This window comes from Geothrix mesophila (assembly GCF_022808835.1).
GTDB classification, from domain to species: Bacteria; Acidobacteriota; Holophagae; order Holophagales; family Holophagaceae; genus Geothrix; species Geothrix paludis.
The window spans coordinates 584,202-696,415 of the sequence record NZ_JAKZLD010000001.1 but is presented as its reverse complement, the minus strand read 5'-3'; the positions used below and the strand labels follow the sequence as shown (position 1 = coordinate 696,415).

The following is a 112,214-nucleotide window of genomic DNA, read 5'->3' as shown; positions in this document are numbered from 1 at the left end:
CCTGGCGAACCTCTACCGGGCCCTGCGCGCCGCGGCCCTGCTGGTGGCGCCGGTCATGCCCGACATGGCCCAGAGCCTCTGGGAATCCCTGGGCCACGCGGACCAGGTGGGCCAGCGCACCTTCCACGGCTTCGCGCTGGACGGGCCGGCCATCGGCCCCATCGGCGAGCCCAAGCCCCTGTTCCAGCGCATCGACAAGGAGAAAGAAATGAGTGACCTCGAGGCCTCCGCGGCCCCCGCCGGAACCAAGCCCACCCTGGACGTGCCTGAGATCCGCGAGACGGTGGACGCCGACACCTTCTTCAAGGTGGACCTCCGCGTGGGGAAGATCCTCGAGGCCGAGCGCGTGCCGAAGAGCGACAAGCTCATCAAGATGAAGGTCGACATCGGCCTGGAGCAGCGCACCATCGTGGGCGGCATCGGCAAGGCCTACGAGCCCGCGGACCTGCTCAACCGGCTGGTGGTGGTGGTGGCGAATCTGGCCCCCCGCAAGCTCATGGGCATCGAGAGCCACGGGATGCTGCTGGCCGCCAGCGACAGCGCCAGCAAGCCCTACCTGGTGGCGCCGCCCGCGGATGCTCTGCCCGGGTTCCTGGTGAAGTGAAGCATCCCGTCTTCAGCTTCGAGGCGGAGCTCCTCACGGACGCCCCCTTCGACCTGGTGGCCGGGAGGCTCCGGGATCCGGGGCCCGCGGCCTTCCGGAGCCTCCAGTCTCTGCGCCATTGGCAGGCTCCTTCGGTCGAGGCGGACCGATTGGTGCTGCGATGGTCCAGGGGCCTGGCGGGCAGCGAGGAATCCGGCTCGCTGATCGTCTCCCCGGACCCCAAGGGTGCTCACCTCCGCCTGGAGGGCCGCCTGAAGGGCTGGTCCGGCTTCGTGCTGCTGGGCTGGCTGCGCTGGCGGACGGACCGGCTGCTGGACCGCTTCGTGGGGGAACTGTGAAGACTGGAATATCCGTGAAGCCGGTCCTCTGGATGAAGTCGAGCTGCACCACCTGCCGGAACGCCAAGGCGAAGCTGGCGGAGCTGGGCATCGAGGTGGAGATCCGCGACTATTTCAAGAAACCCCTGGAGGCCGCGGAACTGGAAGGCATGCTTCCGGCGGACCCCGCGCCCATGCTGGGCACGAAGAGCCCGAAGTACAAGGAGCTGGAGCTGAAGGACCGGAAGCTCTCCAAGGCCGAGGCCATCGCCCTCATGGTCCAGGACAACAACCTGCTCAAGCGGCCCATCCTGGTGCATCCCAAGGCCACGGTCATTGGTTTCGATCCAGAAGCTTATGCCAGACTGGTCCCCTGAGGGAGGACCCATGCGCTTCTACAGCTGGAATGTGAACGGCTTCCGGTCGGTCCTGAAGAAGGGCTTCATGGACTGGCTAGAGGAGACGGAACCGGACGTCCTCTCCCTCCAGGAGATCCGCTGCGAGTGGGAGGAGGCGGACCTGGGCGTACGGCGGCAGATCGAGAGCGCCTACGACGTCTGCTGGTTCCCCGCCACGAGCAAGAAGGGCTATGCCGGCTCGGCGACTTTTTCGAAGAAGGACCTGGGATTCACCCACGCCAAGGGGTTGGGCATCGACGGGTACGATGCGGAAGGACGCATGATCGTCTCCCGGAAGGACAAGCTCGTCTTCATCGGTGGCTACTTCCCCAACGCCTCCCAGGGCCTGGTGCGCCTCCCCTTCAAGCGCCAGTTCGCCCGGGACCTCGCCGCCATCGTGGCAAAGCACCACCAGGCCGGGGACCAGATCATCCTCACCGGCGACATGAACGTGGCGCCCGAGGAGATCGACCTCGCCCGGCCCAAAGACAACGTCAAGAATCCCGGGTTCACACCCGAGGAGCGGGAGGACTTCAAGCTCTACCTGGGCGCAGGGCTGGCGGACGTCCTCCGCGAACGGAATCCGGTCACGCCGGGACTCTACACATGGTGGACAGCCCGCGGTGGGGCGCGAGAGCGGAACGTGGGCTGGAGGATCGACCTCTTTCTCGCGAGCCGCACCCTGCTGGACCGCGTGAAGGACGCCCGCATCCACGCCGACGTGATGGGTTCGGACCACTGCCCCATCAGCCTGGAATTGCTCTGATTCCTTCCTTGTTTCAAAAAGCGGGGGCCCCGGTCGGGGCCCCCGCTTTTTGGAACACGATGACTACTTGATCTTCTTCAGCGAGGGATCCTTCAGCATCTCCCGGGCCGTGGCGGCGTTCTTGCCGGCGGGCGCGAGCTCGATGTACTTCTCCAGGTGCTGCTTGGTGCCGCGCAGGTTGTTCTCGCCGAATTCGACCATGGCCAGCAGGTAGTGGGCTTCGGCGTACTTGGGGTCCACTTCCAGGGCCTTCAGCAGGTGTGCTTTCGCCTCCTTGGTCTTGCCGGCGTTGAAGGCTTCGACCCCCTTGTTGTAGATCACGTCCGGATTGGGCCCCTGGATGGCTTCCAGCATGGCCGTGTACTTCTGCTCGGCAGCCTTGTCGGACTTGGCCTTGCTGGTCTCGATGAGGCCGGCGATCACACGCTCGTCCTTCGGGTTCCGCTCCAGGGCCTTCAGGAGGTAAGGTTCGGCCGCCTCCTTCTTCTCGCCCGCCTGGGCCATGCAGATGCCCAGCACACGCTCGATCTTCAGGATCTCGGGCGCCAGTTCGGTCTTGGCCGTCTCGTCCTTCAGCTTGCCCATGGCCTCGGTCAGGGTCTTGTAGGCCTTGTCCACATGGGGCAGAGCTTCGGCGTAGTTGCCTTCGTTGTAGAGGGGGATGGCGGCGTTGAACGCGTCCCGGCCTTCAGCGTCCAGGGCGGCTCCAGGATCCTCGGGAACGGCCTGGGTACCGCCTGCGGCGGGGGCCATCGTGCGGGATTCGGTCGGCGTGTACAGCGTGATGTCCTTGATCAGCACATCGGCCAGGGGAATCCGGATCATTTCCTTGTGCTCGACATAACCCTCAGCCTTGACGGTGAGCTCGAACTCCTTCGGGTCCAGGCCCACCTGGAGGAAGCTGCCCTTCTTGTCGGAGGTCAGTTCCTTGGTCCAGGCGCGGTCGAGGCGCTTCAGGATGATCTTGGCTCCGGCGATGGGCTTGCCGTCTTTGGCCACCACCTTGCCGCTGATGCGACCGGTGGTCTCCGCGTACAGGGACAGACAGGCGGCCGGAATGAGGAGCGCTGAGATGAGGCGTCGCATGGGGTTTCCTCCAAACCCATCCATCGTTCCACAGGGCTGCTCCGGCGCCGAGTGCTTTTCGTCAAAAAAGCGCTTCCCCGGTCTCCCCTGCCGCCCATCCCGGGGCATTTCGCGTCAGGTGCGGGAAAAGCAGGGCTGTGGTAGGCTTCCCGGCAGACAAGTCCTGAGAGTGTTTGAGGTAGCCCATGAATCCTGCGGTGCCGGAAGCGTCCTTGACCGCCCTGATGCATCTCCTGGCGGAGCAGGCACTTCTGGCCCTCGGCGTGCCCCATCCGATGATGAAGGACGTGCCTCCCGCGAACCCGGCGGTGGCCCGCTTCTACGTGGACCTGCTCGGCGTGCTCAAGGACAAGACCGAAGCCTCCCGCGACGATGCTGAAACGCGCCAGCTCGAGGACCTCCTCTACGGGCTGCGCATGCGCCTGATGGACCTCAAGCCCGCAACAGGCGTCCCCGGGGATCCCAAGCCATGAACCTCGAAAGGAAGGCCATGGGACTCGCCCGAATCTTCCGCGCGGTGGTTCTCGCAGCTTGCGCGGGGGTTGGCATCCTGCCGGCCGCGCCCACGCCCGCGCTCGGGCCCGCGCCTACCGGCTCGACCGCGGCACCGGCAGCGGCCACCGAATCGGCCATCGCCCTCAGCCATCGCGCGAACCACTTGTTCGAGGCCCTGTCGAAGGGGGACCCGGAAGCGGTGAGGACCGCCCAGCTCGAAGTCGAGATGCTCCGCCGCACCTATTCCACGATGGATGTCACGCCGCTGGTGGAGGCCGCGGCCTTCTGGGCCCGCCAGAAAGGCCTGGCCGGTCGGCCGGAGCTCGGGCTGGAGGCGCTCCAGGCTGTGGAGCGGTGGGCGCCCGACCATCCCACGCTGCTCGGGACCAGGATCGCGCTGATGCGCCAGCAGGGCCCGCGGGGGTGGCTCTGGAGCTTCCCGGATCTCCTCCGCCTCACCCGCCAGCGCCTTGAGCAGCCTGCCCACCGCTGGCTCTGGCTGCTGCAGCACCTGGGGATCCTGCGGCTGAGCGCCACGCTGCTGCTCTGGGGCTGGGCCCTCACCATGGGATTGCGCTATCGCCACGTGCTGCGGCACATCTGGGAGGAGCCGCTCCAGCACAAGGGGATCAGCCCGGCCCTGGCCGCCCTGATCGGAGCCATCATCCTCGCAGGGCCGGTGCTCCTGGGTCTGGATCCCCTGGTGGCCGCCCTGGTCTGGCTCTTCCTGCTGGCTCCTTTCCTGCTGCCCATCGAGGTGAAGGTCACCGTCTTCATCATGCTGTTCCAGCTGGTCCATCCCGTGCTGGCTGTCATGGAGCCTCTCGCGGCCCGCGACCCGGCGCCCAGCATCGAGACCCTCCAGCTTCAGCCTCATGTCCAGCCCATCCCGGCGGAGGCCCTGAAGCTGCTGCCCCCCACCGATCAGGCATTCCTCGCTGGGTGGGAACAGCTCCAGAACCAGCAATGGAAGGAAGCCGAAGGAACCTTCCAGGGCCTGGTGGGCCGCCATCCGGACCAGGCGGAGGTGCTGAACAATCTCGGCGTCGCCCTGTACCAGCTGGGGGATACGGCGGGCGCCGAGAAGACCTTCCAGGAGGCGCAGCGCGCCGGAACCCGGATGGAGATCCTCCTCAACCAGAGCGTCCTCGCCTTCAATCGGCTCGATACCGCGCTGGGAGCCTCCAAGCAGGAGGATGCCAAGGCGGCGGATCCTGAGGCCTATGCGAGTCTCATCGCCCTGAATGACGCCCGGAAGGATGTGCGCGCCTACCCCATCCCCATGCCCGATACGACCGCCCGTTCCGAGGCGCTCGCGGAAGCCGCCGGAACCCACAGCCAGGCGGGCCGGTTGCCCCTCTCCGAGCCGGCCTTCCTGGCGGCGTTCCTGCTGCCCCTCCTCGGCATCTCCGCCTTCCTCATGCGGGTCCGGAGGAGCCTCCGCCTGGCCCATCCGGGGCAGTGCATCCGTTGCGGGGAGCCCTACCACACCACGGACAGCCCCGATCCCGACGTCTGCTCGAAGTGCCATCATCTCTTCGTCCTGCGGGACGGTCTCCATACGGAAAGCCGGCGGAAGAAGCTCGACGAGGTGGCGGAACATCAGCGGAACACGCGGTGGATCCACAAGACCCTGATCGTCCTGCTTCCCGGCTGCGATCTGGCCTTCCTGGGAGAGACCCGGGAGGCCCTGATGGAGTTCATCCCTCTGTGTCTCGCCGCGGGGATGGTCCTCGCCACCGGGCGTTCGGTGCGGTACCCGGGAGAGGCCATCCCCGATCCCACCTCCACATGGATGGCCATCGGAACGGTCCTCGTCGCCGTGTTCTACCTCCGCTCCTGGCTGAAACTGTTCCTGAGGAGGGCCTGAGATGGCGCTGGAAGGATCCCTCCGGGACTTCGACCTCTTCTCCCTGTTCAACATGATCAAGATCCAGGGGAAGAACGGCACCCTGGTGCTGTCCCAGGGGCAGGAGTTCGTCAAAGTCTTCTTCGAGAACGGCGAGATCGTCGGCTGCGACTCGAACCAGGTCCGCATGGAGGACCGCCTGGGCACCATGCTCGTGCGCCTGGGCCGGCTCACCGGCGAGGAACTCCTGGGCATGGTCCAGGTCCAGCGGCAGACCCTCAAGCGCATGGGCACCCTGCTGCTGGAGAGCGGCAAGGTCACCCCCACGGACCTGCAGGACGCGCTCTTCAACCAGGCCACCGCCATCCTCCACCGCACCTTCCGCTGGGTGGAGGGCGACTACCGCTTCGATTCCTTCCTGCCGACGGACCTGGATCGGGAGCACTTCGTGCCGATCCCCGTGGACACCGTCCTGATGGAGGCCGCGCGCATCCAGGATGAGTGGCCCGAGGTGGAGCGCCGACTGCCGGGGCTCGACACGCCTCTCGGGAAATCCCCCAGGGCCCAGGCGCTCCATCTCGACATCGACCGCGAAGTCTCGTCGGTGCTGGATGGGAAGGGGCAGGTGCACGGATCCTCGGGGCTCACCCATGAGCAGGAGATGGTCCTCTCCTATTTCGACCATCCCCAGAGCGCCCGGGAGATCACCCAGATCAGCCGCTACGAGGAACTGGATACCTGCAAGGCCATCGCGGACCTCCTGGAGGCGGGCCTGCTGGAGACCAAGTCGGGAGACACCGCGGTCAAGGTGATCCGACCCTGGGTGGAAGGCCACCCTGACCTGGCGCCCGAGGCCTGGGAGCCCAGCCCGCTCTTGTGGCCCCTGGTCGTGCTGGGATTCGCCGTTCCCCTGGCGATGTACGTGCCCAACCAGCGCGGCTCCGTCAACCTGGGGCTGGCCAGCCTCCAGCCGGTGGATGTCCGGGTCGTGCCGGGAGGGCCCACGCGCCTCCGGCATGAATGGGCGCTCCGCATGGCCGCTCCGAAGGACGGCGGCTCGGCGCTGGCGAAGCTGCTGGGGAGCTCCGTGGACGGGAAGAACACCGTTCCCGACCTGACCAGCCTCCCCGACCCCATGTCCCCGGCCAAGGATCCCGAACCCGCCCCGCGGCCCAAGCGATAAGGATTTCCGATGTTCGTGCACCAGCGCCAGGGTTGCCTGGAGGTGATCTGCGGCCCCATGTTCTCGGGCAAGTCCGAGGAATTGATCCGGCGCATCAAGCGGGCCATCATCGCCCGGCAGAAGGTCCAGGTCTTCAAGCCCGCCCTAGACGACCGCTACGACGTCTCCGCCATCGCCAGCCACAGCCAGCGCAAACACGACGCCATCCCGGTGAAGGACAGCGTGGAGCTGGCGCGCCACCTGGATCCGGAAGCCGAGGTCGTGGCCCTGGACGAGGTGCAGTTCATGGACGAGGGTCTCATCCCCATCATCGAGGATCTGGCCGACCGGGGGGTGCGCGTCATCGCCGGCGGCCTCGACCAGGACTCCAACGGCGAGCCCTTCGGCATCATGCCCATCCTGCTGGCCAAGGCCGAATACGTCACCAAGCTCCAGGCCATCTGCATGGTGTGCGGCGCGCTGGCTGGCCGCACCCAGCGCATGGTGCAGACCGGCGGGCAGGTGCTGGTGGGCGCCGCCGAAGCCTACGAGGCTCGCTGCCGCCACTGCCACGAGACCCCGCATGCCACCGGTCCGCGGATGCTCGAAGGGGAGTGACTGTCCCGGGAGTATTGACAATCCGTCAAAGCGATTCCTGCCGCGACAGGAAGCTGGGGTGTGGGGGCCTGTGCTCTGCTGCCTGGGTTTCAGGGGAGCGCTAGACTGGCCCCGGCGCGCTGCTGCAGCGTCGTTTTCCCACTCCCCGCCCGAGGCTTCAGGGCAATCCAGGAGGTTTCCATGGCCGGCGCCTACGCCACGTTCACCCACATCACCGATTACATGGGCTTCGAGGGCCTGCTCACCGAGGAAGAACGGATGATCCGCGAGACCGCGCGGAAGTTCGTCAACGCCGAGGTGCTGCCCATCATCGAAAAGCACGCCCAGGAACAGACCTTCCCCAAGCACCTCATCCCCAAGATGGGCGAGCTGGGCTTCTTCGGCCCGGCGCTGCCCGAGGAATACGGCTGCATGGGCGTGTCCAACGTGGCCTACGGCATCCTCATGTACGAGCTGGAGCGGGGCGATTCCGGCCTGCGCTCCTTTGCCTCCGTGCAGGGCAGCCTCGTCATGTGGCCCATCTACGCCTATGGCAGCGAGGAGCAGAAGCGGTACTGGCTGCCCAAGCTGGCCACGGGCGAGAAGATCGGCTGCTTCGGCCTCACGGAGCCGGACTTCGGCTCCAACCCCGGCGGCATGCTCACCAAGGCCGTGCGCGAACCCGGCGGCAAGTGGCGCATCAACGGCACCAAGATGTGGATCACCAACGGCACCGTGGCTGACGTGGCCGTGGTGTGGGCTCAGACCGAGGATGGCATCCGCGGCTTCCTCGTGGAGAAGGGCACCCCCGGCTTCAGCGCCCCCGAGATGAAGGGCAAGTGGAGCCTGCGCGCCTCCACCACCTCCGAGCTGGTCCTGGAGGACGTCATCGTGGACGAGGCCAAGTCGTTGCTCCCCAACGTGAAGGGCCTCAAGGGGCCCCTGGGCTGCCTGACCCAGGCCCGCTATGGCATCGCCTGGGGCGCGCTCGGCGCCGCGGATGCCTGCTACCAGTGCGCACTGGACTATGCGAAGACCCGCATCCAGTTCGACAAGCCCATCGCCAGCTTCCAGCTCCAGCAGGAGAAGCTGGCCTGGATGGTCACCGAGCTCACCAAGGGCCAGCTGCTCGTCCACCAGCTCGGTCGCCTGAAGGACGCCAAGACCTTCACGCCCGCCCAGGTCTCCATGGCCAAGATGAACAACGTGAACATCGCCCTCGAAGTCTGCCGCAAGGCTCGCACCATTCTCGGCGCCAACGGCATCCTCGACGAGTACCCCGTCATGCGCCACATGGCGAACCTCGAGAGCGTCTACACCTACGAGGGCACGCACGATATGCACACCCTCGTCATCGGCCAGGAAGTGACTGGGATTCCCGCCTACCGTTAATAGGTCGTTCTCTTTTGCGAAAAACGGGCCGCACGGCCCGTTTTTCTGCGCATAAAATGCCGGATGCCCAAACCTTTCCGCGTCCTCTCGATCGATGGCGGCGGCATCCGCGGCCTCATCCCCGCCCTGGTGCTGGCGGAGCTGGAGCGACGGACCGGTCGGGCGGTGGCCGACTGCTTCGACCTCATCGCCGGCACCAGCACAGGCGGCATCCTGGCCCTGGGGTTCGCGGCGCCTGGGCAGGACGGGCGTCCCCGATACTCGGCCCAGGATTTGGCCGGCCTCTACCTGAAGGAGGGGGCCCGGATCTTCGACGAGAGCCTATGGCGGCGCCTCACGAATCCCATGGGCCTGCGGGCGGCCAAGTACCCGTCGGACGGCCTGGAGAGTGTGCTGGTGCAGTACTTCGGGGAGACCCGCCTCAAGGACGCCCTGGTGGAGGTCCTGGTGACGGCCTACGACCTCGAGAAGCGGGATGCCTTCTTCTATCGCCGCCGACGGGCCCGCGCGGACGCCCGCTACGACGTGCCCATGCGCGTGGCGGCCCGCGGCACCAGCGCCGCGCCCACCTACTTCGAGCCGCTGCTGGTGTCCTGGCCGGGGGACCGGGACGTGCTGGTGGACGGCGGCGTCTTCGCCAACAACCCGGCCATGTGCGCCTACGCGGAGGCCCGGCAGGGGCAGGGCGGGAGCGCCGAGGACATCCTGCTGGTGTCCCTGGGCACGGGCATCCACACCACGCCCTACCGCTACGAGGAGGCGAAGGGGTGGGGTGTCGCGGGCTGGGCCCGGCCCATCCTGGACGTCATCTTCGATGGCGTGGCGGACACCGTGGACTACCAGCTGCGCCAACTCCTGCCTGCCGGTGAGGACGGCAGGTCGCGCTACCTCCGCTTCCAGACAGACCTCGACGCGGGTCTGAGCGAGATGGATGACGCCAGCCCCGGGCATCTCGAAGGCCTGCAACGCGCGGCGGACGCCATTCTCCGCCGCCAGGCCCCGGCCTTCGAGGCGCTGGTGGCGTCGCTCTGAGCTACCGCGCCTTCTCGGTGCGCACCACCAGCACGTCGCAGGGCGCCAGCCTCACCACCCGGGCCGCGGTGCTGCCGAACAGCAGCCGCTCCAGGGTGGAGTGGCCCACCTGGGCTACCACCAGCAGGGTCGTCGGGTCTGCCGCGGACACCAGTTCCTCCGCGGGTCCGCCCCACTTCACGATGACCTCGGTGCCGCCAAAGGGCTTGACCCAGGCTTCAAGCTGCTCCCGGGCATGGTCTTCCATGCTCTTCAGCCAGGCGGGGTCGGGAAGGGCGATCTGGGCTTCGGGCAGCATGGGGGCGGGAGGCTGGAGCACGTGCATGGCCACCAGCGGCACGCCGCAACGGGATGCCCAGTTCCCGGCACGCTCCAGCGCCTGCTTCGAGGCTTCGGAGAAATCCACACCCACCAGCACCCGCGTGATCACGGCGGCCTCCGTCGGATGCCCCAAAGATACGTCCAGGTCATCCATCGGTGCCGTTTTTTTTCAGGAGGGGATTGAAATACGAGTTTAAACACGTAAAATGGATCCAGGAGGCGCCATGATCACGCTGCGACCTGCTGGAGCCAGGGGCCACTTCGATTTCGGATGGCTCGACACCCGCCACACCTTCTCTTTCGGGGAATACTTCGATCCCGAGCACACCCAGTTCCACGCCCTGCGCGTGCTGAACGAGGACCGCGTCCAACCCGGCAAAGGGTTCGGCACCCATGGCCACCGGGACATGGAGATCCTCACCTGGGTGCTCTCCGGGGCCCTGGAGCATCGCGACAGCCTGGGGACGCATGGCGTCATCCGGCCGGGCGAGGCCCAGGTCATGAGCGCCGGCACCGGCATCCGCCACAGCGAGTTCAACGCTTCGGCCACGGAGGCGGTGCACTTCCTCCAGATCTGGATCGTGCCCGAGCGCCAGGGCCTTGCCCCCCGCTACGACCAGGTGGCGTTCCCCGGCCCGGAGTTGGAAAACCGCCTTCGCCTCATCGCCAGCCCGGACGGGGCGGAGGGGTCCGTGAAGCTCTTCCAGGACGTGAAGGTCTTCGCGGCGCGTCTCGATCCCGGCCGCGAGGTCCAGGCCACGGTGCCAGCCGGGCGCGCCGGCTTCCTCCATGTGGCCAAGGGGACCGTGACGCTCAACGGCGCGGCCATGAACGCCGGAGACGCGGCCCGCATCGAAGGGGAACCGTCCCTCACCGTGGCGGCCGGATCGTCCGCCGAAGTCCTGCTCTTCGATCTCGCCTGAGGTATCGCCATGACCATCAAATCTGTCGCCACGCTCGTGCCCGGTCTTCCCACGGAGGACGGCAACCGTGTTCCCTTGACCCGTCTGGTGCCCGGTCAGGGACACCGGGGGGCCGATGCCTTCCGCGCCATGGATCCCTTCCTGCTCATGGACCACTTCGGTCCCATGGTGCTGCCTCCGGGCACGGATGCGGGCTTCCCGCCCCATCCCCACAAGGGCTTCCAGACCCTCACCTACCTCATCCAAGGCGCCTTCCGGCACCGTGACAGCACGGGTGGATCCGGTCTGCTGCGGCCCGGCGGCGCCCAGCTCATGAATGCGGGCTCGGGCATCGTCCACGAGGAGATGCCAGTGCCGGAGCACCTCGAGACCGGCGGCCCCATCGAAGGCGTGCAGCTCTGGATCAACCTGCCCAAGGCGGCCAAGGGATCCGCGCCCGGCTACACGGACCTCCAGCCGGAGGCCATGCCCTGGCAGGCCCTGCCCGGCGGCCGCATCCGCGTGCTGGCGGGCACCTGGGCCGGCGTGACGGGCCCCGCGCAGACTCCGGCGCGGATCGCCTACGCCCACCTTGAGCTGGAGGTCGGAGCCCGCTTCCAGCAGGCAATTCCTGAAGGGTGGATCGCCGCCGTGGTGCCTCTGAGCGGAACGGTCCATGTGGAAGGCACGGACGTGCCGGCCGACGCGGTGGCGCTGCTGGGTGAGGGCGACACCCTGGCCCTGGAGGCCACGTCGCCTGCCAGCCTCATGCTGCTGGCGGGGGAGCCCCTCCGGGAACCCATCGCCCACTACGGTCCCTTCGTGATGAACACCCGCGACGAGATCGACCAGGCCATCCGGGACTACCAGGAGGGGCGCCTGGGGCACCTCGACTGATCAGACCGGCTTCGCTTCCAGCTTCCGGCCCAGGGTGAACTTCCCCTGGGCCAGTTTGTGGATGGCCCGGGCCAAGCCTTCGCGGCTACAGGCCAGCTCGGCGCTCCAGATGTCCAGGGGCAGCTCGCCGCCTTCGGGGTGGGCCTCCACCCAGGCTTCCCAGAGGGCCGAGAGGGCTGCTGCATCAGGCTCCTGGCGGTCGCGCCAGCTGCGTTCCTGGGGGCGCTTCGGTTCGTAAAACGAATGGCCGCGAATTTTGTCGGGCAGGAAGGTCTGTTCCCGGTCGTAGTCGTCGTGGGAGTAGTGGTAGCCTGCGCCGCGGCCGGCCTTCCGGGCCGTGGCCGTGTGGGCGTCGCGGATGGCCTCGGGGATGGGCGCGTCATCGGCGGCCAGGGCCGCGTCCACGGCCAGCACGGTGGCATTGCTCTTGGCGGCGTTGGCCACGTAGATCACGGCCTGGGCCAGGGGGATGCGGGCCTCGGGCCAGCCGATCTGCTCCACGGCGCGGCTGGCGGCCTCACAGAGGATGAAGGCCTGGGGATCAGCGTTGCCCACGTCCTCCGCGGCGCAGACCATGAGGCGCCGGGCGATGAAGCGGGGATCCTCGCCGCCGCGGATCATGCGGCTCAGGTAGTAGAGGGCGGCGTCGGCATCGGAACCCCGCAGGCTCTTCTGGAAGGCGCTGGCCAGGTCATAGTGGCCGTCGGCGCGGTCGAACATCATGCGGCCGCCCAGGGCGCCCTGGAGGGACTCCAGGTCGGGATCCGGCATCTCCATCCATGTTTCCAGGCCCGAGAGCGCCGAGCGCAGGTCCCCGCCGGCCCAGTGGGAGAGCCACTCGAAGACCTCCGCAGGCTCCGGCTGTCCGGGCCGCTCCTTGGCCCAGGCCCGCTTCAGCACTTGCTGAATGTGGACGGGCTCCAGGGCCTTGAGGGCGATGAGCTGACAGCGGCTGCGGAGCGCCGGGTTCAGGTAGAAGGCCGGATTTTCCGTGGTGGCGCCGATGAGGATGGCCTCGCCGCGCTCCAGGAAGGGCAAGAGGATGTCCTGCTGGGCCCGGTTGAAGCGGTGGATCTCGTCCAGGAACACCACCGGCGGCACCGTGCGGAAGAGGGGCATCTCCCGGCTCTCCTGGAGGAACTTCTTCAGTTCCGCGGCGCTGCCGCTCACGCCCGAGAACTCCATGAATCCGTGGCCCGTGGCCTCCGCCAGGATGCGGGCCAGGGTGGTCTTGCCCGTGCCCGGCGGTCCCCACATCACCATGGAGGGCAGCCGGCCCCCGGCCGTGAGCCGCCGCAGCGCGCCCTTGGGACCCAGCAGGTGCGCCTGGCCCACCACCTCGTCCAGCGTCGAAGGTCGCATGCGTTCGGGGAGCGGGGTGGCGTGGTTCACAGTCCTTCCAGCCTAGCGCGTCCTGCCTGCGCGTAGGATAGGGGCGGCCCGGCCCGAGTCACTCCGGGGTAGGCTGGTCCCATGGACACGATTCCCGCCTACGAACGCGATCCCTACGCCACCACCCTGGAGACCCGTGTGCTCCGTACGGGAGAGGAGCAGAGCCGTCCCTTCGCGATCCTGGAGGACACGATCCTGTATCCGGAGGGGGGCGGTCAGCCCGCGGACCGGGGAATGCTGGGCGGCGTGGCGGTCCTGGACGTTCAGAAGCGGGAGGGCGAGATCCGCCACTACCTGGCTTCGCCTCTGGCGGAAGGCCCGGCCGCGCTGGAACTGGACTGGGCCCGCCGCTTCGACCACATGCAGCAGCACACGGGCCAGCACCTGCTCACGGCGGTGGCCCAGGACCGCTTCCAGTGGGCCACCACGGCCTTCCACCTGGGGGCAACGGTTTGCGACATCGAGGTGACTGCGGCCGCCGCGTCGCTGAGCGACATGGCGCGGTTGGAAGAGGCCGTGGCGTCCGAGATCCGGGCGCACCGTGAGATTTCGGCCCGGCGGGTGAGTCCGGAGGCCTACAAACTGGAAGCCGTGCGGTCCCGGGGCCTGCCGGAGGGCCACACAGGTGACATTCGTCTGGTGCAGATCGCGGGCGTGGACCTGAACACTTGTGGGGGTACGCACTTGCGCCACACGGGCGAGATCGAGGCCCTCAAGCTGCTGGGTACCGAGTCGATCCGCGGAGGTATGCGCCTCTTCTATGTGGCAGGAAGGCGCGCCAGATTGCGCCTGGATGCGCATGAAAAGCGCAACGCGGCCCTGCGGGCCCTGCTGGGCGCGCCGGACGAGGACCTGGTGCCCGCCCTGCAGACCAAGCTGGATCAGCTCCAGGTCGCCGAGCGCCGCGTGCGCAAGCTCGAGGATGAGCTGGCCGAGGTTCAGGCGGCGGCTCTGGCCGCGCGACCGGAGGGCCTGGTGGAGGCCCACGCCGAAGGTCGCGACATGGCCTTCCTCCAGAAGCTGGCGCGCCAGGTGCTCGTGGCGGATCCCGCCAAGGCCGTGTTCCTCACGGCCGAGTCGGGTGGGCAGGGGCTCTTCCTGCTGAGCGCGGGGGAGGCCTCCGCGCTGGACGTGCCCACCCTCGGCAAGACTGTGGCGGCGGTCCTCGGCGCCAAGGGCGGCGGCTCGGGGAAGACCTTCCAAGGCAAGGCGCCGGATCTGGCGGCACGGGCCGAGGCCCTGGCCCGCCTCCGGGCGAGCGAGGGTTGAGCCTTGGTCAGATCCTGGCCCCTCTGGATCGTCAGCTTCCTCAGGCTGGTGGGTTGGGGGATCGGGCTCTATGCGGTCCTCTGCCTCCTGGCCTTCCTGACCCAGCGGCGGATGATGTACTTCCCCGATCGCGAGCCCGAGCTGGAGGCCATCCAGCGGGCCGTCGGCGCGCGCCTGGTGCCCTGGCGGGACACGAAGGGCGGCGTGCTCGGCTGGCGGCGGGCCGCGAGGTCCGGTGGACCCCGGATCCTCGTCCTGCACGGGAACGCGGGGGATGCCCTGGGCCGCCTGGACTACCTTCCGGTGTTCGAGGCCGCGGGCTTCGAGGGCGTGCTGCTGGAATACCCGGGCTACGGTCCCCGGGAGGGCGAGCGGTCGGAGACCTCGCTGGTGGCCGATGCCCGGGTGGCGCTGCACCAGCTGAAGGCGGAGTCCAGCGCGCCGGTGATCCTGCTGGGGGAGAGTCTCGGGTCCGGCGTGGCGGCGCAGGTGGCTGCTGCCGAGCCCAAGCTGGTGGCGGGACTCCTCCTGGCCACCCCCTTCGCCCGGATGACCGAGGTGGCCGCCCACCACTATCCGTACCTGCCCATGAAGCTGATCATGCGGGATCGCTGGGACAGCCTGGGGGCCATCCGTGGCTACCGCGGACCCGTGGCCATGGTGATCGCCGGGCAGGACGAGGTGGTGGGTGCGGAACAGGGGCGGCGCCTGGCCGAGGGGTGCCCGGGGCCCGTCCGGATCTGGGAGGTCCCCCGGGCCACCCACAACGATCTGCCCCTGGCCCCCGGCCGTCCGCCCTGGTCCGAGGCTCTGGCCTTTCTCCAGGCGCGCGCCGAGATGAAACAATAGGGCCCATGGACCTGATCTACCTCGACCACAACGCCACCACCGCCCTCGACCCCGAGGCCTTCGAGGCCATGCGGCCCTGGTTCACGGAGCGCTTCGGGAACGCCAGCGCGGCCTATGCCCTCGGGCACCTTTCGGATGGCGCCGTGGTGGCCGCCCGGGAGCAGGCGGCGGCCCTGGTGGGCTGCACCCCCGCCGAGATCGTCTTCACCAGCGGCGGCACGGAGAGCCTGAACCACGCCTTCCGCGGTGTGTGGGAGGCCTTCCCGACGAAGCGGCACCTGGTCACGACGGAGGTGGAGCACCCCGCCGTGCGGGCCCTGGTGGCCTGGTGGAAGGCCCAGGGCGGCGAAGCCACGGACGTGGGCGTGGACGGGGAGGGCCGGCTCGACCTGGCGGCCCTGGAAGCCGCCGTGCGCCCGGACACGGCCCTGGTGGCCGTCATGGCCGCCAACAACGAATCCGGCGTGCTGTTCCCCGTGGCCGAAGCGGGCCAAGTCGCGAAGGCGAAGGGTGCTCTCTTCCTGGTGGACGCCACCCAGGCCATGGGCAAGGTCCCCGTGGACGCCGCGGCCTGGGGCGCGGATCTCCTGAGCCTCAGCGGCCACAAGTTCCACGGGCCCAAGGGCACGGGCCTGCTCATGATCCGCCGGGGCGTGCGGCTGAAGCCGCTCATGCTGGGCGGCTCCCAGGAGCGGGGCCGCCGCGGGGGCACGGAGAACGTCCCCGGCATCGTGGGCCTGGGCAAGGCCGCGGAACGGGCCCTGGCGCGGCTGCCGGAGATGGACCGGGTGCGGGGGCTCCGCGACGCCCTGGAGGCCCGCATCCTCGCGGAGATCCCGGAGGTCCGCATCCACGGCGCGGGCACGGATCGCCTGCCCAACACGAGCCTGGTGGGCTTCGCGGGTCTTGAGGGCGAAGCGCTGCAGTTGAAGCTGGCGGAGCATGGCATCTGCGTGTCCACCGGCAGCGCCTGCAGCACGGGCATGCGGGAGCCCAGCCATGTGCTGCGCGCCATGCGTGTGCCCGACGCCCATGCGCGAGGCACCATCCGCTTCAGCCTGGGGCTGGGCACCACCGGCCCGCAGATCCAGGCGGTGGCTGACCTGCTTCCAGGTCTCGTGGGGGCCTTGCGGCAGGGGGGGCATGGGATTGGTCTGTAGCGATAAATACCAAGCGACACCATTGTGACATGGGCCTCTGTTGACATGATCGTCGGTGCGTGGTGAGGTTGGCTGAACCCATCAGCCCCTTTCCGACCTGCACGGAAGCGCACCATGTCCCTGGACCTCCTCAAGCGCCTGACTCGGGGATTCCGTTCCGCCCCGGAAGCGTCGCACGCCGGGACGTGGTCGATGCCAGCACCCCTTGACCGTGGAGATCTGGGCGACGCCCGATTGGCCGTGGATCGCCGGGCTCAGGGGATCGCCCTCTGGGAGAATCACGGGACCTTGTGGACCCTGCCCGTGGGGGCTGTCTCAGCGCCGGCGCTCAGGCGTGCTCCCTTTGGCGCGGGAACCACGCCCCGCCTTGCGATCAACCCTGAGGGCCGGGGGCTGGCCGTCTGGCTGACCGACCTCGGGGGGGAACGGCGGATCCTCGGGAAGACCCTCGGAACCTGTGGGAGCCCGGAGCATGTGGTGTTCCGGACGACTGGCCGGGTCCGCAAGCTCCAGATCGCGGTGGATCGCAGGGGCAACGCGCTGGTGGTCTGGCTTCACGAGAAGGTGGGAAGGATCGAAGTGATGGCCCAGTCCTTCGACACGCGGGGGGAAGCCTGGGAGGAAGGGCCCACAATCCTCGGGCTGGCCTCGGACCCCGCGGCTTCGCCGCAGCTCGCGGTCAACCACAGCGAGCATGCCATGGTGCTCTGGGAGGCTCGGGACAGCCTCTTCGAGGGACTGCTGGCCAGCCATCACTGGCCCGCGGATCGGATCTGGTCCGATCGCCCGGTGCCGGTGGTGGCGCACGCCGCCCGCCACCACCAGGTGGCCATGGACGATCATGGAAATGCCGTGGCGCTCTGGGTTCATGCGCCCTATGGCCAGCGGAGCATCCTGGAAGCCTGTTTCTTCGATGTCGTGGCGGGAGCGTGGCGGGAGCCCACCACGTTGGCGAGGGCCCAGGAGATATCCCTGCCTCGCCTGGTCATGAACGGGTCCGGAGAGGCCCTGGCCGCCTGGTGTCAGCGCGAGAGCGGGGAAGGCTCGCACCTGCTGGCCAGAGCCTTCCAGGATGGAGGTTGGGAGCCGGGCGCGGTATGCCTCGACCGCAGCCGAGCCCGGAGCCATGACTATGCCATCGGCCTGGGCGGCGATGGGCTGGCAGGGGCCTTGGTGGTGCAGCATGGGAAGGATGGGGACCAGGTCGTGCTCCGCACCCGCCTGGGAGCCTGGTCCAAGCCGAAGGTGATGGCTGAGTGCCGGGAAGGCGCGTGCACGTCACCCAGGATCGCAGTCTCCCCCCAGGGGATGTCTCTTCTCTGGATGCAGGGTACGGGATCCGAGAAGGCGCTGATGGCGGTGGGCTCCCACTGGTCCGGAGGGAGCCTTCAGGCCTGGAGCAATGCCTTGGCGTAGTGCTCCACGGCGTAGGGCAGCCAGCGGTGGCCAGGAAGGTCCCGGCTGAGGTAGCCCATGTGGCCGCCATGCGCCTCCAGGTGGAGATGGACGGAAGGCGAGGGGCTGGCTTCGGCCGCGTGTTCCCAGGGGATGAAGGGATCGTCCTTGGCCAGAAGGACCACCGTCGGCACGGTGATCTTGGACAGGTGGTGCCGAGCGGAGCACCGGGCGTAGTAGTCGTCGGCGTCCTTGAAGCCCGCGGCCTTCGTGGTGTAGGCATCGTCGAACTCGCGCAGGCTCATGAAGGGACCCGTCCGGTAGATGTCCGGGATGAGTCCGTCCTCCACCCGCTGGCGGATGGCGTTGCGGCATCGCTTGATGAAACGCAGCTCGTAGAGGCGGCTGAGCCCCGTGTGGATGGCCTGGGAGCAGGCGCCCAGATCGACCGGTGGGTTCACGGCGATCGCGCAATCGGGTCGGGCCGCTGGCCTCGGCAGGCCGTCGCCCAGGTTCAGCAGGAGGGCGTTCGCGGAGAGGGAGTAGCCGATGGCCAGCTGGCGGAGGCCCGGATGCCGTTCCCGCGCGGCAGTGAAGGCTGCGCCCAGGTCGTCGCCGGAACCGCTGTGGTACGGATGTTTCGCCAGGCCCCGGCCCTCGCCGCAACCCCTGTGGTTCACGGTCCAGACATGGTGACCCAGCTTGCGCGCGAGGGCGACCGTGCGGCGCATGTAGTGGGCCTGGTCGTCGCCGCCCAGGCCATGGAAGACCAGCACCAGCGCGTCCGTCTCGCCGGGGTAGTGGCGGCCGGTGAGCTGGTCGCCATCGGGCAGCAGGATGCGGAAGGGCTCGGAGGGATGGCGTGAGGGCTCTCCGGGCAGGTAGTTGCCGAGAATGGTCTGCAGGTGGCCAGATGGAGCCCACCAGGGGGGCCGGCAGGGCAGGGGCGGCGGGGCGAGCTTGCGCATCCGCCTAGTGTGCCCGAGCGGGCTCAGTCGTTCCGCTTGAAGACCAGCTTGTAGCTGAAGGGATTGTCCAGCTTGGGGTGGGTGTAGGTCACCTGGAGGGCCAGCGAGTTGCCGTCCTTCCGCATGGAGTAGACGTACTTCAGCGTGTAGCCGTCGCCGGCGATGGTCTGGACCATGGTGGGGCCGTCCTTGGTGAGGGTGGCCTTGAACACCTTGTCGTCGCTGCGCTTCCAGTCGCTCTCGGTGCCGTCGGCCGGGGTATCGATGGGGCGCTCCCTCCCCATGGTTACCGAGAAGGTCTCGCCGGCCAGGATGTCGAGCTTGTTGAACTCCCGGCAAGCGCCCTGCAGCTTCTTCTTCCAGAGGAGCTTCATGGCGAAGTTCAGGTCCTTGACGTGCTCGTCGATGCGCTCTTCGACCTTGTCACTTTGTGAAGCGGAGAGGGTCCACTCCCCGTCCCAGTCCACCTTGTCTTCCTTGGCGGGCAAGGCTGTTTTGGCCGGAACCTTGGCCTTCTGGGCGGCCATGGGAAGAACCAGCAGGCAGGGCAGGATGAAGGGCAGCACGCGCATGGGGGCTCCGGGTGGGGATCGTCGGATCGTACTCCGGCGCGGCGCGTCGCGAAAGCATCTCTTGTGATCCGTGCAACAAAGGCGTGGATTGATGACCTTGCAGGCAGGATCGCGCAACACGAGGTGTAAGCTTGGTGGCATTCAGCCCAACATGAGGGCACTCAATTCAAGGAGTGTGGCCATGAAACGCAAGCAGGAAGCCCTCGATTACCATTCGCAGGGACGGAAGGGCAAGATCGAGGTCATCGCCACGAAACCCTGCTCCACCGCGCGGGATCTGGCCAATGCCTACTCCCCTGGCGTGGCGGAGCCCTGCCTGGAAATCGAGAAGAATCCCGAGGACGCCTACAAGTACACCGCCAAGGGGAACCTGGTGGCCGTGATCTCCAACGGCACCGCCGTGCTGGGTCTGGGCAACATCGGCGCCCTGGCCGGCAAGCCCGTGATGGAAGGCAAGGGCGTGCTGTTCAAGCGGTTCGCGGACATCGACGTGTTCGACATCGAAGTGAATGAGCTGGACATCGATCGCTTCTGCCAGGTGGTGAGGGCCCTGGAGCCCACCTTCGGCGGCGTGAACCTCGAGGATATCAAGGCCCCCGAGTGCTTCGAGATCGAGACCCGCCTGAAAAAGGAGATGAACATCCCCGTCTTCCACGACGATCAGCACGGCACGGCCATCATCAGCACCGCGGCGCTGATGAACGCCTCTGAGATCGTGAAGAAGAAGCTCGGGGACATGAAGGTGGTGTTCAGCGGCGCCGGCGCCTCCGCCATCGCCTGCGCGAACATGATGATCCGTGCCGGCGTCAAGCTCGAGAACCTGTGGCTCTGCGACACCAAGGGACTGGTCTACACCGGACGCAAGGACGGCATGAACCAGTACAAGGACAAGTTCGCCAAGCCCAGCGACTGGCGCACCCTGGCGGACACCATCAAGGATGCCGATGTGTTCGTGGGCTGCTCCAGCAAGGGCGCCCTGACGCCTGAGATGCTCCTGAGCATGGCCAAGAACCCCATCGTCTTCGCCCTGGCCAACCCCGACCCCGAGATCGACTACCCCACCGCCAAGGCCACCCGCGATGACATCATCCTGGCCACGGGCCGCAGCGACTACCCGAACCAGGTGAATAACGTCCTGGGCTTCCCCTTCATCTTCCGCGGCGCCCTGGACGTGCGCGCCTCGGAGATCAACGAGGAGATGAAGCTGGCTGCCGCCAAGGCCCTGGCCGCGCTGGCCAAGGAGGAGGTGCCTGATTCCGTGGTGAAGGCTTACTCCGGCCAGAAGTTCACCTTCGGTCCCGAGTACATCATCCCCAAGCCCTTCGATCCCCGCGTGCTGCTGTGGGTGGCCCCGGCCGTCGCCAAGGCCGCCATGGAGACCGGCGTGGCCAAGCAGCCCATCGCGGACATGCAGGCCTACAAGGAGCGCCTCGAGGGCCTCCAGGGCCGCAGCAAGGACGTGATCCGCAGCGTCATCCACCGCGCCAAGGCCAATCCCAAGCGCGTGGTCTTCCCTGAAGGCACGCATCCACTGATCCTCCAGGCCGTCTCCCAGATGGTGGACGAGGGCATCTGCGTGCCGATCCTGGTGGGCGATCCCGCCAAGGTGAAGGCCGTGGCCGCCGATCACGGCATTTCGCTGGACGGCATCGAGATCCAGGATCCGGGCACCGTGGCCTGGCGCAAAGAAGCCGAGGACGCCTACCTGGAGCTGCGGAAGCGGCGCGGCGTCACCCGCGACGAGGCGAGCCGCAAGGTGATGGAGCCGATCTACTTCGGCGCCCTGATGTGCCGCCTGGGCAAGGCGGACGGCCTCATCGCGGGCCTGACGATGTACTACCCCGACACCATCCGGCCCTGCCTGGAGGTGATCGGCACCCGCAAGGGCGTCAAGCGCGTGTGCGGCGTCTACACCATGGTGCTCAAGAACCGCGTGCTGTTCTTCTCCGACACCACCATGAACATCGAGCCCAGCAGCGAGGAACTGGCCGAGATCGCCCTGCTCACCGCCGATCTGGCCAAGGACCGGTTCAACATGGAGCCCAAGGTGGCCATGCTGTCCTTCTCCGACTTCGGCAGCGTGGACCACCCCCTGGTCCGCAAGGTCCAGAAGGCGGTGGAGATCGTGAAGTTCCAGCGCCCCGACCTCAAGTGCGACGGAGAGATGCAGGCGGACACGGCCCTCGGCGAGGGCATCCTGGCCGAGAGCTACCCCTGGGTGGACCTGCCGGGCGGCCCGAACGTGCTGATCTTCCCCGACCTCACCAGCGGCAACATCGGCTACAAGCTGGTGCAGCGGCTGGCGGGTGCCGAGGTCATCGGCCCCATCACCTGCGGCATGGCCGCCCCGGTCCACGTGCTCCAGCGGCACAGCGACATGAACGACATCATCCACCTCACGGCGCTTACCGTCGTGGAAGCACAGCAGAAGTAGCCGTCAGCTGTCAGCTTTCAGTTTTAAATGCGGGGGCCGGTCGGCCCCCGCATTCTGTATGATGGCGTGCACGCGATCGACAGGAGGCGGAGATGTACTACATCGTCGAATCCGATAAACCCTTCGAGCAGGCTTCGGCCGACCTGGAGGCTGCGGTGCAGGCGGGAGGCTTCGGCGTGCTCCACGTCCATGACCTCGGGAACACCCTGCGCAGCAAGGGATTCCCGTTTTCCGAGGCTTGCCGGGTCTTCGAGGTGTGCAACCCGGGCCAGGCGTCCAAGGTCCTTGGCCTCGACCTGCGCTTGAACATGGCGCTGCCCTGCCGCATCTCCGTCTACACGGATCAGGGACGCACTCGGATCGGTCTCATTCCGCCCTCGGATCTGCTCGAGGGCCTGTCGAAGGAGCCGGCCCTGCTTCCCATCGCCCGTGAAGTGGAGACGGCCTTGATCCAGATGGTGGATAAGGCCCGGTGACCCGTGTCATCGGTCGCGGGTAGCGAGAGGCGCGGCGCGGGCCGGCCTGCGATCCGCCCTGATCCACATTCCATGAGCCGGGGTTGCGATGGGTGATGTGCTGTGCGCGTGGTGCGGAGCCGTGATCGGTCGGAGCGGGGTGGACCATTCCCATGGCATCTGCCGGTCCTGCTACCGGGAGCTGCTTCGCATTCCGGATCTGTCCGAGGAGGCGTTGGACGGCCTGCCGTTCGGCGTGATCATCCTGGCCAGGGACGGGACCGTCCTCGCCTACAATCCGGCGGAAGGCGCGCTCGCGGGCCGTGAGCCCAGCGCCGTGATCGGTCGCCATTTCTTCACCGAGATCGCCCCCTGCACCTCGGTCCAGGAGTTCCAGGGTGTCTTCCGCGAGTTTTGCGAGCGGGACGAGGCTTCCAGGACGTTCCAGTTCACCTTCCATTTTCCGAGTGGCCCCGTCCGAGTGCAGATCGTCTTCCTTCACCGAGGCGCGGACGTGGCCGTCGCCGTCCGGAAACGGGCCGATCCGGTCGCCTGAGGGCGATCTAGCTGGAGGACTCCAGCTGCTGGAGCCAGGCCTGGATCTCGGGATCGGGGTCGGGGCTGAGGCGCAGGGCCTCGCGGAGGTCGGCAAGGGCGGGGGCGGGCTCGTCCCGTTGGAGGTGCACGAAGGCGCGCTCCTTGTGAGACCGGGCATCGCCGGGATCCAGCAGGATCAGGTGGGTGGCCGTCCACAGGGCCTCTTCCCAGTCCTCGACGTGCATGAACCGCAGGTGCAGGTTGCGCACGAGGCGGACGAGGATCTGGCGGTCCGTGGCGGGCTTCAGCATGTCGCGGTGGAAGGTGATTCGTCCGGCGCTGGCGGCCTTCACCAGGGCGGCGCCTCCCTCTTCGCCCACGGCGCGTCCACGGTTGAAGGGATCGAAGCACAGCAGGCCGGACGGCAAGCGCAGGGCGGCGATGAAGTGGCCGGGCAGGCCCACGCCCACGGCATCGAAGCCCATGCGCCGGGCCAGGTCGATCCACAGGATGGAGAGAGAGATGGGCAGGCCCTTGCGGCGGGCCACCACGGCGGGCAGCAGGGCGTTCAGGGGATCATCGTAGGTCTCGCGATCCCCATCGAAGCCGAGCTCCTCGAAGAGCAGGTGGTTGAGCGCCTCCAGGGCCCGGTCGGTGTCCCAGGGCAGGGGCATGCGCCCCGCGAGGGTGAAGGCCCATTCGTTGAGCTGCATCACCACCGAGGCGGGATCGGGATCTTCCAGGGCCGGCGCCACGGCGTGGACAGCCCCTTCGGCCAGGTTCCGGCATTCCGGATCCAGGCGGAGGTATTCGAGCAGGGACATCAGCCCCTCCGGCGGATCACCGCGCGGCCCACGAGAGCCGCCGCGACCAGGCCCATGGCGCCCCAGGCCCAGTTCATCCAGGAGCTGGTGGCGGCCTGGACCTTCTTGGCCTCCTCGGCCTTCCTGGCGTTCTCTTCGATGGAGATCTTGGACTGCGCCTCGCGGGCGTCCTTCACGGCTTTCTGGCCGGATTCACGGGAGGCCTGGAGTTCCTTGGCCGCGGCTTCCTGTTCCTCCTGGATGCCCAGCACCGCAACATGCCTCTGGGGCTGGACCTTGGGTCCGGTGCTGGCGGGCACCACATCGGCTTCGTCGCTGTCGGAAACGGGGCCCTGGCTGGAATCCAGGGATTCGGTGAGGGCCTGGATGTCCTCCCGCAGGCCCTGGAGCACCTGGTTCTGGCGGTGGAGCTGGGCGCCCTGCAGCCAGAGCATGAGCAGCTGGAGCACCAGGAGGGTGGGGATGGTCCATTGGAGTGGGCGGCGGGTCATGAATGCTCCCTTCCCAGGATAAACAGAGTCCGGTCATCCCGGTTCTGAGTATCGAATGACGCTACATCCCGGAAGATCGCCTCGCAGGCCGCCCGGGGGCTGCCCGTGCCCCAGAGGCGGCGGAGCTGGCCGCAGAGGCGGGCCACGCCGTAGAGCTCGCCCTCGCGGTTCATCGCCTCGGACAGGCCGTCGCTGTACAGCACCACCCAGCCCTTGGGGGGAAGGACGCCTTCGACCACCTCCCAGTTCCCCGGCGCCGCGGGGCGGAGGCCGAGGCCACGGCCCTGGGGCGTCATTTCGGTCGAACAGTCCTCCACGACCCCCTGGAGCAGGAGGGCGCCCGGGTGGCCGGCACGGGCCAGCCGGTAGTTCCCGTGCTGGTCCCACTCCAGCAGCACGAGGGTGAGGAAACCCCTCTGGCCCAGCAGCTGGCGGAGGGTGTGATCCATGGACTGGAGCATCTCCTCCAGCCCCTGGTCCTCGCGCTGGGCCGCCTGCTCGAGCAGGGCGGTCGCCTGGGCCATGTAGAGGGCCGCCGCGAGGCCCTTGCCGCAGACATCGCCCACCGCCGCCAGCCACTTCCCGCTGGGCCTCCGCTTCACGAAGAGCAGGTCTCCACCGGTCTCCAGCGCGGGTTCCAGGCGCAGGGCCACCTGGAACCCGGGGATGGGCGGCAGGTGGGAGGTGATGAGGCCCTCCTGGATGCGCCTGGCGGTCTCCAGCTCCTGGCTCAGGCGTTCCTGGGCCAGCAGGCGCTGGTGCATCACCGCCGTCTCCAGCACCTGGCCAGCCGCCAGGGCCACCTCGCGCAGAAGCTCGCGGTCCTCGCGGCCGTAGTTCAGCTCCGCGTACTTGCCCCCCAGGAGCACGGCGCTGTGCGGGTGGTCTCCGGCCAGGATCAGCAGCAGAAGCTGGGCTTCCAGGGCGTCCACATGGGCCCGGAGGCCCTCGCCCTGCTCGCGGATCCAGTCGGCCTCCTCGCTGCCCAGTCCCAGCACCAGCTCGCGGTTCTCCCGGGCCAGCCGGAGGAGCCCGGGCGGGATCCGGAGGGGTTGAGGCGGGAAGTGCCTGCGCCGATCCTCCCGATCCATGGACTCGGCTGCGGGCAGGAGGATCTGCCGCGACTCGATGGGCAGCACCTCGAGGAACTGTGGCCGGAAGGCCTCGTCGAGGGCCTTCCGCAGGGACTTCAGCAGGGCCTCCTCGCTGAAGCGTTTCCGGGGCTCGCGCACGGCACTGAGGGCGATCTCGCGGGTGCTGGCGAAGTCCCGCCGGAAGCGGCGGCGGATGCCCTTCAGCAGGCGGCGCAGGGCCCAGCCCAGGGGCAGGGCCAGCAGGCCGATGAGGGCGCCGGCCCAGCCCGGCGGGATGGAGGAGAGGTGGGAGAAGGCCCAGGCGAGCCCGCCCAGGTAGCCCGCCACCGTGAGCGCCAGGATGGCCATGTAGCTCACCCACCGCAGCAGCACCTTCCGCACTTCGAAGAGGCCGTGCCGGAAGATGGCGAAGGCGAAGCTCAGCGGCAGCAGGGGCACCGGCAGCATGAAGATGAAGACCTGGCGGCGGAAGAGGAGGCTGTTGCCGTACCGCGCCCGGAGCACGGTCCAGGCCAGGAGATCCAGGCAGAGCACCGCGGCCACGATGAGGGAAGGCAGCAGGGCCCGGCGCAGTCGCTCGTGGGTCCGGAACGTACCCACCAGGAAGAACCCCAGACCGGCCAGCGCCGCGCCGGCGTAGAGCGGGATGGGGTAGCCGGCCAGGAGGGTCTTGAGGGAGCCTTCCAGGGGAGCGCCGGCGGGGGTGCGGAGCGTGCCGTCGCTGAGGATGGCCCAGAGGAACACCAGGAACTGCACCAGGGCCATGAGGGCGTAGGTGCCGTAGATGGCCTGGAGGAATCGGCGGTTCTTCCTCAGGTGGAAAGGGTGGGGGAACCGCAGGAAGAAGTGGATCCACAAGGGAGGAAGCAGGGCCGCCGTGACGGAGGCCATGAGACCCACGGCGATCCGCAGCGGTGCCGGGGCGTTGAGCCCCACCGTGGCGCCCGACATCAGCAGGGCCGTGGCCGCCAGGTAGAAGAAGTGCCGCGCCGTCTTGCGTTCGGGCGCGGACAGGACCACCAGGAGGGAGATGGCCCAGGCGAGGATGCCGTTCAGGAGCAGGGCCACCTGCTCCAGATCCAGCGGCTTCACCAGCCGGATGGGGAGCAGGATCGCCCGCCCCTGGCGCTTCACGGTGTAGATCAGAATGGTGCCCTGGGATTTGGCGTTGATGAACCGCTGGGCCTTGAGGGTTCCCTCGACCGTGGGCTCGAAGGCGCGCCCCTGGATCTTCAGGAGTTCATCGCCCTCCAGCAGGCCGGCCTCCTCCGCCACCCCGTCCGGGAGGATCTCGCGGATGACGATCTTGCCGTTCTCCACCACCCAGGAACACTGGTCGTCCGAGGGGGCGTACACCCACTGGTTCAGGCCGAACGACCCCAGGGCCAGCACGAGGCAGGCGAAGCTGATCCACAGCAGGCGCCAACGGATGCGTTTGAGGTAGGGGTTCATGGGACCTTTGTGGAAGAATGCCCCGATGGAGCGGATCTCGCGGAACGGCAGGCCCTGCTGGGTGCTGGTGGGAGGACGGCGGCGCCTGGGGCGGGCCCTGGCTGAGAATCTGGCCGGGGACCATGATCTGGTGCTGACCAGCTCGGAACCCTGGGATGGTGAAACGTGGGTAGAGGACCTTTCGAAGCGGGCGGGGATCCGGACGTTTGTATGGAATGCCGAGAACCCGGATGTGAGCTCCAGAATGATGGCAGATCTCCAGTCTCTGAAGGTGGCTGGTGGACTGATTTCGGGCGCCGTGCTGCTGGCCGGGACCTTCCCTGAGCAGCCGCTCGGAACCTGGACACCCGAGCGGCTCGACGCCACCTGGCGCATGAACCTCAGCTTTCCCTTCCTCTGCGCCCAGGCCCTGGCGCCGCACCTGTGCGAGGGCGCCTGCCTCCAGATCCTCCTGGACACCTCCATCCACCATCCCTGGCTGAAGCGCCTGCCCTACAGCGCCGCCAAGGCCGGGCTCGCGGCCCTGGTGCCCGGGCTCGCGCAGCTCCTGGGGCCCAGGGTGCGCGTGGTGGGCCACGCCCTGGGCGCGATCCTGCCCGCTGAAGGCAGCGATGAGACGTTCCTGGCCGACCGCACCTTGCTGAAGCGCCTGGGCGACCCTGCGGACCTCGCCCGCGCGGTGCGCTACGCCGCCGACAGCCCCTTCCTCACGGGGGACGTCCTCACCCTGGACGGGGGGCGGCGCTGGGTGGATCGATGAAATTCAAGGTCAACGAGGTGTTCCACAGCATCCAGGGGGAAGGCGCCCGCATCGGACGCCCCTGCGTGTTCATCCGCCTGACGGGCTGCCCCCTGCGCTGCTCGTACTGCGATACGGAGTACGCCTTCTACGACGGCACCATGCGAAGTCTGGAAGAGCTCCTCGCCGAGACCCGGCAGCGCCTCGGCCCCCCGCGGAAGGGCCCCAGCGCCCCGTTCGTGGAGCTCACGGGGGGAGAACCCCTGGCCCATCCCCACGCCCCCGACCTGCTGCGGGCCCTGCTGGGCCTGGGCTACGAGGTGGCCCTGGAGACCGCTGGAAGTCACGATCTGGCGCCGGTGCCCCGGGAGGTCATCAAGATTGTGGATCGCAAGACCCCCGGCAGCGGGGAAGTCCACCGCTGGCTGGAAACGAACCTCGACCACATGGTGGCCGGGCAGGACGAGCTGAAGTTCGTGCTCTGCGACCAGGCGGACTACGAATGGGCCCGGGCCTGGTGCGCCGAGCGCAAGGTCTGGGACCGCCTGGAAGTGCTCTTCAGCCCCGTCTGGGGCAGCCTCGACCCCGCCTGGCTCGCCGAGCAGGTCATCGCCGACGGCCTGCCCGTGCGGGTCCAGATGCAGCTGCACAAGGTCATCTGGGGGGCGGAGAAGAAAGGGGTCTGAGCCCTACTTCCCGGCTTTCCAGTCCGCCATTTCCTTCTCCAGGTTCTCGGTGTATTCCTTCGGGGCCTTGCCCTTCGAGAGGTCGATGGCCTTCTGGAGCTGGGCGAGGGCGTCGGGCATGCGCTTGGCGTCCTTGTAGATCCGGGCGGCCGTCTCGTGGTTCCAGAAACTGTCGCCGGACTTGAGGCTCTTCTCGATCCAGGCCTGGGCCTTCTGGGGCTCGATGCCCTGGGCCTGGCAGTAGGCGGCGGCCTGGTACCAGGGCACCCAGTCCGTGTCCGGCGCCTTCTTCAGTGTGTCCTCCAGGTGGGCCCAGTAGATGGCCTTGGTGTCGAACACCACGGGGAAGCTCACGCGGAGGTTCTCCCAGCCCAGTTCCACCGTGGCGCTGCCGGTGCCCGTGGGGACCACCCGGTAGTCCAGGTACTCGAGGAAGGGGCCCGCCTGGGGAACGGCCTCCCAGCGCAGCAGGTCTTCCGCCTGTTTGTACTCGTAGGCGCCCCACTGCTTGGCCTTCTTGTTGAGGATGAGCGTCCAGGCCTTCTCCCCGGGGATGGCGAAGAACCCGTAGGTGCCCGCGGGCACGGCCTTCCCGGCCACCTGCGCCGCGTGGCTGAAGGTGATCGTGGTGGCGCTGTTGGCGCCGGCCCGCCACACCTGGCCGTAGGGCACCAGGCCGCCCCAGATCTGCCGGCCCTTCACCGCAGGTCGCGCGAAGGCGAGCTCGATCCGGCTGATGCCGATGTCCTGGGACACGGTGCAGGCGGGACTTACGCGCAAGGGCGTCAGGCGCACGGGGGCGGGCTTGTCCTGGGCGGCGGACGGGAGGGCGGTGGAAGCGAGCAGCAGGACGGGGAGGAGGACGCTACGCATGGGAATCTCCGGGGAGGCGGCTGTCGAGGGTAGCATCCCGGCGCGGCGGGAGGAGGAATCGTCCCGGATTCCGGTTGAAGGCCCTGAGGATGTCCCACCAGAGGCGACGGCTCGCCCGGCCGCTGAGATCGCGGGCGCGCAAGGCCGTCCACAGCGCGAGGGCGAAGGACACGGCGAAGTTCATGACCCCGATGAGACCGATGCCCAGCAGGCTCCAGAGGACATCCGTCCAGACCAGGGATCCCTGGAACCACAGCATGGCGGAACCCAGGGCCAGCGAGGCCGCCTGGAGGGTGACGTGACGGACCTCGACATGGATTCCGGCGAAGGCGAAGGCCATGGGCACGAAGACCAGCAGGGCGCCCAGCGCCGTGTAGCCCGCGAAACCCGCCAGGTGCTTCTGGATGAAACGGCCAAGGGCGTCGGCCTTCTCGGCCCCCAGCCAGGAGCGGATGCGGTGGTTCTGGGCCAGGGCCTCGGGAAGACAGCGATAGGCGCTCCAGTTGGCGGTCCACCCGGCGGCGAGGCTGGAGAGCCAGAGCAGCACGCCCGTGAGGGCCGCGAAGACCAGGGTCCAGCCGTGGAAGGGGTGGGTGCCCCGCAGGCTGTGGAGGGCTGATTCCTGGTCCAGGGGCGGGTGGCCCGTCAACCAGACCCACGCCGCCACGAGCCCCACGGCCACAGGCATGGTGGTCAGCACGTTGCCCAGGGTGGCGATGGCCTGGGTGCGGGTGATGGACGCCACCAGCTCGATCTCCCGTGTCTGGCCATCGTCGATCTCCAGGGCCCGGGCCAGGGCCGAGGCGGTCATGGCCGGCTGCTTCGAGGCTAGGCTGAAGCCCAGGAGCTGCATGGCGCAGAAGCTCACCGCGTAGTTGGCCGTCAAGGTGAGACCGGAGAGCAAGGGGGCCATGGCCAGGGCGGAAAGGCCGATCTTGAACAGGGCCGTTCCCGCGGTGAGAAGGCCGCCGCCCGCCGCTGATCGCCCCATGGCCCACCACTCGGACCGGTCTCGGGCGATGTAGTGTTCACCTGTCTCGCCCGTGTGCTCCACGACCTTGCGGGCCAGGCGCTTGACGGTGGTGCGCAGGAGGGACAGCAGCCCATGCTGCGCGGCGCTGCCCCGCACCAGCTCGGCGGCGAAAGCCGCGCCATTCCCTCGACCCGCCGCGAAATCGAGGATCTGGCCGATCCGTGTCAGCTGGGCCTCCAGCAGCTCCAGCCGGAACACCAGGTCCGTGGAGACGCCACGCTCATCGAGCCGGGCATGGGCCTCGGCCAGGGTGGCGCCGCAGGCCGTCCAGCAGGCCTCCCAGGCGGCCCGGGCAGCGGGGTCGCGGGGCTGCTCCCCGGCGTCATGGACCACCCGCGTGAGGCGGAAGAAGGGGGAATCGGCGTCGCTGCCCTCCGGGTCCAGGGCCAGCAGATCTCGGGAGAGGCCCACAGCCGCTGCCCGGTGGGCCAGCAGGCGGGCTGCATGGGCCCAGATGTCCGGCGGAGGCGTCAGCAGGGGGGCCCACAGGATTTTGAGATCCGTCGGCAGGCCTTCCACCCAGGCGGCATCCTCTTCATCCAGGTCCAGGCGGTCGAGGAGCGCGTAGAGGTCGCCCTCGGGATCGAGACGGGGGATGATCCGGTCCACGATCCGCAGGAAGCCCTCGCCCATCAGGGTGGTGCGGTCCGGCAGGCCCGTCTCGGCGAGGAGACGGATGGCCGATGCGTGATTCCAGGCGTCGGAAAGCGGGCCCGTGAGCCCTCGGAAGACCAAGCCTCCGTGGAGCCGCCGCAACCGCGTCGTGCGCCGGGGCTCCCCGTCCACCGAGCTCACCGGCGAAGCTTCCAACAGCCACCGCAGCAGCTGCTCCAGGTTCGGTGGGCCGCCGGTCAGGAGTTGGTCCAGCCTGGGGTCAGACAGGGGCATCGGGACTCCGGAGGAGCCCACAGGGTGGCACAACCCTAGAATCCGGGCTTCGTCCGATCGGATGGGGTACGACTAGTCTGGTTCAGGAACTGTTGCACTGCTTGGGGATCCACCGTCGCGGGGGTGCCGGACCAGGGTTGGGACGGGCGCAGCATGAGCAGCATGTCCTCAGGACAGCCGACCTGTTCGTAGATGCGTTCCACCTTGGCCGCCAGCTGCGCGGTGGTGCATTCTCCCGCCAGGGCCTCGCGCAGGAGCGCCTCCCGCCAGCGGTCCTGCGCGCGGGACCAGCCCGTGCTCCCGGGCCGGGGCGTCCTGCCCACGGCCTCGGCACAGGCCGCCCAGAGGTGGGCCTCGAACGTCCGCAGGGCTTCCCCGCCAAGCAGACGCAGGCGGCTGGCCGCCGGGCCTTCGTCCGCCACCCAGGCCTGGATCTCCGCGGCTTCGAGGAGTCCGAAGTCGTGGCCGCTGACGATGTCATCCCAGCCAGGTTCGCCGTGGCAGGCGCGGAAGGCGTCGAAGGCGCTCATGGGAGTCTCACGCGAGGAGGTGAAGGGCGAGGTGGGCGGCGACCCGGGCGCTGGCCTCGGCGCCGTCCAGCATGGGGGCCAGTTCCATGAGGTCCGCGCCCACCCACGGCTCGCTCCACAGGCGGCTGGCCTGGATGAGACGCACGGTCTCCTCGAAGCTGAGCCCGCCGGGGACCGGCTCCGCCACCGCGGGCACGAGCACGGGATCAAGGGCGTCCAGGTCCAGGCTCAGGTAGGCGGGGCCCCGGCCCACGGCAGCGATATCGGCGGCCAGACGCGCGACCAGGCGCGGGTCCCGCAGGTCCGCGGGCGTCCACATCCGTACCCCGGCAGCCTGGAGATAGGCCAGCTCGCCGTCGTCGAACCGGGGCGCGCGCAGGCCTGCCTGCACCACCCGCCCTGGATCGAGCAGGCCTTCCTCGAGGGCCTGCCGGACCCAGGTGCCGTGATGGAGGTCCGTGCCCCAGGCGGCGCCATCCGCAGCGTCCGGGTGGGCGTCCAGGTGCAGGAGGCCCAGGGGACCGTGCTGGAGCGCCAGGGCCCGCAGGGCGCCGAGCGTGAGGCTGTGGTCGCCGCCCAACATCAACGTGCGGCAGCCGGTCATGGCCCAGGCGCCCACGGTGGCCTGGACGGTCCGGATGGCCTCGGCCAGGGAGAAGGGCAGGGTGGGAATGTTGCCGCCATCCAGCCACCCGTGGGCGGCGCCGGAGCCCAGAAGGGGCCGCCCCTCGCGGAGATGGTCGGGCATGGGGTGGGTCCCGAGGCCCATGGAGGCTGCCCGCAGGGCCCAGGGGCCCAGGCGGGCGCCCGGGCGGTTGATCACGCCGGCGTCGCAGGGAACCCCCAGCACTACGCCTGTGGCTGGCCGCGGGTCGAGGACGAGGGGCAGGCCCAGGAAGGGCGTGAGCCCCGTGCGGAGGCCCTGCATGAGGACGTCAGTGGACATGGCGGCTCCGAGGTTCGAGGGCCGTGCGGAAGGCGTCGATCCACTGGTCCGGATCCTTGAAACCGGCCGGATGCAGGGGCGGCTCTGCCACCACGGTGAGGGACGTGCGCGTGGTGAAGAGGGTGCGGAGGTGCGGCAGGAGGGTCTCGTCGCCGGTCCATGGGTAATGGGGGGCCGGGCTGCTGAGGCGGAAGGGCTGGGCGGGCAGGCCCAGTTCAAAAACCGCCCGCAGGCCACCCTCGTAGAACGGCGCCAGACGCTCGCCCCGGGTGGTGGTGCCCTCCGGGAAGAGCAGCATGTCCCGGCCTTCCCTCAGCGAGGCGGCGAAGCGGGCCAGGGCCGCCGCCCGGCTGGTGGCGTCGTCGCGATCCACGAAGTGGATGCCGGATTGCCGCGCCCACCGGCCGATGACGGGATAGCCGGTGACCTCGCCCTTGGCGATGGTGCCCATGGGACGGAGGCTCATGAGGGCCACGGGGTCCACCCAGCTGAGGTGGTTGGCCACCCAGAGGGGGATGTCTTTCCGGGGATATCCCGCCACCTCGAGGTCCACACCGAGGGCCGGGAGGAGCCGGCGCGCCCAGCGATGCATGCCGGGCTGCGGCTCCGCCCCGGCCGCCAGCCGGGGCAGCAGGGCGAAAGTCGGCCAGAGGACGCCGGCCCAGCTCACTAGCTCACCAGCTTCAGGCGGGTGTAGCGGGCCCGCACGCGCTCCAGGTCGTCCCGGGTGATGGCGGACCAGAGCCGGGTGTCGCCGGGGCCGTAGTAATCGTGGACCTCCGACACCACGCGGGCGCCCAGGGCATGGTGCACGCTGCGGGCGTCATCGTTGCCGGGCTCCACCAGGAACCGGCATTCCTCCACGTTCTCCTGGAGCAGCTTGGCCACCATGGCGCGGATGAGCAGGTAGTTCACCCGGCCCTTCTGGAAGTCGGGATGCACGGCCAGCGTGGCGCAGTAGACCGTGGTCCCCTTCACGAAGTTGAGGACGTAGCCCACGGGCCGGCCGCCGTCCATGGCCAGGAAGCACCAGTCGCCGTAGAGCTCGGTGCAGAGGCGCAGGTAGTGGGGGCACAGTTGGCCGGCCCCGTCCCCGGACCAGATCTCGGACTCGAGGCGCTGGAGGTGGGCGAAGTCGGCGCTGCCGAGCGGCCGGACGGCGTAGCGGGCGCCTTCGGGATGAGGGCTGAGGGTCGCGATGGTCATGGCGGGCCTCCCTGGTGTTTGCACCAGGATCGGAGGCAGTCATGACGGGCCTGCGAAGGCGCGGCGATTTTGCCGCGACATTCCTGCGGATCAGAAGAACGGCGCCAGCAGCTTGAGGAAGCCCGCGGCGAGCAGGGCGCTGATGGGGATGGTGAGCACCCAGGCCACGACGATGTTCCCGGCCACGCCCCAGCGCACGGCGGAGACGTTCATGCTGGCGCCCACGCCCATGATGGCGCCGCTGATCACGTGGGTGGTGCTGACCGGAATGCCCATGTGGGCCGTGGCGAAGAGGACGATGGCCGAGGCCGTCTCCGCGGCGAACCCATGGATGGGCCTCAGCTTGACGATCTTGGCGCCCATGGTGCGGATGATCTTCCAGCCGCCGGACATGGTGCCGAGGCCCATGGCCGTGGCGCAGGCCAGCTTGACCCAGATGGGGACGTCGACCTTCACGCCATGGGTGTGGAGCTTTCCGTAGGTGATGAGGGCCAGGGCGATGATGCCCATGGCCTTCTGCGCATCGTTGGTGCCGTGGGTGAAGGCCATGGCACCGGCAGAGACCAGCTGGAGCTTCCGGAACGCCAGGTTGACGCGGTGCCCGGCCGTATGACGCACGATCCACAGGATGACGATAATGAGGAGCATGGCGATGAAGAAGCCGACCACGGGGCTCACGATGAGGAAGGTCCCGACTTCTTCGAGCTTGGCGGTGTGGAGGGCGCCGCGTCCCGCTTGGGCGACCACGGCGCCGGCGAGACCGCCGACGAGCGCATGGCTGGAACTGGAAGGGATGCCGAAATACCAGGTGATGAGGTTCCAGACGATGGCGGACAGCAGGGCCGCCACGATGACGGCGGGTACCACGAACTGGCTGTCCGCGATGCCCTTGGCGATGGTGGTGGCCACCTGGGTGCCCAGGAGGGCGCCGCCGAAGTTCAGGATGCCCGCCATGAGGATGGCGTTCCGGGCGCTGAGCACGCCGGTGGAAACGACCGTCGCGATGGCGTTCGCGGTGTCGTGGAAGCCGTTGATGTAATCAAATACGAGCGCGAGGCCGACGATCAGCACCAGGGCCGGGATGATGCCTTCGAGCATGAGTGGCTCCGGCCTACGCGTTCTTCATGACGGTGGAGCCGATGACCTTGGCCACCAGCTCGATCTTGTCGGTGGCGTCCTCGATCTTTTCGAGCATCTCCTTCCACTTCACGAGCTCGATGGGATCCTTGGGATCCTGGAAGATCTGGGCCAGGCCCGCGTGGTAGATGGAGTCGGCCTTGTTCTCCAGGGCGTGGACCCGGCGGATGCGATCCCCGATCTCCTTCTGGTTGGACATGTTGCGCAGGGACCGGGTGAGGTGGAGGATCTCGCCGGCACCTTCCACGATGATGGAGCTGATCTCCGTGACGGCGGGCATCACGTGGCTGATGCGGTAGAGGATCAGGCGCTCGCACACCGAATGGATGCGGTCGATCACGTCGTCGATGGAATGCGCCAGAGCCAGGATGTCCTCCCGGTCGATGGGCGTGACGAAGGTGTGGTTCAGGCGGTCGATGATCTCGTGGGTGATGTCGTCGCCGGCGTGCTCCAGGTCCTTCATCTGCCGGCGCAGCTCTGCGAACCGGTCCGGATCGCCGCTGCGGATCTCACGATCGAATAGCTGCGCTGCTTGGTAGACGTTGCCCGAAGCGGATTCCAGGAGATCGAAGAAAACCATCTCCCGAGGCTTGAGCCAGCGCATCACGGCATTCAAGGACATGACCACTCCCACAGATCCGTCCTCCACTGTACCGGTTCCGGGAGTGCAAACGGAGCGTAAATTGGCCGCCGGCCGGTGGGTTGTGACCCCGTAGACGGTGTATGGTCAGAAGGCATGGCGGAACACAGCTCACATCGCGAGGCGGGGCCCGGCGTGAGGGCCTTCCTGGAGCGCGCCCTCGTTTGCCTGGGGGCCGTGCTGTTCCTGGGCCTGGGACTGGGCATGACGGTCCAGAAAGGGGTGTCCGCGCCCTGGATCCTGGGACTTGTGGCCACGGTGGTGATGGTGGTCATCCTCATGGCCCGCTGGCAGGTGCGCCTGGTGGCGGAACCCCTGGGGCGCCTCCTGGGCGGGTCGCGGCCCAGTGCCATCGCGGATCTCCCCCAGGCCTGGTCGGCACTGGAACAGGAGAACCTGGATCTCCGGGAGCGTGCGGCCCGCGAAGATCGCCTGCTCCCCGGCATCATGGCCCGGCTCGAGGAGGGCGTGCTGCTCTTCGGACCCACGGGCGGCCTGGAGCAGTTCAATCCGGCAGCCCAGCGGCACCTGGGATTGGGCGCGCCCCTGGACAAGGGGATGGCCGTGGCCGAGGTGTTCCGGGATGCCGACAGCCCACCGGCGGTGCAGCGGGCCTACCAGGGCGTTCCTTCCGAGTGGCGGCTGGCGCGGGCGGGCCGCACGCTCCGGGTGCGGGCCATCCCCTTCGCGCCGGTGGGCAGCATCTCCGGCGTGCTGCTGACCGTCGACGATGTGACGAGTCAGGAGGCTCTGGAAACCACCCGGCAGAAGTTCATCTCCAACGTCAGCCACGAGCTGAAGACGCCGGTGACGGCCATCCGGATCGCGGCGGAAAACCTGCAGGAGGAGGACCTGCCGGAGGCGGCCCTGGGCGGGACGCGCTCCATCCTTCGTTCCGTGGACCGGCTGGCCATGCTGCTGGGAGATCTGTCGGAACTGAGCCGCATCGAAAGTGGGGCCATGCATCTGGAGCCGGTCCGGCTCGACCTTGCCGCCTTCATCGCCACGGTGGTGAAGGATCAGCAGGCCCGGCTGGCGGAAGCCTCCGTCCAGTTGGACGTCGACGTCGAAGCCCCGGACGGGGCCACCCTTCTGGCGGACCCCCTCCGTCTGAGTCAGGTGCTGGAGAACCTTCTTTCGAACGCCATCAAGTTCAGTCCGCCCGGAGGCCGTGTGCGGCTCGGCGTCCGCCTCTCAGCCCAGGGGCAGGTCTGGGAGGTGAGCGATGAGGGACCAGGCGTCCCGGAGGCGGAGCAGGGGCGCATCTTCGAACGGTTCTACCGGGCCCAGGCCGCGAAGGCCAAGCCCGGCACGGGCCTGGGACTGGCCATCGTGAAGCACCTCTGCCGCCTGATGGGCGGCGAGGTCGCCCTCGAGAGCCGGCCGGGGGAAGGGGCCACCTTCCGGGTGATCCTGCCGCCCCAGCCCGGGGAGCGCGACCAGGTCTAGGGGACCGGGCTGAATCCCAGCGGGAGTCTTCAAGCCTCGCTGGGCCCGCCCAGGCGGTAGCCGACTCCCACCACCGTTTCGATCTGCTCCGCGGCCACGGGGCCGATCTTGGCCCGGACGCGGCGGACGTGGGCGTCGATGGTGCGGCTCTCGCCGAGGTATTCCAGTCCCCAGACCTGCTGCAGGATCTTCTCGCGGGTGAGGACCCGGCGGGGGTTGGCGAGGAAGTACACCAGAAGCTCGAACTCACGGCGCGTGAGGTCCACGAGCTGGCCGTCCACCCGGGCCGTGTGCATGTCCAGATCCACCGTGATCGGGCCGAAGGTGAGCTGGCGGGGGCGTTCGGACGGCTCCGCCGGCGTGGACCGGCGGAGGATGGCCCGCAGCCTGGCCGCCAGTTCCCGGGTGGAGAATGGCTTGGAGATGTAGTCATCCGCGCCCAGTTCCAGGCCGAGGACCCGGTCGATCTCCTCGCTCCGCGCCGTCACGAGGAGGACGGGAAGGCTCCGGTGCGCGCTGTGGCCACGAATGGCCCGGAGCACATCGAGTCCGTCCATGTCTGGCAGGCTCAGGTCGAGGAGGGCCGCGTCCAGACGGGATCCGGAGGCGCCGAGCGCCTGGAGGGCCTCGCGGCCGGTGCCCACGCTGGTCAGGCTGAAGCCCTCGCGGCGCAGATGCTGTTCCAGGCCGAGACGGATCTCGGTGTCGTCTTCCAGGAGGAGGATGTGGGGCATGGGATCCTTCCCCCCTATTCTACGGAATCGCCGCGGAGATAGGTGTGCTTGGCGCTGCGGCCCTCGAGGATGAAGAGCACTTCCTCCGCGATGTTGGTGGCCTGGTCCGCGATGCGCTCCCAGTTCTTGATGACGAGGATGAGGTGGCTGGCCCGTTCGATGCAGAGGGGATCCGCCAGCATGCTGCGCAGCAAGTCGCGATAGAGCTTCCCGTAGAGGGCGTCCACGCTGTCGTCGCTCAGGATGACGGCATGGGCCAGAGCGGCGTCGTTGCTCACGAAGGCGTCCACGGCCCGGCGGACCATGCTCCGGGTCTCCGTGCCCAGGCGCTCCAGATCATTCCCGGCCAGGATGGGCGGATGGACCATGCCCACGCGGCGGGCAATGTTGCAGCAGTGGTCGCCGATGCGCTCCAACTCGGGGATGATCTTCAGGCTCGAGGCGATGCGACGCAGGTCCGAGGCCGCGGGGTTCCGGAGGGCCAGGAGGTCGATGCACTGCTGATCGAGCTTCAGCTCCCACTCGTCCATGCGGCGGTCCAGGTGGTTCACCTGGTCGGCCTTGGCCTGGGATGGCTCCGCCAGGGCCTGGATGGTGAGCTCGAGCATCTCCTCCGCCACCCCGGCCATGGCCATGATGCCTTCCCGGAGTTCCTTCAGTTCCGTGTCAAACTGCCGCATCAGCCGAACCTCCCCGTGATGTAGTCTTCCGTCATTTGCACCTTCGGCGTGGTGAAGATCCGCTCCGTCAGGTCCATCTCCACCAGCCTGCCCAGCCAGAAGAAGGCCGTGTAGTCGCTGACCCGGGCCGCCTGCTGCATGTTGTGGGTGACGATGACGATGGTGAGGCTCTCCTTCAGCTCGGTGATGAGGTCCTCGATCTTGGCGGTGGCAATGGGATCCAACGCCGAGCATGGCTCATCCATCAGGAGCACTTCAGGATTCACCGCCAGGGCCCGGGCGATGCAGAGTCGCTGCTGCTGGCCGCCGCTCATGCCGCTGGCGCTTTCCTTGAGCCGGTCCTTCACCTCATCCCAGAGGGCGGCCTTGCGCAGCGCGTCCTCCACGATGCCGTCCAGGGTCGCGCGGTCCTTGACTCCGAAGAGGCGAGGCCCGAAGGCGACGTTCTCGTAGATGGACTTGGGGAAGGGGTTCGGCTTCTGGAAGACCATGCCTACGCGGCGCCGGAGGTCCACTACGTCGATGCCGCCGCGGTAGATGTCCACGCCGTCGATCTGGATGTCGCCGCTGACGTCGACGTCCGCAGCGACCTCGTGGATGCGGTTGAAGCACTTGAGGAAGGTGCTCTTGCCGCATCCGCTGGGGCCGATGATGGCCGTCACGCGCTCGGCGTGGATGTCCATGGACAGGCCGTCCAGGATCTTCTTCGGGCCGTAGCTGAAGTCCATGTCGCGGACGGACAGCTTGATGGGCTTGGTTTCGGGGGTGGTCGGGATGAGCATCAGCGCGTCCGCCGTCGGATGGCGCGGTCCACCAGGCGGACCAGCAGGTTCAGGGTGAGGAGGACCAGGATCATCACGGCCGCGGTGCCCGCCGCGATTTCCCGGGCGTCGGGCAGGGTGCCGTCCGAGGTGACGTACCAGAGGTGCACGGAGAGGGTCTCACCGGGCACCGTGAGGCGGAAGTCCGGGAACTGCGCGCTGGCGTTGGTGCCCGCGGTGAAGACCAGGATGGCGCTCTCGCCGAAGGCCCGGCCCGCCGTGAGCACCAGGCCCGTGAGGATGCCCGTGGCGGCGTAGGGCAGGGCCACCTTGAGGATGGTCTGCAGCTTGGTGGCGCCCAGGCCGTAGCTGGCTTCCTTCAGCTCCCGGGGGACGGCCAGCAGGCTCACCTCGGTGACGCGGGTGATCACGGGGATGTTCAGCAGGGCCAGGGTGAGGGCGCCGGAGCGGATGGAGAAGCTCCAGCCCATGGCCTGCACGAAGACGATCATGCCGAAGAGGGCCAGCACGATGGAGGGCGTGGCGGCGAGAGTCTCGATGCAGAGTCGGAGGAAGCGCAGGGCCCGGCCCTGGCCCGCATAAGCCGCCATGTAGATGCCGGCGCCCAGGCCCACGGGCAGGGAAATGCCCAGGGAGAGCACCACCAGGTAGATCGAGTTGAAGATCTGCGGCTTGATGCCGCCGCCGGCGTCGAGGGTCTCGGGCATCTTCGTGAGGAAGCCCAGGTTCAGGACCGGCCAGCCCTGCTTGAGGATGGCCCCCACGAAGAGGATCAGCACGGCCACGAACGTCAGCGCGATGGCCCAGAGGACACCGCGCATGAGGCGGTCCACGACCTTGGAGGTCCGGGAGCGGCGGAAGACGGGGACGGCGACGTTCATCAGGCCTCCTTCCCGCGGCCCAGGCGACGAGTGGCCAGGATCAGGACCATGGTCAGGAGGTAGAGCAGCAGACCCATGGCGAAGAGGACGTTGTTCCAGGTGGAGCCGGCCGCCGTGTTGGGGAGCTCCTGCACCAGCTCGGTGGTGAGGGTCGCCGCCGGCGTGAAGAGGGCGCGGAGGAACGGGGCCCGGTCCGTGGATTCCCGCATGAGGGCCACCCACTGGGGGTTGTTGCCGATGACCATCTGCACGGCCATGGCCTCGCCGATGGCCCGGCCCAGGCCCAGCACCATGGCGGTGAGCAGGCGGGGGCGGGCCGCGGGAATGAGGACGCGCCAGATGGACTGCCAGCGGCTGGAGCCCAAGGCCTGGGCGCCTTCGTCCAGGGCGGCGGGCAGGGACTCGAAGGCGTCCGTGGACAGGCTGACGATGGTGGGCACGATCATGACCGCCAGGATCAGGGCGGACACGGCGAAGCCGGAAGCCGGGGCGTCCGCCAACCAGGTCCGGCTCACCAGGGGCAGCACCACGGTGAGCCCGAAGATGCCGTAGACCACCGACGGGATGCCCACGAGCAGATCCATGACCTGGCGCATGAGGTTGCGCATCCAGGCCGGGGCCATCTTGGCGATGAACACGCCCGTGAGGACGCCGGCCGGGGCGGCGATGAGAAGGGCCAGCCCGGTGACGCCCAGGGAGCCCGCGATGAAGGGCAGGATGCCGAAGCGATCCGAGGAGGGGGCCCAGTCCGCGGACAGGAAGACCTCGGAGAAGCTCAGGGTCCTCCCGGTGTTGCCGGCCATGGGCAGAAAGGCGGCCAGCCCGCGGGTGGCCAGGAAGTAGAGGATGCCTCCGATGAGGCCCACCACCAGGAGGCTGCAGACCAGGAAGCCGAGGTGGGCCCAGCGGTCCGCCAGCCGCTGGAGCCGGCTGTGCTTGAAGGCGGGTGCGCCGGCACCGGCCGGGCTGAGCCCATCCTCAAGCACGGGATAGCCGCCTTCGGAGGCGGCCGCGATGGAGACTTCAGGTGCCTGGGGCATGGGCTCGCCTTTCCGCAAACCACCCGGCGGCAGGGCCGCCGGGTGGGCAAGGGTGGTCCCGATGGAGCTCAAAGCTTGGTCTTGAGGGACTTCACGTAATCCACCGGCAGGTAGCCGGCCTTGATCACGTTCTGCTGGAACGACGGGCTCAGGATGTAGGCCAGGAAGTCCTCCACGGCCTGCTTCACCTTGGGGTCGCCCAGCTTGGCGGGGTTGGTGTAGGCGTGGCCGAAGGAGAAGACCGGGTACTTGCCGGACTTCACGGTCTCGTTGGAGCAGGCCACGCCGTTGTAGGCGATGCCGGCGATCCGGTTCTTGTTCTTCTCGAGGTGCTCCAGCTCCACGAAGGAGACGGCCCCGGGCGTGGTGGCCACGGCGGTGACGACGGCGCCGGTGGAATCCTGGATCAGCACGTCCTTGGCGAACTCCTGGTCGTGCAGGATGGTCTTCTTCTGGACCGCGCGGGTACCGGAGGATTCGGGGCGGATCACACGGACGATCTTCCGGTTCTGCCCGCCGACCTCCTGCCAGTTGCCGATCCTGCCGGTGAAGATCTGCTCGGCCTGCTGGGCGGAAAGGCTCTTCACGCCCACGCCCGGATGCGCGACCAGGGTGAAGGGCTGGACCACGATGTTGTGGTTCTTGATGCCCGCCTTCTCCTGGTCGGGGGTGGCGAACACATCGGAGATGCCGATATGGCAGCCGCCGCTGGTTACCTGGTTCAGGCCGGTCATGGAGCCGCCGCCGCTCACGGCGATCTGGACACCGGGATGGGACTTCATGTAATCCTCGGCCGCCTTCTTGACGATCGGGCCCAGGGCGGTGGAGCCCATGACGGTCACGGTCTGGGCCTGGGCGGTCCCGGCCACGAGCAGACCAGCCAGGACGGCCTGGGCCATGAATCGGATCTTCATCGTTGCCTCCTTCAATGACCTCGACTCTGAGGGCCCTGGGTGAAGGCCTGTGACCATGGGTGTGACATCCCTGTAACTTCCGCCGGGCCGCTCGGGGCCCCCTAGGGGGTTCTAGGCTTGCCCCCCAGGGAATAAGTGGATTTAATGGTTGAAGATCCAGCGGGCAGATCGAGGCCACGCCCTTTGCCCCCGGGGATCGCGACCATCCCTTTTTTCCATTCCGGGTGGCCGAAGCCAGGGCAGGGCCCCCTTCGGTTTCCCGACCTCCCATCCCGATATCCAGCCCCAAGGAAGGCCGCCGCGCTTGCCATGCGCCAGCCGTAGCCTGGGAACCCACAGGAGAATCCTTGAATCCCAAGAAAACCATGATGATCAACGCCACCGATCCAGAAGAGATCCGGGTGGCCAGCCTGATCGACGGCGTGCTGTTCGACTACGACGTTGAGTTCCTCCACAACGAGAAGATCAAGGGCAACCTCTACAAGGCCAAGGTGGTCCGGGTGGACACCAGCCTCCAGGCCGCGTTCGTGCACTTCGGCGGCCAGAAGAACGGCTTCCTGCCCCTCGGGGAGCTGCCCCGCGACATGAGCGAAGGCCGCCGGGGGCGGATCCAGGAGATCCTCCAGCGGGACCAGGAGATCCTCGTCCAGGCCGTCCGCGAGGAACTGGGCACCAAGGGCGCCATGATGACCGGCCAGATCAGCCTCGCGGGCCGGTACCTGGTGATCACGCCCGGGAACCCCGTCAATGGCATCAGCCGCAAGATCGAGGGCACCGAGGAACGCCGCCACTTCAAGCAGCTGGTCGACACCCTGGAGATCCCCGAGGACATCGGCGTGATCGTCCGCACCGCCAGCCTGGGCGTCACGAAGGAGGACTTCCAGCGCGATCTGGAGTACCTGCTGGACACCTACAAGGAAGTCCTGAACCGCTACAAGCACCGCCACGGCCCCGGCTTGGTCTGGCAGGAGGATGACGTCGTCACCCGCACCCTGCGCGACACCTTCAGCGCCGACGTGGAGGAAGTCCAGATCGACGATCTGGACACGTTCCATGCGGCCCAGTCCTTCTTCAAGCGCACCATGCCGCAGCACCTGGACGTGCTGAAGCACTACACGGGCAAGAAGCCCCTCTTCTCCCGCTTCCAGCTGGAGGAGCAGATCGACCGCATCTACGGCCGGAAGGTGCCCCTGCCCAGCGGTGGTGCCCTGGCCCTGGATCAGACCGAAGCCATGGTGGCCATCGACGTGAACAGCGGCAAGACCTCCGGTGACGGTGTGGAGGACATGGCGTTCAAGACGAACATGGAGGCCGCCGAGGAGGTGGCCCGGCAGCTGCGCCTGCGCGACTTGGCGGGCCTGGTCGCCATCGATTTCATCGACATGAAACGCGACTCCCACATCCGCGCCGTGCAGGACCGCCTGGTGGAGTGCCTCAAGGCTGACAAGGCCCGCATGGAGGTGGGAAAGATCAACCGCTTCGGCGTGCTCGTCATGACCCGTCAGCGCATCCGGCCCAGCCTCCAGCACGTGAACCACGAAGCCTGCCCCACCTGCGCCGGCACCGGCAAGGTGAAGACCCTGGAAGCCCTGGTGCTGTCCGTGGTGCGTCGCCTGCAGGGTATCCTGGCCAAGGGTGGCATCGGCGAGATCCGCGTGAAGCTCGCCCCGGCCATCGCCGCGGCGGTCCAGAACCAGAAGCGCCGAGACCTGGCACAGCTGGAGGAGCAGAGCGACGCCAGGATCCTCATCCAGGCGGATTGGTCCATGTCCTACGGCGAGATGGCCGCCGAGATTGAGCGGGCGGAGGAAGCCCCGGTCGAGAAGGCCGCACCCAAGCCGCACCGTGAAAAGGGCGCTCCGGAGGACGAGACCGTGGTCCTGGGCGGCGACAGCCCGATTTCCTTCGAGAAGGCCCTGGGCACTCCGGGTGAGCCCGCCAAGGAGCCCAAGAAGGAAGCCTTCAAGTACGACCGGCGCGACCTCCAGCGGGCCGCCCTGGATGAGCGGGAGCGGCTGCGCGCCCTCTTCGAGAGCGCCAAGCCCGAGGACGAGGAAGAAGAGGAAGGGACCGACGCCGAAGGCGGGGAATCCAAGGGCGAAGGCGCCAAGCGCAAGCGCCGCCGCCGTCGCCGGAAGGGTGGCGCCGAGCGGAATGGCGAGGGGGCGGTGATGCCCGCCGCCGATTCCACCGAGCCGGCTTCCCGCCCTGAGCCTTCGTATGAGGCCCAGCCCGAGCCGCCGAAAGCCACAGCGGACCTCGTGGCCAGCCTCCTGACTCCCAGCCCGCGGCCGAAGATTGGCGGCGCCACGCCCGCCGCCCACGAGCCCGAGGCGGCCCCGGCCAAGCCCAAGCGCACGCCCCGAGCCAAGGTGGCTGCGTTGCCGGAACCCGCGGCGGCGGTGCCGCCCGCGCCCGAGCCGGTCCAGGCCGCTGAACCTGCGGCGGAAGCTCCCGCCAAGAAGAAGGCCACACCGAAGCCCAAGGCGGCGGCCAAGACAGCTGCCAAGACCGCCCCCAAAGCCGCGGCCAAGGCCGAGGAGGCCTCCGCCAAGACTGAGGAAGCCCCCGCCAAGGCCAAGGTCACGCGCGCCAAGAAACCCAAGGCCGAGTAGCCGTCCATGTCGATCTACTGGCTGGCCCCTCTCGCGTCCCTGGCCACCCTTCTGGGCGGCTGGGGCGTGGTGCGGTTCCTCCAGGGACGGGCGCAGTTCATGCGCCTGCTCTCCGGGGTGGCGGCGGGTTACCTGCTGTCCGTCACCGTGGTCCGCATCATTCCGGAATGCATGGAGGCCAAGGGCGGCGAGGGCAATGCCTTCTGGGTCCTGGCCGGCTACCTGCTGGTCCACATCATGGAGCACGGCATCACGCTCCACTTCCACTACGGCGAGGAGACCCACAAGGATGGGACGCCCCTGAGCGGCGTCCTCGCCCTGGTGGGGCTCTCCCTGCACAGCCTCATGGACGGCGTGGCCATCGCCGCCGCGCTGGCCACCCACAGCAACCTCGGTCCCCTGGTGGTGCTGGGCATCCTCTTCCACCGCATTCCCGAGGGCGGCACCATCGCGTCGATCTTCCTGGTGCGGGGCTTCGGCAACCGGGGCGCCATCCTGGCCGCGGCGACCCTGGCCCTGGCCGCCCTGGTGGGAGCGGCGGGGCAGTCCATGCTGGGCCTCCCCACGGGTCCGGTGCTGGGACTCACGGCTGGATTGGCGCTCTACGTGTCCAGCTCCGACCTTCTGCCGGAAGTGCAGAAGGTCTCCGGCTTCCGCAGCACGGTAGCGCTCCTGGCCGGGGTGGGCATCTTCCTCGTCAGCTCGCGGCTGCTGCCGCACCATCACTGACCGCCCATGGCCATCCCCGGGAGGACCCGAGGCCTGCTGCTGGGTGCCGTGCCGGCCCTGCTGGCGGCCCAGGGCCTGCCCGACCTTCCGCAGCCCCTTCCGCTGGATGCGCCCACGCCCGCGGAGCTGCTGCCCCTCCGCCCCTTCCGCGTGGACCGGGGGCCGGGTCTGGCCAGGGTGCCCTTTGATTACCGAGGGGAAGGGGTCTTCGAGGAGGCCGATGTCTGGACGCTGGAGCAGGGCGCCATCCAGTCCGAGGGATTGCTGCTGCTGGCGGACCGCATCCGGTACCACATCCCGGACGGCCGCCTGGTGGCGGAAGGGCACATCCGCCTGGAGGGCCCGGGCCTGCGGCTCCGGGGCGAGCGCCTGGAGATGGACTGGGAGCGGCGATCGGGCCAGGCCTGGGCGCTGCAGATGGACCTGCCTCCAAGCTGGACCCTGCGCTCCAGCCACGTGGCCTTCACCACGCTGCGCACCTGGGCCTTCGATGCCGTGGAACTGAGCCCTTGCCCGGAGGAGAAGCCCGGCTGGAAGGCCCGTCTCTCCTCCCTGAAGATCGACCTGGATGGCTTCGCCAGCATGTGGAACGCCCGGGTGCTCCTGGGGGCCGTCCCGATCTACTACGTCCCCTACGCCCTGTATCCGGCGCAGGCGGAGCGGACCTCGGGCCTGCTCCCCCCGAAAATCGGGATGTCCAGCGCCTTCGGCACCACCCTGGGGCTTTCCTACTACCAGGTCATGGGGGATTCGGTGGACGCCACCCTGTCGCCGGAGTACTTCACGAAGGAGGGCGTCCTCTGGGGCGGAGAAGCGCGCTGGCGGCCCGACCTGACCCACCAGGGCAGCTTCTCCGGCCAGACCATCCACCAGAAGAGCCTCGACGAGCGCCGCTACCGTTACTCGCTGAAGGAGGTGTGGCAGCGTGAGGATGGCTGGCAGCTCACGGCGGACGTGAACCAGGCTTCGGACAACCTCGTCGATGCGGATTTCGGGAAGGGCCTCGGCTACCTGGGCGCCACCAGCTTTGACTCGGCGATCTACCTCGGGCGCACCTACACCTTCGGAAACCTCAACCTCTCGGCCGCCGAGCAGCGCAGCTTCTTCTACACCAAGGACCAGGGGGATCCCTTCTACAGCCCGGATTTCCCGGCCTCCCTCCGGCGGCAGACGCTGCCCCAGGCGGAATTCCGCTTCTTCCCTGTCTCCCTGGTCGGTCCCCTGTACCTCGATGGCGGCGTGCGGGTGGGCCGCTTCGCCTACCGCATCGAAGGCAGCGCCACGGCCCCCGCGGATACCTACGCCTGGGACCGCCAGGATGCGAACGCCCGCATCCACGGCCGCCTGGGGCAGTGGGGACCCTTCCGCGCGGACTTCGAGGCCATGGGGCGCGCGACCCACTACAGCGCCAGCCTGGGCTCTTCCGTCTTCGATCCGGAGGGCGGGGCCACCGACACCGTGGTGAATCCCGCCACCAGCCCCTTCCAGGTGGACGGGGCGGCGGCGACGCGGTTCCTGGGCTCGGGGCATCTGCGGCTGTCGGGACCGCAGGTGGGGCGGACCTTCAAGGATGTCTCGATCCTCGGCTACAAGGGCGAACTCAAGCATGTCGCCGAGCCCTACTTCGGCTGGACGCAGACGAGCCTGTACGGCGAGGCGGGCAGGCTGCCCCGGTTCGATTCGGTGGATGCCTTCCCGGGCGTGAACGAAAGCGCCTCGGGCGAGCGGAGCTTCGAAGTGGGCCTCAAGCAGCACATCTTCGGCCGGTCGGGGCCTGGCACCGGGTTCGCGGATCTGGCGCGCCTCCGCATCGCCACCCGCTACCATGCGTCGCCCATCATCCTCAGCGATGGCCGCTACAAGAAGGGCTGGTCCAGCGTGGACACGGACCTGGACGTGGAACCCGACGAGCGCTTGCGGATCAGCCTCCGCCGTTCCTCCGACCTGGGCGCCGGCGGCTCGGACAATGCCCTGAGCATGGACTTCAAGGTCAAGGACGGCAGCCGGTTCAACCTGGCCTACTTCTCCACGGGCATCAACCGGTTCCTGGTGCGCCAGAAGGGTCTGCAGGCAGGCGGCGTCCAGCGTTTCTGGGACGACCGGCTCCGCCTGGAATTCAGCGCCAACTACGACTTCCACATGAGCGCCTTCGCCTCCAGCCAGGTGGCCCTGGCCTACGTGGAGCCCTGCGTGGCCTACGTGCTGAAGTACACCCACGTGGCCCTGAACACCAACCTCGTGTCCGGCGGGCGGGAGGATCGCATCGACCTGACCCTCACCCTCCGGGGGCTGGGAGACCTCTTCAGCTTCCGGCGTTGAGGGCCGTTCCTACGGCAGGAAGCGGCGGGTGATCCTGCGGTGGAGCGCGCAGCTCAGTTCGTAGGGGATGGTGCCGAGGAGCTGGGCCAGGCGTTCGAGGCTGTGCGCCGCCGCGGGGTCTCCGCTGTACAGGGTCATGGGCTCCCCCGGCGCCACGGGCACGTCCAGGGGCAGGGCCACCGTGAGGTAGTCCATGGAGATGCGGCCCACCACGGGGAAGGTCCGGCCGCGGAAGCCCACGACGGCCCGGTTCCCCAGGTCGCGGCGGTAGCCGTCCGCATAGCCGCAGGCCAGGGTGGCAATCTGGAGGGGATGCGGGGCCACGAAGGTCCGACCATAGCCCACCGTCGTGCCCGCGGGCATGGCCTTCACCCGGGCCACTTCGGCCACCAGCTCCAGGGCCGGCTCCAGGCCGAGCGCGCGGCCTTCGGCCACCATGGCCAGGCCGTACAAGGCCAGGCCGGGGCGCACGTGGGTGTCCTGGTCCAGCAGGCCCCGGAGGCAGGCGTCGCTGTTTCCGTGATGGCGCTGGGCCGGATGGACGCCTCCGTCCGCCAGCTGCGACAGGCAGGCGTCGAAGACCCGCCGTTGACGGTGGGCGAAACCAGGATCCGGATCGTCCGCCGTGGCGAAATGGCCCATGGCGCCTTCGATCCATGGGGAGAGGCGGCGCAGGGCCGGAAGGCAGTCCCCCAGCTCCGAGGGCAGGAGGCCGAAGCGTCCCATGCCCGTGTCCAGCTTCAGGTGGAGCCGCACGGGGTGCTGGGGCAGGAGGCGGGCATAGTCCTCCAGATGCTCCGGCCCCACCACCGCGATGGTGAGGTTCTCCGCGCTGGCCGCCGGCAGGGCCTCGGGGCGCAGGCCCCCCAGGACGAGGATCGGACACCGGATGCTTCCCCGGCGCAGCTCGAGACCTTCCTCGAGGCTGGAGACGGCGAGCCCGTAGGCCCCGGCGGACTCCAGGGCCCGGCCCACGGGCACGGCCCCATGCCCGTAGGCGTTGGCTTTCACCACGCCCCAGATCTGCCGCCCGCCCACAAGGGTGCGGATGCGGTCGAGGTTGCGCGCGATGCGGCCCAGGTCCACTTCCGCCCGGAGGGCCCGGCCCTCCGGATGCGGCTTCAGGGGTTCGAGGTGCTGTTCATTCACGCCCGGCGACCTTCATTCCGCCAGGCCCTGGTCCACCAGCCAGCGCTCGGCGTCGATGGCGGCCATGCAGCCGCTGCCCGCGGCGGTGATGGCCTGCCGGTACACATGGTCCTGCACATCGCCGCAGGCGAAGACGCCGGGAATGGCGGTGCGGCTGGAGCCCTTCTCCACCTGGAGGTAGCCGGTCTCGTCCATGGGCAGCTGGCCCTTGAACAGGCCCGTGTTGGGCTGGTGGCCGATGGCTACGAAGAGCCCCTCGACAGGCAGCTCGGACTCGGAGCCGTCCACGGTGTCCTTGAGCTTGAGGGCGCGGATCTTCTCCACCTTCTCGCCCATGGGCGTCTCGTGGGTGGCGGTCAGCACGTCGAGCACGACCTTGTTCCACACGGGCTGGATCTTCTCGTTCTTGAGGGCCCGATCCTGCATGGCCTTGGAGGCGCGGAGCTTGTCCCGGCGGTGGATGAGGTGGACCTTGGTGGCGAACTTCGTAAGGAAGGTGGCCTCCTCGATGGCCGTGTCGCCCCCGCCCACCACGGCGATCTCCTTGCCGCGGAAGAAGAAGCCGTCGCAGGTGGCGCAGGCGCTCACGCCGCCGCCCGTGCGGGAGAGCTGCTCATCCTTGCTGATGCCCAGCCACTTGGCCGAGGCGCCCGTGGCGATGATCACGGCGTCCGCGGTGTACTCGCCCTTGTCGGTGGAGAGTTTGAAGGGACGGGCCTGGAGGTCGGCCTTGAGGACGGTCTCGGACTTGATGGTGGTGCCGAAGCGGAGCACCTGCTCCCGCATCTCATCCATGAGGGCCGGGCCCGCGACGCCCTGGCGGAAGCCAGGGAAGTTCTCCACTTCCGTGGTGATGGTGAGCTGGCCGCCGGGCTGGGCCCCTTCGAACACCAGGGGCGCCAGGTTGGCCCGGGAGGCGTACAGGGCCGCGGTGTAGCCCGCGGGGCCGGTGCCAATGACGACGACTTTGTGGTGGCTCACAAGATTCTCCTGGCAAGGAACAGGCTTCGGCCGTCCTTCGAGTCTAGCGCGCCTGGATCGGCTGGCGCCTAGAGCGCCTGGACCGGCTGGCGCCTAGAGCGCCTGGACCGGCGGCGCCTAGTGGGCCAGCCCCCGCTCCCGCAGCAGGGCTTCCGCCGCGGCCACGTCCGCGGGGACGTCCACGCCCAGGCTCAGGAAGGGCGTGTCCGCCACGCCGATGGGGATGCCCGCCGCCAGGGCGCGGAGCTGTTCCAGCATCTCCAGCTGCTCCAGGGGGTGGGGCGCCAGCCGGGTGAAGGCTTTGAGGGCATCCGGCCGGTAGGCGTAGAGTCCCAGGTGGCGCTTGAAGTGGGCCAGCTGCTCCGGCTTCATCCAGGGCCGGAAGTCCGGCTCGAAGACCGAGGAATTGCGCAGGTAGGGAATGGGGCTGCGGCTGAAGTAGAGCGCCCGTCGGTGATCGTCGACCACCACCTTCACGGCGTTGGGGTTGAACAGCTCGTCGGCATGGGCGAACGGGCAGGCGGCCGTGCCCATGGGCAGGTCCGGCTGATCGCGCATGAGGGCCACCACGGCAGCCACGGTGTCGGGGTGCATGGCGGGCTCATCCCCCTGGATGTTGAGCACGCAGTCGAAGGATTCGCCCAGTGCTTCCAGAGCGGCCGCCGTGCGGTCCGTGCCGGAGGGCAGGGCGGGGTCCGTCATCACGGCTTCGCCGCCGAAGCCCTTCACGGTGTCGGCGATGCGGCCATCATCCGTGGCCACCACCACCCGGTCCACGCCCTGGGCCCGCTTGGCCGCCTCGAAGACCCACTGGATCATGGGTTTCCCGGCGATGAGGGCCAGGGGCTTGCCCGGGAAACGGGAGGCCTGGAAGCGGGAGGGGAGGACGGCGAGGGTGCGCATGGGAGCAGTTTAGACGGGATGAGGCCTGAGGACCGAGGCCTGAGGACCGGGGCCTGGGGACTGAACCCTCCGGACTCCAGTCTCTGGACGCTCCTGCCGATGCCACCTCATCGGGAGTTCCATGGATCCCTCCTTTGACGATGTCTGGGCTGAATGCGAGGACCTGTTCGTGCAGGCCCGGCAGAGGCTGGCGACGCTGAAATCGCCCCAGCCGCCGCACGTGGTGCAAGCCTCCGTGAACGCCCTGTTCCGCACGACCCATACGCTGAAGGGCATGGCGGGGATGCTCGGCTTCCCCCGGTTCAGCCAGGCCGCCCACCGCATGGAGGACATCTTCGACCTGATGCGCCAGGGGCGGCTCCGGTCCACGGATTCGCTGATCGAAACGCTCGAAGCCGGCATCCAGGCCCTGGAGTCCGGATTGACCGAGCTCCGGCGGGGACGGCCGGAGCCGGAGGACTACCTGCACGCCATCCGGCGCCAGCTTGGTGAGCTGGAGGCGCTGGCCAGGCCGTCCGAAGGCGCGGTCCTCGACCTCACCGCGCTCCTGGACCTCCCGCCGGACATGCTGAAGGCTCTGTCCGAGTACGAGCGGACGCGGGTGACCGCGGTGCTCCTGGTGGGCATTCCCATCCAGGGCGTCAGCGTCCGGCTGGACCTGGCGACCTTCGACGACCGCCTCCGGAGCATCAGCGAGGCGGCGGGCGCCCAGGGCGAGCTGATCTCCACCCTGCCGCTCGAGATGCACGACGACCGCGACGGCCTGTTTTTCCTCCTGCTGGTGGCCGCGCCGGCGCTGGAGACCGACGCCCTGGGCGTCCTTCCGGAGGAGAATCTGGAAATCATGGAACTGGCCGACCCGGACCGGGTGCCGGCCAGCTTGAAGGCGGATCCCGGCCCCCTAGTCGCGCCGCCAGCGCCGGGACCCGCGCCGGTGGCCTCCCATTCCCCGGAGGCATTGCCTCAGGATGCCGAGGTTCTGAGGTTGCCGGCCCAGCGGGTGGATGCCCTGGAGGCCAGGCTCATGACCGTCGCGCAGGTGCGGGACTCGGCGAGCCTGGCCCTCCGGGAGATCCAGGATCCCGGCCTGGCCCGGCCCATGGCCATGATGGGGGAGATCGAGGCCGGCCTGTTGGAGGTCCAGAAGGCCCTCCTTCAGATGCGCATGGTGAAGGTCGAGAGCCTGTTCCAGAGGATCGAGCCCATGGTGAGGGCCCTCAGCCGGGACATGGGGAAGCCGGTCCGGCTCACCTTCCAGGGCGGGGATCTGGAGCTCGAAAGAAGCCTGCTCGGGCGGCTCACGGAGCCGTTCCTCCACCTTGTGAGGAACGCCCTCGACCACGGGCTCGAGAGCCCCGAGGAACGCTCGGCCCAGGGCAAGGCGGAAACGGGTTCCCTGAAGATCTCGGCCTCTCAGCGGGGCCGGAACCTCCGCTTCGACCTCCGGGACGACGGGCGCGGCTTCGACCTAGCCCGCATCGAGGCGCGCGGCCTCGCCATGGGGCTGCTCAAGGAGGGGCAGGCCCACTCCGCTGAAGACCTCCATCGGCTGGCCCTGGAGCCCGGCTTCTCCACCAAGGAGCGGGCCTCGCAGATTTCGGGCCGGGGCGTGGGTATGGACGTCGTGCGGGCCGAGGTGGAAGGGATGGGCGGCGACATCCAGATCTCCAGCGAACCCCGCCGGGGCAGCCTGGTCCGGCTGAGCCTGCCCCTGTCCAGGGCCGTGATCGCCTGTCTGAAGGTCCGCTGCGGCCAGCAGACCTTTGGGGTGCCGCTGAACCACGTGCTTCGGGTCCAGTCGAGCCTCGCTCCCGTTCACGGGGGCGGGCGCATCGAGGTCCTGGGCCGGGACCTGCCCATGGAATCGCTCCAGGCCTGCCTGGGATTGCCCGAGCCATCCGGAGGCCAGCAGTTCTTCGTGGTGCTTCGCCAGCAGGGTGCCGCCGCCGAGGCTGGGCTGGACCTCGCGTTGGGGGTGGACGAGGTCGCGGGCCGCGTCGAGCTCCTGCTCCGGAGCCTGCCCGAGCTGGCCCACGCCCCGGGCATCATGGGTGGCAGCCTCCAGGAGGACGGCGTCCTCTGGGTGCTGGACCCGGAAGCGGTCATGGGCTTGGCCATGGATTCCCTCATGAAGCGGGTGGCCGATGTCTGAATCACGCCTGCTCCTCCACGCCAGGGCTGCCGGGCGGGCGTTCCTGCTGCCCGTGTCCGAACTCCGGGAGGTGGTGCCGGGCTCCCCGGTGACGCCCATTCCCAGCGGCCCCCCGGGCATCCAGGGGGTGGTGCTTCATCATGGGGAATTCCTTCCGGTGCTGGACTGGGGCGTGGTTGGGGGAGATTCGGACCACGCGGCGCCCCCCGCGGTACTGGCGGTCCTCCGGCCCCGGCTGGGCCTGCCCCTAGAAGGGCTGGCCGGCACCGTGGAGGCCCCGGAGGGGGGCTTGAACGACCCTCCGGCCGAGGATGCCTGGGGGCCCATCCTGGCGGGGCTGTGCCGGCTGGAGAATCAGGATCTGCCGGTGCTGGATCCCGATCGGCTTCTGGCGCTCCTGCACCGCCTCCGCAAGGCCCGCTGACTGCCTGGGCCGTCCATGCGATGATGGGGGTTTCGTGCCCGGAGGCCCCCTTGAACCGTCGCCTTGCCGCCCCCGTCGGAATCACCGCAACTGGGCAATGTTTTCCTCCCAACGTGGTCACCAATGACGATCTCTCCAAGATCATGGAGACCAACGACGAGTGGATCCGCACCCGCACCGGCATCCGCGAGCGCCGCTGGGTCGAGCCCGGCACCGGCGCCTCCCAGCTGGGCGCCCCGGCCCTTCAGATGGCGCTGGATAACCGTGGCATCAAGGCTTCCGAGCTGGATGTGATCCTGGTCACCACCGTGACCCCCGACACCCTGTTCCCGGCCACGGCCTGCCGCATCCAGGACATGGTGGGCGCCACCAACGCCTTCGGGTTCGACTTGAATGCCGCCTGCTCGGGCTTCCTCTATGCCCTGACCACGGCTTCCAGCCTGGTGGCCGCCGGCGGCGTGCGCCGGGTCGCCGTGGTGGGCGTGGACATCATGTCCACCATCATCAACAAGGAGGACCGCGCCACCGCCGTCCTGTTCGGGGATGGCGCCGGCGCCGTGATCGTGGAGCGGGTGGACGATGGCCTCGGCATCCTCGACTTCGAGCACAAGGTGGACGGCTCCGGCGGCTGCTTCCTGTTCATGCCCGCGGGCGGTTCGCTGAAGCCCGCCACCGCGGAGACCGTGGCAGCCAAGGAACACTACATCCACCAGGCCGGCAGCGAGGTGTTCAAGAACGCTGTTCGTGAGATGGCCGACAACAGCAAGCTGCTCCTGGACCGCAACGGTTTCCGGGGCAGCGACTTGAAGCTGTTCGTGCCCCACCAGGCCAACATCCGCATCATGGATGCCGCCGCCAAGCGGCTGGAGCTCGATCCTTCCCGCATGATGGTGAACATCGACCGCTACGCCAACACCACCACGGCCACCATCCCCACCGCCCTCCACCAGGCCGTGGAGGCGAAACGCATGGCCAAGGGCGACCTGGTGGTGCTGTCCGCCTTCGGCGCGGGCTTCACCTGGGGCTCCACGCTCCTGCGCTGGGCCTACTGAGATTCCGGCACCATGCGGATCATCGCCGGGAGCCTGAAGGGGCGGCGCCTGACGGCCCCCCCAGCCGGCGACCTGCGGGTCAGGCCAACCTCCGACCGGGCCCGCGAGGCGCTATTCTCCATCCTCCAGCGATGGCCTTCGGGCCCTTTCCTCGACCTGTGCGCCGGTACCGGCGCGGTGGGGCTCGAGGCGCATTCCCGGGGGTACGGGCCGGTCACGTGCGTGGAAGTCTCCGAGCCCGGGTGGTCCTGCCTGCTCAGGAACGCCCACGCGACTGAGGTCAGGACGATGCGGGCGGATTTCCGCCGACTGCCCGCGGATGCCTTCCGCGACCAGGCGGTGGTGTTCCTGGACCCCCCCTACGACCAGGCCGAGGCCCTCTGGGGCCGGATGGCCGCCCGGCTGAGGCCCTGGATGGCGGAGGGCGGCGTCCTCGTGTTCGAGACGGACCGGGGCATCCGGCTGGAATTACAGGACGGCTGGGCTCTGGCCGAAACACGCGAGTATGGTGCAGCCCGATTCCATTTCTGGACCCCAGCTTGATTTCAAGGCTGAGGCTCCCGCCAGGGTGGATCCGTCCGTCCTGGCGATGGTGCTCGCCCGGCTGAAGCGGAGCACCGGGCTCGTCTGGCTCTCGGCCTTCCTGGTGGGTTTCCTGCTGTTCGTGCTCACGGCGCCTCCGGAATTCCGGCTGACCCTCCCGGGGCTGGCTGCCACGGCGTGCCTGCTGGCGCTGGCGGTGGGGGCCTCGATGCTCCAGATCCGCCGCCTGGACGGCCTCCTGGCGGAAGGAGTCCTCAAGGCGGACCTCTACCGCTCCCTGACCCGGTTCCCGCAGACCTCATCGCTGCTGTTCCTCTACCTTGGGGCCTGCCTGAGCGCCGGGACCTACCTGTGGGTGAAGCTGCACCTGGGCCAGAGCATCCTGGTGAGCTCGGTCATGGCGGCCATATTCCTGGTTGTGGTGGCGCTGGCGGCCATCAGCCAGTACTTCCTGACCAAGCAGAACCTGATGAAGATCTACCGGCTCCTGGCCGGACAACCGGGGTTCACCGAATCTGAAGCGCGTTTCGCCACCAGCCTGCGGGCCAAGTTCGGCTTCGGCATCCTGGCCATGACCGGGGGCGTGCTCATGCTCTCCCTCCTGGTGTCGGGGCTCACGCTCCAGTCCTCCATCCGCACCAAGGTCACGAGCTACGCCAGGAACGAGCTGGCCAATCTCGAGGATTCCGTGGCCTTCGTGCAGGAGATGAACACCACCCCGGAAGACCTGGATGCCTTCATGGGCACGCTGAGGCTCGGCACTGGCGGCGGCATTTCGCTCCAGCTCCCCGCTAGCAAGGGGGGAAACCTGCTCGGCTCCCGCCTCCAGCCCGGGGGAGGCGGCGATATCGTCGTGATCCAGCCCCTCCCGGACGGCTCGAAGCTCCGGGCGGTGATCCCCGAGTCCGAATACGCGGACGCCATCTGGAAGGCGTTCCGGCCCAGCCTGGCCATCCTGCTCCTGGCCGGGATCTTCCTGATCTACTTCATCCAGCTGATCCTCCGCGACGTGCAGCAGCCGCTGCTGCTGCTCAGCCGCAACGCCAAGCGGGTGGGGGAGGGGCGCATCGATACCCTCGAGGCCGTCTACAGCGATGACGAAGTGGCCACCCTTGCCGAAGGCTTCGGCCGCATGGTGGGGAGCCTGCGGGGCATGGTGGTCCAGATCCGTTCGGCCAGCCGCGACCTGGCCAGGGCCTCCAGCGCGATCCGGGAGTCCGCGGACGGGGTCCGCCAGTCCAGCCATGGCCAGCGCGAACTCATCGAATCGTTCCACGAGGAGATCAACGAGCTGACGGATACCTCCATCAGCATCAGCGCCAGCTCCATGGAGCTGAGCCTGGCCTCCGAGAACACCAACTCGACCATCGTTCAGATGGCCGCCAGCGTGCAGCAGATCAACCGGAGCATGGATGAGCTGCTGCTGGTGGTCGAGGGAATCACCTCCGCCATCCGAGACTTCGACATCTCCATCAAGAACGTGGGCAAGAACGTCGACCACCTCGCCGGCCATGCCGAGCACACGCGGGAGTTCGCGGAGAATCTGGAGCAGAGCGCCTCCGCCATCGACGACAACGTAAAGATCGCCCGGCGCTATGCCAAGAACGTGATCCACACCGTGGCCCGCGGCATGGAGCTGGTGGCCAGGAACCGGGACAAGATCCAGGTGATCGACCGGGTCGTCCAGGACTTCCAGAGCACCACGCGCACCCTCCTGCAGCAGGGAACGGACATCGCGAAGATCCTGGACTACATCGGGAGCCACGCCCAGCAGACCAACCTGCTCGCCCTGAACGCGGCCATCATCGCCTCCCAGAGCGGCGTGGCGGGGGAGGGGCAGGCCAAGGGGTTCTCCGTGGTGGCCGACGAGATCAAGGAGCTCGCCGAGCAGACCGGGCGTTCCACCCAGGAGATCCAGCAGATCATCGGCACCCTGCAGGCGGAGATCCGGAAGGCCTACCAGCAGGTGGAGCTGGGGATCGACGCCGTCCGGGACGGAGCCGAATCCGTGGTCCAGAGCGAAGAGGCCCTCCAGGCCATCCTCGAATCCGTCGGGGGCATGGACCGGGTGGTGGAGAGCATCCTCAGCGAGACCCTCCAGCAGGGCGGCCAGGCAAGCCTCATCCACGAGGCCAACCGGAACATCCACCACCAGGTGGAAACGATCCGCTCGGTCATGGAAGAGCAGCAGCAGACCAGCAACCACATCCTGTCCCTGGCCATGAACGTCCAGCAGGCCACGAGCGTGGTGCGGGACTCGACCCGGGAGCAGAGCGCGGGCAGCGATGAAATCGCGAAGGCCACGGAGCAGGTCCGGACCCTGGCCAGCAGCCTCCACGAGATCCTGGCCCGCCAGGAGAACCATGTGCTGTCCCTGAAGGAGACCATGAACCGGGTGCTGGGCAAGGCCCTGGAGAGCGAACGGGCCATCGAGGACTCCAGCGGAGCCGTGGAACAGCTGGGGGTCCAGGTCCACATGCTCAACCGAGAGGTGAACCTCTTCAAGTTGTAGCGCTACTGTTAGGCTGGAAGCCGCTTCCCCGGGCCCCCTGCATGTACCGCCTGTCCATCAAGACCAAGCTGAGCGCTGTCATCAGCATCCTGGTCCTCTCGTTCATCGCCTTCAACCTGCTCTACTACCCGCGGTGGGTGGAACAGCAGATCCGCGCCCAGGCTGAACTGAGCGCCCGACAGGTGGCCGAGACGGCCAGCTATGCCCTGGGCCCGGCGGTGAGCAAAGGGAACACCCGGGACATCGCCAAGGTCCTTCAGGGCGTCCAGAACATCCCCTCCTTCCGGTTCAGCGCCGTCTACGGCTCGGACGGCGAAGCCCTGGACAGCACGCCGACCACGCCCGAGTGGGCCACGGGCCAGGTGCTGCGGGACGGTATCTCCCACACGTACACCCGCCGGGAGAGCAACATGCTGGTGGCCGTGGCGCCGGTCTTCTACGAGGAGCCACGGGCCGACCAGGTGGGCACCCTCGTGCTCGGCTTCACCACAGAGGGGACCCAGCGGGCCGTCCGCGAGAACATCCGCGCGAGCCTGGCGGTGGGCCTGGTGACCTTGGTGCTGGGCATCGGGGCGGCGATCTTCCTCTCGAACCGCTACCTCCGGCCGGTGATCCAGCTGACCGAGGCCGCCCAGAAAGTGGCCCAGGGCCACCTGGAGACGGTCTCCGTGAAGGTCTCCACACGGGACGAAATCCAGGACCTGAGCCAGTCCTTCGAGGTGATGACCGACAAGCTGCGCGTCTCCCGGGACGAGATCGAGCGCCAGAACCGCCTGCTGGAATACCGCGTCCAGGAACGCACCCGTCAGCTCATGGAAACCATCTGGGAACTGGAGGAGATCCGCGCCAACCTCGAGCAGCTCGTCCAGGAGCGCACCCGAGGGTTGGAGCAGAGCCGGATGGAGCTCAAGGCCTGGGCCAGCACCCTGGAGGAGAAGGTCCAGGAGAAGACCCGGGAGCTACGGGATCTCAATGACAGCCTGCTCACCAGCTACCAGAAGCTGAAGGAGGTGGACCGGCTGAAGGACGAATTCCTGGCGAACGTGAGCCACGAACTGCGGACCCCCCTGAACTCCATTATCGGATTCTCGGGCATGCTCATGCAGGACCCTGGCGGGCGGCTGGGGGAGGAGGTAAAAGAGGATCTTCAGATCATCTACCAGAACGGGCGGTCTCTTCTGGGTCTGATCGACTCGATTCTCGACCTCTCCAAGATCGAAGCGGGCAAGATGGCCCTGGACCTCGAGGAGGTGGATCCCGTGGCATTGCTGGACGAAGTGAAAGCCATGGCGGCGGGTCTGGTCCAGGATCGCCCCATCACCCTGGAGTACCAGCGTCCCGACGGCCCATTCCGCGTCATGGGGGATCGGGACCGCCTCCGGCAGGTCTTCACGAATCTCGTGGGCAACGCGGTCAAGTTCACGGAAAGCGGGTCCGTGCGGATCACGGCCGAGGCCGTTGGAGATCGCTTCTTCGTCCGCATCGAGGACACGGGCATCGGCATGACGGAAGAGGACCTGGGCCGCCTGTTCAAACCGTTCCAGCAGGTGGATGGGAGCATCTCGCGGCGCTTCGGAGGGACGGGCCTCGGCCTGGCCATCAGCCAGCGGTTCATGGGACTCATGAACGGCCGCATCCGGGCCTCCAGCCGCAAGGGCGAGGGCAGCGTCTTCGAGGTGGAGATGCCCCTGGTCACCGGGGTGGCGGCATGAGCAGCAACCTCCGGAAGATCCTCTGCATCGAGGACAACGCCATGAACTGGCGGCTGGTCCACCGCCTGCTCTCCCAGGCGGGGTTCGAGCCGCACTGGGCGGACGACGGCCTGAAGGGATACGAGATGGCCGTGCAGCTCAAGCCGGCCCTGATCCTGCTGGACATCAACCTGCCCGGCCTTTCGGGGTTCGAGGTGGCCACCAAGCTGCGTCAGAACCCGTCCATGAATGGTGTCCTGATCGTCGCCCTCACCGCCAAGACCATGCGCAGCGACCGGGAGACCGCGCTGGTGACAGGCTGCGATGGGTTCATCTCCAAGCCCATCGATCCCTTCCTGTTCGTGGGGCAGGTCGAGGCCTACCTCGGCGGGCAGCGGGACCGCCTCGAGCAGGGACGGGAAGGCGCGGCCCTCCGGCAGTTCACCCACCAGGTGGTCGAGCATCTGGAGGCCCAGCTCCGCGAGGCGCAGGAGGGCAACCGGAAGCTCCTGGAGGTCCAGGCCGTGCTGGAGCAGCGCAGCCACCACCTCTCCAGGCTGCTGGCCCTCAGCAGGGAGACCATTCCCCTCAGGGACGTGGACGAGATCCGCTCGCGGGTCCTGGGGCAGATGCGGGAAGAGCTGAGTCTCGAGCGCTTGACCACCTACCATCTGCACTCGAGCGGGGCCTATTTCCAAGGCTGGACCTGGGGTCCCGGCGGGATGGAGGAGACGCCCGTGTTGCCCAGGGAGCAGCCCCTGGCCGCCGGAGTGGAGGCGCTTCCGGCCGGCCTGGTCCTCATGAACACGGAGCTCCGCCAGACAGCGGCCTGGGAGCAGGGGATCGACCTGGGATTGTGGGATCCGCGGGCCCAGGCGATGCTGCTGCCCCTGCGCAGCCGCTCCGGTGAGGACCGCCTCTGGGGGTTCCTCGCGGCGGATCGCTCCGGCGCGGCCTTCCAGGCCTTCGAGATGGAGCTGGCCGCCCTCTATGCCAGCAGCCTCCAGGTCACGGTGGAGAACGCCGAGCTCATCAGCCACCTGGACGAGACCAGCCAGGCCCTCAGCACCAGCTACGAGGGGCTCGAATCCACCTATGTGGCGCTCAAGAACGCCCAGCGCGCCCTGGTGGCCCAGGACCGGAAGACTGCTCTCGGCGCCCTTTTCCTTCAGATGGCCCAGCGCCTCCAGACGCCGGTGCGGACCCTGAAGGAGGAGAGCCACATCCTGTCCGTCCACATGGAGCGGGCCGATATCCCGCCCCCCGAGGAGCGGGAGGCCTGCCAGCGTTCCATGGAATCGATCCGCCGCGCCATCGCCCAGGTGGACGACCTGGTCCGGGTCCTGCTCCGCCGGACGGGTCAGGTCGAAGCCAGCCCCCCGGAGTGGATCCACCTGCACGACCTGATCCACCAGGAACTGGAGATCCTGCACGTGGACGGGACGCTCCCACCGGAATTCCCGCTGGAGCTCAACCTGCAGGCCCCCAGGGACCTGATCTTCGGGGTCTCCACCGATTTCTCGGACCTGCTGGGGCACCTCGTGGCCCATGCGCTGGGGGGTGCCGCGAGCCGGATCCAGTTGCGCTCCTGGGGAGGGAAGCGGCACTTCCGCCTGGAACTGGAGGACGACGGCGGCCCCATCGCTCCGGAACTCCTGGAGCGGGCCTTCGAACCCTTGTCCGGGCTGCGGCCTGAGGCTCCGGCCCCGGAGCCGGGGCGGCGCCCCGGGGCTGGATTGCCGTCCTGCGCCCAGCTCATGACCGCCTACGGGGGCACCGTCGAACTTCTGGCCGCCCCTCGTGGAACCGTTCTCCGGCTCAGCCTCCGGATGGACTGACGCGCGTCACCACCTTCTCGATCCGCTTCTCGTAGGCCGTCCCCAGCACGAGCCGATGGACGAAGATGCCGGGGGTGTGGATGGCATCGGGATCCAGCTCACCCACCTCGACGATCTCCTCCACCTCTGCGATACAGACCTTCCCGCAGGTGGCGGCCATCGGGTTGAAATTGCGGGCGGTCTTTCGGTAGACGAGGTTGCCCAGCCGGTCGGCCTTCCAGGCCTTCACCAGGGCGAAGTCCGCGAAGATGCCCTGCTCGAGCACGCATTCGCGCCCCTGGAACCGCCGGGTTTCCTTGCCCTCGGCCACCTTGGTGCCGGCGCCCGTGGGTGTGAAGAAGGCCGGAATGCCGGCGCCGCCGGCCCGCATGCGCTCCGCCAGGGTGCCCTGGGGCACCAGTTCCACCTCCAGCTCGCCGCTGAGGAACTGGCGGGCGAACTCGGCGTTCTCGCCCACATAGCTGCTGACCATCTTGTGGATCTGGCGGTTCCGCAGGAGGATGCCCAGGCCGAAATCGTCCACGCCGGCGTTGTTGGAATAGCAGGTCAGGCCCTTGATGCCGGTCTGGGCCAGGGCCGCGATGAGGTGCTCGGGAATGCCGCAGAGGCCGAAGCCGCCCACGGCGAGGTGGGCCCCGTCGGGGATGTCCTTCACGGCTTCCAGGGCGGTGCTGATGCGCTTGTCGATCATGGGGCGAACCTCGGAACGGCCCAACAGTGTGCCATCTCTGGCATCCTGCTCCAGTCCCTGTTTGAACCGGGAGGAGGCCCCGTGAAGCCCGCAGTGTTCCTGGATCGTGATGGCACCCTCAACGAGGAGGTGGATTACCTCAGCGAACCGGACCGCCTGGCGATGATTCCGGGCTCTGCGGCGGCCGTGGCCCGCCTCAATGCCAGGGGCATCCCGGTAGTGGTGGTCACGAACCAGAGCGGGATCGGGCGGGGGAAATACGGGTGGCAGGATTTCGCCGCCGTCATGAGCCGCATGGGGACGCTGCTGGCCCTGGAGAACGCCTGGATCGACGCCGTGTACGCCGCCCCCCACCACGAGAAGGGGCAGGGGGAGTATGCCGTGGCGGATCACCCGGACCGCAAACCGAACCCGGGCATGCTGGTGAAAGCGGCGGAAGAGCATGATCTCGACCTGGCCGGGTCCTGGATGGTCGGAGACAAGGCCATCGACCTGGAGGCCGGCCGCCGGGCGGGGTGCCGGGTGGCCCTGGTCCGCACGGGCTATGGGGTCGAGGTGGACGGGTCCATGGCAGATTTGGTGGCCGCGGACCTGTCAGAAGCCGTGGAACGCATCCTGGCCCAGTGGCCATGATCCTGGTCGAGAAGGCCGGGCTGGTGCCGGGCACGCTGATCAAGCGCTACAAGCGGTTTCTGGCGGATGTGAAGCTGGGGGATGGCTCCATCGTCACCGCTCACACCACCAACACGGGTTCCATGAAGACGTGCTGGGAGGCCGGGGATCGGGTACTGCTGGAACCCGCCTCGAATCCCGATCGCAAGCTGAAGTTCACCTGGCTGGCGGTGGAGCGGGCCGACGGCTGGGTGGGCGTGGAAACCGGCATGCCGAACCGGGTGGTGGCCGAGGCCGCCCGGCGGGACGCGCTGCCCGGGCTGCCCGGCTTGCGCGGCGTGCGCACGGAGGTGAAATACGGCGCCGAGAACAGCCGCATCGATGTGCTGGCCGAGGATGGGGAGGGTCGCCAGATCTTCATCGAGGTGAAGAATACCACCTTGAAGGGCGGACCCTGGGCCCTCTTCCCTGATGCCGTGACCGAACGTGGAACCAAGCACCTGCGTGAGCTCCAGGCCATGGTCCGCCAAGGTCACCGCGCCGCCATCGCCCTGTTCGTGCACCGCACGGACGTGGACCGGTTCGATGCGGCCCGCGAGATCGATCCGGCCTATGCGGCGGAGCTTGATCGTGCGGCGGATACCGGCGTGATGGTCCTGCCGCTGGCTGTGCGTCTGGTCACAAGGCAGGAGGAGAGCGGTCTGTGGAGGCTGGGATGGGAATTACCGGGCCTTCTGCCCTGGGTGCCCCGGCGATAGACTGGGGCTTTCCAACCGGAGTTCCCCATGTCCACTTCTGTGTCCGAGCTGATGAAGACGCCTCTGAACGCCGCCCACCGCGCCCTGAACGCCAAGATGGTGGACTTCGGCGGATGGGACATGCCCGTGCAGTACCCGACCGGGATCATCGCGGAACATGAAGCGGTCAGGACCAAGGTGGGCCTCTTCGATGTCAGCCACATGGGCGAGTTCCGCGTGAAGGGTCCCGGAGCCCTGGCCCTGGTGGAGTACCTCACCCCGAACGCCGTCTCCAAGCTGGCCCTGGGCCAGGTGCACTACACCGCCTTCCTCTACGAGAACGGCACCTTCGTGGATGACCTGCTGGTCTACCGCGAGGGCGAGCAGGAATTCCTCCTGGTGGTGAACGCCGGCAACATCGACAAGGACTTCGCCTGGGTTCAGAAGCACGCCGCGGCCTTCGACTGCACGGTGGTGAACGAGAGCCCGGCCACGGGCCAGATCGCCCTCCAGGGCCCGCTGGCGGTGGGCATCCTCCAGCCCCTCACGAAGACCCCGCTCGATCCCATCGGCTACTACTTCTTCACGCACGGCGAGGTGGCGGGGATCAAGTGCCTCATCAGCCGCACGGGCTATACCGGCGAGGACGGCTTCGAGCTCTACTGCGCCGCCGCCGACACCGAAAAGCTCTGGAACGCCGTCCTGGCCGCCGGCAAGCCTGCTGGCCTGGTCCCCGCGGGCCTGGGCTGCCGCAACACCCTGCGCCTGGAGTGCAAGATGGCCCTCTATGGCCACGAGATCGACGACAGCATCCACGCCCTGGAGGCCGGGCTGGGCTGGATCGTGAAGCTGGACAAGGGGGATTTCATTGGCCGGGATGCCCTGCTGGCCGCGAAGGCCGCTCCCGCGCCCCGGAAGCTGGTGGGCTTCAAGACCCTCGAGAAGCGGGACATCGCCCGCGACCACATGCCCGTGGTGCAGGCTGGCAAGCAGATCGGCTTTGTCACCAGCGCCGCGCCCTCGCCCACCTGCGGCTTCAACCTGGGCCTCGCCTACGTCCCCACCGAGCTGGCCAAGGTCGGCGGGCGGATCCAGATCGAGATCCGCGGCCGGGCCGTGGATGCGGAGATCATCCCCACGCCGTTCTACAAGCGCCAGAAGTAGCTCTCAGCCGTCAGCTATCAGTTTTCATAGACCAACCTGGAGGATTCATGTTCCCTGCCGATCTGAAGTACACCAAGGACCACGAGTGGGTGAAGCCCGCGGGCGACGGCACTGCCCTGGTGGGCATCACGCACTACGCGCAGGACGCTTTGGGTGACGTGGTGTTCGTGGACCTTCCGGAGGCCGGCGCCTCTTTCGGAGCTGGCGAGGAGTTCGGTACGGTGGAGTCCGTGAAGACGGTGTCCGAGCTGAATATGCCTTCCGCCGGCGAAGTCCTCGAAGTGAACGCGGCCCTGGCCGACCATCCGGAAGCCGTGAACGAGGACCCCTACGGCAAGGGCTGGATGGTCAAGATCAAGCTGTCCGGCGCCCTGTCCGCCGACCTGCTGGACGCCGCCGCCTACGAAGCCCTGGTGAGCGCGGAAAGCCACTAGGCTCATGCCGTTTCCGCTCCTGACAGCCCTGCTCTGGGGGACGGTGCCGGTCCCGGGACCGTTGCCGTCCTCCCAGCCCCCGGGAGTGCCCCAGGCGGTGGTCGCCCCCGTCCGGGCGCCCGAATCCGATGCGACGCGGATCGCGCGGTTGCGCTCCCTGGTCGAAGCCGCTGAGAAGGCTCTGGAGGCGGACGATGAGGACACGGCCGGAACCCGCTCGGATGAGGCCGATGTCCTCACGGCCGATTGGTCTCCCGAGCTGCTCCGCAGGCCGGAGGTGCAGGAGCTGATCCAGCGCCTGAAGGAAGTGCAGGACCAGTTGGCCGCCGAGGAGCCCGAGGCGCCGGGAGAGGCGGAACCCGGGCTCAAGGCCGCTGAGGAGGTGATCTCCATCAGCGGCGAGGAGCTCAAGAGCGAGTTGGAGAAGGTGCGCGCGGCCGAGCAGGGGGCGACCTACGACTTCCCCATCGATCTGAACGACAAGGTGCTCACCTGGGTGAGCGTCTTCACCACCACCAAGCGCGGCTTCATGGAGAACGCCCTGGGCCGCGCGTCGGTGTACATGCCCATGATCCGGCAGGTCTTCGCTGAGGAGGGCGTCCCCTCGGACCTGGCCTACCTCGCGGTCATCGAATCGGGCTTCCGCAACGAGGCCAAGAGTCGGGCCAAGGCCGTGGGCATGTGGCAGTTCATCCGCTCCACCGGGCGGATCTACGGACTGACCGCCAATGCCTGGGTCGAAGAACGGCGCGATCCGGTCAAGTCCGCCCGGGCCGCGGCCCGCTACCTGAAGCGCCTCTACGAGATCTCCGGGGACTGGTACCTGGCGGCCTCCGGCTACAACGCGGGCCCTCTGACTCTGGAGCGCGCCATCCAGAACGTGGGCACGCGCAACTTCTGGGACCTGGCCCGCTCCCGCTGGCTTCGCACCGAGACCAAGAACTACGTTCCAGAGCTCTGCGCCGCGATCCTGGTGGGACGCAATCCGGTCCGGTACGGCTTGAACATCGCCCCTCTCGCGCCCTACGTCTACGAGACGGTCACGGTCCCCACCCAGACCAGCCTCGCGGTACTGGCCCGGTGCGCAGGGACGGACGCGTCGACGCTGAAGGCCCTGAATCCGGAGCTTCTGCGAGGCTCCACGCCTCCGGGGAGCTACACCCTCCGCGTGCCCCCCGGGAAGGCTCTGGAGTGCATGCGGCAGCTCGCCCGCATGCCGGCGGGCCGGCGGCTGAACTTCCAGCACTACACGGTCCGCCGGGGCGACACCCTCGTGAAGGTCGCGAAACGGTTCAAGCTGACGCCCGATGACCTGCTCGATGCCAATGACATCACCGCCCGGCAGTTCAAGCCTGGAAAGCGCCTGCTGATTCCTCCCGCGCCCAGCCTGCTTCTGGACGCGCGGGATCTCGCGCCCAGGATCGAGCGCGTGAAGCTGCTGGGCGACCGGCCCCTGGATCCTCTCCCGGCCGTTCCCGTGGTGTCCGCTCCTCCTGCGGAAGGCGCCCCGGCCCCGGCGGTCGAAGCGGGCAGCGGCGCCGCCCCGGCGATCCCTCAGGTTCCCGTCCGGTCTGAGGCTCCTTCTCCGGCATCCGCGGGCGCGCCCAGTTCTGCGGCCAACGCCGATCGGACCGACGCCACCTCCTCCGAACCCACATCCACCGGCGCCACCTACCGGGCCAAACCCGGAGACACCCTCGCCAAGATCGCCCGGGCCCGGAAGATCCCACTGGGTGAGCTCATGAGGCTCAACCCGGAGGCTGTGAAGGCTCTGCACCCCGGGGATGGCGTGCTGCTGCCTGGTTCCAAGGGGCCCGGCGCCTCTGCAAGGACGGAGGCCACGCCCCGCATCCATGTCGTCCGTCGCGGTGAGACCCTCGCCGCCATCGGCCGGAAGTACGGTCTGGATCCCATGGATCTCAAGGCCTGGAACCGGATGAAAGGCGACCGCGTCATGGCGGGCCAGAAGCTCCGCCTGGCACCCCGATGATCTCTGCTTGCGGAAGCCGCAAAGGAGTGTGATACTGGGTCTTCCCCATTGGGGCCATAGCTCAGCTGGGAGAGCGCTTGCATGGCATGCAAGAGGTCGTCGGTTCGATCCCGATTGGCTCCACCAAACAGAAGGCCACCGCAAGGTGGCCTTCTTGCTGTCAGCCTTCAGCTATCAGCTGTCAGCCACCCTCGCACCGATAGCTGATAGCTGATAGCCGAAAGCTCAAACCCCATGCTCGCTTCCCTCAACCACGTGGATCTCCGCTTCGGCCCCCAGGAGGTGCTGAAGGATGTGACCTGGGCGATCCAGGAGGGCGAGTGCTGGGGCGTCATCGGGCGCAACGGTGCGGGCAAGAGTACCGTCTTCAAGCTCCTGCTGGGCCAGCTGGAGGCCGACAGCGGCACGGTGGTGAAGCCCACGAAGGAGCGTGGCATCCGCATGGGCCACTACGCCCAGGACCTGGTGCCCGAGACAGAGGGCAGTGTGCTGGAGGAGGCGCTGGCGGCCTTCGGCGACGTGGAGAAGCTGCAGCACGAGATGCGTGAGCTGGAGCACCGCATGGGCGAGACGGGCTCCGACCTCGATGAGGTGATGGCCCGCTACCAGAAGGTGACGGAAGCCTTCGAGCACCTCGACGGCTTCACCATCCGCGCCCGCGCCGAAAGCATCCTCCAGGCGCTGGGCTTCGGCTCCGCAGACTTCGAGCGCCCGGTGGAGACGCTGTCCGGCGGCCAGAAGAGCCGCGTGATGCTCGCCAAGGCCATCCTCCAGGGCCAGGACCTGCTGCTGCTGGACGAGCCCACGAACCACCTGGACCTGCCCAGCCTGCGCTGGCTCGAGTCGTTCATCCAGGACACGGACGCCACCGTGGCGGTCATCAGCCACGATCGCTACTTCCTGGACAAGATCGCCACCGAGATCCTGGAGCTGGAACTGGGCCGTTCCCGGGCCTACGACGGCAACTACTCCGAGTTCATGGAGAAGAAGGAGCAGGAGCTCGAGCTGCTGGAGCGCCACTATGAGCAGCAGCAGGCCTACATCAAGAACCAGGAAGAGTACATCCGCCGCAACATCGCGGGCCAGAACACCAAGCAGGCCCGCGGTCGTCGCACGCACCTCGCCAAGCTGGAACGCATCCAGAAACCTCTGCGGGACCGACGGAAAGTGAAATTCAGCTTTCCCGAGACCCAGCGCAGCGGTGACGTGGCCCTGGTGCTGGAGAATGCCAGCGTGGGTTGGGGTGGGAAGGCCCTCTACGCGCCGCTGGAACAGCTCCAGATCAAGCGGGGGCAGAAGATGGGCATCGTGGGCCTCAACGGCACCGGCAAGTCCACGCTGCTGAAGGCCATCTCTGAGGAGATCCCCTTCATCACCGGCCGGGCCCGCCTGGGCAGCCAGGTGAAGCTGGGCTACTTCGACCAGCATCACAAGAACCTGGACCCGCGCAACACCGTGTTCCAGCAGATCCACGCCGTGAACCCCCAGGCCCTGAAGCAGGACGTGCTCGGCTTCCTGGCCAAGTTCCAGTTCCGCGGCGACGACGTGGACAAGCCCGTGACGGCCCTCTCCGGCGGCGAGCGCGCCCGGCTCAGCATCGCCACGCTCATCCGCCACGGCGTGAACCTGCTGCTGCTGGACGAGCCCACCAACCACATGGACATCCCCAGCATGGAAGCCATGGAGGACACCATCCTGAGCTTCACCGGCGCGGCCATCGTGGTGACCCACGATCGTTACCTATTGGGCCGCGTGGCGGATTCGCTCCTGCGCATCCACGAAGGCCGCGCGGAGTTCCGCGAAGGCGGCTACGAAGACCACCAGGCCTGGGTGGACCTGGACCTGAGCGCCGAAGAAATCAATGGCAGCCCTGAGCCAGAGACTCCCAAGAAAGCTGCTTCTCCGCAGGCGAAGCCAAGCCCGGCAGCGAAGCCGCAGGGCCCTGCCAAGCCCCAGCTTCCGTCTCCCAAGCCCATCGACAAAGACAAACAGCGGGCCATCAAACGCTTCGAGAAGCACGTGGCCGAGGCCGAGGCCAAGGTGGCGGAGCTGGAAGCGAAGCTGGCGGAGCTCCAGAAGGAGATGGCCGCCATGGATCCCGCCGACTGGAAGGCCTTCAGCGCCAAGCTGGACGCCCAGAAGACGCTGGAGGCGGACCTGGCCTATGCCATGAGCGACTGGGAGGCGGCCCAGGGCGCCCTGGAGGAAGCCCAGCGCTAAGAGCCGAGCTAAGAGCCGAGCTCAGAGCCTGCTAGGATCCTGGAAACCCCCGAGGCTTCCATGACTTCCTTCCGAGGCGCCCACGTCCTCATCACCGGTGCGGCCAGCGGCCTGGGCCGGCTCATGGCCCTGGAGGCCGCAGCCCGAGGCGCCCGCGTGAGCCTGCTAGACCGGGACGCGAAGGGCCTGGATGCGCTCTGTGAGGCGATCCTGGCCAAGGGCGGGGAGGCCAGGGGCTTCGCGGTCGACCTCTCCGAACGCACCGCCGTCCAGGCCACCTGCGCGGAGATCCGGCGGCAGCGCGGCGGTGTCGACATCCTCGTCAACAACGCGGGCATCGTGTCCGGGAAGACGCTCCTGGAGTGCAGCGACGAAGGCATCGAGCGCACCTTCCAGGTCAACGTCCTGGCGAACTTCTGGACCGTCCGGGCCTTCCTGCCGGACATGCTGGCGGCGGGGAAGGGGCACATCGTCACGGTGGCCTCCGCCGCGGGCCTGGCGGGGACCTCGCGCCTGGTGGACTACTCCGCCTCGAAGTTCGCCGCCGTGGGTTTCGACGAATCCCTGCGCATGGAACTGAAGCGGCTGGGCAGCCCTGTGCGCACGACGGTGGTCTGCCCCTTCTTCATCGATACGGGCATGTTCGAGGGTGTGAAGACCCGCTTCGCGTGGCTGCTGCCCATCCTCAAGCCCGCCTACGTGGTGTGGCGCATCCTGGGCGCCGTTGAAGGGAACCGCTCGCGCCTGATCATGCCCCGCTTCGTGATGACCGTACCCGTCATCCGCGTGCTCCCGCCCTTCCTCTTCGACGCCGTGCTCAGCTTCTTCGGCGTGAACCGCAGCATGGACGAGTTCGTGGGACGGCATTAGCAGAACGGGCGCCGTAGCCCTGGACGGGGGGCACCTTCAGTCCCATTCCCGGGCCACCAGATAGGCCACAGCAGTGGCCACCAGGGCCGGCACCACCAGGGCCGCCTGGGCCGTCGTCTCCGCCAGGAACACGACCGGAACCAGCATCGTCTCGTTGAAGGCTCCCGCGAAGGCTGTGGCTCCGAGCATCGTGAGCAGCCCCGGATAGCCCGGCAGGAACCAGGCATCGAAGGCGGAGCCGAGGCAGGCGCCCATGGCCACGGCCGGCAACCAGGTGCCGCCGATGCCGCCGGACCCGAGCGTGAGGGCGGTGGCCAGGATCTTCACGCCCAGAAAGATGAGGGCCATGCGCAGGTCGGGCGGGGTCGCCAGGAGGTGGTTCACGAGCTCGACGCCTCCTCCGCGCGCCACAGGGATGCCAGGCAGCAGGAGGTGTCCCGGCAGCATGAGCACCACCAGTCCCACACCGCCCGCCAGACCCCGCAGGGGAAGGGGGAGCCAGGCGAGCCGCCTGCGGAAGCTGGCCTGGGCCGCGCTGAAGAAGCTGGAGCCCAGGCCGCAGGCCAGGCCGAGCGGAAGGGCCATCCAGATCTCGTGCCAGGCCAGGGTGTAGGGTCGGGTGAGGGTGAGCAGGGGCTGGTGTCCCATCATCGCGGCGAAGACCAGATAGCCGGAGGCGGCGGCCACCAGGGTGGGCACCAGGTTGAGCGAGCGGAGGGTGCCGTCATGCTCGGCCGCGAACAGGGCCGCGCTCAGCGGCGCACGGAAGACTGAGGCCAGGGCTCCCGCCGCGCCGCAGGCCACCATGGTGTGCGCGTCCATCAGGAGCCTGCGGAAGAACTGGAGCCGGCGGGAGAGGGACCGGACCAGCCGGTGGCACTGGAGCCCGACGGCGGCGCCGAACCACTTTCCAGGCCCTTCCAGACCCGCGCTTCCTCCGAGGAAGATGGTGGCGAAGCAGGCCAGCACCTTGATGAACGACTCCCGGAAAGGGAAGGCCCGGTAGGGGTCCTTGTGGGAGATCTCGATGTCCTCGGCCAGGGTCACGTCGCCAACGCCGCCCAGGGCCAGGATCGTGGTGGCGAGGGGCAGGCCGATCAGGGGCAGCAGGAGGACGAGGTGGTTCCGGGTCATGCTCTCCCGGAACCACTCGAAGAGGGCGAGGTAGGCGGCCACGGCCAGGCCCATCATCCACCCGGTGAAGGCGCCCAGGGGGAGCATGAGGAAGATGATGCGGCGGCCGTGCGCCAGGACCCTGAGGTTCCTGCGCTTGGCCCGCGACTGGAGGAGGTGGCTGAGTTGCATGGAACGTCTCTAGGGGCCCTCGGGGGCCTCGCGGAACGAATGGCACCCGAGTCGGGTCAGAAGTGCTTCAGGGTCAAGTCGATCATACGCCGCACGAAACCCGTGTAGGGCGGGTACATGAGCTGGATGCCCGAGAAGCGCGTGGGCTGGCGCAGGATGCCCCGGGCATTGGAGAAGGCCTCGAAGCCGTGGCGGCCGTGGGCCTTGCCGAAGCCCGAAGTGTTCACGCCGCCCGTGGGGAGGCCCGTGTGGACGAAGTGCAGCACCGTGTCGTTGATGCAACCACCCCCGGCCGTGGTGCGGGCCAGGAGGGCCCCGGCGGATCGGCCGCTGCCGCTGAACACGTAGAGGGCCAGGGGCTTGGGCCGGGCGTTCACGAAGGCCACGGCCTCGCCCATGTCTTCCACCCGCAGCACGGGCAGCAGGGGGCCGAAGATCTCCTCCTGCATGATGGGCGCGGTGGGGGCGACGTCCGTGAGCACCGTCGGACCGATGTAGCGCGTGGCGGCGTCCGCCTCGCCGCCGAAGGCGACCTGGGCTGCGGACCCACTCAGAAGGGCCTGGATCCTCGTGAAATGCCGATCGTTGATGATCCGGGCCAGGTCCGGGCTGGCCCTGCGGGCTTCAGGCGAGGCGCCGTAGAAGGTCTCGAAGGCGCCCTTCAGCTCATTCACGAAGGCGTCATGCACGCGGGTGTGGACCAGCACGTAGTCCGGCGCCACACAGGTCTGGCCCGCATTGAGCCCCTTGCCCCAGGCGACCTTGCGGGCGGCTTCGCGCAGGTTGGCGTCCGCGTCCACCAGCACGGGGGACTTGCCGCCCAGCTCCAGCGTCACGGAGGCCAAGTGCTCGGCGGCGGCCTTCATGACCGATCTCCCCACGGCAGGACTGCCCGTGAAGAAGATGTGGTCGAAGGGCAGGGCCAGCAGGGCCTGGGCTGCGTCGGCCTCGCCCTCCACCAGGGCCACTTCCTCCTCCGGGAAGAGACCGGTCAGCAGCTTCCGGAGGAAGGCATTGGTGCGGGGGGTGAATTCCGAGGGCTTGAGCACGGCGCAGTTGCCCGCGGCGAGGGCGGATACCAGGGGGCCGAGCGTCAGGTAGATGGGGTAGTTCCAGGGGCTGATGATAAGGACCACGCCCCGAGGCTCGTGGATGACGGTGCCTACGCTGCCGAGGAGGCCGATGGGGGTGGGCACCCGGCGTGGCTTCATCCAGCGCGGCAGATGGCGCAGGGCGTCCCGGATCTCAGAGATGACGGGGTAGAGCTCCGTGAGGTCCACCTCCTCCGGCGCCTTCCGAAAGTCCGCCGCCAGGGCCGCCTGGGCCTCAGCCCGGTGGGCCATGAGGGCATCCAGCAAGGCCCGGAGCTTTGCCCGGCGCTGGTCGGCGGACGTGGCCGCCACCCGCCAGCGGGCAGCTCGCTGGCGGGCGAAGAGGGCTTCCACGTCAGAGGTCACGGGCGCTCCAGAACGGTGAGTTCCGCCCATGCTATCCAAGAATCGCCGCGACCGTGCAGGAGACTCCTGGAATCCTAGGCCCAGGCCATCTCGGCCGTGAAGTGGCGCAGGTACTTGCTCTGCTTGACGATCTTCACGCCACGGATCTCCTTGGCCTTGGCCTTCACTTCGGCGATGACCTCGGCGGCGAAGTCGAAGTGGCTCTGGGTGTACATGCGGCGCGGGAAAGCCAGGCGCACCAGCTCCATGCTGTGGTAGGTCTCGGTGCCGTCGTCCAGGTGCTTGCCGAACATGACAGAGCCGATCTCCACGCCGCGGATGCCGCCTTCCAGGTAGAGGGCGTTGCAGAGGGCCCAGGCCGGGTACTGCGACACCGGCATGTCCGGGAGCACGGTCTTGGCGTCGATGTAGACCGCGTGGCCGCCCGTAGGCTTCACGAAGCCCACGCCCGCGGCCTCCAGCTTCTCGCCCAGGTATTCCGCCGTGCGCAGCCGGTAGCGCAGGTAGGACTCCTCCATGCCTTCCTCCAGGCCCACGGCCAGGGCCTCCAGGTCGCGGCCCGCCAGGCCGCCGTAGGTGGGGAAGCCCTCGGTGAGGATCAGCATGTTGCGGACGGGATCCAGCCACTCGTCGCTGCGGAGCATGATGAACCCGCCGATGTTCACCATGCCGTCCTTTTTGGCGCTCATGGTGCAGCCGTCGGCGTAGCTGAACATCTCCTGGCAGATGGCCTTGATGGGTGTGTTCTGGTAGCCGTCCTCGCGCAGCTTGATGAACATGGCGTTCTCGGCGAACCGGCAGACGTCCATGATCAGCGGTTTGCCGTACTTCTTCAGCAGCTGCGAGTAGGCCCGGAGGTTCGCCATGGACACCGGCTGACCACCACCGGTGTTGTTGGTCACCGTGATCATGCCGAAGGGGATGCGGTGGCCGTCCTTCTTCAGCGCCTCCTCCACGCGCTGCAGGTCGATGTTGCCCTTGAAGGGGTGGATCCGGCTGGGCTGGAGCCCCTCGGGGATGACCAGGTCCACGGCCTCCACGCCGTTGTATTCCAGGTTGGCCCGGGTGGTGTCGAAGTGGCAGTTGTTGGGCACCAGGTCGCCCTTCTTGCACACGGCCGTGAAGAGCACCTTTTCGGCGGCGCGCCCCTGGTGGGTGGGGACGAAGTGGGCCATGCCCGTGATGTCCTGGAGCACGGCTTCGAGCCGGAAGAAGCTGCGAGCTCCGGCATAACTCTCGTCGCCCACCATGATGGCCCCCCACTGGGCGGAGCTCATGGCGCCCGTGCCGGAGTCCGTCAGCCAGTCCAGCAGCACATCTTCGGCCCGCAGCTTGAACACGTTCAGCTTGGCGGCCTCCAGCAGCTCCAGCCGCTCCTGGGGCGTGGTCATGCGGATGGGCTCCACGGACTTGATGCGGAACGGCTCGATCAGGGTGCGGGGCATGGTGGACTCCGGGCAGACCACCCAGGGTAATGGAGGCGCGGAGGATTGGCATCACAAGGGGCTGGCGGGGGCGGGCGGCTCCGGCGATCCTAGATGGTTCGGAGCGAGCATGAGTCTTCTGTTGGCCGTCGATGTGGGCAACACCAACGTGGTGTTGGGGATCTACGATCTGTCAAAGGGACCCGACTCCCCGTTGGTCTGTTCCTGGCGCCTGGCCACCAGCCGGGAGCGCACGGTGGACGAGTACGGCGTCTCGGCCCTGGCCCTCATGCGCCACCAGGGCATCGAGGCCCGCCAGATCAAGCACGTGGCCATCTCCTGCGTGGTGCCGCCCCTGCACCCCATCCTCATGAGCCTGTCCTCGGTCTACTTCGGGGTGGACGCCTTCTACGTGGAGCCGGGGGTGAAGACCGGCGTGAAGGTCCTCATCGACAACCCCGCGGAACTGGGCGCCGACCGGCTGGTGAACGCGGTGGCGGCCATCGAGGCCTACGGGGCGCCGGTCATCGTCGTGGACTTCGGCACGGCCACCACCTTCGATGTGGTGAACGCCAAGCGGGAATACCTGGGCGGCCTCATCTGCCCAGGCCTGAAGATCAGCGCCGACGCGCTCTTCCAGCGGGCCAGCCGCCTGCCCCGGGTGGAGGTGGCCGAGCCCGACCGGCTGGTGGGCCGCAACACCGTCCAGGCCATGCAGGCCGGCATCTTCTACGGCTATGTGGGCATGGTGGATGGCATCCTGGATCGCCTGCTCGCCGAGTGTCCGGAGGCCAAGGTGGTGTCCACGGGCGGGCTGGCGAAGGTGATCGGGCCCCATACCCAGCACATCCGCCTGGAGGCGCCGGACCTCACCCTGGATGGCCTGCGCATCCTCTGGCTCCGCAACCAGGGCAGCCGGAAGTAGCGTGGACCTGCCCCTGATCCACTTGGCCTCGGTGGATTCCACCCAGGCCTTTCTCCGGCGGCACCCCCACCTGGGTTTCTGCGCCGTGCTGGCGGACCGCCAGACCGAAGGCCGGGGTCGCCAGGGCAACCGCTGGGAAAGCGCCGCGGGAGCCGGGCTCTGGCTATCCGCGGCTCTGCCCGCGTGCGCCGGCGTAGCCCCGGGCCTGGTGCTCCAGCGGGCGATGGCCGCCGCTGCACAGGTGCTGGACCCCGAGGGCAGGATCCTGGGCCTGAAGTGGCCCAACGATCTCGTGGCCTGGAAAGCGGGTCGCCTGATGAAGGTGGGTGGCATCCTGGGCGAGCAGATCGGTGGCCGGCTGATTCTTGGCCTGGGTGTGAACCTGACCGCTGCTCCTGAGATCCCCGGTCGGGCCTTCCCCCCTGCCTGCCTGCGCGACCTGGGCCTGGAATTTCCAGCCGCGCGTGAATTGGCGGTTCATATCTCAAAATTGTGGAATGATTTGGCTCAAAATTATCAACCACCTTTCCGCTGGCCCGAAGCCGGCGTCTCCATCCGCTGGGAAGACGGGCAGGGCACGTGCCTGGGCTGGGAGCCGGACGGCCGCCTGAAGGTGGCGACGGCGGAAGGCATCCGGCGCCTCAGCGCGGGTGAGGTCACGGGGCTGGGGCAGGGCAGTTGATCCGAGGAAGAAGCTGGGAGCCTGGTTTCGAACCCCCGTGTCCGAATTCTGCTTGAGCATTGTGTCGTTCGAGCGCACTGTTTGATGGGTTTTTCCGGATCCACCAAGGAGATGCGCGTCATGAGCGGTTCCCATCAGGATTCCACACCCCTTTCCCCCCGCTGGCGCCAGGCCGTCATCCTCGTGATGATCTTCGGCTTCAGCCTGCTGATCTGGGTCACGGCGAAGACCTACGCCGGCGCGCCCCCGATTCCAGCGCGCGTCGTGGGCGAGGCGGGTCAGGTCCTCTTCACGGGGGAGGACATCAAGGACGGCCAGGAGGTCTTCCTGAAATACGGCCTCATGGAGCACGGCACCCTCTGGGGCCATGGCGCCTACCTGGGCCCCGACTACACGGCGGAATACCTGCATCGGCAGGCGGAGATCGGGCGGGACGTCCTGGCCCAGGCCCGGTACGGCAAGACCTTCAAGGACCTGGATCCGGCCCGGGCCCTGGAGGTCGGAGGCCTGCTGGCCGCGCAGACCAAGCGGAACCGCTATGACCCGGCCACGGACACCCTTCAATTCACCGACACGGAAGTGGCGGCTTACCGCACCCAGGTCGCCGAGTGGAAGGCCTACTTCTCCGGTGACAAGCCCGCGGTGGGCCTGTCCGCGAAGTTCATCCAGGACGAGGTGGAGCTGCGGAACCTGACGGCCTACTTCGCCTGGGCCACCTGGGCCACCGTGGCGCCGCGTCCGGGCAAGGACTACTCCTACACCAACAACTGGCCCTATGAGCCGCTGGTGGGCAACACCCCGACGGCGTCGACCTACCTCTGGAGCGCCATGAGCCTCATCGCGCTGCTGGGCGGCCTGGGCCTCATCCTCTTCATCTTCGGGAAGTTCGACTACCTGGGCTGGGGCGGCGAGGCGGGCTGGAGGCACGCGGAGGAGGGCCGGCTCCACGCCTGGACCCTCACGCCAAGCCAGAAGGCGGTGGGCCTCTTCTTCGCCGTGGTGGCCCTGCTGTTCCTGGGCCAGGCGGCCCTGGGCGGGGCCCTGGCGCACTACCGCGTCGAGCCCGGGGGGTTCTACGGCTTTGACCTGGCTCGCATCCTGCCCTACAACCTGGCGCGAACCTGGCACCTGCAGCTAGCCATCTTCTGGATCGCCACGGCCTGGGTGGGCGGCGGCCTCTTCCTGGCGCCGCTCGTGGGCGGCGCGGAGCCCAAGGGCCAGAAGGCGGGCGCCCTCCTGCTCCTCGGGGCCCTGGCCATCGTGGTCTTCGGCAGCCTCTTCGGCGAGTTCGCGGGCATCAACGGCTACCTGGGCAGCCTGTGGTTCTGGCTGGGTCATCAGGGAAGCGAGTACCTCGACCTGGGCCGCTTCTGGCAGCTGCTGCTGGCCGTGGGGCTCATCTTCTGGCTCTTCCTCATGTTCCGGGCGCTGCGCCCGGCCATGAAGGGCGGTGAGCAGGGGGAGCTGCCCACCCTCTTCCTCTACGCGGCCATCGCCATCCCGCTCTTCTATGTTCCGGCCCTGTTCTACGGGCCCCGCACCAACTTCGCCGTCATCGACAACTGGCGCTTCTGGATCATCCACCTCTGGGTGGAGGGCTTCTTCGAGCTCTTCGCCACGGTGCTGGTGGCGGTGATGTTCTACCAGCTGGGCCTCGTGACCTCGAAGTCCGCCACGCGGCTGGTGTACCTCGATGCCATCCTCTACCTGGCCGGCGGCATCATGGGCATCGGCCACCACTGGTACTTCACGGGGCAGGGAACCCTGAACATGGGCCTGGCCGCCAGCTTCTCCGCCCTGGAGGTGGTGCCGCTCACGCTGCTGACGCTGGACGCCTGGGACTTCATCCGCCTGCAGGACAAGAACTGCGAGGACTGCGGCAAGCCCCTGGCGGCGCGGCAGCGCTGGGCCATCAAGTTCCTCATCGCCGTGGGCGTGTGGAACTTCGTGGGGGCGGGCGTCTTCGGCTTCCTCATCAACCTGCCCATCGTGTCCTACTTCGAGATCGGCACCACCCTCACGGCCAATCACGGACATGCGGCCATGTTCGGGGTGTTCGGGATGCTGGCCCTGGCCGTGCTGGTGTTCTGCCTGCGGGAGCTCAAGGGCGGCCGCGCCTGGGAGCGCGTGGAGCCGGCGATCCGCTTCGGCTTCTGGGGACTCAACATCGGTCTGGGCCTGATGCTGCTCCTGGACCTGTTCCCCGGTGGCGTCATCCAGCTCTGGGACGTGCTCTCCCATGGCTACTGGCACGCCCGCCGCCTGGACTACCTCATGGGTGGCGCCTTCCACACGCTGGAGTGGATCCGCATCGTGGCCGACACGGTCTTCCTGCTCGCGGGCGCATTGCCCATCGCCTACGCCACCCTGCGGCTGGTTTTCTCTCCTGAACCGAAAGATGCGGCCTGAACCAGCCGCGACGAAAGGATCCCCATGCCCATCACGAACCTCCAGGAAGCGCTGCCCATGCCCGAATCGCAGCGGGCCACCCTGCCGCTCATCGACGTGGATCACGGTGTCAAAGTGGTTCTCGTGGCCCTGCCCAGTGGAGTGAAGATCGCCCCGCACAAGGCCCCCTACGTCGCCACCGCCCAACTCCTGACCGGGCGCATCGAGGTGCTCAAGGGCGAGACCTGGATTCCCATGGCGCCTGGCGACCGGGTGGTCTTCGACAAGGACCAGCCCCACGCCCTCACGGGAATCGAGTCCTCCTACGTCCTCGTGACGCACATGCGGGACTGAAGGCCGGTGGCGGATCAGGGGGTCGACCGGCCCACGGTCCTCATCGTCGGTGGCGGGTTCGGGGGGCTGCGGGCCGCCCGGGCCCTCGCCGGCGCGGCGGTCCGCATCGTGCTGGTGGACCGCCAGAACCACCACCTGTTCCAACCCCTCCTCTACCAGGTGGCCTCAGCCACTCTTTCGCCGGCGGACATCGCCGCCCCCATCCGCCACATCCTCCGGGAGCAGGGTAATGCCGAGGTGGTGCTCGGGGAGGTCGTTTCCGTGGAGCTGGACGCCCGGCGGGTCCTCCTGGCGGACGGGAGGAACTTGCCCTATGACTTCCTCGTCCTCGCGGCGGGATCCCGTAGTTCGTATTTCGGACGGGATGCCTGGGCAGGCCTTGCCCCGGGCCTCAAGACCCTGGAGGACGCCCTGGAGATCCGCAGGCGCTTCCTGCTCAGCTTCGAGCAGGCGGAGCAGGAGGAGGATCCAGAACTCCGCCGCGAGTGGCTGACCTTCGTCGTCGTCGGAGGCGGCCCCACGGGCGTGGAGCTGGCCGGCACGCTGAAGGAGATGGCCCGGCTGACCCTGCCGCGGGAGTTCCGGCGGATCCGCACGGATCGCGCCCGGGTCATTCTGGTGGAGGCGGGGCCGGCCATCCTGGCCAACCTGGGTTCCGGGCTGTCCGAGAAGGCCGTGGAGAGCCTCGAGCGCATCGGTGTCGAGGTGCGCCTGGGCCAGCCCATCACCGGCATCGACGAGCGGGCCGTCCAGCTGGGTGGGGAGCGCATCCCCACGCGGACGGTGCTCTGGGCGGCGGGGGTGGCCGCGGTGCCCCTGGGCGCTGGCCTCGGCGTTCCCGTGGATCGTGTCGGGCGGGTGATCGTGGAGCCAGACCTGAGCCTCCCGGGCCATCCCGAGGTCTTCGCGGTGGGCGACCTGGCGGCCTTCACCCATGGCACCGGGGGCCCGCTGCCCGGCGTGGCGCCCGTGGCCATCCAGCAAGGGGAATGGGCCGCGGCCAACCTCCTGGCCACCCTGGCGGGCCAGCCCAGGCGGCCCTTCTGCTACCGGGACAAGGGCAGCATGGCGACCCTGGGCCGCGGCCGCGCCGTCGCCCGCGTGGGCGGCCTGAGCTTCACGGGCTACCCGGCGTGGCTGGCCTGGCTCTTCATCCACCTCATGCTGCTCGTGGATTTCCGCAGCCGCGTCTTCGTCTTCTTCGAGTGGCTGTGGGCCTACCTGACCACTCAACCCAGGGCCAGGCTCATCGTCGGAAGGAGGGCTCCTACAGCACGGCCCGGATCTCCGCCTCGCTGAGGATCCGCGGGCTGTTCTTGGCGGCCTGGAGGATGCGCTCCACCCGGTCGGGGCTGGGGTCGTAGCCGTTGAGCTCCAGCCAGTAGACCACGTTGCTGTGGCCGGCCATGGGGCCGATCTCGATCTCCTGGCGGCGGCCCACCAGGGCGGCGGGGACGCCGGAATAGACCGTGTCCGCCAGCTCCACATCGCCCCGGTGGAGGGCCTTCACGATGGCCGCCGCGTGCACGCCCGTGCCCGTGCGGAAGGCATCGCGGCCCAGCACGGGATAGTTGGCCGGGATCTCCACGTCGCACAATTCCGCCACGCGCTCCGCCAGGGCCGGCAGGTCCGAGAGGTCCCCCTTTGGGAAACCCATGAGGTGGAGATTGATCATGAGCTGATCCAGGGCCACGTTGCCGCAGCGTTCGCCGATGCCCAGGATGGTGCCGTGCAGGCGATTCGCGCCGGCCTCGAAAGCGGCGATGGCGTTGGCGACGCCGAGGCCCCGGTCGTTGTGGCCGTGCCAGTCGATGCGCACGGAGCGGTCCTTGACGACCTCGTCCTTGATGAAGCGCACAAGGCGCCGGGCGCCATCGGGCGTGGCGTGGCCGCAGGTGTCCGACAGGCAGATGGACTGGGCGCCTTCTTCCAGAGCGGCGCCGTAGATGGCCTTCAGGACGTCGGGCCGGGCCCGGGTGCTGTCCTCGGTCACCATCATCAGGGGCACCTCGTGGCGGCGGCAGAAGGCGGCGGCCTTCCGTGCCATGTCCACGAGGAAGGCCAGGTCCCAGCCTTCCACGTCCATGCGGATGGGGCTGGAGCCCAGGAAGGCGCCGGCCTCCAGGGCGGTGCCCACGCGCTGCTGGATCTCGGCCACCTGGGCAAGATCCGCTTCCATGGTCCGCACCGCCACCTGGGGGTGGATGGGCAGGCGGTGGTCCCGGATCTCCACCATGAGGGCCCGCACCGCGGCCAGGGCCTTGGGGCCGGCGCCGGGCATGCCCAGGTCCACCGCGTCCACGCCGAGGCGCGCCAGGCGATGGATGAGGTCGCGCTTGGCGGCGATGTCGGGATCGCGCACTGAGGGGCTCTGGAGCCCGTCACGGAGGGTCTCGTCCAGCAGGACTGGAACGCGACCTCCCGCCAGCGGTCCGTTCCAGTCGTTGATCAGTTCGTCGAGGGTCATGGAGGAATCAGCCTACGGTGACTTCGATCCTGCGGTCCAGCAGGGTGCCCAGGAGGGAGGCCTTCTCCAGGAAGGCCTCCCTCTCTGGTTCCGTGTCACCGGCGGCGCCCAGTCGCACCTTCAGCGACTCGTCGTCGATGACCACGGAAAGATCCCGCACCGCCTGCCGGCGGCGGCGATCGAGGGCGTCGGCCCCTCGCAGAATGGCCGCCAGCTTGCGCACGACCTGGCGGCGCCAGGGCGGCAGGGCGCGGAAGGCCTCGTGCCTGGCGTGGTGAGGCGGCTTCCCCCGGTGGAAGCGCACCACCTGGGCCATCAGGTCGATCTCCTCGGGCCAGAAACCAGGAAGGGTGGCGTTCCGCACCAGGTATTCACCGTGCTTGTGGTGGTTCTTCTCGGAGAGGGAGAAGCCGATGTCGTGGAGGCGCGCCGCGAAGGCCAGCCACTGGCGCTCGGTATCGCCCAGCTCGAATTGCGGCTGGAGGGCCAGGAAGAGCTGGTCCGCCAGCCGGGCCACCTGGCGGCTGTGGCCGGGATCAGGGTCCAGCCGCGCCGCCAGCTGTTCGATGGAGGCCCGCCGGCGGTCCGACAGAGGTGGGATGGCCGCGCCGCCATGCTGGAGGGCCTCCCAGATCATGCCTTCCCGCAGGCCCACGGCGAGGTGGCGCAGGGGCGGTGTGCCCAGCCACTCCATCAGGGACAGAGCCCAGATGGCGCCCACGTGCAGCACCTCGGCCCGCTTGGGATCCACGCCCAGGCGGTCGATGCGCTGCTGCGCGTCCGCCCGCCAGAGCTTCAGGGCGTAGGCGCGGAGCTGCTCCGCCGTGAAGCCCAGGCCGTCGTCCGAGCCCCGGGCGAGGTCCTCTAGCGTGCCGGAGGTGCCGAGGAGGAGCGCGGGCTCTGGCAGCTCGGTGGGCAGGTCCTTGCGGGCCTTCTTCAGGATGCGGCGGATCATCTTCCGGAGCTGCTTGAGGTCGTGGGCGGACGGAGGGTCCGAGGTCCGGGCGGCATCTGCCAGCCGCTGGAGTCCCCAGGGCAGGGAGATGCTGGCGGCCACGCGCCCCGCCTGCACCCAGGTCAGCTCCGTGCTGCCCCCGCCGATGTCCACCAGGGTGATGGGCTCCAGGGGGAAGGGGATGGCGTGGGAGACCGCCTGGTGGATGAGCCGGGCCTCCTCCTCGCCGGAGATCACCTGAATGGAGATGCCCAGCTTTTCCGCCTCCAAGACGAAGGCCTGCGCGTTCTTCGCGTCGCGCAGGGCCGCCGTGCCGCAGGCCATGACGGTCTCGCACTCGAAGCCACGGATGATCTTGGCCATCTGGGCCAGGGCGTCGAGGCCCGCCTGGAAGGCCTCAGGTCCGATCTCGCCGGAGGTCGCTTCGCCCCGGGCCAGCCGCACCATGGCCTTCTCCCGGGCCAGGATCTGCTGCCCGCCCATGGGATCCGCCTCCACCACCACCAGGTGGATGGAGTTCGACCCGACGTCCACGGCCGCGATCCGCATGGAACGATTGTGGTCCGGGCCGCCATCACGACCAAAAAGATTCTTGGGGACGTGACGCATCCTCAGCCGGTTCGCGGGTCTTCGCCGCCATGATCTAATGAAGATCCATCCATCCCCAAATCAGGAGCCTCATATGTTCCACCGTTGGTGCCTCGGATTGACCCTTGGAGTGGTGCTGGTCGCAGGTCAGCCTGTTCCGGCCAGGACGCAGGCCTGGGTGCTGGCTCTCGACGAGCGTGGGGGTGTGGTGGCCGACCTCAAGGCCGAGGATTTCAAGGTGCGGGTGGATGGCAAGGCCAGACCCATCGTTCAGGTGAAGACCCCGGCCCAGACAGCGGAGGCCTCCCAGTCCTGGATCCTCGTGTTCGAGCCCATCCGGGACACCGGGCACCGGACCACGGCCTTCCTGGCCGCGGCGGATTTCCTGACGAAGGTCCCCCTAGGGGACCGCGTCCTGATCGTGGCCCGGGGCAAGGACTCGCTGGAATCCCTCATGCCTGGCCTCTCGGTCAACCGGGCTCGCTGGGCCGAGGCCATGGCCAAGGTTCCGGACCTGCTGCCCGAAAGCCTGGTCGGCACTCCGAAGGAAACCCTCCAGGGAGCGGGATTCAAGGCGGACTTCACGGACTCGCCGGATGGCGATGCCGGCCAGGAGGCCCTGAACGCGATGCTCGCCCGGTTCCGGGGCGGAGCGCCGGGGTGGGCCCGCGGAACGGTGGACCAGCGCGGGGTCAACGTCCTCGACCGGCTCAACCTCAACAACCCGTCCTTCGTGACTGGCATGCTGGCGACCATCGGCAGGGAATCCAAGGCCCTCGAGTCGATCCTCGACCTTGCGGCGGCGGTGCCGGGCCAGAAGCATCTGGTCGTCTTCTCCCGCTGCGAGATGGATGACATGACCCACCCCATGGTGAAGCGGGCGATGACCCAGTCCTTCCGACGCGAGCGGGGAGACGCAGGCGGACCCGCGGAATCCGCGACCCTCGCCACGAGGGACATGACCCTCCTGCAGGCGTCGCTGAAGGCCAAGGCAGCGGCCACGGGGGTGACGATCTATTCCGTCGCGGGCGCGGGCCAGAATGTCATGGGGCACGTGGGGTCCGTCGCACCGGCCACGGGAGGCTATGCCTTCCCCCTGAGCGACGGCGTGGAAGCCCGCTTCGGACAGGGCATCCAGATGTTCGGATCCAGGTACCTGCTGCAATGGGCCGAGGACTCAACTCCGGGGAAGGCCCTACCCCTGGACATCGACACCACCCGAAAGGGTGTGAAGCTCCTGGTGCAGACCCTCCGGTAGGACCTCCAAAAAAAGTACGAACCGATTCGTTGACATCCTACGAATCGGTTCGTATGTTATCTCCAGACCTCTCTGGAGACATCATGTCCATCGCGCCCATCCGCCCTTCCGATGGTGAGCTCGCCATCCTCAGGGTCCTGTGGTCGCGGGGACCTTCGACGGTTCGGGATGTGCACACCGAGTTGTCGAAGGACCGGGACATGGGCTACACCACCGTGCTGAAGCTCATGCAGATCATGGTGGAGAAGGGCCTGGTGATCCGGGACGAACGCGCGCGTTCCCACACCTACCAGGCCCTCCAGGGGGAAGCCGAAACCCAGCGTTGCCTGTTGAAGGAACTTCTGCAGAAGGCCTTCGCAGGCAGCCGTCGGGAGCTCGTCCTCCAGGCCCTCGAAGCCGAGCCCGCCTCGGCCGAGGAGCTGGAGGACATCCGCAAGCTGTTGAATGACGTGAAGGGGAGGGTCCGATGATCGACCTTTCATCCTCCCCCTTGATGCAGGCCATGGGCTGGACATTGCTCCACAGCCTCTGGCAGGGCGCCCTGCTCGCCCTGCTCGCGGAGGCAGCACTCTGGCTGGGACGGCGAGGCTCCGCGGAACTCCGCTACGCCATCGCATTCGCGACCCTCGGCCTGCTGGTTCTCGCCTTCGCGGGAACCTTGGTCTGGATCTTGATCGGCGGCGATTCCCTACCCACGAACGATCCTGTCCTGATCGCTCCCATGGACGAGGGAGGCCGCTTCGGGGGCTGGATGTTCCGGCTGCACGGCATTTTCGGTCTCTGGATCCCTTGGCTGTTCCTGGCCTGGTTCTTGGGATTCAGCCTCCGCCTCGTGCAGGTGGGACAAGCCGTGACTTGGCTCTACGGGCCCTGTCTTGGCAGCCTCCAGCCGCCACCCGCCGAGTGGCTGGGGCGGTTCGAGGTCCTGAAGGTTCGCGCCCATGTGCGGATTCCGGTCCGTCTTGGGTTGTCCGACCGGGTGGACTCGCTGGTGGTGCTGGGCTGGCTGAAACCCGTGGTGCTTGTTCCGGCTGCGGCCCTGCTGGCTCTGTCTCCCGAAGCTCTGGAAGCCCTCTTGGCTCACGAACTGGCCCATGTTCGACGGGTTGATTTCCTCGCGAACCTCATCCAGACCCTCGCGGAAGCGCTGCTGTTCTATCACCCTGCCGTCTGGCGGCTCTCCCGGCGCATTCGCCAGGAGCGTGAGCACTGCTGCGACGATGCGGCCGTGCGTACCTGCGGCGATCCGATCCTCTACGCCTCTGCCCTTCTCGGGCTGGAGGAACTCCGATCCCATTCGAACCTGATTCCCGATCTGGCTCCTGCGGCCAGTGGAGGCAAGCTCATGTCTCGCATTCAGCGCATCCTGCGCCCCCGCTTCACATCCACCCCGATCCCACCCCTGGTGGCGCTCCTGCCCGCCCTGGTGCTGGCGACCGGACTGGGCCTCAGCACACTATCCGCCACCGACACCCCGATGGCCTCGCCAGCCTCCCCGGTGGAGATGGAATGGAAGCAGATCAAGGTCAAGCATCAGCCCGAAGCTCCCGCCTATCCGTCCGAAGCCAAGGCCCAGCGCATCCAGGGCACCGTCGTGGTGGTCGTCACCATCGATGCCCGAGGCAAGGTTCAGGACGCCAAGGCCATCTCGGGCCCGTCCGAGCTGCATGCCTGCGCCGTGGGCTATGCCAGGACCTGGGAATTCGAACCCGCCAAGGTGAAGGGCAAACCCGTACCCGCAAGGTTCAAGCTCACCATGCCGTTCCGTCTGAAGTGAAGCTTTCGCCAGGACGCAAAGGGGGCCATCCGGCCCCTTTTGCGTCGCGAGAATGGCATGGCGGAGCTTGACCTCTGGTAACCGTTGCATGAAGTTCAAGGCCCCGGCCATGCTCGATCCCACATTCCGAGGTGATCAAATGGCTTTGACGGTGGATGGCATCTTTGCGCTCATGCCTGAACTCTTCCTGCCCGAGAAGGCACAGGGGCTCACGGTCTCCGTCTACTACCAGGTGACGGGTGAAGGCGGCGGCGACTACACCTGCCGCATCGACAACGGCGTGTTCTCCCTGGCCCGCGAGGCCAAGCCGGACGCCACCTCCGTGGTGGTGATCGGCGCCGAGGACTGGATCGCCCTGAACGAAGGCAAGCTCGATCCCATGCAGGCCTTCATGACCGGCAAGCTCAAGGGCACCGGCGACCTGGGCCTGCTCCAGAAATTCCCGAAGTTCTTCAAGAAGCCCCAGAAGGAAAGCGGGCCGGTGAAGCCCCTGAAGGATCTCGTGCCGGCGCGGCTGGCACTGGCCGGGGCCGGGATCAAGGTGACCGTGGGCGGTGATACCTGGGGCGACGGCGCCGAAGTGGCCGGCGACGAAGCGGCCGTGCGCGCCCTGGTCTGCGGCATTTCGGACCCCGGACCGGCCCTTCTGGGCGGTCAGCTTCGCTTCTCCGGCGACATGGCCGTCCTTCGCAAGGCCTGGAAGGCCTGGTCCCAGGAGCCCGAGATCACCTTCCCGGACACGCCCGGCGGCAAGGCCCTGGCCACGCTGCGCAAGCGCTACAAGGGCGGCGCCACCGGCACCATGGAAGTGAAGGTGGACGGCGTGCCCTACCGCCTGGACTTCAGCCCCGAGGGGCTCTCCGTGCGGCCGGGAGAGGTGGAGGGCGGCGCGGCCCTGGGCATCTCCGACGCGGACTTCGCGGCCCTCAATGTCGGCAAGCTGAACCTGGTGGCGGCCCTTCTCGGAGGCGCCATCACGGTGAAGGGGGACGTGAGCCAGGTGGCGTCCTACACGGCCCACTTCGAGGCCGCCGTGAACCCGGCGGAGGCGCTCCTGGAGTCCATGCCTGAGCGTTTCAACGCCGAAAAAGCCGGAGATCTTGAAGCGGCCGTGGGTTACCAGATTGATGACCTGGGCTACACGCTTTTCATCCGGAATGGCGCCTGCATGGTGTTCCCCCGGCTGATGAAACCCTGTGATACGCTCCTGAAAGCCAAGGCCGACGACTTCATTGCCATGAGCACCGGAACGCTGAACGCCCAGGAGGCTTTCATGACCGGCAAGATCCAGATCGAGGGCGACCCTCTGCTCATGCAGAAGGTCGCGAAGAGCTTCAAGCGCCCCGAAGCCTGAGCCTTCCATGACCCCCGCCGCCCCTTCCCGCAAGAAGTCCCCGGCCCCCAGGCCCGGGAAGGCGGCTGCGGAGACCATCCGCGTGGCCAAGTGCATCGTGCCGTTGCCCGCTCCCAAGCCCAGCGTGAAGGGCGCGATCGACCATGAGGAGGATCTGGCGCCGGGGCTGCCCTGCGAAGGACGCTGCGGGCACTGCCATCACCACCCCTGCCGCCTGCACGGAGCGGTGTAAGGGTCTGTCGCTTTCAGGCCCCTTCCCACAGGGTTCGCAGCCGCTGGTAGCCCGCGCGGCTGATGGGGAGGGTCGTGCCGTCGCGGAGGATCGCGTCCCGGTGCTCCTTGCTGTCCTGCTCAACCCGCACGAGGCGGTCGAGGTTCAGGATGTAGCTGCGGTGGATGCGGATGAAGCGGTTCGGATCGAGTTGGGATTCAAGGTTGGCCAGGGTCTGCTGCTTGAGCAGGCTCCGGCCCTCGGTGCGGAGGAGCACGTAGTCGTCCTGAGCCTGGATCCAATCCAGGCGGTCGAGGTGGACCACCGTCACCTTCGGGCCGTCCTTCACCACGATGCGCTCCAGGGGCTTCCCCTGGCGCGCCGCCGCGGCGAGGTCCGTCGCGGACGGGGTGGGAGCCGCGGGCTGGGTCGCCTGCAGGGCCCGGGCCTTGGCCAGGGCCGCGTCGAAGCGCTCCTTCGAGAAGGGCTTCAGCAGGTAGTCCACCGCATGGGATTCGAAGGCGCGCATGGCGTGCTGGTCGTAGGCGGTGACGAAGACCACGGCAGGACGCTTCCCTTCCGCCTCCAGGAGCTCCAGGACTTCGAATCCATCCAGCTTGGGCATCTGGATGTCCAGGAAGACAAGGTCGGGGTGATGCTCGGCCGCGGCCTTCAGGGCCTCGAAGCCGTTGGCGCATTCACCCACCACCTCCACGTCGGGGTGGGCGGCCAGATGCTCGCGCACGACGGAACGCGCGAGATCCTCGTCGTCGATGATCAGGGCTTTCATGGTTCCATCTCCAGAGGGAAGACCAGCGTGACGCGGTGGAGGCCGTCCTGGGCCGTGGCTTCGAACCGGGCCCGGTTCCCGAAGCGGCCCAGCAGGCGCTGGCGGACCTGGCGCAACCCGAGCCCCAGCCCCTGGGGGACCGGAGCGTCGGCATCCAGTGGATTATCCACCTTCAGCAGGACGTGCCCTTCCACCACCTCCGCGGCCACGGCCAGGGTGCCGCCCTCGGGCAGGGCCGCGATGCCGTGCTTGATGGCGTTCTCCACCAGCGGCTGCAGCAGCAGGGTGGGGAGGAGGGCCGGCTCGGCGGCGGGATCGATGCGCCAGTCGAGCTTCAGCCGGGTGCCGAAGCGGATCTGCTCGATGGCCAGGTAGGCCCGCGCCAGGTCGAGTTCCTCTCGCAATGCCACCTGGCGGCGCTCTCCCAGGCCCAGGCTGCGCCGGAGGAAATCCGAAAGCAGCACGCACATCTCCCGCGCCCGGGCGGGATCCACGGCGGTCAGCGCCGACAGGGAATTCAGGCTGTTGAACAGGAAGTGGGGATTGAGCTGGGCCCGCAGGGCCTTCAGCTCTGACTCCTGGGCGAGTATTTGGAGCTCGGCGCCTTTCCGTTCGGCTTCCAGGGCGCGTTCCTGAGCCAGCATGAGGTAGCTGAGGGCCACGGAGGCCAGGTAGAGCAGGATGCCCAGGCCCGTGAGCACGGGCAGGGCGATGTCCACGTGGCGGGGCAGGGCGCCGAGGCCGGGGATCCAGGCCAGGACCCGAGCCAGCAGCCAGGCCAGCCCCGCCCAGATGCTACCCATGAGCACGGCCGCCAGGCCCCAGGCCGCCCCGTGGGAGCCCAGCGCCTCCACCCGCTGGCCGAGCGGGAGCGCCCGGCAGAGAAACCAGGCGGACAGGAAGAGGAAGGCCGCGATCAGGCAGAGGGGCAGGGCCAGGGCGGCGCCCTCCGCCCAGCTCCAGTTCTGGGTCCGGGCGATCCCCATCAGCAGCAGGGCGATGGGGGCCCACCCCAGGAGGTAGGCCCCCAGACGCGCCCGGTTGGCCAGGAGGGGATGCATCAGCTCTTGACCTCGGTCCCGCCGAAGAGAATCAGCCCTGTGATCACCAGCCGGGGGCGGCCTTCCACGGGGGCGGGCCCGTGATGGGTGCCGTCGTTGAGGGCGCCGGCGATGGCCGTGGCACGATGGACCACCTCCCAGCCGTCCGGCACACGGATCTCCCCCCCGCCGAAGAGCACGAAGACATCGATGCGGGCCTGGCCGTTCTCGATGGCGGCCTGGCGGAGATCCACCTCGTAGCCACCGAAGATGGCCGTCAGTTCGCCTCCCTTGAAGGCCTGGGTGGCCACGCGCCGCTTGAAGCCGCCGAAGATGGCCGTGCCCTGGAGGAAGTCGTCGGAGCGGGCCAGCTCGGGCGGGATGCCGCGGCTCTGCTTGAGGGCCTTGGTGACGATGAGGATGCCAAGGCCCACCACCAGCATGGGGCCAAGCGCATCCGCCAGGTGGCCGTGGCCGAAGGTGAAGAGCAGCAGGAAGGCGCCGCCCAGCACGAGGAACCATCCGCCGGTGCTGCTGCTCTGCCGGTCCTGGCGGATCTTGGCGATGCCTACGGCCACCAGCGCCAGCGGCCAGAGCTTGAAGAGGGTGTGGGCCTGGACGAGGCCGAGGTTGTCCAGGGTGAGCACGAGGCCCGCCACGATGATGGCGACGCCCAGCACCAGCTTGGGGCTGAACGGACTCGGCGTCCGGGTGTCGTCGGGGGCGTTCATGGGTTCACCTGCGTGGATCCGGAATCAGGATCACAGGAATCGGGCTCGGATGGCGACGGCCGGCGGCGCCTGCAGCGCGGCGGTGGGCTCCATTGGGGAAACAGGGCGCGGAGCGTGACGATGAGGCCGCCCCAAACCAGGAAGGCCGGCCACCAGCGCTCCAGAAGCCCCCAGGGGCCGAACTGGGAGATGAAACCCGCGACGGCGAAGCCCAGCCAGATGTGGCCGCGGAGGCTGAGGGGGCCATCCTGGGCCAGACGGGCGAGACCCACAGCGGCCACCGCCAGCGGCCACCAGGCCAGCAGGTGCCAGGCGTCGAACCAGTGGAGGCTGTCCACCAGGAGGATCAAACCTGTCGCGATGACCACCAGGCCGAGGACCAATTTCACGGAAAAGACAGGGGGGCGTTCCTGGACGTTCATGGGTGGCGCTCCTTTCGGCCGGAACCCGCGGAGAAGCTGAAGGCGAGTGTGGGCAGCCACAGGGCCAGCCACCACCAGGGGCTGTCGATGAACCATCCCAGCTGGATCATGGGCGCCTCCTTCCGCACGACCAAGCTACGGGCGTCTTGACAGGAAACCGGGCCGGGATCGGCGAACGGCGGGTGGGGATCGGCGAGTGGTCAAGTCCAGGCGATCGTCCCGCCCCGGCTGCGCTCCCGCCAGGCGTGGTCGAGGGCGGGACAGATATCCGGCGGGCACTCGAAGCGGATGATGGCCGCGTCTCCCTCGAAGGTCTGGCTAGTCACGGAAGCGGCGGGGAAGGCCCCCAGCAAGGCGAAGGGCAGGTGGGCCTGGGCCGCGGGGACACGGATCTCTCCCTGGCGGAGGATCCGGACGTCCTCCCAGAGGCCCTGGGCTTCGGCTTCGGCCAAGGCGCCCTGGACGCCCTCTGTATAGGCCCGCACCAGACCGCCAGTGCCGAGCTTGGTCCCCCCGTACCAGCGGATGCAGACGGCGATGAGGTCGGTGGCCTCGGCTCCCTCCAGCACCGCCAGCATGGGTTTCCCGGCCGTGCCGGAAGGTTCGCCGTCATCATCGGCCCCGAAAGCTGCGACGGGGATGCCCTCCCGCCAGGCGCTGCAGTGATGCGTGGCGTCGAAGTCCCGCTTGCGAAGCGAGGCCAGCACGGCGGCCCGGGCTTCAGCATCCAACGCGGGGTGCAGCTCCGTGAGGAAGACCGAAGCCTTCTCCCTGAAGCGATGGGTGGCGACCCCGGTCAGACGACGCATGGATCCAGCATGGGGGCGGCTGTGACGTGAATCAACACAGGCGGCTCAATTGCGACCATACAGTCGTTTTTTACTTATAGTTGGGGTGGATCTTTTCGAGGAGACGGCATGACCACCGTCACGCGGCCCTTCACTCCCACGGTCCTGCAGCGCCGAACCCCGGTGCCCTCGGATTTGGACATCGCCCAGGCGGCGACCCTCAAGCCCATCGACCAGGTGGCCGCGGAACTGGGCCTCGAGGCGGACGAGCTGGAGCTCTACGGCCCCACCAAGGCCAAGGTGCGGCTGGAGGTGCTGGACCGCCTGCAGGGCCGTCCGGACGGCAAGTACATCGATGTCACCGCCATCACTCCGACGCCGCTGGGGGAAGGCAAGACCACGGTCACGGTGGGACTCAGCCAGGCCCTGGGGGCGCACCTGGGCCAGCGCGTGGTGACCTGCATCCGCCAGCCCAGCCAGGGCCCGACCTTCGGCATCAAGGGCGGAGCCGCGGGCGGCGGCTACAGCCAGGTGATCCCCATGGAGGACTTCAACCTCCACCTCACCGGGGACATCCACGCCATCACCGCGGCCCACAACCTTTGCGCCGCGGCCATCGACGCCCGTATCCTCCATGAGGCCGGCGCTTCGGATGAGCAGCTGTTCGAGCGGATTTTCCCGAAAGGAAAATCCGGAAGGAAGTTCCCGCGATCGCTGCAGCTGCGCTGCGCGAAGCTGGGCATCACCAAGGGGAATCCCGACGATTTCACGCCGGAGGAGCGCCGTCGCGTCTGCCGCCTGGATCTGGACCCCGCCGCCATCACTTGGCGCCGCATCCTGGACACCAGCGACCGGTTCCTGCGGGGCGTCACCGTGGGGCGGGGCGAGGAGGAGCAGGGCTTCGCCCGCGAGACGGGCTTCGACATCTCCGTGGCCAGCGAGATCATGGCCGTCCTGGCCCTCACCACGGGGCTCCAGGACATGCGGCGCAGGCTGGGAAGCATGGTGGTGGGCCTTGATCGCCAGGGGCGCCCGGTGACCTCGGAGGATCTGGGCGTCGCCGGCGCCATGACCGTCCTCATGAAGGATGCGCTGAAGCCGAACCTCATGCAGACGCTGGAGGGCACGCCCGTGTTCGTGCACGCGGGCCCCTTCGCCAACATCGCCCACGGGAACAGCTCCATCCTGGCCGACCAGATCGCCCTGAAGCTGGCGGACTACGTGGTCACCGAGTCCGGCTTCGGCGCCGACATGGGCATGGAGAAGTTCTTCGACATCAAGTGTCGCGTTTCGGGGCTGAAGCCCAACGCCGTGGTTCTGGTGGCCACCGTGCGCGCCCTCAAGATGCACGGCGGCGGGCCCAAGGTGGTGGCGGGGAAGCCCCTGGACGCGGTCTACGTGGATGAGAACCTGGACCTGCTCCGCCAGGGTCTGCCCAACCTGCTGCACCACATCCGCATCGCCCGGAAGTTCGGCGTGCCGGTCGTGGTGGCGGTGAACGGTTTCGCCACGGACAGCCCCGCGGAGCTGGACCTGGTGCGCCGGGCCTCCCTGGAGAGCGGCGCGGAAGATGCGGTGGTCTGCCGGAACTGGGCCCTGGGCGGGGAAGGGGCCCTGGATCTGGGCCGGGCCGTCATGCGCGTCTGCGAGCGCCCATCTGAATTCCGCTTCCTCTACGGCGTGGACGAGCCCATCAAACAGAAGATCGAGGCCATCGCCACGGAGGTCTACGGCGCCGACGGTGTGGACTACGCGCCGGAGGCCGAAGCGAAGATCGAGGCCTACACGCGGCTTGGCTACGACCGCCTACCCATCTGCATGGCCAAGACGCACCTGAGCCTGAGCCATGATCCTGCCCTGAAGGGCGTCCCCACGGGCTTCCGCATCCCGGTGAGGGATGTCCGCCTGAGCGCCGGGGCCGGCTTCCTCTACCCGCTGCTTGGCAAGATGGCCACCATGCCCGGCCTCCCCACGAGGCCCGGCTTCTACGACGTGGATATCGATCCGGAGACGGGCCGCGTGGTGGGGCTGTTCTGACCCTGCGTGGCCGCGGACAGAAACAGTCGCTGGCCGTGTGAATCCTTCCTCCGCTACCGGCCTCGGACCAGCCGATGATCGGGTCGGCAAAGGAGGCCGGGAACAGCCTGTCGTGTCGTCAAATTTGTATTAATATATTTAATAACAACGTTTGAATCGAGCGTGGTCCCGGGGCCGCCGGCCTCGATTGACTCAATCTTTTTTTAATCGGGGGTGTTATCGCGGCCTTCCGCAGGGTCGAAAAGAAGGTTGACCACTTGCGAGGAGCGCCCGATGGGCCGCCTTGGAACCTTCCGATCGATCTGCCGCCTGGGGCTCCTGCTGGCCCTGGCCGGTGGCTCGGAAGCCGTGGTCATGGCCCAGAGCACAAGCAGCGCCACCTGCACCGTCCGGATCCGACCCCGGGAAGCGGCGGATTATGACCTTTCGACGGAAGTGACCATCCAGGGTGTGGTCGAAGGCTGGGAGGGCCGGTCGATCCGGATCCGGCTGGCGGCCGGAGTCCTGCGGGTGGACACCGGTGCGTGGAACACGTCAGGCCTGTTCGAAGCGGGAACCCCTCTCGAGGTTCTCGCGTCCCGGAGTGTGGTCGAGGGTCGGCAGCGGTTCCTCGCCCGCGAGATCCGCCATGCGGGGGGCGTCCTGATGATCCGGGACGCCTTCGGCGCGCCGATCCAGGCCGGCTCTCTCTAGATCGGTTGTAGGCCTCTAGATCAGTTGTAGGCCACGGTCACGCTGAAGGTTCCGGCGTAGTCGCCGTCGGGTTGGCCGGCGGCCACGTTCAGCGTGCCGCCCACGCTCAGCGTCTGCCGCCCGGTGGGATCCAGACGCCCCGTCGGGCCGGGAGAACTCGTGAAGGCGGTCACCGTGAGGGTCCCATCCGGAGAGCTGAGGACGACGCTGCCCGGGAGGGTGATGGCGTAGGTGGCGTTGGCGGCTCCGGTCACGGAGAAGGTGGCGGGTCCAACCGGCAGTTGCGATCCCAGGCTCACGCCGCCCGTCGTACTGAGCGTGCCGGCGGGACTGAGCACCACGGTTCCCGGGGCCGGGCTGGTGAAGACCGCCCCGAACCGCAGCCCCGTGAGCTCCGTGAGGCTGATGACCGGCGCGACCTGGATCTGCACCGAGAAGGTCATGGGGGTGACGGCTCCCTTGAAGGGATCCATCACATTCAGGGTGTAGCTGCCGGTGTAGGTTCCCGCGGGCGTGGCGGCGCTCGAGCCGACCGTGACGGTAGCCCCCAGGTAGTAGTAGCCCGTGGTGCCCGTGGAAGGGAAGGTGCCGCTGGTGGCGGGCTGGCAGTCCACGGCCGTGACGACCACCGTTGCCCCGCCCGGTCCCACAAGGGGGAAGGGCACCGGACTGCCCGCTGAGGCGAACCAGCTGTCGCCCACCTTGCCGGACAGGGTGAAGCTGCCCAGGCTGACGCCAGCGGAGGACCCCAGGGCGGCGCCGCCCGAGGCGCTCCGATTCCCGGATGGCGAGGCGAGCACCACCGTCCCCCCGAAGGCGCTGGGGATGACATAGCCCAGCGAGATGTCCGAGTACTTGTTGATGACCGGCACCCAGGCCTGGCCGAGGGCGGGGAGTGTCGCGAGTGCCAGGGCCGCCAGGAAGAACCGCCGGGAGAGCGCTGAGAGGGCGGAGAAGCTCATGGTTGATCTTCTTTCCGGCCGTCCTGCCCCGGAAGGAGCGGGTTGGAGCGGTCTGGGGTGAGCAGGAGATCGAGGCCGTCCACGACCGTGCCCTCGGAGGTCACGATCACGGGGATGGGCGGCAGTTTCGAGAGCCCGAGACGTTGGATTTCGGCGTCAGGCACCCGGAGCTGGTAGGTTCCGGGCGGGAGATCGGACAAGGTGTAGAAACCGTCGAAGGCCGTCCGGGTGGTCTTGATGGATTTGCCCTGGTTGTCCACGAGCTCCAGGAGCAGGCCGGGGAGCTCTCCGGAGGCGCCATCACGCTTCAGGTAGGCCGTTCCCGTGACCTCGCCGAACAGCACCACGGGCACCTCGAGCTGCGCCACATGGCCCTGGCGCGGGGTGACGCGCAGGCCCGGGCCCTGGGGCCGCATGAACGGGTCTTCGAGGGTGGTGGAGTTGGCGGACAGGTTGGCGTCGAGATCGCCGGAGAGATTGGTGAGGAAGGCCACGCCCTTCGTGTCCGTGCTGCCTGGCTGCGAGGCGCCGTTCGCGAGGAAGCCGACGCCCTGGAGGGGCTTCTCATCGCCATCCATCACGCCGTTCCCGTTGGCATCCAGGAAGGCGCGGGCGGAAACAGCGCCATGCCCGGCGATGCTCTGCGCCTGCGTATGGATCCGGCCGTTCCGGGGTTCCCGGGCCAGGCCCACGCGGAAGGTGAGGTCCAGGGACAGGCGGCTGCGGGTGGAGTAGCCCAGTTCTACGCTGAGGGCATAGGCGCCCTGGGTCTTGTAGGCCCCGAGCTGCACCAGGGTGTCGTTGGAGGCTACCGAATGCGTGAGCCCGGCCCGGAGGTTGAAGGGGATGAAGACCGGCGTTTCCAGGAAGGTGGACAGGGCGTTCAGGCGCCGGGCGCCGCCGCTCAGTTGATAGTTCGCCTGCGCACGCAGGGAGAAGGTCCGGAAGAACTTGCTGGCGAGAAAGTCCCCGATCGTGGTGGTGGGGAAGGGGGTTGCCGTGTCCAGGCCCCTGGTGAGGGTGACTTCGTTGGAGAGGAAGTACCCCTGGAAGGAGGTGGAGACGCGGTTGTAGAGGCGATCGATGCTGCCGCCCGCCACGAGCCGGTCCCGGGCGGCGCCGAGGTCGAGTGTGACGAGGCTGCGCTCCAGGCTGGGCAGCAGGGAGGACGTCTCCAGGCCGCTGCGGCTCCGGATCGGGCCGTAGATGGGCCGGAACACTTCGCTGGAGAAGCCATCCTGGAGCTCCGCATGCTTGACCGTGAGGCTGGTGGAGCCCAGGCGGCTCCGAAGGCCCAGCTGGGCGACGCTGCCTCCAAGCTGGTCGCTGACGGCGCTGAAGGACGCCGACAGAGGCTTCCAGAAGCCTTGGAGATCGATCCCGCGGTAGGCGTGATGGCGCCCGTCCAGATCCAGACCGGACAAGGAGAACCCGGCCGTGAACTGCCGGGAGATTCCGTAGCGCCCTTCGATCTGCCCGCGCTTTCCAGCCTGGCGGGGATCCACGCCCACCAGCCGGTACTGGAACTCGCCTTCCGGGGTCTGGTTCTCGCTCACATCGAAGCGCACGACTTCCTCACGGCGCTGGCCCTGGGGGCCATAGAACACCAGGCGGAAATCGTTCCAGCCGAAGTAGAGCGGCACGTTCAGGAATTCATAGCGGCCATCGGGGCGGGAGGCCTGGAAACCCAGGAGAGCCTGGTTCCGGTAGAGCTCCACCTGCCAGCCCGGCGACAGGTTCCCCTGGAAGGAATGGCGGTCGAAGGCGTTTTCCCGCTGGAGCGGATAGTTGGTGAGCAGGGCCCCCGTGCCGGCCATGGGCAGGGTGAGCAGGTTCAAGCCCGGATCGAGCACCTCCCCGAAGGCGAACTCCGTCGCCCTGAGCGGGCCGAGCAGGCCCGCGTGGGGGTCGCGGCGGCCCATGGCCACCCGGAACTCCGAGAGGCCGCTCTCCGTATCGAGAATCGCGTAGAGGTTCGAAGACAGTCCGAGGAAATCCCCCGCGGCGAACGTGGTGCTCTGGGCCCGGACGTGCCGATCCGCATCGGGCGATGTCTGGGCGGTCAGGCGCAGGGTCTCGTCCACCATCGGAACTTCGAGGACGCGATAGGGGTCCGGCGATCGTGGGAAGACCTTCGGACCCTCCGAGGGGCGGAACCGGCCGACCATGCGCTCCCGCTTCCAGCGCTCCTGGATGGGGAGGGGCTCCCGGGGCGACACGGTGATGGATGAGCTGCGGAGGACGACCTGGAAATCCAGGGGCAGCCAGGTGGCGAGGAGGCGCGTATCCACGTAGATGTCATCCGCGTGAAGTTCCATCAGGGACCGGTCGAGCGGCAGGCTGCGACCTGCCACCACCACCGTTCCCGCCACGACGTCGAGGTTGAAGCGGCGCTTCTCGTCAATGAAGAAGCCCGAGGCCCGCCCTCGGTTGGGGTCGACCTCGATGGCCAGGTCCAGCAGGCGGCACAGCTCTCCCAGGGGCACCAGCACGCCGTCCTTCACGGGAAATCCGGGGAAGGTGCTGCTGACCGTCGCCTGGTCCAGGCGCAGGGCGAAGAGGAAGACTTCCTCCTCGGAGCGGTTCACGAGCATCCCCGGCAGGGCGGTGGCCTCTGCGGGAGCCAGGCCTCCGGCATGCAGCATCGCCGCCACCCCCATGAGGGCCGGGCCCAGGAGGGCCTTGCGGACGGCGAAGCGGCCCATTCAGGGGGTCGTCATGACGGTTTCCGCGAACAGGCGGCCGCCATCCAGAATGGGCTGGGAGTAGGTGATGCGGATCCGGCTGCCGGGGGGGATGGATCGGCCGCGGATGGGCAGGGCGACGATCCGGCCGGCATTCGGGGTGTACACGGCCAGGCCCGAGGCCTCCGCCAGGACTTCCGGGGCTCCGGCAGCTGGGAGGAGGGTGGCCTTGAGGTCGCCGTAGACCGATTGGTTGCCGTCGCGGTTCAAGCGGAAGCTCAATACCCCCCTCTTGGCATCGTAGGCGGGCGAGGTGATGGAGACGCTGGCGGACGTCTTGCCGTGCCGCACGATGAGGGGAATGGCGATTCCGTAGACGGGCGTGAGCTTGATGGCGATTCCCTTGGGGGTCTCCGCCCCGGCCTGGGGCGCGGGCGCGTCGGGGGGCACCGCGCGGAAGGTCATGTGCAGGCGGTACTCGCCCTCGGGCAGCTGGGCCGGCTTGCGCACCTGGATCCGCACGGTCTGGGATTCCCTGGGGTCCAGGGTCACCTGCCGGGGGGAGAAGCGGAACAGCGACCGGAGGTTCTCGGTGCCCGGGTCGAACGGCAGCTCCTTGATGCCGCCCGTCTCGTCCATCTCCATGCGCACGAGGGAAATCCGGAAGGTGGCCCGGGCCTGCCCGATGTTCGAGAGGTTCAGCTCGGCGCTCCGCTTGCGCTCCTCGAACACCACCCGGGTCGGGGCCACCAGGAGGTCGCCGATGCCCCCGTCAGCGGGAGGTAGGGGCGCCTGGGCCGGAAGGCCGAGCGAGAGCAGACCGAAGAACAGGCTGGAGATGGCCCGGGAGCGGAGACGAAACATGAGACCTCAAGTACGGAGAAAACCCAGGGCGCGGGTACGCCCTGGGTGACCAGCGGATCAGCGGGCCTCAGTTATAGGCGACCGTGACATTGAAGGTGCCGGCGTAGTCGCCATCGGTCTGGTTGGCGCCCAGGGTCAGGGTGCCGCCCACCGCGAAAGTCTGCGAGGCATTCGCCGCATTGGGGAGCAGACCCGTGGCCGTGCCGGTGGCGGCGGCGTTCTCGACCGAGGCGGTGAACTTGCTCACGGGCATGGCGGCGCCAGCGCCGGTCAGCGTCACGCTACCGTCGGCAGGGAGGGTGATGGCGTAGGTGGCGTTGCGCTTCCCGGTCACCTTGAAGGTCGCCGCGCTGACAGAGCCGGTGGCGCCAAGGGCCGGATCGGTGGTCGTGCGGGTGTTGTTCTGGGGGTCCAGCGTCACGTCGCCACCAGTGGTGCTGGCGAAGATGTCACCGAAGCTCAGGCCGCTATTGGTGAGGCTCACCGAGATGGGCACGTAGATGCGGGCCGAGGCGGGGACGCTGGACGCCGTCGCGGTGGCGGACTGTGCGAAAGCGGCCGGCGCGGCCAGAAGAAGAGCGCCCGCGAAGATACGGGAGAACGTGTGCATAGATGGCTCCTTGAGGTGTTTGGGGGGGGCGGACGTGAGCGAGGATGCCCCATGGCTCCCTCATCTCAGACCCGTGGCATTTCTGCTAGGGTTGCATAAATAAATCGTGAATATTCATGGGAAATTTATACTGAGTGCGGTAATTGCCTAGGAGGCTCAATGCCCGGCAAATTTCTTCCGGGGCGGCCGCACGAATGGGCCATGCGTGCCCTGCCAGCCTCAGAGCCAGTCGAATTCAGGCGACGGATCCACCTGGAGCGCCGGACGCCGCTCTGCGCACGGAATCAGGCGCGAAACCAAGCACGGTGCGCCTCCGGGAGAGAGGGTGCCGGGTTGGGGCAGGGATGGGCGAACACGTCATACCCGGCTTGACGGCCAGCTTCGCCCCACACCTGAGTTTTGGTCGAAAAGCCAGCGGGTGCCGGGACACTGTGCATCCCGACACCCGCGAGGTGCCTTCGGCGGTTCCGGACTGGATCAGGCCATGGCGTCGATGATGGCGTTCAGGGTGGCGCTGGGACGCATGGCGGCGGAGGTCTTGGCGTGGTCCGGATGGTAGTAGCCGCCCATGTCCACGGGCTTGCCCTGGGCCGCGATCAGTTCCTCGTTGATCTTGGCTTCGCTGCTGGCGAGTTGCTGGGCCACCTTGGCGAAGCGGGCCTGGAGCTCGGCATCCTTCGCCTGGGTCGCCAGGGCCTGGGCCCAGTACAGGGCCAGGTAGAAGTGGCTGCCACGGTTGTCGATCTGGCCCACCTTGCGGGCAGGGGACTTGTCGTTGTCGAGGAACTTGGCGATGGCCTGGTCCAGCGTCTCCGCCAGCACGCCGGCCTTGGCGTTCTTGAAGGCATTGGCCACGTGCTCCAGGGAGGCGCAGAAGGCCGAGAACTCGCCCAGGGAATCCCAGCGGAGGTAGCCCTCCTTTTGGAACTGCTGGACGTGCTTGGGGGCGGAGCCGCCCGCGCCGGTCTCGAAGAGGCCGCCGCCGCCCAGCAGGGGCACGATGGAGAGCATCTTGGCGCTGGTGCCCAGCTCGATGATGGGGAAGAGGTCCGTGAGGTAGTCGCGCAGGACATTGCCGGTGACGCTGATGGTGTCGAGGCCCTTGCGGATGCGCTCGCAGGAGACCTTCATGGCCTCGTCCGGGGACAGGATGCGGATGTCCAGGCCCTTGGTGTCGTGGTTCTTGAGGTAGGTCTCCACCTTGGCGATCATCTGGGCGTCGTGGGCGCGGGCCTTGTCCAGCCAGAAGATGGCGGGGGCGCCGGTGAGGCGGGCGCGGGTGACCGCGAGCTTGACCCAGTCCTGGATGGGGGCGTCCTTGGCCTGGCAGCCGCGGAAGATGTCGCCTTCCTCGACCTTCTGGGAGAGCAGGGTGGCGCCGGACTCGTCCACGATGCGGATGGTCCCGGCAGCCGGGGCGAAGAAGGTCTTGTCGTGGGAGCCGTACTCCTCGGCCTTCTGCGCCATGAGGCCCACATTGGGCACGCTGCCGATGGTGGTGGGATCGAAGGCGCCGTGCTTCTGGCAGTCCTCGATGACGGTCTTGTACATCGTGGCGTAGCAGCGGTCCGGGATCATGGCCAGGGTGTCGTGGAGCTTGCCGTCGGCGCCCCACATCTTGCCTGCGTCGCGCACCACCACGGGCATGGAGGCGTCCACGATGACGTCGTTGGGCACGTGCAGGTTGGTGATGCCCTTGTCGGAGTCCACCATGGCCAGGGCCGGGTGGGTGGCGTAGACCGCCTGGATGTCCGCCTCGATGGCCGCGCGCTGGGCCTCAGGCAGGGCCTGGATCTTGGCGTAGACATCACCCAGCCCATTGGCGGTGTTCACACCCAGTTCGCGGAGGGTCGCGTTGTGCTTCTCGAAGACCGGCTGGTAGAAGACGGACACGGCGTGGCCGAACATGACGGGATCGGAGATCTTCATCATGGTGGCCTTGAGGTGCAGGGAGAGCAGGAGGCCGTCCCGCTTGGCCGCGTCGATCTGCTCGGCGTAGAAGGCACGGAGGGCCTTGACGCTCATGACGGAGGCGTCGAGGACCTCGCCGGCCTGGAGGGGCAGCTTGTCCTTGAGAACCTTGACGGCGCCATCCGCGCCCACGAACTCGATGCGGGCGGTCGTGGCCTTGCCGAGGGTGGTGGAGGTCTCGCTGCCGAAGAAGTCGCCGGCGGCCATGTGGGCCACGCGGGCCTTGGAATCCGGGGCCCAGGCGGCCATCTTGTGCGGGTGCTTTTTCGCGTAGTTCTTCACGGACAGCGGAGCGCGACGGTCGGAGTTGCCCTCGCGGAGCACGGGGTTCACGGCGCTGCCCAGCACCTTGGCGTAGCGGGCCTGGATGGCCTTCTCCACTTCCTCGGTGGGCTGCTCCGGGTAGTCCGGCACGTTGAAGCCCTGGGACTGGAGCTCCTTGATGGCGGCCTTGAGCTGCGGGATGGAGGCGCTGATGTTGGGGAGCTTGATGATGTTGGCTTCGGGCTTCAGGGCCAGGGCGCCGAGGGCGGCCAGGTTGTCGGGGACGCGCTGGGCTGGGGTCAGGTTCTCGGGGAAGTTGGCCAGGATGCGGCCCGCCAGGGAGATATCGGAGGTCTCGACGGAGATCCCCGTGCCCTTGGTGAAGGCCTGGATGATCGGCAGCAGGGAATAGGTCGCCAGTGCGGGCGCCTCGTCGATCTCTGTCCAGATGATCTTCTGCGTGGTCATGGGCTCTCCTTATGGGCGTTTACGGCAGCGCCGGGGCCTGGACCCCCGCTGTTCCGGCACAGGGCATTCAAGGCAGGCTCCCACGGTGAAAGCCCGCCATCAAGCGGGTTTCCCTGTGGGGACGGGGATTTGGGACTTCCGTCACTCCAGTCCTGGGCAAGTCCCTCAGCCCACCACCGGCATGGCAGCTCCGGAGGCCGCCCTGACCTCACCGCGCGCCAGGGTGAAGTCCATGCGGCCCAGGTTCACGCCGCCGAAGCCTACCTGGAAGACCAGGGTCTCCCCCTGGGCCTGCTTCACCTTCACCGGCGCTTCCAGGAAGGTGTGGCTGTGGCCGCCGATGACGGCGTCGATACCCGCCACCTGGCCGGGCAGGCGCAGGTCGTCGTGGGCGGCGTCCTTCACGTCGTAGCCCAGGTGCGAGAGGACCACCACCAGGTCCACCTTCTCGACTTCCCGGAGCCGCTTCACCACCGGCTTCAGGCTTTCGTAGGGATCCTTCCAGACGATGCCCTCATGGTTCTTCGGGGCCACGAGGCCCGCGAAGGCCACGCCCACGCCCGTGATGCCCACCTTCACGCCCGGGAACTGCCGGACCAGGTAGGGACGGATCCGCTTGGCCAGCTCGGGGGCGCCCTGGCAGTCGAAGTTGCAGTTCAGGAAGGCGAAGGGCGGGTTCTTGTGTTGGAGCTTCTCCATGGATGCCATGGCCTCCACCAGCATTCCCACGCCGTTGTCGAAGTCGTGGTTGCCCAGGGTGGTGGCGTCGTACCCGATCATCCGCATGAGCTGGTAGTCGAGCCGGCCTTTGTAGCGGTTGAAGTAGGGCGTGCCCTGGAAGGTGTCACCGGCATCTAGCAGCAGCACGGGGCCCAGCTGGCTCCGGAGCTGCTTCACGAGGGTGGCGCGCCGGGCCATGCCGCCCTTGCCGCTGATGGCGCCGTTGCCGGGGCCGAAGGGCTCGATGCGGGAGTGGGTGTCGTTGGTGTGCAGCAGGGTGATGCGACCCGCGGCCGGGCCATCCGCGGCCTTGAGGGGCACCCGGGAGGCGACGGCGGCGGCGCTAAGGGAGGCGAGAAACGTGCGGCGTTCCATGGTCTCTCCTACAGCTTGAACGTCTTGTCGCGGATGGCTTCCAGGATCGGCACGGGCACGGTGTAGCGCCCCGGCGCGGGCGGCAGCAGATCCTTGCCCGCCTTCCCCAGGGCGGCGCACTGGTCCAGGAGCATCTGCCGCAGGGTGACGCCCGTGGTGAACGGCTTCCGGCCCTTCTTCAGGGTGGGGATGGAGTCGCCGCCCCCGTAGAGGTAGTCCGTGGTGGCGACCTTCACCACGGCCGCCGGATCGATGGGACTGCCATCCTCCCAGGTGACGGTGAGGGTGGCCTGCTGGGGCGTGCCCTCGACCTTCACCTTCACGCCGGAGCAAGGCTCGCCGCCGCGGCGGAGCAGGCCCTCCTTCACCACCTGGATGACTTCGGCGCCGGTGAGCTCGATGACGATCAGCTCGTTCTCGAAGGGCATCAGCTCGAAGATGTCCCCGACCTTGAGCTGGCCGGGACGCAGGTTGGCCCGCAGCCCGCCCGCGTTGGTGATGGCGAAGCGAACCGGAGTGCCCACCAGGGGCTGGGCCGCCTGGCGCATGACGTCGGAGACCCAGTAGCCCAGCAGGTTCTCCTCGCCCCGCCTTCCGCGGAACACGCCCTGGGGTGCCTGCACCAGCGGCTGACCGAAGCTGGCCCGGATCTCCTCCGCCAGGGGCGCGATGACCTTCTGGATCTCGGGGTCATCCGGGATTGCTTCAGTGACGGGGATGACTTCGGCCTTGGCGCTCGGCGGCTGGTCCGCCAGGGGAGCGGCAAGCAGGAGGGCGACCAGGGCGCTAGCTGGCGATGGCTTCACGGGACAGGTCCTTCACGGCGGCGCGGGCGGTGCGCACGGTGGCATCATGGGCGCAGAACAGGGCGGTGGTGCGCAGCAGCCAGCCCATCAGCCAGCCGTTGAGCAGGGTGACGGCCAACTGCAGCGCGAGGAACAGGCCGACACGGAAGGGGGTGCCGCCTCCCATGCGCCAGGCCAGGACCAGCACCAGGAAGGGCAGGAGCGATCTCAGGGCCGCGCCGCCGAGGGAGAGGAGGCCCCATTGGACGGGGTGCGTCCACAGCCGCAGGAAACAGTCGCTCAGGTGGGCGCGGTAGCCGCGGGTCGGGCCGGCCGCGCGCCCCAGGCGGCAGAACCACCACTGGAGGTTCAGGGCCGCCACAGCCGCCATCCAGAGCAGGGGGCGGCCGAAGAAGGAGGTCCAGCCCAGGCCGTCGATTCCGAGGCCTCCGAGCCAGGTCAGGACGACGTCCCCGAGCCATGCGAGGAGGCCCACGGGGAGGAATCCGATCAGGACCGTGTCCAGCGCGCCCAGCAGCCAGGAGCCCAGACGGGCCTTCAACCCCACCCGCTCCGCCTGCATGCGCCAGCCGCACCACAGGACGACCACAAGGCCCAAGCCGAAGAGGTGCACCGTCGGGGAATTCGCCAGACGGTGCTGAAGCCCTCCGTTCTCCCACAGCTCCCAGATGTCGCGGGCGCTGATGCGCTCGCCCCAGTGGCTGGGCAGGGCGCTCCATCCCGCGGCCCGCCGCAGATGACCGGCCCAGCCCAGCACGGGGCCCAGGAGCACCAGCAGCCACCCGGTCATGAGGCCCCAGCCCCAGCGGCTGAAGCCGCCGCGCAGGGCGGGGCGGAGGAAGCGCCAGGGATCCCTGGGCGCAAGCGCATCCTCGGTGTGGATGGTGGTGGGGCGATCCTCGGTCATGGCCGTCCGCAAGCAATCCTTCATCAAACCACACTTGACAGGGCCCGCGTGGATGGGGTTACATCGGTTCCATGACGCTGTCCTCCCTGTCCCTTCGCCAGGGCTCCCTTCACGGGGCCTGGTGGTGGCGTGCGGGCTCGGACGGCTCCCTGTGCGAGGCCTAGCGGCCCACGCCAACCCGGACCTTCCGAGCCCGACCTTCCGGTCGGGCTTTTTCTTTGATGTTCTCCGGTGGTTCCGCGCTTCGCGCACACCCCCGGACCCCCACACCCCATCCCGGCAAAGCCGGTCTGTGGTTTTCCAAGGTCTTCCCCATGCACCTGATCCGCCACCCGCTTCCCGCGGACCTGCTCACACCCCTCGCCGCCTACCTGGCCCTGCGCCCGGCGGGCGCCAGCCTGCTGCTGGAATCCTGCGACCAGGGCGAGCGGGTGGGCCGCCACAGCTTCGTGCTGCTGGAGGGTTCCGCCGAGTGCCGCCTGGATCCGCCAGCCCGGGGCTGGATCGAGTCTCTGCGGGCCCTGGCGGGGCCGCCGCCTGCTGGCGCCGTCCATGATCCCGCTGCGGAACTGCCAGCTTTCAAGGTGCCCCTCCCCATCGGCGTGGGCTGCGCGGGCTACCTCGGCTTCGAGGCCGTGGGGGCCATGGAGTCCACACTCCCCCAGCCCGCCCGGGACAGCCTCGGCCTTCCCGGCCTCTGGGTGCGCCGCTTCGACACGGCCCTTGTCTTCGACCACCTGCACCAGGTGGCGGAACTCCAGACTCTGGAGGCGGACCCGGAGGCCGGGTTCCGCCGCCTCCGCGGCCTCCGGGAGCAGCTCCTGGCGGGCGCCCGCGATCCGGGTTCCGCCGCGTCGGCTCCGCGGGCGGCCGCCCAGGTGACCCGCGAGACCTACGAAGGCATGGTCCGCGCCGCCCAGGAGCGGATCCTGGACGGCGACGTCTACCAGCTCGTACCCAGCCAGCGATTCCGAATCGAGAATCCGCCGCAGCCCCTGGAAGCCTACCGCCGCCTCCGCCGCCTGAATCCGAGTCCCTACGGCTTCCTGCTGGAGTGGGGGAACTTTTCCCTGGTGGGCGCCTCGCCGGAGATGCTGGTGCGGGTGCAGGGCGGCGAGGCCGAGACCCTCCCCATCGCCGGCACCGTGCCCCGCGGCGAGAGCGCCGAGGAGGATGCGGAGCGGTTCGAGGCCCTGAAGCGTGACCCCAAGGAGCTGGCCGAGCACCAGATGCTGGTGGACCTGGCCCGCAACGACCTGGGCCGCGTGGCCGTTCCCGGCGGCGTCCGGGTGGAGAAGCCCCTCGCCCTCCAGCGCACGAGCCACGTGCTGCACCTCACCACCACCGTGAAGGCCAAGCTCCGGGAGGGCGTGGACGCCCTGGACGTCCTGGCCGCCGCCTTTCCCGCCGGCACCGTGAGCGGCGCCCCCAAGCTGCGCGCCTGCCAGCGCATCGCGGAACTGGAAGGGGAGGCGCGCGGGCCCTACGGCGGCGTGCTGCTGCGCCTGGGGACGGATGGCGCCCTGGACACGGCCCTCATCCTGCGCACGGCGGTCTATGCGGGCGGCGTCGCCCACATCCAGGCCGGCGCCGGTGTGGTGCGGGCCTCCAAGCCCGAGTCCGAATACTTCGAGACCCTGCACAAGCTGGGCGCCATCGCCCAGGCCCTCGGCGTCCAGCTGCCCGGAGGCTCCCGATGATCCTGCTGATCGATGCCCTGGATTCCTTCACCTACAACCTGGTGCAGGCCTTCGAGACGCTGGGCGCTCCGGTGAAGGTCGTGCGCCACGACGCCATCACCCTCGACGAGGCGAAGGCCCTGCGCCCCGGGGCTGTGGTGCTGTCACCGGGCCCCGGCCACCCCACGGAGAGCCACGCCCACATGGCCCTGGCGGGCTCGGACTGGGACATCCCCATGCTCGGCGTCTGCCTGGGCCACCAGGCCCTGGCGGCGGCCAGCGGCGGCCGGGTGGTTCGCGCGGTCGAGCCTCTGCATGGCGAGGCGACGGCGCTGGAGCACGAAGGCGACGGGCTCTTCCGGGGACTGCCCCAAGGCCTCTCCGTGGGCCGCTACCACAGCCTGATCGCGGATCCCGCCACGCTCCCCGACTGCTGGCGCGTCACAGGCCGCAGCCCCGGCGGGGAAATCATGGCCATGGCCCACCGGCATCTGCCCCGCTGGGGTGTGCAGTTCCACCCCGAAAGCATCCTTACGCCGGACGGGCCGGCCATGCTCGCGAACTTCCTACGCCTCTCGAAGGATTTGACCCGATGACCCTGCTCACCACCCACAACCCCATCCGACCCCTGCCCGAAGCCACCGCCTCGGAGCTCATGCGCATCTTCATCGACCAGGACACGGATGCTCTGCTGGTGGGCGCCTGCCTGGCCCTGCTGGCCCAGCGGGTGCCCGAGGCTCACGAGCTGGCGGCCTTCGCCGAGGCCCTCGCCGAGGTGGCGGTTCCCTTCCCGGAGGTGCCCGACGACGCCATCGACGTGGTGGGCACGGGCGGCGACGGAGCCTCCACCGCCAACCTCAGCACCCTCACGGCGCTGTTCCTCCCGGCCCTCGGCGTGCCTGTGGTGAAGCACGGGAACCGCGCCGCCACCGGTGTCTGCGGCAGCGCTGACCTGATGGAGGCCCTGGGCTACGACCTGGCCCGCGCCAGCGCCGACCTTTCCCAGGACCTGCAGGCCCACCACTTCGCCTTCCTCTTCGCCCCGGCCTACCACCCGCTCATGGGCCGCCTGCGGGAGATCCGCCGCCGCCTGGGCATCCCCACGATCTTCAACCTGCTGGGGCCACTCATCAATCCGGCCAATCCGCCGCTGCAGCTGCTGGGCGTGGCCCGGGAGGACCTGCTGGCGCCCATGGCCGGGGCCCTGGCCCGGCGGCCGACGCTGCGGCGGGCCTTCGTGATCCACGGCAAGGACGCGGAAGGGAAGGGCCTCGATGAAGCCTCCATCGAAGGCCCCACGACGATCCTGGCGGTCACCGACGGCCGGGTCCGGGCGCCCCAGGTCCTGGTGCCGCGGGAGCTGGGCATCGCCCAGCCGGCCCGGCACGCCCTGCGCGTGGCGGACCGGGCCGAAGCCCTGACCGTGGCCCGGGGGATCTTCGCCGGCGCCGGCCACGCGGACTTCCGGCCCGCCGTGGCGGACGCCGTGGCCCTCCAGGCGGCCCTGGGGCTGGCCCTGCACCGCGGCGGTTCGCTGGAGGGCGTGGATGCCAGCTTCCGCGAGATGCGAAGCGCCCTCGACGGCGGCTTCGTCCCGCCCTTCCCCGGGGCGGGGGTGAACCCATGAGCGCCCTGCCGGATCCCGCTTCCCTGGTGCGCGGCACCGGGCTTCCGAAGAGTTCGCACCTCCAGCGGGTGCTGGTGTCGGAACTGGCGCGCCTGTCCTCGGCCGGGTCCGCGGCGGCGGCCCTCCGTGCTCCCTTGGACGGTCCCGGTCCCTTCGAATCGGCCCTTCGCCGGGATGCCGCGACCTTGGGCGGCGCCGTCATCGCCGAATACAAGCAGGCCTCGCCTTCGCTTGGCCCCTTCGCCGCCGGCACCCCCTTGCAGGCCCAGCTCCAGGCCTACCGGGAAGGCGGCGCGACGGCCTTCTCCATCCTGGCGGAACCGACCTACTTCCGCGGGGCGGCCGCCCACCTGACCGCCGCGGCGGTCTTCGGTCTGCCGCGGCTCTACAAGGGCTTCGTCGTCTCCGAGGCCCAGCTCGCGGAGGCCGAAGCCTGCGGCGCGGAGGCGGTGCTGCTCATCGTCCGGGTACTGAAGGGCCACACGGCCGCCTTCCTGGAAGCGGCCCGCCGACGCGGGCTGGAGGCTCTCGTGGAGCTGCATGACCTTACGGAGGTGCCCTTCGCCCAGGAGGCCGGGGCGCGCATGGTGGGCATCAATGCCCGGGACCTCGCCACCTTCACCCTGGGCGAGCCCACCGCCGCGCCCCTGCGCAAGGCCTTTCCGGAGGCGGTGCTGGTACGCGAATCGGGTCTCGCCACACCCGAGGACGCGCAAGTCTCCCTGCGGGCCGGCTTCGACGCCGTGCTCATCGGCGAGGCACTCATGCGCAGCCCGGATCCCAAGGGCTTCCTGGAACGCGTCTTCGCGGACCTTGGCCAGGAGGCCCGATGAGCCTCCTGGCCAAGGTCTGCGGCCTCGTCCGGGCCGAGGATGCGGCCTTCGCCGCGGGGCAGGGTGCGGACCTGCTGGGTTTCGTGTGCCACCCCCCCAGCCCGCGTCACTGTGCGGACCTGTCCGTGGCCCGGCCGTTTATGGATCGGGCCGTCCTCGTGATGGTCGCGGATCATGCGGAGTCCATGCTCGAGATGACCCGCCGCCACAGCTTCCGGCGAATCCAGCCCTACCTGCCGGTGCCCGAGCGGGAGCGGGGCGTCGCCCTGCTGCGCGAGGCCGGCCTCGTCGTCCTGCTGCCCTGGGCCGATGAGCCGGATCAGGCGTCGATACCCGCGGATCTCTACCTGTGGGAACCCAGCGCCATACAGACGGGTGTGGTGGGGGGCTCGGGGCAGGGCCATGCCATGGCCTTCCCGCCGCCGGGGCCCTACCTGCTGGCGGGAGGGCTGGATGGCGCCAACCTGATGGCTCGTGCCGCCGCACTTCCGCCCAGTGCCCGGCCTGGTCTGCGGGGTTTCGACGCGGCGAGCCGGCTGGAAGCTGCACACGGGCGGAAGGATCCAGCGAAAGTGGCCGCCTTCGTGGCGGCCGTGAGACAGGAATCACGAGCAGGAAAGGGAATCCATGGCTGATGCGTTCGCGCTTCCCACGCGCTTCGGCGCCGAATCCCTCGGGGGTTGCTACGCCCCGGAGACGCTCATGCAGCCTCTGCTGGACCTGGAGGCCGCGTTCCGTTCGGCCCTCGCCGACCCGGCGTTCCAGGCGGAGCTGAAGGCCGAGCTGCGCCACTTCGTGGGCCGTCCCACGCCCCTGACGGCCGCCCCGCGCCTGGCGGCGGAGCTGGGGTTCAAGGCCCTCTACCTCAAGCGGGAGGACCTCACCCACACTGGCGCCCACAAGATCAACAACGCCCTGGCCCAGGCCCTGCTGGCCCGTCGCATGGGCAAGACGGAGATCATCGCGGAAACCGGCGCGGGCCAGCACGGCGTGGCCACGGCCGCGGCCTGCGCGAGGCTGGGCCTGGCCTGCACGGTGTACATGGGCATTACGGACATGGCCCGGCAGGCCCCGAACGTGGCCCGCATGCGGCTTTTCGGCACCAAGGTGGTGCCCGTGGAGGCGGGGCAGGGCACCCTCAAGGAGGCCGTGAACGAGGCTCTCCGGGCCTGGGCGGGCCGCTGCGATCACGCCCACTACATCCTGGGCTCCGCCCTGGGGCCGCATCCCTTCCCCACGCTGGTGCGAACCTTCCAGACGGTCATTGGCGAAGAGGCCCGCGCCCAGGTGCTGGAGCAGGCCGGGGCGCTTCCCGAAGCCGTGATCGCCTGCGCCGGCGGCGGCAGCAACGGTCTGGGCCTGCTGGTGCCCTTCCTGGGCGATCCTCTGCGACGCCTCGCCGTGGAGGCGGGTGGCCACGGCCGCGCCCTGGGCGAGCACGCCGCCCGCCTCGATGGCGGACGCACGGGGGTGCTGCACGGCTGCAAGACCCTGCTGCTCCAGGATGAACACGGCCACACGGCCGAGACTGCCAGCATCAGTGCGGGCCTGGACTATCCGGCCCTGGGTCCCGAGCTGGCCGCTCTCGCGCTGGACGGGAAAGTGGAAGTGCGCCGCGCCTCCGACGATGAGGCCCTCGCCGGGGCCCGCTGGCTCTGCGAACGCGAGGGCATTCTACCCGCCCTGGAAAGCAGCCATGCCCTGGCGGCATTGCCGGCCCTCGCCGCCGAAGGTGTCGCCACGGTGCTGCTGGGCCTCAGCGGCCGCGGCGACAAGGACCTGTCCACCTACCAGTCGCGCCTGGAGATCTGACATGAACCCTCTCCTTCCGTTCCTGATGGCCGGTGATCCCAGCCTCGAAGCCCTGCCGGCCCAGCTCTCCGAGGCCAGATCCCTCGGCATCGAAGCCCTGGAACTGGGTCTGCCCCATTCGGATCCTATCGCCGACGGCCCCGTGCTCCAGGCGGCGGCGCACCGTGCCATCGGACGTGGGGCCACGCCGGTTCGCGTGCTGCAGGCCTTGGCCGGCCTCAAGGACAGCCCCGATCTCATCCTGTTCACCTACCTGAACCCGCTGCTCCAGATCGGCGCGGAACGGCTGAAGACACTCCTCGCTCCCACACCGGTGAAAGCCCTGCTGGTGGTGGACCTGCCCTTCGGGGAGGAGCCGGCCTTCGAAGCGGACCTGCGCACTGCGGGCTATCCCATGGTGCCGCTGCTGGCGCCCACCACCACGCTGGACCGGGCCCGGCAGGTGCTGGCAGAGCGCCCGGACCCCGGACCCGCCGCGCCCTTCGCGCAGCGCTTCGCCTATGTGGTGGCCCGCCTGGGCGTCACCGGCACGGCGCAAAGCACGGACCTGGCTCCCGTGCGCGAGCGCGTGGCGCAGCTGCGGGGGATCTCGAGCCGGCCCCTGGCCGTGGGGTTCGGGCTCTCCGATGCCTCAAGCCTGGCGGCGGTCCGCGCGATGGGCGCCACACCGGTCATCGGGTCCGCCCTGGTGAGGGAGCTGGCCGAGGGGAAGAGCCTGTCGGGGTGCCTCACTCCGCTCATGGATGGTGACCTATAGGTCGCGATCCTTCCTTAGGGTAGGCTCTCGGGAGTGATTGCAGGTCTGCATCGATTTGGTATTGTGGTCCATCTTCCACCTTCGGAATCGGCTGCCAACAGCCACCACCCCCACCCGGGATTAGGAGCCATGCGCCCATGACCCACCGTTCACGCCTCACCCTCACGGCCTTGACCCTCATCGCCGCCGGCGCCTTCGCTCCCCAGGCCCAGGCTTCCGGCTTCCAGCTCCGCGAGCAGAGCCCGAGCTCCCAGGGCAATGCCTTTGCCGGCGTCAGCGCGGGGGGCAACGATATCAGCGCCCTGTTCTTCAACCCCGCGGTGATGACCCAGTACGAGGGCTGGCAGTTCTCCCTCGGCGGCACCTACGTCGGCCTGGACGTGAAGCTCGATGGCATGACGGCGACACGCACGCCCGCGCTCACCGGGCTCGGCTTCAACGTGTACCCCAACACCACGACCAGCCTCATGCCGATCTCCGGCCCCTCCAGCCACGGGAACTCCGGGCAGTCCGCCATCCTCCCTGAATTCAACATCATGTACAGCGCGAGCAAGGACCTGAAGCTGGGCCTCTCGGTGAACGTGCCCTTCGGCCTCACCACCGAGTACGACGCCAACTGGATCGGCCGGTACCACGGCCTGAAGTCCGATCTGAAGGTCATCGACATCGCGCCCAGCCTGGCCTACCGGGTGAACGACCAGTTCTCTTTCGGCGTGGCTTTCATCGCCCGCTATGCCGACGCCGAACTGACCAACGGCGTGGACTACGGCACCGCGCTGGCCCTGAAGGTTGGCTCCGGGCTGGCCGCTGCCGGCATGTCCCCCGTGGCGCCGAGCCCCACGCAGAACAGTCCTGTGGCCACCGTCGCCATGGGGGCCCCCAACGCCACCTTCGGCACCCCTGGCTACGCCATCCCCGGGGCCTGGGACGGCAAGGCCGGCCTGAAGGGCAACGGCTGGGACTACGGCTGGAAGGCGGGCTTCACCTGGCAGCCCACCAAGGCCTTCCGCCTGGGCGGCGCCTATTCCGCGGCCATGACCATGACGTTGAAGGGCGATGCCACCTTCGAGTATCCCTCGACCATGCCCTCCACGGATCTGGCCGCCCTCCAGGGCGCCGGACTCCGCAACGGCAAGGGCCAGGCCGACCTCGCCCTCCCCGCCACGGCCTCCCTGGGCTTTGACTGGCAGGTGGATCCCGCCTTCTCCTTCCAGGGTGAAGTGGCCCGGAGCACCTGGTCCCGGTTCAAGGAACTCCGCGTGAAGTTCGATACGGGCCTCGCGGATTCCGTCACGGACGAGAGCTGGCGCGACACCTGGTTCTACTCCCTGGGCGGCACCTGGAAGATGGACCCGACCTGGACCTTCCGGGCCGGCGTGGGCTTCGACCAGGGCGCCGTGGACGACAACCACCGCACCCCCCGCATCCCCGACAACGACCGCAAGTGGCTCTCCGTGGGCATGAGCTACGCCTTCTCCAAGAAGATGTCCCTCGATGTGGGCTACACCCACCTGTTCATCAATGACGCCAAGATCAATCTGACCTCTGCGGGCGACAACCTCACCCGGGGCAGCCTCAACGCCACCATGAAGGCCACCATCGAAATCCTGGGCGCGCAGCTGCGGTACAGCTTCTAGTCTGGGCAGGGATGCAGAAGGGGGGGGGGGGGGGGGGGGCCCCGGGCGGGCCCGGGGGGGGGGGGGGGGGCCCCCCCCCCCCCCCCCCCCCCCCGGGG

At 68.4% G+C, this 112,214-nt stretch carries 103 protein-coding genes and 1 tRNA gene (1 of these 104 only partly in view); 60 read left to right on the top strand and 44 right to left on the bottom strand.

The features are described from left to right. The 4 genes in view from metG to MLG87_RS03225 are tightly spaced (at most 14 nt apart) and all read left to right on the top strand, a layout consistent with a single transcriptional unit that may run on beyond the window. On the top strand, window positions 1–604 hold the final stretch of the coding sequence (metG, locus tag MLG87_RS03240) for a methionine--tRNA ligase (RefSeq protein ID WP_243293776.1). It extends 1,298 nt beyond the left edge of the window; only the last 604 of its 1,902 coding nucleotides appear in the window; its start codon lies off the left edge, out of view; the stop codon is at window positions 602–604. Continuing rightward, complete coding sequence (locus tag MLG87_RS03235; RefSeq protein WP_243293775.1) at window positions 601–942, top strand: hypothetical protein; 342 nt, start codon at window positions 601–603, stop codon at window positions 940–942. The genes metG and MLG87_RS03235 overlap by 4 nt, the downstream gene beginning before the upstream one ends. A 14-nt stretch (window positions 943–956) precedes the next feature. Then, the gene (locus tag MLG87_RS03230; RefSeq protein ID WP_243293774.1) at window positions 957–1,298 is read left to right on the top strand and encodes an arsenate reductase family protein; all 342 of its coding nucleotides are present in this window, start codon (window positions 957–959) and stop codon (window positions 1,296–1,298) included. Window positions 1,299–1,308: 10 nt separating this feature from the next. Beyond that, on the top strand, window positions 1,309–2,085 hold the full coding sequence (locus tag MLG87_RS03225; protein WP_243293773.1) for an exodeoxyribonuclease III: 777 nt from the start codon (window positions 1,309–1,311) through the stop codon (window positions 2,083–2,085). Window positions 2,086–2,148: 63 nt separating this feature from the next. On the opposite strand, the gene MLG87_RS03220 is transcribed toward MLG87_RS03225, so the two are convergent. Continuing rightward, a complete protein-coding gene (locus MLG87_RS03220; protein ID WP_243293772.1) occupies window positions 2,149–3,171 on the bottom strand; it encodes a carboxypeptidase-like regulatory domain-containing protein in 1,023 nt (340 codons plus the stop codon). Between the two features lie 212 nt (window positions 3,172–3,383). Between MLG87_RS03220 and MLG87_RS03215 the strand changes: the two genes are divergently transcribed. The 6 genes from MLG87_RS03215 (at window position 3,384) to MLG87_RS03190 (ending at window position 9,698) form a co-directional block, all read left to right on the top strand. Beyond that, window positions 3,384–3,644 (top strand): DUF1844 domain-containing protein, encoded by a 261-nt coding sequence (locus MLG87_RS03215; RefSeq protein WP_243293771.1) that lies wholly within the window; start codon window positions 3,384–3,386, stop codon window positions 3,642–3,644. 17 nt (window positions 3,645–3,661) lie between these two features. After that, window positions 3,662–5,536 (top strand): tetratricopeptide repeat protein, encoded by a 1,875-nt coding sequence (locus MLG87_RS03210; protein WP_243293770.1) that lies wholly within the window; start codon window positions 3,662–3,664, stop codon window positions 5,534–5,536. A gap of 1 nt (window position 5,537) precedes the next feature. Beyond that, on the top strand, window positions 5,538–6,698 hold the full coding sequence (locus MLG87_RS03205; protein WP_243293769.1) for a DUF4388 domain-containing protein: 1,161 nt from the start codon (window positions 5,538–5,540) through the stop codon (window positions 6,696–6,698). 9 nt (window positions 6,699–6,707) lie between these two features. After that, entirely contained in the window at window positions 6,708–7,295 is a 588-nt protein-coding gene (locus MLG87_RS03200; RefSeq protein WP_243286098.1) for a thymidine kinase, read from the top strand. A 180-nt stretch (window positions 7,296–7,475) separates the two neighbouring features. Continuing rightward, complete coding sequence (locus MLG87_RS03195; RefSeq protein WP_243293768.1) at window positions 7,476–8,666, top strand: acyl-CoA dehydrogenase family protein; 1,191 nt, start codon at window positions 7,476–7,478, stop codon at window positions 8,664–8,666. A 63-nt stretch (window positions 8,667–8,729) separates the two neighbouring features. Then, window positions 8,730–9,698 (top strand): patatin-like phospholipase family protein, encoded by a 969-nt coding sequence (locus tag MLG87_RS03190; protein WP_243293767.1) that lies wholly within the window; start codon window positions 8,730–8,732, stop codon window positions 9,696–9,698. 1 nt (window position 9,699) lies between these two features. Here MLG87_RS03190 and MLG87_RS03185 read toward each other — a convergent pair whose 3' ends face one another. After that, window positions 9,700–10,128 (bottom strand): universal stress protein, encoded by a 429-nt coding sequence (locus tag MLG87_RS03185; RefSeq protein ID WP_243293766.1) that lies wholly within the window; start codon window positions 10,126–10,128, stop codon window positions 9,700–9,702. A 115-nt stretch (window positions 10,129–10,243) separates the two neighbouring features. Here MLG87_RS03185 and MLG87_RS03180 point away from each other — a divergent pair, with 115 nt between their 5' ends. Then, on the top strand, window positions 10,244–10,942 hold the full coding sequence (locus tag MLG87_RS03180; protein ID WP_243293765.1) for a pirin family protein: 699 nt from the start codon (window positions 10,244–10,246) through the stop codon (window positions 10,940–10,942). Between the two features lie 9 nt (window positions 10,943–10,951). Next, window positions 10,952–11,818, top strand: a complete 867-nt coding sequence (locus MLG87_RS03175) for a pirin family protein (RefSeq protein ID WP_243293764.1) — start codon at window positions 10,952–10,954, stop codon at window positions 11,816–11,818. On the opposite strand, the gene MLG87_RS03170 is transcribed toward MLG87_RS03175, so the two are convergent. Next, window positions 11,819–13,210, bottom strand: coding sequence for a replication-associated recombination protein A (locus MLG87_RS03170; protein ID WP_243293763.1), 1,392 nt, complete (start codon window positions 13,208–13,210; stop codon window positions 11,819–11,821). It lies immediately after the preceding gene. 81 nt (window positions 13,211–13,291) lie between these two features. Between MLG87_RS03170 and MLG87_RS03165 the strand changes: the two genes are divergently transcribed. From MLG87_RS03165 to MLG87_RS03150, 4 genes are all read left to right on the top strand, one after another. Beyond that, on the top strand, window positions 13,292–14,479 hold the full coding sequence (locus MLG87_RS03165) for an alanyl-tRNA editing protein (RefSeq protein ID WP_243293762.1): 1,188 nt from the start codon (window positions 13,292–13,294) through the stop codon (window positions 14,477–14,479). Between the two features lie 3 nt (window positions 14,480–14,482). Next, the gene (locus MLG87_RS03160) at window positions 14,483–15,328 is read left to right on the top strand and encodes an alpha/beta hydrolase (RefSeq protein ID WP_243293761.1); all 846 of its coding nucleotides are present in this window, start codon (window positions 14,483–14,485) and stop codon (window positions 15,326–15,328) included. Window positions 15,329–15,333: 5 nt separating this feature from the next. After that, window positions 15,334–16,488: a cysteine desulfurase family protein gene (locus MLG87_RS03155; RefSeq protein WP_243293760.1), complete on the top strand. Its 1,155-nt coding sequence runs from the start codon at window positions 15,334–15,336 to the stop codon at window positions 16,486–16,488. A gap of 477 nt (window positions 16,489–16,965) precedes the next feature. Then, entirely contained in the window at window positions 16,966–17,904 is a 939-nt protein-coding gene (locus MLG87_RS03150; protein WP_243293759.1) for a hypothetical protein, read from the top strand. Here MLG87_RS03150 and MLG87_RS03145 read toward each other — a convergent pair. Beyond that, window positions 17,877–18,851 (bottom strand): YheT family hydrolase, encoded by a 975-nt coding sequence (locus tag MLG87_RS03145; RefSeq protein ID WP_243293758.1) that lies wholly within the window; start codon window positions 18,849–18,851, stop codon window positions 17,877–17,879. The two genes, MLG87_RS03150 and MLG87_RS03145, sit on opposite strands and share 28 nt — an antisense overlap. Before the next feature lie 23 nt (window positions 18,852–18,874). Then, on the bottom strand, window positions 18,875–19,423 hold the full coding sequence (locus MLG87_RS03140) for a hypothetical protein (protein ID WP_243293757.1): 549 nt from the start codon (window positions 19,421–19,423) through the stop codon (window positions 18,875–18,877). 181 nt (window positions 19,424–19,604) lie between these two features. Here MLG87_RS03140 and MLG87_RS03135 point away from each other — a divergent pair, with 181 nt between their 5' ends. From MLG87_RS03135 to MLG87_RS03125, 3 genes are all read left to right on the top strand, one after another. Further along, the gene (locus MLG87_RS03135; protein WP_243293756.1) at window positions 19,605–21,857 is read left to right on the top strand and encodes an NADP-dependent malic enzyme; all 2,253 of its coding nucleotides are present in this window, start codon (window positions 19,605–19,607) and stop codon (window positions 21,855–21,857) included. A 92-nt stretch (window positions 21,858–21,949) separates the two neighbouring features. Beyond that, entirely contained in the window at window positions 21,950–22,333 is a 384-nt protein-coding gene (locus MLG87_RS03130; RefSeq protein WP_243293755.1) for a DUF302 domain-containing protein, read from the top strand. A gap of 139 nt (window positions 22,334–22,472) precedes the next feature. Continuing rightward, window positions 22,473–22,868, top strand: coding sequence for a PAS domain-containing protein (locus tag MLG87_RS03125; RefSeq protein ID WP_243293754.1), 396 nt, complete (start codon window positions 22,473–22,475; stop codon window positions 22,866–22,868). 7 nt (window positions 22,869–22,875) lie between these two features. Here the strand turns inward: MLG87_RS03125 and MLG87_RS03120 are convergent, their stop codons facing one another. Genes MLG87_RS03120 through MLG87_RS03110 form a run of 3 tightly spaced genes read right to left on the bottom strand, consistent with a single transcriptional unit; the run spans window position 22,876 to window position 26,710 of the window. Then, window positions 22,876–23,673 (bottom strand): SirB1 family protein, encoded by a 798-nt coding sequence (locus MLG87_RS03120; RefSeq protein ID WP_243293753.1) that lies wholly within the window; start codon window positions 23,671–23,673, stop codon window positions 22,876–22,878. Next, window positions 23,673–24,164: a hypothetical protein gene (locus MLG87_RS03115; protein ID WP_243293752.1), complete on the bottom strand. Its 492-nt coding sequence runs from the start codon at window positions 24,162–24,164 to the stop codon at window positions 23,673–23,675. The genes MLG87_RS03120 and MLG87_RS03115 overlap by 1 nt, the downstream gene beginning before the upstream one ends. Continuing rightward, on the bottom strand, window positions 24,161–26,710 hold the full coding sequence (locus MLG87_RS03110; RefSeq protein ID WP_243293751.1) for a SpoIIE family protein phosphatase: 2,550 nt from the start codon (window positions 26,708–26,710) through the stop codon (window positions 24,161–24,163). Before MLG87_RS03110 ends, MLG87_RS03115 begins: the two co-directional genes overlap by 4 nt. Here MLG87_RS03110 and MLG87_RS03105 point away from each other — a divergent pair. Then, window positions 26,709–27,470, top strand: a complete 762-nt coding sequence (locus tag MLG87_RS03105) for an SDR family oxidoreductase (protein WP_341848570.1) — start codon at window positions 26,709–26,711, stop codon at window positions 27,468–27,470. The genes MLG87_RS03110 and MLG87_RS03105 overlap by 2 nt on opposite strands. Continuing rightward, the gene (locus MLG87_RS03100) at window positions 27,467–28,135 is read left to right on the top strand and encodes a radical SAM protein (RefSeq protein ID WP_243293749.1); all 669 of its coding nucleotides are present in this window, start codon (window positions 27,467–27,469) and stop codon (window positions 28,133–28,135) included. Before MLG87_RS03105 ends, MLG87_RS03100 begins: the two co-directional genes overlap by 4 nt. A 3-nt stretch (window positions 28,136–28,138) precedes the next feature. Here MLG87_RS03100 and MLG87_RS03095 read toward each other — a convergent pair whose 3' ends face one another. From MLG87_RS03095 to MLG87_RS03060, 8 genes are all read right to left on the bottom strand, one after another. After that, window positions 28,139–29,008: a DUF2911 domain-containing protein gene (locus tag MLG87_RS03095; RefSeq protein WP_243293748.1), complete on the bottom strand. Its 870-nt coding sequence runs from the start codon at window positions 29,006–29,008 to the stop codon at window positions 28,139–28,141. Then, window positions 29,001–30,929, bottom strand: coding sequence for a site-specific recombinase (locus MLG87_RS03090; protein WP_243293747.1), 1,929 nt, complete (start codon window positions 30,927–30,929; stop codon window positions 29,001–29,003). The genes MLG87_RS03095 and MLG87_RS03090 overlap by 8 nt, the downstream gene beginning before the upstream one ends. A 35-nt stretch (window positions 30,930–30,964) precedes the next feature. Next, the gene (locus tag MLG87_RS03085; protein WP_243293746.1) at window positions 30,965–31,459 is read right to left on the bottom strand and encodes a hypothetical protein; all 495 of its coding nucleotides are present in this window, start codon (window positions 31,457–31,459) and stop codon (window positions 30,965–30,967) included. 7 nt (window positions 31,460–31,466) lie between these two features. Beyond that, a complete protein-coding gene (locus tag MLG87_RS03080; protein WP_243293745.1) occupies window positions 31,467–32,405 on the bottom strand; it encodes an arginase family protein in 939 nt (312 codons plus the stop codon). Continuing rightward, window positions 32,395–33,075, bottom strand: coding sequence for a lysophospholipid acyltransferase family protein (locus MLG87_RS03075; protein WP_243293744.1), 681 nt, complete (start codon window positions 33,073–33,075; stop codon window positions 32,395–32,397). The genes MLG87_RS03080 and MLG87_RS03075 overlap by 11 nt, the downstream gene beginning before the upstream one ends. Then, complete coding sequence (locus MLG87_RS03070) at window positions 33,075–33,611, bottom strand: GNAT family N-acetyltransferase (RefSeq protein ID WP_243293743.1); 537 nt, start codon at window positions 33,609–33,611, stop codon at window positions 33,075–33,077. Before MLG87_RS03070 ends, MLG87_RS03075 begins: the two co-directional genes overlap by 1 nt. A gap of 90 nt (window positions 33,612–33,701) precedes the next feature. Beyond that, complete coding sequence (locus tag MLG87_RS03065) at window positions 33,702–34,709, bottom strand: inorganic phosphate transporter (protein ID WP_243286125.1); 1,008 nt, start codon at window positions 34,707–34,709, stop codon at window positions 33,702–33,704. 13 nt (window positions 34,710–34,722) lie between these two features. Beyond that, window positions 34,723–35,370 (bottom strand): DUF47 domain-containing protein, encoded by a 648-nt coding sequence (locus MLG87_RS03060; protein ID WP_243286126.1) that lies wholly within the window; start codon window positions 35,368–35,370, stop codon window positions 34,723–34,725. Window positions 35,371–35,484: 114 nt separating this feature from the next. On the opposite strand from MLG87_RS03060, the gene MLG87_RS03055 reads away from it, so the two are divergent. Further along, on the top strand, window positions 35,485–36,837 hold the full coding sequence (locus MLG87_RS03055; protein WP_243293742.1) for a sensor histidine kinase: 1,353 nt from the start codon (window positions 35,485–35,487) through the stop codon (window positions 36,835–36,837). A 29-nt stretch (window positions 36,838–36,866) separates the two neighbouring features. On the opposite strand, the gene MLG87_RS03050 is transcribed toward MLG87_RS03055, so the two are convergent. The 6 genes from MLG87_RS03050 to MLG87_RS03025 all read right to left on the bottom strand — a co-directional run bounded on the left by MLG87_RS03050 (window position 36,867) and on the right by MLG87_RS03025 (window position 41,868). Beyond that, window positions 36,867–37,571, bottom strand: coding sequence for a response regulator transcription factor (locus MLG87_RS03050; protein ID WP_243293741.1), 705 nt, complete (start codon window positions 37,569–37,571; stop codon window positions 36,867–36,869). 14 nt (window positions 37,572–37,585) lie between these two features. Beyond that, on the bottom strand, window positions 37,586–38,251 hold the full coding sequence (phoU, locus tag MLG87_RS03045; RefSeq protein WP_243293740.1) for a phosphate signaling complex protein PhoU: 666 nt from the start codon (window positions 38,249–38,251) through the stop codon (window positions 37,586–37,588). After that, a complete protein-coding gene (gene pstB / locus MLG87_RS03040; protein WP_279341047.1) occupies window positions 38,251–39,033 on the bottom strand; it encodes a phosphate ABC transporter ATP-binding protein PstB in 783 nt (260 codons plus the stop codon). Before pstB ends, phoU begins: the two co-directional genes overlap by 1 nt. Continuing rightward, complete coding sequence (gene pstA / locus MLG87_RS03035) at window positions 39,033–39,914, bottom strand: phosphate ABC transporter permease PstA (protein ID WP_243293739.1); 882 nt, start codon at window positions 39,912–39,914, stop codon at window positions 39,033–39,035. The genes pstB and pstA overlap by 1 nt, the downstream gene beginning before the upstream one ends. Further along, window positions 39,914–40,954, bottom strand: a complete 1,041-nt coding sequence (gene pstC / locus MLG87_RS03030; RefSeq protein ID WP_243293738.1) for a phosphate ABC transporter permease subunit PstC — start codon at window positions 40,952–40,954, stop codon at window positions 39,914–39,916. The genes pstA and pstC overlap by 1 nt, the downstream gene beginning before the upstream one ends. A 68-nt stretch (window positions 40,955–41,022) precedes the next feature. Then, entirely contained in the window at window positions 41,023–41,868 is an 846-nt protein-coding gene (locus tag MLG87_RS03025; protein WP_243293737.1) for a phosphate ABC transporter substrate-binding protein, read from the bottom strand. 347 nt (window positions 41,869–42,215) lie between these two features. On the opposite strand from MLG87_RS03025, the gene MLG87_RS03020 reads away from it, so the two are divergent. The 3 genes from MLG87_RS03020 to MLG87_RS03010 are packed head-to-tail and all read left to right on the top strand — an operon-like array spanning window position 42,216 to window position 47,531. After that, a complete protein-coding gene (locus MLG87_RS03020; RefSeq protein WP_243293736.1) occupies window positions 42,216–44,483 on the top strand; it encodes an Rne/Rng family ribonuclease in 2,268 nt (755 codons plus the stop codon). A gap of 6 nt (window positions 44,484–44,489) precedes the next feature. Further along, entirely contained in the window at window positions 44,490–45,212 is a 723-nt protein-coding gene (locus MLG87_RS03015; protein WP_243293735.1) for a ZIP family metal transporter, read from the top strand. A 6-nt stretch (window positions 45,213–45,218) separates the two neighbouring features. Beyond that, the gene (locus tag MLG87_RS03010; RefSeq protein WP_243293734.1) at window positions 45,219–47,531 is read left to right on the top strand and encodes an LPS-assembly protein LptD; all 2,313 of its coding nucleotides are present in this window, start codon (window positions 45,219–45,221) and stop codon (window positions 47,529–47,531) included. 9 nt (window positions 47,532–47,540) lie between these two features. On the opposite strand, the gene alr is transcribed toward MLG87_RS03010, so the two are convergent. The 3 genes from alr to kdsB all read right to left on the bottom strand — a co-directional run bounded on the left by alr (window position 47,541) and on the right by kdsB (window position 50,564). Then, window positions 47,541–48,680, bottom strand: a complete 1,140-nt coding sequence (gene alr, locus MLG87_RS03005) for an alanine racemase (protein WP_243293733.1) — start codon at window positions 48,678–48,680, stop codon at window positions 47,541–47,543. A gap of 12 nt (window positions 48,681–48,692) precedes the next feature. Then, the gene (gene trxB, locus MLG87_RS03000; protein ID WP_243293732.1) at window positions 48,693–49,661 is read right to left on the bottom strand and encodes a thioredoxin-disulfide reductase; all 969 of its coding nucleotides are present in this window, start codon (window positions 49,659–49,661) and stop codon (window positions 48,693–48,695) included. A 117-nt stretch (window positions 49,662–49,778) separates the two neighbouring features. Continuing rightward, window positions 49,779–50,564: a 3-deoxy-manno-octulosonate cytidylyltransferase gene (gene kdsB / locus MLG87_RS02995; RefSeq protein ID WP_243293731.1), complete on the bottom strand. Its 786-nt coding sequence runs from the start codon at window positions 50,562–50,564 to the stop codon at window positions 49,779–49,781. 121 nt (window positions 50,565–50,685) lie between these two features. Here kdsB and MLG87_RS02990 point away from each other — a divergent pair, with 121 nt between their 5' ends. The 7 genes from MLG87_RS02990 to MLG87_RS02960 are packed head-to-tail and all read left to right on the top strand — an operon-like array spanning window position 50,686 to window position 60,776. After that, window positions 50,686–52,716: a chemotaxis protein CheA gene (locus tag MLG87_RS02990; RefSeq protein ID WP_243293730.1), complete on the top strand. Its 2,031-nt coding sequence runs from the start codon at window positions 50,686–50,688 to the stop codon at window positions 52,714–52,716. After that, on the top strand, window positions 52,709–53,140 hold the full coding sequence (locus MLG87_RS02985; protein WP_243293729.1) for a chemotaxis protein CheW: 432 nt from the start codon (window positions 52,709–52,711) through the stop codon (window positions 53,138–53,140). The genes MLG87_RS02990 and MLG87_RS02985 overlap by 8 nt, the downstream gene beginning before the upstream one ends. A gap of 50 nt (window positions 53,141–53,190) precedes the next feature. Further along, window positions 53,191–54,192 (top strand): beta-ketoacyl-ACP synthase III, encoded by a 1,002-nt coding sequence (locus MLG87_RS02980; RefSeq protein ID WP_243293728.1) that lies wholly within the window; start codon window positions 53,191–53,193, stop codon window positions 54,190–54,192. Window positions 54,193–54,204: 12 nt separating this feature from the next. Further along, window positions 54,205–54,735, top strand: coding sequence for an RsmD family RNA methyltransferase (locus tag MLG87_RS02975; protein WP_243293727.1), 531 nt, complete (start codon window positions 54,205–54,207; stop codon window positions 54,733–54,735). Between the two features lie 25 nt (window positions 54,736–54,760). Next, window positions 54,761–57,247 (top strand): methyl-accepting chemotaxis protein, encoded by a 2,487-nt coding sequence (locus tag MLG87_RS02970; RefSeq protein ID WP_243293726.1) that lies wholly within the window; start codon window positions 54,761–54,763, stop codon window positions 57,245–57,247. Window positions 57,248–57,288: 41 nt separating this feature from the next. After that, window positions 57,289–58,959, top strand: a complete 1,671-nt coding sequence (locus MLG87_RS02965) for a sensor histidine kinase (protein ID WP_243293725.1) — start codon at window positions 57,289–57,291, stop codon at window positions 58,957–58,959. Next, complete coding sequence (locus tag MLG87_RS02960; RefSeq protein ID WP_243293724.1) at window positions 58,956–60,776, top strand: hybrid sensor histidine kinase/response regulator; 1,821 nt, start codon at window positions 58,956–58,958, stop codon at window positions 60,774–60,776. The genes MLG87_RS02965 and MLG87_RS02960 overlap by 4 nt, the downstream gene beginning before the upstream one ends. On the opposite strand, the gene MLG87_RS02955 is transcribed toward MLG87_RS02960, so the two are convergent. Beyond that, window positions 60,757–61,467 carry a CoA transferase subunit A gene (locus MLG87_RS02955; protein WP_243293723.1) on the bottom strand — a complete coding sequence of 237 codons (711 nt, stop codon included), beginning with the start codon at window positions 61,465–61,467 and terminating at the stop codon, window positions 60,757–60,759. The two genes, MLG87_RS02960 and MLG87_RS02955, sit on opposite strands and share 20 nt — an antisense overlap. An 81-nt stretch (window positions 61,468–61,548) precedes the next feature. Here MLG87_RS02955 and MLG87_RS02950 point away from each other — a divergent pair, with 81 nt between their 5' ends. The 8 genes from MLG87_RS02950 (at window position 61,549) to MLG87_RS02915 (ending at window position 69,494) form a co-directional block, all read left to right on the top strand. Then, entirely contained in the window at window positions 61,549–62,100 is a 552-nt protein-coding gene (locus MLG87_RS02950; protein ID WP_341848569.1) for a D-glycero-alpha-D-manno-heptose-1,7-bisphosphate 7-phosphatase, read from the top strand. Beyond that, entirely contained in the window at window positions 62,097–62,837 is a 741-nt protein-coding gene (gene sfsA, locus MLG87_RS02945) for a DNA/RNA nuclease SfsA (protein ID WP_243293721.1), read from the top strand. The genes MLG87_RS02950 and sfsA overlap by 4 nt, the downstream gene beginning before the upstream one ends. 39 nt (window positions 62,838–62,876) lie before the next feature. Further along, window positions 62,877–63,980 carry a glycine cleavage system aminomethyltransferase GcvT gene (gene gcvT / locus MLG87_RS02940; protein ID WP_425250880.1) on the top strand — a complete coding sequence of 368 codons (1,104 nt, stop codon included), beginning with the start codon at window positions 62,877–62,879 and terminating at the stop codon, window positions 63,978–63,980. Window positions 63,981–64,027: 47 nt separating this feature from the next. Further along, window positions 64,028–64,414, top strand: coding sequence for a glycine cleavage system protein GcvH (gcvH, locus tag MLG87_RS02935; RefSeq protein ID WP_243293719.1), 387 nt, complete (start codon window positions 64,028–64,030; stop codon window positions 64,412–64,414). Between the two features lie 4 nt (window positions 64,415–64,418). Beyond that, complete coding sequence (locus MLG87_RS02930) at window positions 64,419–66,404, top strand: LysM peptidoglycan-binding domain-containing protein (protein WP_243293718.1); 1,986 nt, start codon at window positions 64,419–64,421, stop codon at window positions 66,402–66,404. Window positions 66,405–66,454: 50 nt separating this feature from the next. After that, window positions 66,455–66,530, top strand: a tRNA-Ala gene (locus MLG87_RS02925). Between the two features lie 108 nt (window positions 66,531–66,638). Next, complete coding sequence (gene abc-f, locus MLG87_RS02920; protein WP_243293717.1) at window positions 66,639–68,624, top strand: ribosomal protection-like ABC-F family protein; 1,986 nt, start codon at window positions 66,639–66,641, stop codon at window positions 68,622–68,624. A gap of 60 nt (window positions 68,625–68,684) precedes the next feature. Continuing rightward, the gene (locus tag MLG87_RS02915; RefSeq protein ID WP_243293716.1) at window positions 68,685–69,494 is read left to right on the top strand and encodes an SDR family oxidoreductase; all 810 of its coding nucleotides are present in this window, start codon (window positions 68,685–68,687) and stop codon (window positions 69,492–69,494) included. 36 nt (window positions 69,495–69,530) lie between these two features. On the opposite strand, the gene MLG87_RS02910 is transcribed toward MLG87_RS02915, so the two are convergent. From MLG87_RS02910 to MLG87_RS02900, 3 genes are all read right to left on the bottom strand, one after another. Further along, window positions 69,531–70,799 (bottom strand): chloride channel protein, encoded by a 1,269-nt coding sequence (locus MLG87_RS02910; RefSeq protein ID WP_243293715.1) that lies wholly within the window; start codon window positions 70,797–70,799, stop codon window positions 69,531–69,533. A gap of 56 nt (window positions 70,800–70,855) precedes the next feature. Next, window positions 70,856–72,256: an aldehyde dehydrogenase family protein gene (locus MLG87_RS02905; RefSeq protein WP_243293714.1), complete on the bottom strand. Its 1,401-nt coding sequence runs from the start codon at window positions 72,254–72,256 to the stop codon at window positions 70,856–70,858. Between the two features lie 74 nt (window positions 72,257–72,330). Then, on the bottom strand, window positions 72,331–73,701 hold the full coding sequence (locus MLG87_RS02900; RefSeq protein WP_243293713.1) for a tryptophanase: 1,371 nt from the start codon (window positions 73,699–73,701) through the stop codon (window positions 72,331–72,333). 109 nt (window positions 73,702–73,810) lie between these two features. On the opposite strand from MLG87_RS02900, the gene MLG87_RS02895 reads away from it, so the two are divergent. The 5 genes from MLG87_RS02895 to MLG87_RS02875 all read left to right on the top strand — a co-directional run bounded on the left by MLG87_RS02895 (window position 73,811) and on the right by MLG87_RS02875 (window position 79,328). After that, the gene (locus tag MLG87_RS02895) at window positions 73,811–74,605 is read left to right on the top strand and encodes a type III pantothenate kinase (protein ID WP_243286156.1); all 795 of its coding nucleotides are present in this window, start codon (window positions 73,811–73,813) and stop codon (window positions 74,603–74,605) included. Between the two features lies 1 nt (window position 74,606). Beyond that, window positions 74,607–75,287, top strand: a complete 681-nt coding sequence (locus MLG87_RS02890; RefSeq protein ID WP_243293712.1) for a biotin--[acetyl-CoA-carboxylase] ligase — start codon at window positions 74,607–74,609, stop codon at window positions 75,285–75,287. A 120-nt stretch (window positions 75,288–75,407) separates the two neighbouring features. After that, window positions 75,408–77,696 (top strand): nitric-oxide reductase large subunit, encoded by a 2,289-nt coding sequence (locus MLG87_RS02885; RefSeq protein ID WP_243293711.1) that lies wholly within the window; start codon window positions 75,408–75,410, stop codon window positions 77,694–77,696. A gap of 24 nt (window positions 77,697–77,720) precedes the next feature. After that, window positions 77,721–78,029, top strand: coding sequence for a cupin domain-containing protein (locus MLG87_RS02880; RefSeq protein WP_243293710.1), 309 nt, complete (start codon window positions 77,721–77,723; stop codon window positions 78,027–78,029). A 6-nt stretch (window positions 78,030–78,035) separates the two neighbouring features. Further along, window positions 78,036–79,328 carry an NAD(P)/FAD-dependent oxidoreductase gene (locus tag MLG87_RS02875; RefSeq protein ID WP_243293709.1) on the top strand — a complete coding sequence of 431 codons (1,293 nt, stop codon included), beginning with the start codon at window positions 78,036–78,038 and terminating at the stop codon, window positions 79,326–79,328. On the opposite strand, the gene MLG87_RS02870 is transcribed toward MLG87_RS02875, so the two are convergent. Both MLG87_RS02870 and MLG87_RS02865 read right to left on the bottom strand, forming a co-directional pair. Continuing rightward, complete coding sequence (locus MLG87_RS02870; protein ID WP_243293708.1) at window positions 79,297–80,496, bottom strand: LeuA family protein; 1,200 nt, start codon at window positions 80,494–80,496, stop codon at window positions 79,297–79,299. The two genes, MLG87_RS02875 and MLG87_RS02870, sit on opposite strands and share 32 nt — an antisense overlap. 7 nt (window positions 80,497–80,503) lie before the next feature. Beyond that, window positions 80,504–82,000: a Ppx/GppA phosphatase family protein gene (locus tag MLG87_RS02865; RefSeq protein ID WP_243293707.1), complete on the bottom strand. Its 1,497-nt coding sequence runs from the start codon at window positions 81,998–82,000 to the stop codon at window positions 80,504–80,506. Between the two features lie 133 nt (window positions 82,001–82,133). On the opposite strand from MLG87_RS02865, the gene MLG87_RS02860 reads away from it, so the two are divergent. From MLG87_RS02860 to MLG87_RS02840, 5 genes are all read left to right on the top strand, one after another. After that, a complete protein-coding gene (locus tag MLG87_RS02860; protein WP_243293706.1) occupies window positions 82,134–83,297 on the top strand; it encodes a hypothetical protein in 1,164 nt (387 codons plus the stop codon). An 83-nt stretch (window positions 83,298–83,380) separates the two neighbouring features. Next, a complete protein-coding gene (locus MLG87_RS02855; RefSeq protein WP_243293705.1) occupies window positions 83,381–83,767 on the top strand; it encodes a BlaI/MecI/CopY family transcriptional regulator in 387 nt (128 codons plus the stop codon). After that, complete coding sequence (locus MLG87_RS02850) at window positions 83,764–85,074, top strand: M56 family metallopeptidase (RefSeq protein ID WP_243293704.1); 1,311 nt, start codon at window positions 83,764–83,766, stop codon at window positions 85,072–85,074. The genes MLG87_RS02855 and MLG87_RS02850 overlap by 4 nt, the downstream gene beginning before the upstream one ends. A gap of 172 nt (window positions 85,075–85,246) precedes the next feature. Next, entirely contained in the window at window positions 85,247–86,428 is a 1,182-nt protein-coding gene (locus MLG87_RS02845; RefSeq protein ID WP_243293703.1) for an SCP2 sterol-binding domain-containing protein, read from the top strand. Between the two features lie 7 nt (window positions 86,429–86,435). Then, window positions 86,436–86,660, top strand: coding sequence for a hypothetical protein (locus MLG87_RS02840; protein WP_243293702.1), 225 nt, complete (start codon window positions 86,436–86,438; stop codon window positions 86,658–86,660). A 13-nt stretch (window positions 86,661–86,673) separates the two neighbouring features. Here MLG87_RS02840 and MLG87_RS02835 read toward each other — a convergent pair whose 3' ends face one another. The 5 genes from MLG87_RS02835 to MLG87_RS02815 all read right to left on the bottom strand — a co-directional run bounded on the left by MLG87_RS02835 (window position 86,674) and on the right by MLG87_RS02815 (window position 90,431). Beyond that, window positions 86,674–87,429, bottom strand: a complete 756-nt coding sequence (locus MLG87_RS02835; protein WP_243293701.1) for a LytR/AlgR family response regulator transcription factor — start codon at window positions 87,427–87,429, stop codon at window positions 86,674–86,676. Next, on the bottom strand, window positions 87,426–88,490 hold the full coding sequence (locus tag MLG87_RS02830; protein ID WP_243293700.1) for a sensor histidine kinase: 1,065 nt from the start codon (window positions 88,488–88,490) through the stop codon (window positions 87,426–87,428). Before MLG87_RS02830 ends, MLG87_RS02835 begins: the two co-directional genes overlap by 4 nt. After that, on the bottom strand, window positions 88,490–89,200 hold the full coding sequence (locus tag MLG87_RS02825) for a LiaF transmembrane domain-containing protein (RefSeq protein WP_243293699.1): 711 nt from the start codon (window positions 89,198–89,200) through the stop codon (window positions 88,490–88,492). Before MLG87_RS02825 ends, MLG87_RS02830 begins: the two co-directional genes overlap by 1 nt. Further along, a complete protein-coding gene (locus MLG87_RS02820; RefSeq protein WP_243293698.1) occupies window positions 89,197–89,622 on the bottom strand; it encodes a LiaI-LiaF-like domain-containing protein in 426 nt (141 codons plus the stop codon). Before MLG87_RS02820 ends, MLG87_RS02825 begins: the two co-directional genes overlap by 4 nt. Before the next feature lie 200 nt (window positions 89,623–89,822). Continuing rightward, on the bottom strand, window positions 89,823–90,431 hold the full coding sequence (locus MLG87_RS02815; protein WP_243293697.1) for an IMPACT family protein: 609 nt from the start codon (window positions 90,429–90,431) through the stop codon (window positions 89,823–89,825). Window positions 90,432–90,539: 108 nt separating this feature from the next. Between MLG87_RS02815 and MLG87_RS02810 the strand changes: the two genes are divergently transcribed. Continuing rightward, window positions 90,540–92,447, top strand: a complete 1,908-nt coding sequence (locus MLG87_RS02810) for a formate--tetrahydrofolate ligase (protein WP_243293696.1) — start codon at window positions 90,540–90,542, stop codon at window positions 92,445–92,447. A gap of 273 nt (window positions 92,448–92,720) precedes the next feature. After that, a complete protein-coding gene (locus tag MLG87_RS02805; RefSeq protein WP_243293695.1) occupies window positions 92,721–93,140 on the top strand; it encodes a hypothetical protein in 420 nt (139 codons plus the stop codon). A gap of 20 nt (window positions 93,141–93,160) precedes the next feature. Here the strand turns inward: MLG87_RS02805 and MLG87_RS02800 are convergent, their stop codons facing one another. The 8 genes from MLG87_RS02800 to MLG87_RS02765 form a co-directional block, all read right to left on the bottom strand. Further along, window positions 93,161–94,102, bottom strand: a complete 942-nt coding sequence (locus MLG87_RS02800) for a DUF4402 domain-containing protein (RefSeq protein ID WP_243293694.1) — start codon at window positions 94,100–94,102, stop codon at window positions 93,161–93,163. Continuing rightward, window positions 94,099–96,807 (bottom strand): carboxypeptidase-like regulatory domain-containing protein, encoded by a 2,709-nt coding sequence (locus tag MLG87_RS02795; RefSeq protein WP_243293693.1) that lies wholly within the window; start codon window positions 96,805–96,807, stop codon window positions 94,099–94,101. The genes MLG87_RS02800 and MLG87_RS02795 overlap by 4 nt, the downstream gene beginning before the upstream one ends. Then, window positions 96,808–97,650 carry a fimbrial biogenesis chaperone gene (locus MLG87_RS02790; protein WP_243293692.1) on the bottom strand — a complete coding sequence of 281 codons (843 nt, stop codon included), beginning with the start codon at window positions 97,648–97,650 and terminating at the stop codon, window positions 96,808–96,810. Window positions 97,651–97,717: 67 nt separating this feature from the next. After that, on the bottom strand, window positions 97,718–98,260 hold the full coding sequence (locus MLG87_RS02785) for a DUF4402 domain-containing protein (RefSeq protein WP_243293691.1): 543 nt from the start codon (window positions 98,258–98,260) through the stop codon (window positions 97,718–97,720). 477 nt (window positions 98,261–98,737) lie between these two features. Next, entirely contained in the window at window positions 98,738–100,963 is a 2,226-nt protein-coding gene (locus MLG87_RS02780; protein WP_243293690.1) for an NADP-dependent isocitrate dehydrogenase, read from the bottom strand. 165 nt (window positions 100,964–101,128) lie between these two features. Beyond that, the gene (locus MLG87_RS02775; protein WP_243293689.1) at window positions 101,129–102,058 is read right to left on the bottom strand and encodes a bifunctional metallophosphatase/5'-nucleotidase; all 930 of its coding nucleotides are present in this window, start codon (window positions 102,056–102,058) and stop codon (window positions 101,129–101,131) included. A gap of 8 nt (window positions 102,059–102,066) precedes the next feature. Then, window positions 102,067–102,864 carry a 5'-nucleotidase C-terminal domain-containing protein gene (locus MLG87_RS02770; protein WP_243293688.1) on the bottom strand — a complete coding sequence of 266 codons (798 nt, stop codon included), beginning with the start codon at window positions 102,862–102,864 and terminating at the stop codon, window positions 102,067–102,069. Further along, complete coding sequence (locus MLG87_RS02765; RefSeq protein WP_243293687.1) at window positions 102,845–103,771, bottom strand: hypothetical protein; 927 nt, start codon at window positions 103,769–103,771, stop codon at window positions 102,845–102,847. The genes MLG87_RS02770 and MLG87_RS02765 overlap by 20 nt, the downstream gene beginning before the upstream one ends. Window positions 103,772–104,085: 314 nt before the next feature. Here MLG87_RS02765 and MLG87_RS02760 point away from each other — a divergent pair, with 314 nt between their 5' ends. The 8 genes from MLG87_RS02760 (at window position 104,086) to MLG87_RS02725 (ending at window position 112,116) form a co-directional block, all read left to right on the top strand. Further along, complete coding sequence (locus MLG87_RS02760) at window positions 104,086–105,471, top strand: anthranilate synthase component I family protein (RefSeq protein ID WP_243293686.1); 1,386 nt, start codon at window positions 104,086–104,088, stop codon at window positions 105,469–105,471. Further along, window positions 105,468–106,046: an anthranilate synthase component II gene (locus MLG87_RS02755; protein ID WP_243293685.1), complete on the top strand. Its 579-nt coding sequence runs from the start codon at window positions 105,468–105,470 to the stop codon at window positions 106,044–106,046. Before MLG87_RS02760 ends, MLG87_RS02755 begins: the two co-directional genes overlap by 4 nt. Next, window positions 106,043–107,077, top strand: coding sequence for an anthranilate phosphoribosyltransferase (gene trpD / locus MLG87_RS02750; RefSeq protein ID WP_243293684.1), 1,035 nt, complete (start codon window positions 106,043–106,045; stop codon window positions 107,075–107,077). The genes MLG87_RS02755 and trpD overlap by 4 nt, the downstream gene beginning before the upstream one ends. Next, on the top strand, window positions 107,074–107,910 hold the full coding sequence (locus MLG87_RS02745; RefSeq protein ID WP_243293683.1) for an indole-3-glycerol-phosphate synthase: 837 nt from the start codon (window positions 107,074–107,076) through the stop codon (window positions 107,908–107,910). The genes trpD and MLG87_RS02745 overlap by 4 nt, the downstream gene beginning before the upstream one ends. Further along, window positions 107,907–108,545 carry a hypothetical protein gene (locus tag MLG87_RS02740; protein ID WP_243293682.1) on the top strand — a complete coding sequence of 213 codons (639 nt, stop codon included), beginning with the start codon at window positions 107,907–107,909 and terminating at the stop codon, window positions 108,543–108,545. Before MLG87_RS02745 ends, MLG87_RS02740 begins: the two co-directional genes overlap by 4 nt. After that, window positions 108,538–109,722: a tryptophan synthase subunit beta gene (gene trpB / locus MLG87_RS02735; RefSeq protein ID WP_243293681.1), complete on the top strand. Its 1,185-nt coding sequence runs from the start codon at window positions 108,538–108,540 to the stop codon at window positions 109,720–109,722. Before MLG87_RS02740 ends, trpB begins: the two co-directional genes overlap by 8 nt. 1 nt (window position 109,723) lies before the next feature. Further along, a complete protein-coding gene (gene trpA / locus MLG87_RS02730; protein WP_243293680.1) occupies window positions 109,724–110,479 on the top strand; it encodes a tryptophan synthase subunit alpha in 756 nt (251 codons plus the stop codon). Between the two features lie 137 nt (window positions 110,480–110,616). Then, complete coding sequence (locus MLG87_RS02725) at window positions 110,617–112,116, top strand: OmpP1/FadL family transporter (RefSeq protein ID WP_243293679.1); 1,500 nt, start codon at window positions 110,617–110,619, stop codon at window positions 112,114–112,116. Window positions 112,117–112,214: the final 98 nt, after the last annotated feature.

Excerpts from the sequence above, each read along its gene's own strand:
- MLG87_RS03225 (WP_243293773.1), top strand. The coding sequence starts at position 1,309 with ATGCGCTTCTACAGCTGGAATGTGAACGGCTTCCGGTCGGTCCTGAAG.
- MLG87_RS03220 (WP_243293772.1), bottom strand. The coding sequence starts at position 3,171 with ATGCGACGCCTCATCTCAGCGCTCCTCATTCCGGCCGCCTGTCTGTCC.
- MLG87_RS03210 (WP_243293770.1), top strand. The coding sequence starts at position 3,662 with ATGGGACTCGCCCGAATCTTCCGCGCGGTGGTTCTCGCAGCTTGCGCG.
- MLG87_RS03205 (WP_243293769.1), top strand. The coding sequence starts at position 5,538 with ATGGCGCTGGAAGGATCCCTCCGGGACTTCGACCTCTTCTCCCTGTTC.
- MLG87_RS03200 (WP_243286098.1), top strand. The coding sequence starts at position 6,708 with ATGTTCGTGCACCAGCGCCAGGGTTGCCTGGAGGTGATCTGCGGCCCC.
- MLG87_RS03195 (WP_243293768.1), top strand. The coding sequence starts at position 7,476 with ATGGCCGGCGCCTACGCCACGTTCACCCACATCACCGATTACATGGGC.
- MLG87_RS03190 (WP_243293767.1), top strand. The coding sequence starts at position 8,730 with ATGCCCAAACCTTTCCGCGTCCTCTCGATCGATGGCGGCGGCATCCGC.
- MLG87_RS03180 (WP_243293765.1), top strand. The coding sequence starts at position 10,244 with ATGATCACGCTGCGACCTGCTGGAGCCAGGGGCCACTTCGATTTCGGA.
- MLG87_RS03175 (WP_243293764.1), top strand. The coding sequence starts at position 10,952 with ATGACCATCAAATCTGTCGCCACGCTCGTGCCCGGTCTTCCCACGGAG.
- MLG87_RS03165 (WP_243293762.1), top strand. The coding sequence starts at position 13,292 with ATGGACACGATTCCCGCCTACGAACGCGATCCCTACGCCACCACCCTG.
- MLG87_RS03155 (WP_243293760.1), top strand. The coding sequence starts at position 15,334 with ATGGACCTGATCTACCTCGACCACAACGCCACCACCGCCCTCGACCCC.
- MLG87_RS03145 (WP_243293758.1), bottom strand. The coding sequence starts at position 18,851 with ATGCGCAAGCTCGCCCCGCCGCCCCTGCCCTGCCGGCCCCCCTGGTGG.
- MLG87_RS03140 (WP_243293757.1), bottom strand. The coding sequence starts at position 19,423 with ATGCGCGTGCTGCCCTTCATCCTGCCCTGCCTGCTGGTTCTTCCCATG.
- MLG87_RS03135 (WP_243293756.1), top strand. The coding sequence starts at position 19,605 with ATGAAACGCAAGCAGGAAGCCCTCGATTACCATTCGCAGGGACGGAAG.
- MLG87_RS03130 (WP_243293755.1), top strand. The coding sequence starts at position 21,950 with ATGTACTACATCGTCGAATCCGATAAACCCTTCGAGCAGGCTTCGGCC.
- MLG87_RS03120 (WP_243293753.1), bottom strand. The coding sequence starts at position 23,673 with ATGTCCCTGCTCGAATACCTCCGCCTGGATCCGGAATGCCGGAACCTG.
- MLG87_RS03115 (WP_243293752.1), bottom strand. The coding sequence starts at position 24,164 with ATGACCCGCCGCCCACTCCAATGGACCATCCCCACCCTCCTGGTGCTC.
- MLG87_RS03105 (WP_341848570.1), top strand. The coding sequence starts at position 26,709 with ATGGGACCTTTGTGGAAGAATGCCCCGATGGAGCGGATCTCGCGGAAC.
- MLG87_RS03110 (WP_243293751.1), bottom strand. The coding sequence starts at position 26,710 with ATGAACCCCTACCTCAAACGCATCCGTTGGCGCCTGCTGTGGATCAGC.
- MLG87_RS03100 (WP_243293749.1), top strand. The coding sequence starts at position 27,467 with ATGAAATTCAAGGTCAACGAGGTGTTCCACAGCATCCAGGGGGAAGGC.
- MLG87_RS03095 (WP_243293748.1), bottom strand. The coding sequence starts at position 29,008 with ATGCGTAGCGTCCTCCTCCCCGTCCTGCTGCTCGCTTCCACCGCCCTC.
- MLG87_RS03090 (WP_243293747.1), bottom strand. The coding sequence starts at position 30,929 with ATGCCCCTGTCTGACCCCAGGCTGGACCAACTCCTGACCGGCGGCCCA.
- MLG87_RS03085 (WP_243293746.1), bottom strand. The coding sequence starts at position 31,459 with ATGAGCGCCTTCGACGCCTTCCGCGCCTGCCACGGCGAACCTGGCTGG.
- MLG87_RS03080 (WP_243293745.1), bottom strand. The coding sequence starts at position 32,405 with ATGTCCACTGACGTCCTCATGCAGGGCCTCCGCACGGGGCTCACGCCC.
- MLG87_RS03070 (WP_243293743.1), bottom strand. The coding sequence starts at position 33,611 with ATGACCATCGCGACCCTCAGCCCTCATCCCGAAGGCGCCCGCTACGCC.
- MLG87_RS03065 (WP_243286125.1), bottom strand. The coding sequence starts at position 34,709 with ATGCTCGAAGGCATCATCCCGGCCCTGGTGCTGATCGTCGGCCTCGCG.
- MLG87_RS03060 (WP_243286126.1), bottom strand. The coding sequence starts at position 35,370 with ATGTCCTTGAATGCCGTGATGCGCTGGCTCAAGCCTCGGGAGATGGTT.
- MLG87_RS03055 (WP_243293742.1), top strand. The coding sequence starts at position 35,485 with ATGGCGGAACACAGCTCACATCGCGAGGCGGGGCCCGGCGTGAGGGCC.
- MLG87_RS03050 (WP_243293741.1), bottom strand. The coding sequence starts at position 37,571 with ATGCCCCACATCCTCCTCCTGGAAGACGACACCGAGATCCGTCTCGGC.
- phoU (WP_243293740.1), bottom strand. The coding sequence starts at position 38,251 with ATGCGGCAGTTTGACACGGAACTGAAGGAACTCCGGGAAGGCATCATG.
- pstB (WP_279341047.1), bottom strand. The coding sequence starts at position 39,033 with ATGCTCATCCCGACCACCCCCGAAACCAAGCCCATCAAGCTGTCCGTC.
- pstA (WP_243293739.1), bottom strand. The coding sequence starts at position 39,914 with ATGAACGTCGCCGTCCCCGTCTTCCGCCGCTCCCGGACCTCCAAGGTC.
- pstC (WP_243293738.1), bottom strand. The coding sequence starts at position 40,954 with ATGCCCCAGGCACCTGAAGTCTCCATCGCGGCCGCCTCCGAAGGCGGC.
- MLG87_RS03025 (WP_243293737.1), bottom strand. The coding sequence starts at position 41,868 with ATGAAGATCCGATTCATGGCCCAGGCCGTCCTGGCTGGTCTGCTCGTG.
- MLG87_RS03015 (WP_243293735.1), top strand. The coding sequence starts at position 44,490 with ATGTCGATCTACTGGCTGGCCCCTCTCGCGTCCCTGGCCACCCTTCTG.
- MLG87_RS03010 (WP_243293734.1), top strand. The coding sequence starts at position 45,219 with ATGGCCATCCCCGGGAGGACCCGAGGCCTGCTGCTGGGTGCCGTGCCG.
- kdsB (WP_243293731.1), bottom strand. The coding sequence starts at position 50,564 with ATGCGCACCCTCGCCGTCCTCCCCTCCCGCTTCCAGGCCTCCCGTTTC.
- MLG87_RS02990 (WP_243293730.1), top strand. The coding sequence starts at position 50,686 with ATGGATCCCTCCTTTGACGATGTCTGGGCTGAATGCGAGGACCTGTTC.
- MLG87_RS02985 (WP_243293729.1), top strand. The coding sequence starts at position 52,709 with ATGTCTGAATCACGCCTGCTCCTCCACGCCAGGGCTGCCGGGCGGGCG.
- MLG87_RS02975 (WP_243293727.1), top strand. The coding sequence starts at position 54,205 with ATGCGGATCATCGCCGGGAGCCTGAAGGGGCGGCGCCTGACGGCCCCC.
- MLG87_RS02965 (WP_243293725.1), top strand. The coding sequence starts at position 57,289 with ATGTACCGCCTGTCCATCAAGACCAAGCTGAGCGCTGTCATCAGCATC.
- MLG87_RS02960 (WP_243293724.1), top strand. The coding sequence starts at position 58,956 with ATGAGCAGCAACCTCCGGAAGATCCTCTGCATCGAGGACAACGCCATG.
- MLG87_RS02955 (WP_243293723.1), bottom strand. The coding sequence starts at position 61,467 with ATGATCGACAAGCGCATCAGCACCGCCCTGGAAGCCGTGAAGGACATC.
- sfsA (WP_243293721.1), top strand. The coding sequence starts at position 62,097 with ATGATCCTGGTCGAGAAGGCCGGGCTGGTGCCGGGCACGCTGATCAAG.
- gcvH (WP_243293719.1), top strand. The coding sequence starts at position 64,028 with ATGTTCCCTGCCGATCTGAAGTACACCAAGGACCACGAGTGGGTGAAG.
- MLG87_RS02930 (WP_243293718.1), top strand. The coding sequence starts at position 64,419 with ATGCCGTTTCCGCTCCTGACAGCCCTGCTCTGGGGGACGGTGCCGGTC.
- abc-f (WP_243293717.1), top strand. The coding sequence starts at position 66,639 with ATGCTCGCTTCCCTCAACCACGTGGATCTCCGCTTCGGCCCCCAGGAG.
- MLG87_RS02915 (WP_243293716.1), top strand. The coding sequence starts at position 68,685 with ATGACTTCCTTCCGAGGCGCCCACGTCCTCATCACCGGTGCGGCCAGC.
- MLG87_RS02910 (WP_243293715.1), bottom strand. The coding sequence starts at position 70,799 with ATGCAACTCAGCCACCTCCTCCAGTCGCGGGCCAAGCGCAGGAACCTC.
- MLG87_RS02900 (WP_243293713.1), bottom strand. The coding sequence starts at position 73,701 with ATGCCCCGCACCCTGATCGAGCCGTTCCGCATCAAGTCCGTGGAGCCC.
- MLG87_RS02895 (WP_243286156.1), top strand. The coding sequence starts at position 73,811 with ATGAGTCTTCTGTTGGCCGTCGATGTGGGCAACACCAACGTGGTGTTG.
- MLG87_RS02885 (WP_243293711.1), top strand. The coding sequence starts at position 75,408 with ATGAGCGGTTCCCATCAGGATTCCACACCCCTTTCCCCCCGCTGGCGC.
- MLG87_RS02880 (WP_243293710.1), top strand. The coding sequence starts at position 77,721 with ATGCCCATCACGAACCTCCAGGAAGCGCTGCCCATGCCCGAATCGCAG.
- MLG87_RS02870 (WP_243293708.1), bottom strand. The coding sequence starts at position 80,496 with ATGACCCTCGACGAACTGATCAACGACTGGAACGGACCGCTGGCGGGA.
- MLG87_RS02865 (WP_243293707.1), bottom strand. The coding sequence starts at position 82,000 with ATGCGGATCGCGGCCGTGGACGTCGGGTCGAACTCCATCCACCTGGTG.
- MLG87_RS02860 (WP_243293706.1), top strand. The coding sequence starts at position 82,134 with ATGTTCCACCGTTGGTGCCTCGGATTGACCCTTGGAGTGGTGCTGGTC.
- MLG87_RS02855 (WP_243293705.1), top strand. The coding sequence starts at position 83,381 with ATGTCCATCGCGCCCATCCGCCCTTCCGATGGTGAGCTCGCCATCCTC.
- MLG87_RS02850 (WP_243293704.1), top strand. The coding sequence starts at position 83,764 with ATGATCGACCTTTCATCCTCCCCCTTGATGCAGGCCATGGGCTGGACA.
- MLG87_RS02845 (WP_243293703.1), top strand. The coding sequence starts at position 85,247 with ATGCCTGAACTCTTCCTGCCCGAGAAGGCACAGGGGCTCACGGTCTCC.
- MLG87_RS02840 (WP_243293702.1), top strand. The coding sequence starts at position 86,436 with ATGACCCCCGCCGCCCCTTCCCGCAAGAAGTCCCCGGCCCCCAGGCCC.
- MLG87_RS02835 (WP_243293701.1), bottom strand. The coding sequence starts at position 87,429 with ATGAAAGCCCTGATCATCGACGACGAGGATCTCGCGCGTTCCGTCGTG.
- MLG87_RS02830 (WP_243293700.1), bottom strand. The coding sequence starts at position 88,490 with ATGCATCCCCTCCTGGCCAACCGGGCGCGTCTGGGGGCCTACCTCCTG.
- MLG87_RS02825 (WP_243293699.1), bottom strand. The coding sequence starts at position 89,200 with ATGAACGCCCCCGACGACACCCGGACGCCGAGTCCGTTCAGCCCCAAG.
- MLG87_RS02820 (WP_243293698.1), bottom strand. The coding sequence starts at position 89,622 with ATGAACGTCCAGGAACGCCCCCCTGTCTTTTCCGTGAAATTGGTCCTC.
- MLG87_RS02815 (WP_243293697.1), bottom strand. The coding sequence starts at position 90,431 with ATGCGTCGTCTGACCGGGGTCGCCACCCATCGCTTCAGGGAGAAGGCT.
- MLG87_RS02810 (WP_243293696.1), top strand. The coding sequence starts at position 90,540 with ATGACCACCGTCACGCGGCCCTTCACTCCCACGGTCCTGCAGCGCCGA.
- MLG87_RS02805 (WP_243293695.1), top strand. The coding sequence starts at position 92,721 with ATGGGCCGCCTTGGAACCTTCCGATCGATCTGCCGCCTGGGGCTCCTG.
- MLG87_RS02800 (WP_243293694.1), bottom strand. The coding sequence starts at position 94,102 with ATGAGCTTCTCCGCCCTCTCAGCGCTCTCCCGGCGGTTCTTCCTGGCG.
- MLG87_RS02795 (WP_243293693.1), bottom strand. The coding sequence starts at position 96,807 with ATGGGCCGCTTCGCCGTCCGCAAGGCCCTCCTGGGCCCGGCCCTCATG.
- MLG87_RS02790 (WP_243293692.1), bottom strand. The coding sequence starts at position 97,650 with ATGTTTCGTCTCCGCTCCCGGGCCATCTCCAGCCTGTTCTTCGGTCTG.
- MLG87_RS02785 (WP_243293691.1), bottom strand. The coding sequence starts at position 98,260 with ATGCACACGTTCTCCCGTATCTTCGCGGGCGCTCTTCTTCTGGCCGCG.
- MLG87_RS02780 (WP_243293690.1), bottom strand. The coding sequence starts at position 100,963 with ATGACCACGCAGAAGATCATCTGGACAGAGATCGACGAGGCGCCCGCA.
- MLG87_RS02775 (WP_243293689.1), bottom strand. The coding sequence starts at position 102,058 with ATGGAACGCCGCACGTTTCTCGCCTCCCTTAGCGCCGCCGCCGTCGCC.
- MLG87_RS02765 (WP_243293687.1), bottom strand. The coding sequence starts at position 103,771 with ATGACCGAGGATCGCCCCACCACCATCCACACCGAGGATGCGCTTGCG.
- MLG87_RS02760 (WP_243293686.1), top strand. The coding sequence starts at position 104,086 with ATGCACCTGATCCGCCACCCGCTTCCCGCGGACCTGCTCACACCCCTC.
- MLG87_RS02755 (WP_243293685.1), top strand. The coding sequence starts at position 105,468 with ATGATCCTGCTGATCGATGCCCTGGATTCCTTCACCTACAACCTGGTG.
- trpD (WP_243293684.1), top strand. The coding sequence starts at position 106,043 with ATGACCCTGCTCACCACCCACAACCCCATCCGACCCCTGCCCGAAGCC.
- MLG87_RS02745 (WP_243293683.1), top strand. The coding sequence starts at position 107,074 with ATGAGCGCCCTGCCGGATCCCGCTTCCCTGGTGCGCGGCACCGGGCTT.
- MLG87_RS02740 (WP_243293682.1), top strand. The coding sequence starts at position 107,907 with ATGAGCCTCCTGGCCAAGGTCTGCGGCCTCGTCCGGGCCGAGGATGCG.
- trpB (WP_243293681.1), top strand. The coding sequence starts at position 108,538 with ATGGCTGATGCGTTCGCGCTTCCCACGCGCTTCGGCGCCGAATCCCTC.
- trpA (WP_243293680.1), top strand. The coding sequence starts at position 109,724 with ATGAACCCTCTCCTTCCGTTCCTGATGGCCGGTGATCCCAGCCTCGAA.
- MLG87_RS02725 (WP_243293679.1), top strand. The coding sequence starts at position 110,617 with ATGACCCACCGTTCACGCCTCACCCTCACGGCCTTGACCCTCATCGCC.